Consider the following 115,343-nt stretch of genomic DNA (forward strand, 5'->3'; position numbering starts at 1 on the left):
GAGAAAACCCGCTAAGTGTTTGACTGCATGGCCGCCCGTACCGCAAACCGACACAGGTGGTCGAGGAGAGAATCCTAAGGTGCTCGAGTGAATCACGGCCAAGGAACTCGGCAAAATGGCCCTGTAACTTCGGGAGAAGGGGCGCTTCCTCTGGGCAACCAGAGAAGCCGCAGTGAAAAGGCCCAGGCGACTGTTTAACAAAAACACATGGCTTTGCGAAATCGAGAGATGAAGTATAAGGCCTGACACCTGCCCGGTGCCGGAAGGTTAAGAGGGGGGGTTAGCCTCTAAGGCGAAGCTCTGAATCGAAGCCCCGGTAAACGGCGGCCGTAACTATAACGGTCCTAAGGTAGCGAAATTCCTTGTCGGGTAAGTTCCGACCTGCACGAATGGTGTAACGATCTGGGCGCTGTCTCAGCCGTGAGCTCGGTGAAATTGTAGTCTCGGTGAAGATGCCGAGTACCCGCAACGGGACGGAAAGACCCCATGAACCTTTACTATAGCTTAGCATTGACGCTGGGTAACTCATGTGTAGGATAGGTTGGAGGCTGTGAAGCGGTGTCGCCAGGCATCGTGGAGCCGTCCTTGAAATACAACCCTTGAGTTGCTTGGCGCCTAACCTCATAAAGTGGGGAACAGTGCTTGGTGGGTAGTTTGACTGGGGTGGTCGCCTCCAAAACAGTAACGGAGGCTTTCAAAGGTTCCCTCAGCACGCTTGGTAACCGTGCGCAGAGCGCAATAGCATAAGGGAGCTTGACTGTGAGGCCTACAAGCCGAGCAGGGCCGAAAGGCGGATATAGTGATCCGGTGGTTCCGCATGGAAGGGCCATCGCTCAAAGGATAAAAGGTACTCTGGGGATAACAGGCTGATCTCCCCCAAGAGCTCATATCGACGGGGAGGTTTGGCACCTCGATGTCGGCTCGTCACGTCCTGGGGCTGGAGAAGGTCCCAAGGGTTCGGCTGTTCGCCGATTAAAGTGGCACGCGAGCTGGGTTCAGAACGTCGTGAGACAGTTCGGTCCCTATCTGTTGTGGGCGTAGGAGATTTGAGGGGTCCTGACCTTAGTACGAGAGGACCGGGTTGGACGAGCCTCTGGTGGACCTGTTGTGGCGCCAGCCGCAGCGCAGGGTAGCTACGCTCGGACGGGATAAGCGCTGAAAGCATCTAAGTGCGAAACCCGCCCCAAGATGAGATCTCCCTTGAAGGGCCGTCAAAGACGATGACGTTGATAGGCCGCAGGTGTAAAGTCAGAGATGGCAAAGCCGAGCGGTACTAATTGCCCGGGCGCGTCCGGTGCGGTGCACTGGCCCGCCGCTCTCGTAAATTTCCTTGCTTTTCTCTCCCCCACTTATCATGTCATAAAGCATAGAGCACGCATAGAAACCGTGCAACGATAATGGTGGCTATGGCCCCGGTGAGCACCTCTTCCCATTCCGAACAGAGCAGTTAAGCCCGGGAGCGCCGATGGTACTGGGGTCACACCCGGGAGAGTAGGTGGCCGCCAACCCCAACAAAGGGGCAGCAGGAGACAATCCCGCTGCCCCTTTTCCTTTTTATACACCCACCAGGGAAGGGAAGGGCTAGTCTGAAAGCTATATTATCCTCCCTATCCAGAGATGATTCTCTGGTTGATGGCATATAAGACTAAGGAGTGGTTTTATGTTAGTTGCTATACTTATTCAGCTTTTCTTGTTAGCTTACAAGAGCATTCCTTCAATAAGGTTCTAATAAACAACAGGGGCTGCAGCTAATAAGCTGCAGCCCCTGTTGTTGTATACTTGCTAGACTATTAAGTTAACTTACTGGAGCAGGAGTGAACTTGTCTGCAGCAGCAGTAATGGTATCAAGCTCTTCGCTAGTTAAAGTGAACTCTAAAGCTTTAGCATTATCAGCAACCTGTTGCTCATCGCGGGCACCAACCAACACACAGGCCACTCCAGGTCTGTGGATGGTCCAGTTGATTACTAGTTGTGCAAGTGTAGCGTTATGCTTTTCAGCTATAGGTCTAATCTCGTCAAGTAGTGTTTGAGTTCTGCTAATGTTTTCATCAGTGTAAAAGAGGTTACCTTCACGCGTATCGCCTTCATTGAACTGATGCCCTGGCTTGATTTTACCGGTTAGCAGTCCTCTTTGCAGCGGGCTGTAAGGTATGATACCCAAACCCCTATCAATGGCCTGAGGAACTACATCTTGCTCTATACCTCTGTTGATCATGGAGTAAGGCACTTGATTAGAAGCTAATTGAATAGTCTCTAAGGCCTCTGATACCTGCTCTACATTATAGTTGCATACACCAGCAGCTCTTACTTTGCCTTGTTCTATAAGGCGCTGTACAGCCTCAAACGTTTCGCTTATAGGCGTAGTAGCGTCAGGCCAGTGAATCTGGTACAAATCAATGTAATCAGTCTTAAGGCGGCGAAGACTGTCTTCACACTCTTGCATGATTTTCTCTCTGGAAGCCCATTTATACATTTTAAAAGGCTTACCGTCATTGTCTACAGAGTCGAAGAAGTACTCTCCCTGCTCTGTTTGCCAGTTCATGCCAAACTTCGTCAAGATTTGGTACTGCTCGCGTGGTATACCTTCCAGTGCTTTGCCCACCAACTCTTCGCTGCGGCCGAAGCCATATACTGGTGCTGTGTCTATGGTGGTTATACCTGCATCGAAAGCCGCTTTTATTGCTCTGATAGCGGCCTGCTCTTCAGCACCGCCCCACATCCATCCTCCAATTGCCCAGGCTCCAAAGGCCATAGGTGTTACCATTACGTCTGATTTACCTAATCTTCTTAGTTCCATTAGTAAGTTCTATTGTTCTTAATCTATTTACTGCAATAATGGAGTTACAACCTCTCCCAACTTAAAATGTTTACGTGATGGGGTACGTATAGGTGTATACCTGCCACTGGATTGACTGTAAAAGGGCTGTAATAGCTGAGTGTTCAAACTATTATATCATGTAAAAGATTTTGCTTGTCATCAACATATAAAGCATTTTGTTTTAGAAGTGTAGGAGGAAGTGAGCATCTTCTGTTAGTCTTACTTAGCTTGTTTAGCTTAATTCTAAATTAGGCAGCATATGGTGTGTTTACGCAACAAAGCCCTTATATGAGCAAGTATAAGTAGTATTGTTTATGTTAAATTAAACGCTACAAGTTATGGAAGCTACATGTAACCACTGCACCCATTGGGAGCAGGATCAAAATAAAGTAAAGTTGCAGAGCCAGGATTTCGGCGTATGTGATGAGTTAACTGGGCAGCATGCAATGGAGCCAGAATATGTATTACCACTGGTACACGAGGGACCTGAGGACATGAAGCCTCAGCGTTTTGAGATGATTACAGGAGCGATGTTTGGCTGTAACCACTTTAACGAGAGAAAGAATTGGGTAAAGTAAGGTACCCGTTGTTTGATAAATTATCAAGAAGGCCTTCTTGCAAACTAGCAAGAAGGCCTTCTTGGTTTAGAAGTATGTGCAGGATCAATAGATGAAGAGCTGCTTTTAGTAGGGATGGAAGTGCGGTTATTATAGTAGTATGAAATAACTGAATTTTTATTTGCATTTAATTTATAGATAATCGTAGAGTACTATATATTAAGTCAACACAACACGAAATGTAAATGTTTGAATCCATGGATGTTACTAATGTAAACGCAAACCTGCTAAGGCCGCGGCTTCTGATGCTTTTGTTAGGTTTAGGATTGCTCATAACCTCTTGTAGCCAAAAGACAATTACTTCCTCATCAGCAGAAGCGATATCTACTGCAACTACAGACTCCGCTACCGTTAACACTACTGCTTTTGAGGTACCTGTAGAGTACTACACGCTCGACAATGGTCTTAAAGTAGTGCTCTCGCCTGACCACACGGCGCCCGTAGTAACAGTTGCTGTTTATTATAATATAGGCTTTCGTATCGAACCTAAAGACCGGACAGGCTTTGCGCACCTTTTCGAGCATATGATGTTTCAGGGCTCCGAAAATCTTGGCAAGATGGAGTTTATTCAGTTGGTTCAGAAGAATGGCGGTATCCTGAACGGCAGTACACGTTTCGACTTTACAAATTACTTCGAGATAGTGCCGGCTCATAAACTGGAAACAATGCTATGGGCCGAGGCGGACCGTATGAAGGGCCTTAATATCACACAGGATAACTTAACCAACCAACAGGGTGTAGTTAAGAACGAGGTAAAGGTAAATGTACTGAACCAACCTTATGGAGGTTTCCCATGGCTTGATATGCCACAATACGCCAATAAGAACTGGTATAATGCACATAACTTTTATGGAGACCTGAAAGACCTTGACGCAGCCAACCTGGAAGATGTGCAGTCTTTCTTCAAAACCTATTACTCACCTAACAATGCAGCACTGGTGGTGGTAGGAGACTTTGATCCGGCACAGGCAAAGGAGTGGGTGCAGCAATATTTTGCAGATATTCCGTCTGCTGCCTTACCGGAGAAAGTAGACTTATCGGAACCTAGGCAGGAGAAGGAGCAGCGCTTTACTAAAGATGATAAACTGGCAAATAAGCCAGCACTAGCTTTTGCATACCACATGCCAGAACGCAATACACCTGCTTATTATGCCATGGGCTTGCTAGACCAGATTCTGCTGCAGGGGAAAGATAGCCGCCTATACCAGGCTCTTGTTCAGGAGCGTGGTTACACAGGTTCAGTAAATGGTGGCATAAATGCATACCTGGGTAACATGTTCAATTATAACGGCCCAATGCTTTGGATGGGGGACCTGGTATATGATAAGGACGTGGCGGCAGATTCTATCATCAACGTGCTGGACCAGGAGATAGCGAAACTTCAGCAGAAGGGTGTAAGCCAGGAGCAGCTAGATTTAGCTATGGTGAAGATGCGTTCCTCTTTATACGACCAGGTTAGTCAGCTTTATGGCTTTGGCAGGGCAGATTTGCTGGCAACCTTCGCCTTGTTTGATGATAACCCTTCACGCATCAATCAGTTGGAGGAGGAGTTCAGAAAGGTAACTCCGGAACTTATGCAGGAAACGATACGCCAATACCTGCGGCCAACTAACCGAACTATCCTGCTTATAAATCCACAGGCACAGATATAAAGAGCATCATCATGAAAAAGATACTTTCCATATCCCTTAGTATGTTGCTAGCTATGAGCACAAATGTTGTGCTGGCACAGAAGCAAACGCCACCGGAAGGAGGGGAGCCAAAGAACTTTACTTTACCTGCTAAACAAGAGTTTAAATTGCCTAACGGTCTGGAGGCTACTATGGTGCCTTACGGAGAAATCCCTAAGGTTACAGTAAACCTTGTGGTGCAGGCGGGTAATGTACACGAGGTGCCAAAAGAAAATGGGCTGGCCGACATAGTTGGAAAACTGATGGAACAGGGCACGGCAACCAGAAATGCATCTCAGATAGCAGAAGAGGTAGCACGTATGGGTGGCTCACTACATATAAGCATTGGACCTAACCAGACGTACATAAGTGGCGATGTTTTATCAGAATATGGGCCGGATTTGATCAGGCTGATGGCGGATATACTGAAGGAACCTGCTTTTCCGGAGTCTGAGTTGGAGCGTGTAAAAAATGACTTTAAGCGGCAGATGAACCTTGCGCGGGCACAGCCTGGTACGCAGGCGCAAATGAAATTTAGCAATGCCCTGTATGGAGATCATCCTTATGGTCGTGGCCTGCCTACCGATGCTGAAATAGATGCTTATACACTCGAGCAGGTAAGAGATTTCTACCAGAGGCAGTTTGGGGCACAACGGACAAATATTTACGTGGCTGGTAAGTTTGATGCCAGTGCTATGAAAGATGCTATCTCCTCATCACTAAGCGACTGGAGGGAAGGACCTGCTCGTCAGATACCTGTTGCCAAACCTGTAACCAAGAAAAACATGTTTGTGATTGACCGGCCAGCGGCTCCACAGTCTACCATTGTTATGGGGTTGCCTGTAGTAGACCCCTCACATCCAGATTATATGGCCTTGCGTGTTACCAACTCCTTATTGGGAGGTTCCTTCGGATCACGTATCACCAGAAACATCCGAGAGGATAAAGGGTATACGTACTCTCCATACAGCTCTTTATCTGCACGGTATAAAGTGGGGGACTGGTACCAGCAGGCTGATGTAACCACTGAACACACGGGCAATTCGCTTAAGGAAATTATGTATGAGATAGAGAGGCTGAGAAAAGAGCCCCCAACAGAAGAGGAACTGAAAGGAATAAAGAATTATGAGGCCGGACTCTTTGTGTTACGCAACTCTACACCAGGAGGAATCATCAGCCAGCTTAACTTCCTGGACCTGCACGACCTGCCAGAAACTTTCCTGACAAACCAGGTGCAGAACATACATGCTGTTACGCCCGAGCAGGTACAGCAGACAGCAAAACAGTACCTGCGGCCAAGTGATATGACTTTAGTAGTGGTAGGGGACCGTAAGCAGATTGATAAGCAACTAAAGAAATTTCAGAGTGAGCTGAAGAGTGCTCCTGTAACGCAATAACGTTCTTTCCTGAAAAGATAAAAAGCCCCACCCTATGTCAGATAAGGTGGGGCTTTTCTTTGGGATAGATACTACTTACTTCTCTTTCTCTTCCTGTATCTGGCCATTTCGGTACACTCGGGTTTTCACCACTTTACCTTCAGCGTTGTGGTACTTCCAGGTGCCAGTCTCCCGGTTATTGCGAAATTGCCCCAGCACTTCTGTTTTGCCATCTTCAAAGTAAGCTTTGTAAGGGCCGAAGCGCAGTCCATCCTTATGACTTGTCTCGGATTTTAGCTTGCCAGATGGGTAGTAGGTGAAGCTGCTACCTACAATTTTACCTTTCTCGTACGTATGCTTTTCCTGCACCTGCCCGTTTTCGTGGTAAGTGAGGCGTTCGCCTGTAAGCTTATCGTCGTTGTAATTTTCGCTGAGCTTGGTCTGCTTGCCGGGGGCGTTGAAGTATTCTTTCCAGTTGCCGTGCTTCTTCTTGTCTTTGAGCTGCTCCTCTGCCTGCAGGTTACCTGATGGATAGTAGCGCAGGGTTTTGACATTTGTGCCATTGCTGCTAGCTGTAATCTCCTCCTTCAACTTTCCATCCTCGTAGAAATACTGTGCTGTGCCACTTACTTCTCCGTTTTTGTAGGTAATGATGCTTCGCGGCTTACCGCTTTCATAGTATGACTTGGCTGGTCCATGCATTTTGCCGGCTAAGAACTGCCCCTCAGTGCTAAACTTGCCGCTGCGATAAAAGCTCTTATAGGTACCCTGCTTTTGTCCGGCTACGTTCTGTACTTCCGTCTCTACCTGACCATTGTCATAGAAGGTTTTGTAAGAACCCTGCAGCATACCGTTGGTATAGCTTGCCTCTGTTTCGAGATTACCATTAGAATAGTAAGTCTTAGCCAATCCATTCTGCTTGCCGTTTCGGTAGGTAATTTCAGATTTTACCTTACCAGATGGGTAATACTCACGCACCACTCCCTCCGGAGACCCGTTTACAAACTCTGTCTCTTTTTGTAGGGTGCCATCCGGAAAGTATATCTTGAACAGCTTGCTTTGTTGATCGTTCTCAAAGAAGCCTTCCTGCAACACTCTGCCATCGGGGCGATAGGCTTTAAATGGACCCTGCTTTACATCAAGATGATACGTGAGCTGAAGCTTTGGCTGTCCACCTGGGTAGAACTCTGTGTACACGCTGTCCTTTTTGCCTTCCACAAACTTTACCAGTGCCTCACGTTCCCCCGTAGGGTAGTAGCGGTTGTAATACCCTACTATAGCAGAGTCCGGCGTAATAAAATACTCTTCCTTTACTTGTGTAAAGCCTTCATCGTGGTAGGTGACAACCTGTTGCTGTGCCATGGCCATACCTTGTGCAAGACAAGCTGGAAACAGTAAGGCGAGGAGTTTACGCATGTTCTTATTTTATGTGATTATGCTTTAAATGTTCTGAGTGGTAATGCTATACCTGCTGCGTGTATGAACAAGCTGTTTAGCTAAAGCATTCAAATTTATACTTTTATGCAAATGTACAAGTATAAAAAAGAAGCCTTACGTGCTCAACGTAAGGCTTCCTGCAAATTATATGCCCGGCGGCACATTATAGTTTCTCGATAACGATAGAAGAGGCACCACCGCCACCGTTGCAGATACCGGTTACACCGATCTTACCTCCTTTTTTATCCAGAACGTTGCAAAGTGTGGCAAGTATACGGGCACCAGAGGCTCCCAGCGGGTGGCCAAGTGATACGGCTCCTCCGAAAACATTCACCTTGCCGCCTTCCAAGCCAAGCTTTTGGTTGTTGGCAATAGAAACTACCGAGAAGGCTTCGTTGATCTCATAGAAATCTACTTCTGATGGATCTACACCTGCGTGTTTCAGTGCTTTTGGTATAGCCAGCGATGGCGTAGTGGTAAACCAGATCGGGTCCTGCTCCGCATCGGCAAAGCCACGGATCTTAGCAATCGGCTTCACACCCAGTTCCTCTGCTTTCTCCTTGCTCATCAGTACCACTGCAGCAGCACCGTCGTTTAGGGTGGAGGCATTGGCAGCTGTAACTGTACCAGCTTTATCAAACACTGGCTTCAATCCAGGTATCTTATCAAAGTTAACTTTTCTAAACTCTTCGTCTTCAGCTACAACAATTGGGTCTTTACCGCGCTGTGGCACTTCTACGGGCACAATCTCATCCTTCAGCAAACCAGCCTCTGCAGCCTCAGCTACTTTTTTGTAGGAGCTTATGGCATACTCATCCTGCATTTCGCGCGTGATCTTTAGTTCTTTGGCCGTGTTCTCCGCTGCATTACCCATATGAAAGTCGTTGTACACATCCCAAAGGCCGTCTTTCAGCAGGCCGTCTGTCATCTGGCCGTGGCCAAGCTTGGCTCCAAAACGCGCCTTCTCGAGGTAGTAAGGCACATTGCTCATGCTCTCCATACCGCCTGCCACTATCACATCTTTATGGCCCAGCATAATAGCCTGCGCTGCGAACATGATGGCTTTCGAACCTGAGGCACAAACTTTATTGACAGTAGTACACTCCACCTCATGGCCTAATCCGGCAAAGATAGCTGCCTGGCGAGCAGGAGCTTGGCCAAGGTTGGCAGAGATTACGTTACCCATAATCACTTCCTGCACCTGGCTTTTATCTACGCCGGCTTTTTCCAGAGCTCCTTTTATGGCAGCAGCACCAAGCTGTGTAGCTGAAAGGCTAGCCAGGGCTCCACCAAATGAGCCGATTGGAGTACGAACTGCTGAGATAATATATACTTCTTTTACTTGCATAGTTTTGATGTTTTTGTTGGGTTACGTTGTGAAGTTACAGGGATTTGGTCTCAAAACCAAACGAGCGTTAGCTTTGCAAACAGCTCCTTATCATCTAACAAGTTGTCGAGCATCAGGAGTGATTATGATAGGTGTTGAAGGCAAAACGCGCATGTTTTTGGAGTTGTTAAACACATAGGTTTAAAGGTAATTTTAAACCACACCCGCCTATACGAGTCTAATCCTTCAGCGGCTGCACTCTTGCAGATTATGCTTAATTTTGATTTTTTCACTTACCTAATAACCAATCTGTTTCACCCGAAATGAAGAAACTTTTATGCCTGGCTGTTGTCTTTAGTGCCGCTCTGCTTCAGGCAGAGGCACAAGAGCAAACAGCTAAAAAAACACTTACCCACGACGTATACGACAGCTGGAAAGGCCTTGCAGGAGATAAAATCTCTAATAACGGCAAGTATGTGCTTTACAACATCGATCCTCAGGAGGGAGACGGTGATTTATACATTCGCAACATGGTAAATAATGCCATTGCCAAGTATAACCGTGGTTCCAAAGCCAGCTTTACAAACGATAACGAGTTTGCCGTCTTCCAGATTAAGCCGGAGCACCAGAAGGTACGGGCTCTGAAACTGAAAAAGAAGAAGGGCGATGATTTACCAAAGGACTCCTTGGCTATAGTGAATCTTCAGGATATGAGTGTGGTAAAAGTGCCGCGCGTAAAATCCTACAAGTTGCCAAAAGAGGGCAGTGGTTGGGTAGCCTATCATCTTGAGAAGCCGTTGGCTGAAAAGAAAGAGGATAAAAAGAGTGATGCGGTAGAAGGTGAAAAGAAAGCCGATGCGAAAAAGAAGTCACCAAAGAAAAACAAAGACGCCAAAGGCACAGAGCTGGTACTGCGCAATCTGAGAACAGGGCAGGAGCAGCGCTTCTCACGTGTTACGGATTACATCTTCTCAGAGCAGGGCAACATGCTATACTTCGTGAAGGATGAGCTAGACTCGCTGCACCGTGCTGGTGTTTTTGCTTTCAGCACCGCCGAAATGAAGGAAATGCCTATAGATACAGGTAGAGTTACCTACAAAGGTATAAGTGCGGATAAGGCCGGAGAACAATTGGCCTACGTAGCATCAGCCGATACTGTAGGGGCAGACATCCGCTATTTCAGCCTGAACTACTGGAACACCAAAACACGCAGGAACCAAGTGCTGGCTGATACCTTGGCGAAAGGCATGCCGCAGAACTGGATGGTTAGCGAGCACGGCAACCTCTCTTTCTCCGAAGATGGTAAGCGCCTGTTTTTCGGCACCTTTCCGCGCCCGGTGCGCTACGAGAAAGATACTACGCAGCTAGAGGAAGACAAGGTAAGCCTGGACATATGGACTTACAAGGATCCGCTTATTCAGCCGATGCAGCTTAAGCAAAATGATCGCACACTGAAGCGCTCCTTCCTGGCTATGTATGATTTGAAGAATGGCAGTATGCAGCAGTTGGCTACACTGGAGATGCCCGATGTATACTTGGATGCTTATAAAACTGGTGATGTGGCTTTAGGTGTGAGCGACGAGAAGTATAAAATCACCATTGGTTATGATACGCCAACCCGCAAAGATGCTTACCTCATCGACCTGAAGAAGGGCACTACCAAGCAGATATTGACAGGCACCAGGGGCAATCCTCGTGTGTCGCCTATGGGCAAGTATGTGTATTGGTATGAACCAATGGATAGCAGCTGGCATGCTATGAGTACCAGGGGAGGAGACAATATCAATCTGACAAAACAGATAGGGGTACCGTTTTATGAGGAGTTCAACGACATGCCGGTATTGCCTGACGATTATGGATTGGCAGGTTGGGTAGAGAATGATGCTCTGCTTTTAGTATACGACCAGCACGACATCTGGAAATTAGATCCCGCAGGAAAGAGAGCAGCTGTTAACCTTACTGATAAGTATGGCCGCCAAAATAACCTGCGTCTACGCTACGAGAAGCTGGACAGCGAGCAGAAATTTATTCCTGCCAATGCAGAGCTGTACTTGAGCGGCTTCAACCTCTCTACCAAGGCCGATGGCTACTATAAGGATTACCTAAATAAAGAGGTGAAACCAGAGAAGCTTGTTAGCTCTGACCACGCCTACTCTTCATTAAGTAAGGCTAAAAACAGCACCCTTGTAACCTTCCGCCGTGGAGACTACCGCAACTACAACGACCTTTATGCTTCCAGCCTGAGTTTTGCTAATGTGCAGCAGTTAACCGATGCTAACCCACAGGCTTCAGAGTATAAGTGGGGAACAGTAGAACTAGTAGAGTGGAAGTCTACAGACGGTATACCGCTACAAGGGCTGTTGTACAAGCCAGAGAACTTCGACCCAACAAAGAAGTACCCAATGATGGTGTATTTCTACGAGCGTTCTTCGGATCGCATGCACGCCCACCGTACACCTGCTCCAAGCGCCTCTACTATTAACATCCCGCTGTTTGTCAGCAACGATTACTTAGTGTTCGTACCGGATATAGTGTATCAGAACGGCTACCCGGGCGAGAGCGCCATGGATTGCATCATACCTGGTGTACAGATGCTGGTGCAGCAGGGATTTGTGGATGATAAGAACATGGCATTGCAGGGCCAGAGCTGGGGCGGCTATCAGATTGCTTATATGGTTACCCGCACTAACCTGTTTAAAGCAGCCATGGCTGGTGCCCCTGTGTCTAACATGACGAGTGCCTATGGTGGTATTCGCTGGGGTACGGGTTTGAGCCGACAGTTCCAGTATGAGCGCACACAGAGCCGTATTGGTGGTACACTGTGGGAAAAACCGATGCAGTTTATTGAGAATTCGCCCCTGTTCTTTGCTGATCGCGTGCAGACACCACTACTGATCATGCATAACGACAACGACGGCGCTGTGCCGTGGTATCAGGGCATCGAGTACTTTATGGCGCTTCGTCGTCTGAACAAGCCTGTTTGGATGCTGGTGTATAATGGGGAGGAGCACAACCTGATGCAGCGCAAGAACCGCAAAGACCTTTCGATGCGCATGTCGCAGTTCTTCGACCATTACCTGAAAGGAGCCCCGGCTCCGGTTTGGATGGAGCAGGGTGTGCCATCGGTTGTAAAGGGTAAGGATTATGGTTTGGAACTGGTTGGCAAACCAGAGGTAGCCAGAGAGCTAGAAGACTAGTAGCTACTACACGTTTAATTTTTATGAGAGGGAGCAGGTATATTACCTGCTCCCTCTTTCTTTTAGTAGTAACTAAAATGTTACTACTACATCAGAGAGCTTAATTTACAAGTTGCACATGATTGTTTAATATTTTAAATAGTGTTTAAACATGAGTAAATATATTTATGAAATATGTCAATTTAAACTGTGCAATAAAAACTGTAATCATGATTGATTCAGGATCTTTTTGTATTGATGTTATGAGTTTAAACGGATCTACTTGTTATCATACAATACAAAGAACAAGAATGATTAATGTAGGCGATGGATAAAGATTATAAAATTTCACTAATATTTTTTGTTATTTAATATTAGAATCTCTTTTTATTTAAATATATGTGTTTATATTTGAAATGTGTACTATAATAGTACTGATAAAACCTGCCTAAACACTATATAAGTATGCCTAAACAAGCTAATTCTCGCCCTTCTACTTTTAGCTCTGATGCCCTCATACATTGTGTATTGTCATCTAACAGAGAACAATGTTACACCAAAGAAGACTATCGTTCAAATTGTCCTGGATATAAAACATATGTGTTTCTGTTATGCTTTGTTCTAGGAATCGTTAGTCTTGCTGCTACTCCTGCACTTGCCCAGACAATAACCCAATCCCCAACAGGTACAGTTTGTCCGGGCACAGTAGTTACTTTCACTTTTACCCCTCCTGCAAATACTGAAAGTGTTCAATGGCAGGAAAGAGCAGCAGGTGCAGCTTTCCCTACTAATATTGATGGAGAAACAGGCTATACTTATTCTTTCCCTGCAGAAACAATAGATAATGGGAAAAGATATAGCGTTCTATATACAAGAAGAAGTGGACTTCTGGGCTTACCCTATAATACTCAAAGCGAAGAAATAACACTTGTTGTTAATGCACCAGCAGCACCTTCCGTTTCACACGGCTCACGCCAGGGTGAAGGCCCCGTTACATTGGCAGCTTCTGGTACTCCAACTGGAGGCAGCTACCGCTGGTATAAGGTTGCATCAGGAGGTAGCCCTGATATTGAACAGACAGGTGCAGTCTATACAACAGAAAGTATAAGTACTACTACTTCATACTGGGTATCTGCAGTGAGTGCTCAAGGCTGTGAGGGGCCTAGAACCGAGGTAAAAGCAACTATCTATGCGGAAGAGTTCAAGGTAAACAACGATGCGGTTGCTGATGGGAGTTGTTACACACTAACCCCAGATGCACAGAATAGCAAAGGCGAAATATGGCGGACTACTCCGGTTGACCTGAACAAATCTTTTGATATAAGCTTTACAGCTAATTTCGGTAGTAATGCGGCTGGTGCCGACGGTATCGCTTTTGGTTTTCAGCGACAGTCCCCTGACCCAATGTATGCGGAAGGCAGAGACGGAGAGGCCCTAGGGTTTGGTGGTATTTCTCCCTCTGTTGTTGTAGAGTTTGATACTTATAGAAACACAGGTGAGCCTGACTATGACCACGTTGCTGTTTTCCTGAATGGCAACCAAAATGCCCCTGAGACAGGTACGCAGGCACAAATGAGTAACACCCAAACTAATGTTAAAGACGGTAAAATCCATACTGTTAGAATTAACTGGACTAAAGAATTAAATAAAATAGAGGTTTTCTTTGACGGGGTAAAAAGAACGGAGTATACCGCAGATATCATCAATACCGTCTTTGGAGGAAATCCTATAGTTTACTTTGGCTTTACGGCAAGTACGGGGGATTTAACTAATGTGCAAACGGTGTGCGATATAGAGTATAACAGAGACACGGATAAGGATGGCGTACTGGACAGGCTGGATGAGGATGATGATAACGACGGCATCCTGGATATAGTGGAAGGTGAAGGTGATAAAGACGGTGATGGTATTCCAAACTCTCTTGATTTGGACTCCGATGGCGATGGTATTTTGGATGCTGTAGAGGCTAACAATGGTATAGTGCCTTCAACTGGGTTCAGTTTAGATTTAGGTCATTATACATCGGCTGATGCGAATGGCAGGGTTACAGGCTTAACTGATTCGGTTACGAATCCGGATACGGATGGAGACGGCTTAAAAGATTACCTTGACATAGATTCAGACAACGACGGTATCAGGGACAATATTGAAGCGCAGCCAACTGTTGGGCGTAAAATGGCAAATGGTCTAGACATTAATCGTAATGGTGTAGACGATGCGTATGACAGTTCTGCAGGTGGTACTGCTTTGAGACCAGTTAATACAGATGGAGATCGTGCTCCTGATTACTTAGACATGGATAGCGATGGTGATCTGATGACAGACTTGGAGGAAGCTCATGATCTCAATAATGATGGAAAGTCTTTAGACGATTTTCTAGAGATAGCACAGCGCTTCAGACAAAGAGCAAATACTGCCTCCTCTAGTGCAGCATCCTTCTATCCAGAGCCAGCGGAAGGTCAAACTGTGCCTGCGTGGCTGGAGCAAGAAGGAGAGCAAACCCGCGTACTTAATTTTCAGACTTATAACAACACTCATTACCACGACTCTGACTCTGATGGTTTGATAGATTTGTTTGACTCAGACAGCTTTGGAGAAGAGCCTCAGGTGCATAACAATGCATACAGAGAAGTAGGCGAAATAACACCACTTCCGGTAACCTTAGTTGCTTTCACAGCCCAAGTACAGGGAAGGGATGTGCTGCTAAAATGGTCCACAGCATCAGAGATAACGAATGATTATTTTGCTGTAGAACGTAGCTCCGATGGTAGAAGCTTTGAGGAAATAGCAAGGGTAAAAGGTGCTGGAAACAGTAATGTAGAGCAAAGTTATTCATTGCGCGACAGAAAAGCACCGGCAGGAATCCAGTACTATCGCCTGAAGCAGGTTGATTTTGATGGAGACTATGAGTTTAGTAAAGTTGTGGCAGTGCATGTGCAGGAGGTTACCACTCCACTAGTCACGCTGTTTCCAAACCCATCCATAGGCGCTCTTAACCTTGATATGACTGCCCTGCCTGAAAATACTTACCAGGTAAGTATAATCGGACTAGGCGGACGTGTAGTCATGCAAACCATCTCATATGGAGGGAATGTTGAAAAGCTGGATGTGTCTGGCTTGCCAAAAGGTAAGTATGTCCTGCGGGTACAAGGAGAGAGTTTTGTGAAAACAGTAAACTTTATCAAGCAGTAGCTCCTAACCCAATAACAAAGAAGAAGCCCCTGTCAAACAACAGGGGCTTCTTCTTTATACTTAACTTTTTCTACATCTATAACGGATAGCTGTACCCCTGCAGGCTTTCTAAGGGTTGATTGGTGCGTACAAACTGCCCTGTACCGAAGGCTACCTCCTTGCCACGCTCGTTGTACAAGGTGGCCTCGGCTATAAAGAGGTTTTTGCTTTGGGATCGGAGAGTGCCTATGGCCTTAACAGAACCGCTATTAACTGGCCGCAGTAAGTTCAGTTGAAACGAGGAGGTGACGATGAAAACATCGCGTACTACAGAGGCTACAGCAAAGTAAGAGGCATCGTCGAGTAGCTTAAAGTATACTGCACCATGTATGGCGTTTGCCCCGTGGAAATATTTCTCCTGCACTGGCAATGTGATTTCTGCACGGCTGTGGCTAACTGAAATGCTGCTGCCATCAAACAGTTCCTGTACTTTTGCCTGGTGGTACAGACGCTCCAGCCTTCTAAAATGTTCTTCGTGTTGCATAGAGCAAGTATAGGTATAATTTGTCTAAACGAGTAACTAGAGGGAACCTATAGGATCAGGTGCAGTTTTATCCGATTGTTTATATTTACCAAGGTACTAATAAGTCACCTTTTCACTACCAAGCTAAACATTCACTGCAGACAAAACTAAATCTGTCACAATGGTATCATACAAGTATGGCGTGGGCATAAGCCACCTGGAGTTTTGGGTAAAAAACCTGGAAGAGTCTCTGGCATTTTACAGTCAGCTCTTTCCGATGATAGGCTGGTATGAATTAACAAAGACCTCCTACAGCTGCGGAACTCATGAAATATATTTCAAGGAGGTGCCAGTGTTGCTACACGACAGCTTAGGTGTTCGCCACATCTGCTTTCATGCTAATACTCGTGAGATGGTGAACACAGTAGGAGAGTGGTTACAGCAAATACAGGGCGACATTATACGTGGTCCTAAGCCTATGCCGGAATACACAGAGCAGTATTATACTGTGGATTTTCGTGACCCAAACGGCTTTGTGCTGGAAGTTGCCTATGCTCCTGATATGAGATTGTAGAAAAAGCAGGTTGTGGTGCTAGAGCTTGAAGAGCCGTAGCTATTTGAATTTCCAAATAGCTACGGCTCTTCAAGCTTCTTATTTTGTAGCAGCGAAGTCTGTGGTATGAAGGCACTAAGTGCTAGAGCGTTTTTAGAATGAGCACACTCAAATCACATTCTAGCAGCCAAGAAGTGGATCAACCAAATTGTTTATGCTACAGCAGCTGTTACACCTGAACAGTAAATTTAGATATCATGCGCTCCTTTACGGCAGCTACATTTATACCTGCAGCTTGCATTTTCTTTACTGCCATTTCTTCAATCAACTCTTTAAGCTGCTGAAGGCAGGAGTCAAATTCAGTATGGCGGCCCATCAGGAAAACAAACTCCTGCTCAATCTCTAGCCAGGTATTCATATCAGCATGGTTGTGCTGTATCTGAACCTCCAGTTTATCAAGTGCATTGGCAACGCGTGCTTCGTAGGTAAGCTTATCCTCGAACTCGTGCCAAAGTTCATACACATGCTGCCCTATGCCACTGTCTAGTTTATCACGCAGATTTTCAATAGCCTTTAGCTCCTTTTGGCGCTTCAGCTCTCGCTGTGCTACGGTTTTTATCTCGAATGCAGGAACATCTCCAGCCTCGGCTTCTACAAGGTCATGCACAATCACCATTTTCAGGGTGCGGGCTACATCAATCTCATGGTCCAGGTAAGGCTCTAGCAAAACTACCATCAGCGACATGCGCCAGGTATGTTCTGCTACGCTTTCCTGTCTTCCATTGGAAAGCCAGCTATGGCGCATTTCATACTTCAGCTTTTCAGCCAGTTGTAGTACATCAAGTACACGTAGTAGTTCTTCTTTCATCTTCTCTTTAATAACTTGTGGCGCCTATGCCTACAGGTTATGCCATTTATAACTGCATGTGCTGTAAGCAACTACAAAGGTATAAAATTCATCAATCATACTAAGAGTGAGGAGAAGCTGCCAAAGCCTATTAAGCAGGATATTCAGACGAAATACCTGTAGGAGGAAGTAAATGGCACCACCTGCAAGGCAGAAAACAGCAAGGTACTAGAGCGCCTGTCATACTTAAAATTCTTTGCAGCTTTCTACCAATCGGGTTTGCTGCGGTCTGGTTGGCGGGTTGGTTTTTTAGGGAGCTGTTGTATGTACTGCAGCTCAGCATTTCGCATGGCATCGAGCAGAATTTTAGCTTTTTCAGGGCTAATATTTGCCTGCCTTAACCTGGCGCGACGCATCTGAGCACGCTGATCCTCATCAGAAAGGGGCTCTGAGCTTTGAGGACGCTGTTGCCTACTAGGGTCGAAGAGGCTGTTTAGCAGCTGCCCCTGCTCGTCTCCTTGTGTGTCTCCGGCACTTTGTTCACGCTCTTTACTTCCCTGCTCCTGATCCTTGGTGCCTCCTGTCTGTTGCTGTTTCTGCCCATTCTGGTCGGGTTCAGGTGTTTCTGTTTCCTGTTGCTCGCCCTCCGGATCGGGGTTTTGTTTAGGTTTAGGCTCCAGGTTTTCCTCGGCTGGAGGTGGACTCTGAAGGCTATCCTGCTCGCTAGGGAGTTCATCTTCGGCTACGTTTTCTTTCTGCTTTTCAGGTTCTGTGACTTCAGGATGAAGTTCCAGGTACTTTTTCAGGAGCTCATAGTTGTAGCGGGCAGCATCGTTTTCCGGTTCAATAACCAAGGACTGCTTGTATAAAGCGAGCGCCCTTTTATACCTCTTTTGCTTTGTAAAGATATTACCCAACTGCAGGTGTGCCAAGGCACGAAGACGTGCTGTAGGGTGATCTGCCAGGTACTGGTAAGCTGCTGTGGCCTGTGGCAGGAGACCAGCCTGATAGTAAGAGTGCGCAAGGTTCAGGCGTAGCTGGTCATCTTCTACCTCTAAGTCATCAATAAGATACTCGTAAGAGGCGATTGCTTCTATATAATCGGCCCTGTTGTATGCAACAGCAGCCTGCTGGGCATGCTGGTTTATGCGGGTTATAACCGAAATTCCGCCGCTAAAGATGCTGATGAGCAATATAGCCAGAGACAGCGCAGCCTTCATATACGGATAAGTTTAACAGTGATCAAAATATCCAGTATAATCAGCAAGAGAGCCAGTGCCAGAGGGTATACATACTTGTTGGCGGTAACGTCAACGGTTTTGCTTTCGCGTAGCTCGCCTTCTATTTTATTAATGGAGCTGATTAGTTTACTTACCTCGCTCACACGATCATTTACTTCAAAGTATGCTCCACCGGTAAGCTCAGCTAATTGCACCAGTGGTTCTGGCTTGAGGGTAGTAAGTACCTCTTTTCCTTCATGGTCAATCTTATAACCATTGCCTTCTGGTATGCGGCTGCCTTGCGTGGTGCCAATACCAAGCGTATACACACGTATATTTTCTTCCTGAAGCTGATGAGCTAACTGGCTTACATCTTCTCCAAAATCTTCGCCATCACTAATAAGCACAAGCACCCGGGCCTTCTGTTCCTCTTCCTGGCTCTTTGACTTTTGCTGCAGTTTCTCCAGCGCCAGACGCATCACAGGTGCATAGTTTGTGCCTGAGTAGGGCAGAAGGCTTGTGCGAAGTGTTTGGGTATACAGCTGCAGTGCATTCTGATCAAATGTGAGGGGGCTTTGGACATATGCCTCATCCGAAAAGATGATCAAGCCAATACGATCCGAATTGAAACGGCTTATAAGGCGCAGTATCTCACGTTTTGCTTTCTCCAGGCGCGAGGGTTGTACATCGGTAGCGTCCATCGACTTGGAAAGATCAACGGCAATATATAAGTCTTTACCTATCGTACGAATTTCCTTCTTCATAGCGCCAAAGGAGGGGCCAAGTATAGCAATCACTAAGAGGAGAAGGTAAAGGTGGCGCAGCAAAAATTTAATCCACACCCCGTGCGGGCGCTGCTTAAAGAATTGGGCTACCCTGCGTACGCGCAATAAATAGCCAATGTACAGCACAAAAAAAATTGCACCGAACAAAATCTCCAGCAAAGTAAGGGTCTGATACCAGGTCATTGAAAAAAGATTGGCTAGCGCTGGTCTAAAGATTAAGCCGGAACTGCCAGTTACAAATATACTAAACACTGCCATACCTGGTATGCTCAGCTGTAAAGCATCAGCATAGTTTCTGTGGGAAAGAAGGAAATGGCAGGCTACATTACATGTTTAAGATAGGAGAGGGTGTAGGAGCTAAAATTTTTTTGATTTTTTTTAACTAAAACAAGCTCTGCTGTATCAGTGAGTTAGCTTTTTATTTGGCGGGAAAGGTAAATTGTTTGGCGGGAATTTTCGAGGAAGGTATTGCGTTGTAAAAGTTCATGTAGTATGTTTGCAATCTCTTAAGCAGTAAGAGAAACACACGGAGAGGTGGGTGAGTGGCTTAAACCAGCAGTTTGCTAAACTGCCGTACTCGTAAGGGTACCGGGGGTTCGAATCCCCCCTTCTCCGCTGTAAGATGAAGATGAAAAAGTTTCAAAAAAGGTTTTGCGAAACAAAAAAACTTCACTTACCTTTGCATCGCAATAAGATAAGGCAGCTGAAAAGTTGTTAATCCGAAAGCGAAAATAGTTCGGGGTGTAGCGTAGCCCGGTATCGCGCCACATTTGGGATGTGGAGGTCGTAGGTTCGAATCCTGCCACCCCGACTAAAAAATTTCGGAAGAGATTCCGAAATTTTTTGTTTAAGGGTAGAGCGTTAGCTCTCTTTAAAACGATGGTCTCGTAGCTCAGCTGGATAGAGCAACTGCCTTCTAAGCAGTAGGTCTTTGGTTCGAATCCAAACGGGATCACAAAAAGCCTCTATACGTGCAGTATAGAGGCTTTTTTGTTTTGCCTATCCGACGCGTCTTTCCAGTTCGTTCAGCTGGTTTAATTTCTTCCTGGTGTCCTAATATTGTTGTGCACCTCCAGCCGATTGGGCTTTATCCTATTACCACTGCTTTTCCTCCTTCAAATCAAACACACGGGAGATGTTAAAGCCAAAGTAAATGTCTCCGTTAGACCAGTAGCCCGTGTTCTGTGGCACGAAGAATTTCTCAACCATGCCCTGTGCGTTGGTAAGGATGAGCTGGAACACGTGTCCACCAGTCTCAATGTCGAAACCTAAGGAGAGGGCATTTCGGAAATCCTCACGTGTCTGGTCGGAAAGCAGGTAGTAATATTCTGCGTTAATGGAAGTCCTGCTGGTGAGCTTGATACGGCCGCCGACTCCCAAGGCATACACATTGTTCTCCTCAGTGCGGGTGAGCACCAGGTTGCGGTGCACCAGCGTAGGGGAGAGTTGGAGTGAGAGCCGATCTGAAAATTTCCGTGCTAGCAGCGCCTGGTATGTATAGGTGAGCCGGTGCTCGAAATCAAAGTTATGCTCACCCTCCGGCCACCTAAGCGAGCGCACGGCGGTGCTGGTAAATATTGTGAGTGTTAGGGGCATCACACGGCCTGCGCCTTCCTGCTGCTGCAGGAGCTTGTACTTCAGAAAACCGTCGAAGGTCTTCTCCAGTGAACTCCGCCCGATGCCTACGGTCAACCTATCGGTAAGGCCATACTCCAGCCCCAGTCGGATAATGGCCTGGTCGAGCCCAAAGAATTCGTAGGCGCCGCTGTTGAGGGTGCCAAATCGGTGGGAAATAAGAAAAAGCAGTTCGCCCTCGCCATTGGTTTCTACGGAATGCCCATTGGCAAGGCGTGTGGCCTTAAAGGTGCCCGTTACCAAGTTAGTGGTAGCGCTGTCACTGTTTACTACCACCTCCAGCAAGTCATCCTGTGCCTGTGCCGCATTCAGAATCAAGTAGCCTATGCCTATCAGAAAGTACTTTTTAAACATAGCTTAAAGGCTGTTGCCCTTTAATGGTTCGTAAACTATATCCACTGTGATGTCAATGCGCCTGGCGATATTGTTTCGCACCAGCCGTGGTATCTTAATATCAAATTCCTGGGGTGTAACAGAGAAGGTGGATCTGCCGAGCAGTTGCCCCGCCTTTACTTCCAGCACCCCCACCGTGTCTATGGCTTTGTCTTTTCCGTGGATGTTGAGCACCCCCGTCACCCGCACCTTATAGGCTGCTTCTTTGTTCAGGTCAACAGTCTTGATGTTAGTAACCTTTCCTTTGAAGGTGGCTTTCGGGTATTTGTCAGACTCCACATAGTTCTCATTAAAATGGGTTTGCATCAGGGACTTTCGGAACTGGAATTGCTTCATCGGTACGGAAAACGCCATCTCTCCCGTGCCCATGTCAAGAATTGATACCACCTTCCGGTTATGCGCCTCAATATCTTCCAGGGGAGCGTCTGAAAAGAACCAGATATGGCCGGTTTTGGTAAAGAACCTGCCTTGTGCCAGCGTATCAGCATAGCTGAAGAGGAGCAGTGGACAAATAAGTATGATAATCCGTTTCATGATCAGAAGTTAATTGTCCGGTGCACCTGCCTCCAGCCATTTCCGTATCTTTTCAATGTCGCAGTCTGTGAGTTTAGGGGCGCCCTGCGGCATAGGCGGAAATCCAGGCGTATGCGTGATCACGCCTATCAGGTGCCCATGGTCAGCCTCCTCCTTTACGCCCTCATACTCGTCCAACACAACTCCACCCTCGGCTATGCTGGCTGTGTGGCAGCCGTAGCAGTTGGTGGCAAGTATAGGCACCACAGAACCTGAAAAGGTAATAGCAGAGGTATCGCATTGCTGCCGGGCTGGCTGCGGCATCAGGTCTTCTGCGTTGTCGTCGGTACAGGCTGCAGCCACAGAAATCAGGAGGCCCAGCATTACTTTATAAACAGGTCGGATTTGTGCCATACATGTTCTGTTATTAGGTGTAGGAATCAATACAGGTAAAAGGGATGCCGCCCGGCCGCAAGTGAGCTTCACGGTCAGGCGGCAATGCTTGCCTACTGCGTGATTTGGGCCCTGATTTCTCCATCCGGAAATTCAGCGCTATGTACATTTAGAAACCAGTTGCCTGCCAGCAGGTCAGCCTCCTGTTCTGCCGTTAGTGCCGGGGTTGTTCCGGAGAGCGGACTTTCGAATGGATTTGAACTGGAGTAAGGGTTAGAGCCGGGGTTGATTGGGACCACCACAGGCCCAGCCATGCCTGCCTCTCCTTTATGGAAGTGCATGGCGGTGGGGGTAATGCCCGCAAACGTTATAGTATAGGACAGTCTTTTTGTATCCTTATTGTATTGCCCCTTAAAGGTGCCGGTTGCTGCTGAGTTGTTAGGCGGCACCTCCTGCGTGCCACTAAGGGTAGCATCCTTCAGCATAACGATCTCTTCCATTGGTGTTGGGTTTGCATCGTCGTCATCGTCATCGTTGCAGCCGCCCAGGCCAAGCATCAGGCTAAGCAATAAGGTGGTCAGTATTCCGTAAGAAATTCGGTGCGTTTTCATATCTGTAAAAATCAAGTTTAAAAGTGTAATTAAAGGTCATAGAGATTCTTCCTAACACAGGCCAGGCTGTGTTATAGTGGTAGTATGATCATGCTTCCGGAAGCGAGTTGTTATCTGTCCAGCGTATAGCCTGCCGTGAAAAATATGCCTGCGCTTGTCAGCTTCACCTGCCCTTCGCCAATGCTTGACAGTGGGATTTTTACGAAAGGCTCCGCCCCAACCACAAAAGCAGGGGAAAGTCTGCGCGTATACCCAACAGACAGGTTCTGCATGCCAAACCAATGCCTATTCCGATTCGATATCTCCCAGCTTTTGCTGTATGTATCCTGCCCCGCGTGCTCGTAGGTATAAGTATACTTCTCGTGCAACATGAGATAGCTGGAGACACCTGCCTGCACGTAAACCTTGTTTTTGCCATGTTTCCAGACAAGGTACTGCAGGTTTAGAGGAATATCGAGTACCTGGCATGTTGCCTCAATTTCATCCGGCAGTGATTTACCAGTCCAGTAGCCGGGGTAGGGCTCATATTCTTTTGCCTCTGTATAATAGACTTTGTTGGCACCAATCACGCCGGTTACCAGGCTGAAGCGGCTGCTAAGCGGCACACTTACCAGCAGGCCTGCATTCAGGCTTATCTGGTCGGGCTCCCGGAACCTGACGGTTGTAAAGTCCGGGGCCAGAACAAGGGACAGGGTGATGTTTTTCAGAAAGGCCTGTTCTTTCACTTTCGGCTTTTGGCTGCTGCTATCAGGTGCTTCAGGCTGCGCTGCCTTCTGTAGCGCCACCTGCGAGACCGAGTCTGGTAGGTGCGCCTTCAGGCGCGCACCAGCACCTGCCGTGTCTCCTACGTTTGTCGCCATACTTGGTACTCGCTGCTTCACCTCTGTCGCAACCGACACCAGTGGTTTCACCGGCACACCTCGTTTCGCTATGACTTCAGGAGTCTTGCTGCTAACAGCTTTCACAGGGGCTACATTAACAGTTCCTTTGTTCGAGCTTGGCGGCTGTACCGGCTCCGGAGAGAGCTCTGGTAATGCAGCAACCTTACTTTCGCTTTTTTGCCCCCAGGAGCGTGTATCTTGTCCAGCAGTATCTTCTTCAGCGGTCCGAATTTTTTCTGATGGGGCAGCAGGTTCGTTGGCTAGCTGCCACCATGCCCCCACGCTTACCAGCAGTGCCAGCAGTAGCAGGGGGATAAAGCGCTTCATGCGTGCCCAGATAGTCCTCCTGCTGTCCAGCCTTTGCTCCATAGCCTCCCAGGCCTCCTCGTCAAAGGGAGGTTCATACCTCTCGGCTGATTTCCGGAACAGGTCATCAAGTTCTTCGTCAGACATATTGCTTAAACTCTTCAATCCTGCTTTTTTTTAGTGCCTCCCTTAAATTGGCTCTTGCTTTGGCAAGGTTTGACTTAGATGTGCCGACGGTGGTGCCTAGCATCTGCGCAATCTCCTCGTGGTTGTATCCGTCTATCACGTAGAGGTTAAACACCGCTCGATATGCCGGCGATAGTTTTTGCACCAGCGAGATCAGGTATTCATAGTTGATCTGCTGCACTACATCGTAAGGGTCTGCCGTGGGTGCTGCTGCCTCAATGTTCCGGAGGTGGTAGTTCCTCAGGTTATGCCGGTAGTTGTCCAGCGCGGTGTTGATCATGACTCGCCGCAGCCACCATTTAAATGGCTTCTGGGTATCGTACTGCTTTAGTCGGGTAAACACCTTCATAAAACCATCGTTGAGCACTTCCTTTGCTTCTTCCTGGTCTTTTGAGTAGCGGGTACAAATACTCATGGCATAGCCGAAGAAATGCTTGTAAAGCTTTCTCTGTGCCTCACGGTCCTGTTTCAGGCACCCCTGAAGCATTGCTTCCAACTCTTTGCCTTCTGTTCCGCTCACTTTTCCAGAATTTGCGCTCCCATCACGGAGCGTTTGTTTAAATGGTTGCCTTGGGTTTGTAAAATTTTAGCATCTTTTAACTTGACCTTCATACACCTACATCCTCTTAAGCAAAGCATGTGTATGATAAGGGCAGAAGTAGGGTTCAGCTGTTATTTTTATACTTTCAGTGCAGGAGTCTTTAACCACTGCGGCTTGCTTAGCGAGGTGTAAATTCGCCGAAATTCAAGTGGTACTGCTGGCCTTTTGGTAAGACGTGCAGTATAAGATTCTCCACACACAGCGCCTCTGTACCCGATAACATCTGGGGCAGTCGCACCTGATTGCCACCGCTCAGCATGATGCAGTTTGTTTTGCAAAGGCGCTCCAAGTATTCCCGCTTCCAGGCGTCGGCAGGTTCCTGGATGGGCAGCACGCCAACATTATCACACCCAAGCTTTAGAAAGGCATCTGTGTATACTTTTCCCACTTCATCGGGAAAGCGGGTGGCCGTAGTGATAACCTCAATTCTGGTGCCGAGGCCAAATAGCTCGTCATAAATGCGCTTGAGGATTCCATGGTCAAGAAAGTTCGAGGGATGCCTCAGTTCAACAGCCTCAATGGTAGGAGCCGTACCCTTGTCTTCGTTGCCGCCAATGGCCACTGTCTTTCCTCTGGGAGCCTTCATACAACTTTATACTTCCTTATCTGGAGGCAGTGCCTTAAGTACGTGCGCCACCACCGCGTCGCATCGCTTGTTCCCAAACTCAAATACATCCCTACTAGCAGATAGCTTAAGCAAGCTCTCTTTCAGCATCAGTTTTGCCCGGTGCAACCTTACTTTTACGTTACTCTCCGACAGGTCTAGGCACTTAGCAACTTCCGTTATGGGCATGCCCTCCACTTCGTGCAGCATGTAAACGACCCTGTACTTTCCAGGAATACTGTCGATGGCTTTTTCCAGCAGCTGTTTTACTTCCTGCTTTATTGCTAATTGCTCGGGGTTCATAGAGGTAGTGATCTGGTTTAACAGGTAAGAAAAGTCCTCTGGCTGGTCTACCAGATGTGCGGCTATAAGCCGTTTCTGTTCACGCAGCCGTGCCAGCGCATTGTTGATCCCGATCCGAATGAGCCAGGTAGAGAATAGGGCGTCGCTGCGAAACTGATACAGCTTCTCATAGGCCTTCAGGTAAGTATCCTGCATCACATCCTCCACTTCCTGCTCCTGCTTAAGGTAACTTCTGATTACCCGGTATAGCTTTTGGTTGTGTCGCCGCATCAGCAGCTCATACAGCGATACCTCACCGGCAAGTACACGGCTTACCACTGCTGCATCGGTTATCGCTGCTTTTTCGGTTGCTGTTATTTGCTTCATGCTCTTTACAATTGATAGTTGTTAGATGACGTGATTCTCAGAATGTTACATTTATTTGTAACGTTTTTTTGGCGCAACCATCTAAAGGGTAGAATCAAATTAAAAAGGAGGGTAAGATCATGGAAACAATCGCATCAACCACAACCAGTTCACATAGTGCAGAGCGCCCTGCTTATGACCGCCTTGCTACTACCGCTAACCTGTTAAAGTTCACGTTTGGGCTGGTTCCAATTGTAGCGGGGATCGATAAATTCACTCACCTGCTTACCAACTGGAATAAATACTTGGCACCAGTGGTGACAGATATACTGCCTTTCAGTACAGACGCTTTTATGAAGATGGTAGGTATTATTGAGATCATAGCTGGCGTGCTGGTGTTAGTTAAACCAAAAATCGGAGCACTGGTGGTAAGCCTGTGGCTGGTAGGCATTGCTGTTAACCTGCTGCTTACCGGTGAGTACTTCGATGTTGCCGTACGCGACCTGGTAATGGCTGTCGGAGCCTTCTCGCTTTACTTATTGTTACCTGGCAGCAGCCGTTAGGCTGGAAGTGAAGGAGGGATAGTGGGGAAATAAAAAGCCGCTCCATTTAAGGTGAAGCGGCTTTTTTACTGTAGTAGACCAAAGAAGCAAAGTGTCAAGCCTTCCTCATCATCAGGTGGCTTTAGCGAGATATCTGCAAGTAGGGGAGAAGTAACCTGTTTTCGCTAGTGTACTTAAATAGACGGTTTTTTATGTTGTCAAGTTGATGGGGCGGCTCCACAAATAGACGTTTCTTATATAGACTTCAGCCACGTTAGGTAGTAAAATACATGCCAGAGCCAGGTGCAGCAGCAGAAGATTATCTCTTTTGTTCAAGGTAAATAAACAATGTGATGGGAGTGAGCCAACATAAGTATTTGTACGGGTTAAGTCAGGCAAGTACGGAATTCAATCATAAAGGTTGCCTTAAGGAATGAATTTTTTAAATTCACCGTTGCTAATAGCAAACAGGCACTAATGATCATAGAAAACCCGGTACTAAGACTTGATTATAATCCCGCAACAGATGTTCTCCATGTAGAATGGCCTGATGTGAAGGAGTATACGGTTGCAGAAGCGGAGTATGCTATCGAGTCAATTGTTAGTACTTTAAGGCTATATGACATAAAGTACCTGCTTGCTGATACAAGGAAGGGTGTTGTCGAAATACCTCAAGAGCGCTACAAAACTATCATCACAAACTTTGCCGTTTCCCTGGTAGCAACTCGTGTCAGAAAGCTTGCACGAGTAGTCCCGGACCTTTCGCTTAGAGCACAAGCCATCCAAGAAGTAAAGCAGGAGACACAGCTTAAGGTAGAAATACAGACTTTCATGAATGTTGAAGAGGCTACTCAGTGGCTTACTGCCTAATAGTTAGGTCTTAGCCTCATATGTTGTTCCCGCCTCTATCCCTCTTACTACTCCTTAATTAAAAACTGGCTTACCAGTAGCTCGACAGCTAGCAGGTGCTCTTTATTACTCTCTGGCTTAAACTGGTTCAGATGCGCATTTTTTCTGTTACTGCCTAAGCAAATCACCGCAGTTTTTATAAGCTGTTGGTCCCAAAACTTATCTTGTTCAGGTTGTCCAGCGCTTACTTTAAAAATGAAGGTTAGCATGGGTGCCTGCTAACCTTCATTGATTCCATAGTTTATCTTTTCTTGTACTAATAGCTTAGAAAGAAACTCAATTCAACCTCAACAGGAGCTTCCTTTGCAATAGTATTGTGGCTACCTAACCATCCTTTATTTATGCGTGGCAAAGCAAGAGCAGGTCATGCTAACTCTTGGTGACCTCTCTCGGTTCAGCAAGTGCTTTACTGAAAAACCTAATACTGCTACTCATCACATCTTTCCTGCCCTTCATCACTTTTGATTGATGCCCTTTTTTAGCTTATCTATTCTTGTCTTATGAAAAGCAGAAGTGGTGGGTGAGTGGGATTGAAAGGCAAAATAAACTACGAAATCATCTATTATAAACTTGGCAAAAACCTACCTCAATCGGGTACAGGCAAATCTGAACATTAGTCTAACAATATTGTCCGGCATAGACAGTCTACTGCCGCCAAACAGTGCTGGAAAATCTACACTGATGTGCATAATGTCTACTCCACAGTACTTTGACGCAGGAGAAGTCTGCTTCGGTAGCATTGAAAAAGCTGTATAGCATGGTTATGTTTCATACTTGGCATTGGCTCAATGTATAAATAGTTGCTGATATTCAGCGGCAAGTATAACAATCCTTATTCATCACAAACTTTTTGGCTTTCATCACTTTTATTAAATTTCATCAACACATTCTTTTATTATTAATCTATGAATGATGTCGCACTAAAAAATATCATGGCCGAACCTATCCAACGGAATAAGGTAGAGTTCTGGGCTGCTACCACCATCTACGTTTTTTCGCTGTTCTCGCTATCCATAGACTACAGCCCAAACGAGTTCTACTTCCAGAACACTAATTTAGTGTTTCATTATTACGAGCACTTTTTCTGGCCCCAGTTGGTGCGCTTTACCGTTGTTTACCTTGCCTTCCTGCTGCTAAATTTTAAGGTAGCCCCCAAGCTGATCCACAGGGAATCTGTATGGCTGAACGTCCTGCTTGTTCTGGCTGCGTTTGTAGCCGTTGGAGTAGTAACAGGCATAACAGACACTTACTACAAGGGTTATCTCATAACCAAGTACGATTACGTGCAGGAATTCTGGAATTATACTTTTCAAAGCAGTTTTCAGAATACCCTGCGGTTGTTGCTAGTATTCGGCTTTTACACGTTCATCAAATATTTTGGGCTTTACCTGTTATCTAACTCTGTTGCTATACAATCAAAGTATAGAATGGTGACCCAAGATTTGATCACAGCTTTTATGGTGTGGTTGGTGAGTGTGTTTATACTGGTAGTGTTTGACGTAGGGGAAGAAATAACAGCAGTCTGGACTATAGTATCTCTCTGTGCCATACTGCTATACTTCTTCTCTTTTTACTCCCTTATACCCAAATCGCTTGCAGCAAAACGTCCTTTACTGTCTTACGAGTTAAGGGTGCTGTTGGTACTTGTTCTGTCATACTTGCCTGCTGCTTTACTTTTGCTTCCAATGCTGCATGACGAGGACGCTGCTTTTGGGATTAGCTTTTTCAATGCCCTGTTTCAGCTAGTTATCACTGCGCCTGCAACCTGGATGTTATATCAGCGCCAGCAAAAAGGCAAGGAAGAAGTATACGTGCTGAAAAAGGAGCTAGGACGTTCTGCAGCCAATCTTGATTTTTTGAGATCGCAGATTAATCCGCACTTTCTGTTTAATGCCCTTAACACGCTTTACGGTACAGCGCTGCAGGAAAACAGTGAGCGCACGGCACAAGGAATACAGATGCTTGGCGACATGATGCGCTTTATGCTGCACGAAAATCATCAGCAAAAAATATTGCTGGCCCGCGAGATTGAGTACATGCGTAACTATATCGACTTGCAGCTGCTGCGCACATCTGCCTCTCCTGAAATCGTGATTGAGACGAATATAGAAGAGGTGCTGGACCAGAAATATATTGCCCCGATGCTGCTGATCCCCTTTGTGGAGAATGCCTTTAAACATGGCATTAGTCTGAAGCAGAAATCTTGGATACGGATAAGCCTGCACTGCGACCAGAACAAGCTGTATTTTGACGTATACAACAGCACGCACAAAAAGTTGGAGAACGACCCTGAGAAGGACAAGTCAGGGGTGGGGCTGAAGAATGTGAAGCAGCGCCTTGAGCTGTTGTACCCAGAGAAGTATGAGTTGATTATCCGAGAAACGCCGGAGGAGTACTTTGTGCACCTGACAATCGAACTATAAGTGGGTTTTAAGTATATTTCAGGAGAAAGTATAAATGCAGGTATGAGAGCAATAGCAATAGACGATGAGCCAATGGCGTTGGAGGTGGTGCGGTCCCATGCCGCAAAGGTGCCCTTCTTGGAACTGGTTGCCTGCTTTACCGACGCCTTTAAAGCAATGGAGTACCTGCAAAACGAACCTATAGACCTGCTGTTTCTGGATATTAAGATGCCAGACATTTCAGGGTTAGAATTCGTGACTAGTCTGCAGAAAAAGCCAATGGTGGTGTTTACCACTGCTTACTCAGAACACGCTGTTACCAGCTTTGAGCTCGATGCCATTGATTACCTGCTGAAACCTTTCTCGCTGCCGCGGTTCATAAAAGCCTGCAATAAGGCTCACGAGTTATCACAGTTACGCGGCACATCAGCACCAGCTAAAGACTATGTTTTCCTGAAGACGGGTTATGAGCAGGTGAAAGTATACTATGAAGAGATTTTATACTTAGAGGCGGCGGGTAACTATGTAACCTTTGTGCTGGAGGATAAAAAGTTGCTCACCCGCATGACAGTCAGCGAAGCTACCGATACGCTGCCTGCTGATAAATTTGTCCGTGTGCACCGTTCCTACATCGTGGCTAAAAACAGGATCGATAAAATAGAGCGGCACCAGGTAACTATCAAAGAAAACGAGGTGCCTGTCGGGGCATCTTATATGCAGCAGCTGCAGGTGGTTTAAAAGTAAAAGCCGCTCCAGTTTAACTGGAGCGGCTTTTACTTTTATGTCGGAAGTTCTAGAAAAGCCGTCGCACAATTTTTACAATCCGCTCTATCAGTGCTCCTAAAGCTAAGCCCGCCAAGGCGCTTACTACCACCGTTGCGAGCCAGGCAAGAGCAGGCACGTTTTCCAGGGCGTGCTCCAGGTCGTGCAGCGCATGGCTTGTAAATGGAATGCCGTGGGCGATGATTTCGGCTCCTACCCATAGCATGGCTGCAGTACCAACATAACTAAGAACTTTCAGGAATACCGGCATGAACTTAACGATGCCATGACCAACTTCCCTGAGCTGTGGGCTATTGTCTTCTCTGGCCATGTACATACCAATGTCATCAGCTTTTACAATCAAGCCCACAAAACCATAAACGGCAATGGTAATGAAGATGGCCACAGCCAGCATTACAGCAATTTGGTTCAACAAAGGTGTGCCAGCTACGGTTGAATAAGTGATGGCAACTATCTCAGCCGATAGGATCAGGTCGGTGCGGATAGCCCCTTTCACTCTTTCCTTCTCCAGTTCTTCCGGAGTTATTATCTGAGGTTGCTCTCCAGTGCCATGTCCTGTATCATCATGAGACTTGCTGAACATAGAGTGCACTTTCTCATAGCCCTCAAAGCACAGGAAAGCTCCGCCCAGCATCAGGATAGGGGTAATAGCCCAAGGGGCAAAGAAACCCAGGAGCAGGGCCGCGGGGCTCAGTATGAGTACCTTGTTGAGCAAGGACTTCTTAGCTATCTGGAAGATGATGGAGAGCTCGCGCGAGGAGTCTAATCCCACCACATACTTTGGTGTTACTGCAGTGTCGTCTATCACAATGCCAGACACCTTGCCTGTGGTTTTTGCCACCTGCGTGGGTACGTCATCTAAACTAGCCGCGCTTGCTTTTACAAGTGCAGATACATCATCAAGTAGAGCTAAAAGTCCTGTGGCCATTCTTTATTGTCTAAGGAGGTTATCACACAATGCTGCTGTAAAACTGTCGCCCGAGATAGGGCTAAGCATTTACCCAGTAAATTACGTTAATCTAGCGGCACCTGTGCAAGTAGTTGTTATATTTTCGAACCTATATTAATCCTGGGCCGGAATTATCTCATACTGTATCGGCTTAAAACTGTAGTTGTTTGACTGTTCTGCAGAGCAAGCTGTAAGCCCTACAATCAAGTCCATCTTGGCCTCCAGCAGCACATAATCACCGGCTTGGCTAGTAGGTGGGTCTACAGATAGTTTACCATCCGGTGCAAACTGTACATTCATGAAGATGTTAAAAGCCGTGGGAATGTCATCAGGCTCTATGCCATACTTTGCCAGGTTTGTATGGAGGTTCTCAAAGCAGCTGGGGTGGTAGTCTGGGTTCTGGTACATGATCTGAAAAGTCTCGGGACTGCAAGGAGCCAGTAAGAAGTCGTTTCGGCCGTTGGTATCTTCGAGTATCTCCATCATTTTGTTGCTGCGGTTACTCCAAAGATGATGCCCCTTGGTGATGAGGATAGTCTCTTCGAAGTCAAGCGTTTTACCGGAAGAAAGTTTCTCGCGCTTGTCCTCAGCGTTAAAAAGAACCATATCGCTTACCTGTTCGCCCTCAGGATCAATTACTTTTAATTTATCTCCTTTTTTTAGCCTGAGAGCGGCGCCAGTTTGTTTGGCTATAGTTTCTGTCATCTCTATTTTTATACTTACTACTACTTAAAGTTTACCTGCCAGGAATGGACATTTCCAGCTGCTGTCTACATGGCGCCCGCTGTACTGCGGCGCCTCCAAACCTTCACCAAAATCATTTAGCATAGGGTTTATACTGCCATCGTAGGCTACGTCCCGCTCACGAATTACTTTTTTCATGTTCCCGTAAACGCCTTTCTCGCGCAGCTGTTCGAACTGACGGTGCAGGTTAAATGCCATTGCAGTGTAGCCTAATCTCCTGGCTTTTCTACTGGCGTTGGGGTGAAGACCAACCACAAAGAAGGCGGTTTTATTATAGCTGAAGCTGAAGTTTGAGTCTTGTGGATTGCTGCTTACATCCGGGTCCCAAGGGTGAGGGTTGTCGTCGCTGTTGTGGAGAAGCTGCAGCTGTGCCCACAGTTTCTCCTCAAATTCAAGTTCAGTAGCAGGTCCCTCTTCAGTAAATACAGCAATCATGGTCATATATTCGCTATTGGCTGCCAAGGTCTCTTTTATGTAGTGCTTCAGGTCACTTCCGAGCTGTTCGGTACTTGCCGCTGTGGCCATTTTGCCGTATATGCCGATCCGGAGCTGTGAAGAGTTTAAGGCAGCCTTTGCGCCAACGCACGGGTATTCCGTGTCACTCACTTTGTTTGCTATACTTTGGTAGATATCTGTGAAAGGACCCATGTCCATGGGATCCAGTTGTGCAGGGGTAAAATAGGTTTGTGTTAAGGGGGTGCTCATAGTCTTATCTTAAATTTGCCAGGAAGGCTTCAAGCACAATAGTACAATGCTGGTGATCGTGCCTCGAGATTTACAGTCAATTCAGCGGGTTCCTTTTAACTCCGCTAGAAGGGGACTAGTGGCATAAGCAAAGGTCTTTGCCAGCTTTCGGGCACTGACATTATTGCTTGTTACCTTCTCCGGTGATACCTACTTATACTTTGTGCAGCTAAAAAGGGTGCAATTTTGTTTGGCTGTAACTTTCAGTGACGAGCACGAAATGTGGACTGTTAGGGGAGTGGCATCCCTAGAGACACAGCTTATAAATTGATAACCAACACCGAAGTGTAACTAGCCTAACGTTTTCTCCGGTTCGGACATAAGCCATTTTACGGCGTCCTGTTCGTTCCTGAAATACATAATCTGTAGGTTTGGCACCTGTAGTCCTTCCTCTACGCTTTCTACAAAGAGTGCATGAAAAATGTCATCTGAGAGCAAACGAGCCAAGCGGTTAACTGTCAGGTTTTGTAGTGAATTTATGTAGTTGCTGGTCCAGTGCATGTCGGCTACCACTGGAACATTTGTTCTGACAGAGTCGATCAGGAGCCGGCTCACATGGTGTGCCATTGCCTGCTGATAGAAAACCTGTGTACCCTCCCGGTACTCTTCACTGCTGACCGGGCGAAGCCAGGATGCCTTCATGTAATCTATGGAGGTAGGGCTAATGCCTACAAAAACAATTTGATAAGCTGGTCTAAAAGATGTTTCGGGCATGTAGCAAGATTAAGTGGTGTTACCCAGTATTTTGAAGAAAGGCTGTATACAACCTTAAAGCACGGGTAATACGCATAAGGCAGAGGCTAAGGTTGCTCCTGCTGAAGCAATACTGTTGAACTGCCTTTCTGCTATATCATCTTTGGATGCTGAGGGTTGAAGCAAGATGTGTTACACACAGATTTGGATCTGTAGTATGCAATTGGTTGAGGAGTTATCACATATAAACTGATGTGATAGCACATAAATAATTCGGTCTTGTAAAGTAAATAGTATCTGGTGTTGTTTTTTCCCTACAGTTGCTGATATAAAAGCAAGATGCTTCTATGATTATAGGAAACTCAGTTATCAGACTTGGCTATGACCCTGTTACGGATATTCTGAGGGCTGAATAACCTGATGTAAGGGAGTAGGCAGTTGGGAAGGCAGTTTGTGCAATGGATGCTATAGTAAGTGCTATGTGGCCTAACGGCACCAAATACTTGCTGGCTGATACAAGAAGTGTTGTTATAGATATTCCCGAGCTTCACTACAAGGATATTCTTCTAAACTTTGCTAAATCACTTGCAGGTACACGAGCCCAAAAACTAGCATGCATAGTATCGGACATTTTTTACGGGAGGGAATTGTAATCGAGGTAAAGCAGGAAGCTCAATTCTGGGGCGAGGTCAGAAGTTGCACGGACAAGCACGATACTGTCAATTGGCTTTCTCAAAAGTAAAACTTTCTTATAAAAGGTTTTTTGTGTCCGTTCATCTGGTATATTTTCCTTCTGTGATGACTACCGCTGGTGCAGTTACTAGCAATAGCCCATTTGATGCATCATTACTTCAAGTATGATAAGTAAAGAGCAAGCAGCGTGCGCTTGGGGGGGCGGGCTGCTTGCTCTCCAGGAATACAGCAAATGCAAGCAAACCTTTTTAAGGGGAAGGTATAGCCTGGCTTTGCATTAAAGGGCATAGTAGTTTAAGCGTTTTCGTAGCTTAGGAAAGGGCTAGACGCAAATTCCAAAATTCCGCATTTGCTTTGTGTAACACAAGGTATTTTCTGGCTGCTTTGTAACATGATAGCTGGGGTGTATTCTTGCTATGGTACAAGCACAGATGCTGTTAAATGCATGTAAAGCTAGATTAGTAGTGATGCAACACTAACAATTTGTAACATAGCTTCAGAAAAAAATATTCTGCACAGCTTCCACCTATAACTTGACTCATACAGGATTGGTGGATCCATACAATGAAGGTATGCTATGTTAAAGCAGACAAATATTGAAATAAAGGCTCCGAATAAATGCTGACTAAGGGGAGAATTTAGACTTGTTAAGCACCAGATAGATTAGTCTTAGAAATTAGCAAAGCTGTTGAACTAGCGATTGCCTTATCAGCTATTTACTTCTTGCCCTTCAGCATCTCAATTATTTTGTCCAGTAGTGTTTCTAAGAAATTGCCGGTTTTCTCATCTTCAGAGTCGGCATCCCAACTAACATGAAAATCGAAGCCTAGTTTTGAAAGCTCTTCCCGTTGCTCTGCTGTACACCTGATCATCGCCTGATTATCGGGCGAGATGATAGCCAGGAGCTCTATACCATTCCTGTAAAACGCAATATCGCGCAGTCCATAGTATCTCCAGCCAAGGTAGTTTACAGAGAGGATAAAGGTCTTTACCTTATCCGTTAGCTTTAATCTTAAGTTATACCCGGCGGTATGCCTCTTGGTACGTCTGTTAACGATAGCAGCATCCTTTGTCAAGGCTTCAATTTCTGAAGGTAACTTTGACCCAATAAGCAACAGCACTAATCCCACCTCATCTGCAGTTTGAAAAGCATATTTTAGCAGTTGCATCCACTTAGTATCATCTAAAGTGACATCGCAATAATATTTTAAACGATGGGGTTCCATATTATGTACCTGTCACTGCTCCTGAATATTACAAGTCTCTGCTGCTGCTTAAGAGTCTTATACGTGTTTCCTATTTCAGATAATGTACTTAATCTTTGTCTTTTATGTAATGGTAGTCTGCATTAAGGTTTTCCAGCAAGAAAGGAGCATCGGCAACAGTAGCTTTAGGGTGTTTAAGGCGCTCCTCTAATAAAATAGGTTAAGCGAAGGGTGAAAAAATGCTAATATTGTTAGCTGTTTTCTAATAAAATTAGTATATTGTAGTATGAGAACAGCATCTGACAAGGAGCAATTTGAGCGGCTCCTGGCTAGTGCCAGAGAGAAAACTGCTAAAGATAGGGAGAGCGAGAGCAAGCAGATAAACAGCAAGGCTTCTGTGCAGCCTAAACGCCTGCTTCACAATATCGGTCATCCTTGGGACCACATCACCGGAGACTATTGACACTCCCACGCCTAAAGGCAGTAGGATTCTTGGGCTACCGAACCATTGTCCTTGTATATCTCCCAAGGTACTGTCTTCAAAGTCAAGGATTTTGGTTGCATTTTTCTTATTTGTTTCTTATCTTCACTCTACCTGAAAGAGAGCTCCCGGGCCGACTGGTACTGGAAGTTCATCTTGCGTAGCCCTGGCCTGAGCTGGGGCTATTTCTTTTTCTGCTGTTTCTGGCTGCGTTTCCTGCGTTATTGCGTCTTTGTCAGCTGCGCTGACACCTGAAAGAGAGGCTCCGGCCTCCTGGATTTGGATGTTATTTTTGGGTTCCGCTGGCTGCTGCCCATAACGTGGATCATAGGCTTCATTCTTGCGCCACAGCGTCCAGAGCAGCACCAGCAGCTTGCGCTGTACGGCCACATAGGCCTGCATCTTGGTCTTGCCCCTTTTCACGAGCCGTTCGTAGAGAGCCACAAACCGGGGCTCCTGGAAGCGCACCGCGCTCAGGGCCGGCATGTGCATGGCCCGCCGGATGTGGGCATTGCCCTTCTTAGAGATACGGGTTCTGCCCGCGCGCAGGCCCGACTGGTGCTCCACCACGTCATAGCCGGCGTAGCTGACCAGCTGCCCCTGCCGCTCGAAGGTGGCAAAGCCGTTGGTCTCAGCCAGCAGCACGGCCACCGTCTTGAGGCCCACGCCTTTGATGGAGAGCATCTTGTCTACCCGCTCGGCCAGCAGCGGGTCCTGGTAGAGCAGCTCCCCAATAGCCTCTTCCAGCTCCTGGAGGCTGTTTTCGAGCACTCGGACCATCTTTTGAAGGTTTCGCTCCACCTGTTTGACCACCAGCGCACCATGGTGCAGGGCATGGAGCTGGTTAAGGCACACGGTGCGCTGATTGGTAAACTCCTCCAGCTGGCGGGTAAGCAGCCGCAGCTGGTAGATGTTGGGCGAGAGGGGCTGCCAGAGCTCCAGGAGCTGTTCCAGGCCCATTTGGGCCAGGCCTCTGGCGTCGATCTTGTCGTTCTTGCTCCTGTGGCCCAGGGCCTGCAGGTAGCGCTTGGCCTTGGTGGGCAATACGACCGAGACCTGGTAGCCCTGCTGGAAGAGAAACCAGGCCAGCTGCTCGTAGTACACGCCGGTGGCTTCCATCAGCAGGCGCAGCTCTACTTGTGCTGCGCGCTTGCTCTCCAGCCAGCGCTGCAGCTGTTTAAACCCAGCTGGGGTGTTGGCAAACTTGCGGGTGGCTTTTACCTTCACCCGCCGGTCCATCTCCAGGGTGGAGAAGGTCACCTCCAGGGAGTCTTTGCTCACATCAACTCCCACATTCTGGCAGAGTAAATTTTTCATAGCGGAAAGGGACTAAAATGGACAAAAGGTTCATCTTCCGGGCCTACGCTCACATCTGATACGAGGTCGTGCCTGCGGATGGGGCAGCCTCTAGGTACTGTGCTGGCTTTCAAGATGAAGAGAAAGGGAAGGGGTTCCTTGGGAGCGACATCTTAAAAGTGTCTAGCTGTCACACTTGTTCCTTCCCTTTCTCTTAGCTTACGGATAAGAGCCTGGTGAAATTGCACTTATCGGTATACTGCCAAAGATATGAGCTGAAACGGTCTGCCCGACCGCCTTGTTTCTTATCTTCACTCTACCTGAAAGAGAGCTCCCGGGCCGACTGGTACTGGAAGTTCATCTTGTGTAGCCCTGGCCTGAGCCGGGGCTATTTCTTTTCTGCTGTTTCTGGCTGCGTTTCCTGCGTTATTGCGTCTTCGTCAGCTGCGCTGACACCTGAAAGAGAGGCTCCGGCCTCCTGGATTTGGATGTTGTTTTTGGGTTCGGCCGGCTGCTGCCCATACTGCGGGTCGTAGGCTTCATTCTTGCGCCACAGCGTCCAGAGCAGCACCAGCAGCTTGCGCTGCACGGCCACATACGCCTGCATCTTGGTCTTGCCCCTTTTCACGAGCCGTTCGTAGAGGGCAGTAAAGACAGGCTCTTTATAACGTACTACTGTAAAGGCCGGCAGGTGCATGGCCCGCCGGATGTGGGCGTTGCCTTTCTTTGATATTCTGCTTCTGCCCGAGCGCTGGCCCGACTGGTGCTCCACCACGTCATAGCCGGCGTAGCTGACCAGCTGGCCCTGCCGCTCGAAGGTGGCAAAGCCGTTGGTCTCGGCCAGGAGCACGGCCACCGTCTTGAGCCCCACCCCCTTGACCGAGCGCATCTTCTCCACCCGCTCAGCCAGCAGCGGATCCTGGTAGAGCAGCTCCCCAATAGCCTCCTCCAGCTCCTGGAGGCTCTTGTCCAGGGTGCCGACCAGCTTCTGGAGGTTTCGCTCTACCTGCTTGACCACCAGCGCACCGTGATGCAGGGCATGGAGCTGGTTCAGGCACACGGTGCGCTGGTTGGAGAAGTCCTCCAGCTGGCGGGTCAGCAGGCGCAGCCGGTAGATGTTTTTCGACAAGGGCTGCCAGAGCTCCAGGAGCTGCTCCAGGCCCATCTGCGCCAGGCCCCTGGCATCGATCCTGTCGTTCTTGCTCTTGTTTCCCAGGGCCTGCAGGTAGCGCTTGGCCTTGGTGGGCAGCACCACCGAGACCTGGTAGCCCTCGTGGTAGAGGAACCAGGCCAGCTGCTCGTAGTACACGCCCGTGGCCTCCATGAGCAGGCGCAGCTCCACGTCCGCTGCGCGCTTGCCCTCCAGCCAGCGCTGCAGCTGCTTGAAGCCTGTGGGGGTGTTGGTGAATTTTCGGGAGGCTTTCACCTTCACCCGCCGCTCCATGTCCAGGGTGGAGAGGACCACCTCCAGGGCGTCTTTGCTCACATCGACGCCCAGGTTCTGACAGAGTAAATTCTTCATAGCTGAAAGGGACTAAAGTGGACAAAAAACATTCATCTTCCGGGCCTACACTCACTCATGCCTGCGGATGGGGCAGCCTCTAGGTACTGTCCAGGCTTTTAAGAAGAAGAGAAAGGGAAGGGCTTGCTTGGGGGCGACATCATCAAAGTGTCTAGTGCAAGGGCTTTCTCCTTCCCTTTCTGTTAGCTTACGTTTAAGAGCCTGATAAAATTGAACATACGCTTATACTGCCAAAGATATGAGTGCCAGGGCTTTCTTTGGCATTTTCTCGTAAAACTAAGTTAATATAAGAAAAGAGCCGCCCCTAAAAGGGCGGCTCTTTTGACTTTTGTTTCTCTTAGCGAAGTATCTCAACCCAGCCTTTATATGTTCGGTTCTCTTTGGCCGGGTCTAAAGTATAAAAGCCGACTTCTACTTCATAGTAGTAAATGCCGTCAGGCAGTCGGTTGCCTTTGCTATCTACTCCTTCCCAATTAATATACAGCTCATCACTGTTGCTTCCGTTGAGCTCATACACTTTAACGCCCCACCTGTTAAACACCTTGAACTTCATAGACCGGATGAAGCGGGTCTTTTTATCTGGTTTGAACTCATCGTTAAGTCCGTCACTGTTAGGGGTGATGATGTTGGGCAGCATGAAGAAGATACAGTTGTCCTGGCATACTTCGTTGCTATAACTACTTTCTCGCCCCTGTGTGTCGGTGGCCGTTACTACATAGCAGCCTGCATAGGAGTTAAGGCCTACATGCGTAAAAGTGGTTTCTGTAGTTGTGCCAAGTGGAACAAAAGCTCCATCTATAGTGGCTTTGTAGTATACAGTGTAGTATGCAATATCTTCTGTGCAGTCTGGGCTGAGATTAGGTGACCAGTGGAGTACATGTTGGTAAGGCGGCCCCGTGGCAGTTTGCAGGAAAGCTTCGCAGTCTATATTCTCCAGGCGAAGCTCAGGTGCACATAGTAGTTTGGGTAGTACTGCACACGCCTCCTGGCTATTGTTGAGCAGCGGGCTAGGAGTGGCAGAAAGTTGGTAGGTACCAACGGTTTGTACATAATAGCAGTAATTCTGTCCTCTGTTCAGCCCAAGTCCTGCAAAGGTGCCCTTATCTGTGTAAGTGCCTTGGTTTGCTGTAGCCATCACACTGTCAATAAGGGTAAATGTGCCGTCAATTTTGCGATAGATGTAATGGCGGAGTACTTCGTTTTTCCAAGGTACATCATAATGCCAGTTCAGCTCTAGAGCTTTTTCATCTCCGCTAGCAGGATTCACCTCCAGCCAAACGCTAGAAGCCTCAGTGCTGCTGTGCAGTTTAGTAGGCTGTGCCTCAGCTGGAGAAGATTGGTAGAGCTCTAATCGATAGCGGTAACTTTGATCATTAGTATTCTGATCACTGTCCACCCAGGTAGTGTCGGCCATGTTGCGGGTGCGCTTAACCTCCACAAAAGTACTACCTTCTTCACGGGCTAGTCTACGTAGCAGCCGGTACTCCAAGGGCAGGCTTAGCTGCTCCACCTGACGTGGCTGGGTCCAACGAACAGTTATCTGGCCATTGGCAGCATCTGTTTGGTCTACAGTAACGTGTGTCAGGTAAGGGATATCCTGATCTGTTACGACACATACTTCCTCAGAGGCAAGACTAGCTCCACGCCCTGGTGTAGGAAATTCTGCATAGATAATGTAACAGTAATCGGCTCCTGCAGGTAAACCAGCTCCTCCGTTGTTGTCTGTGAAGGAGGTTTTGTCTTTGCTAACTTCTCCAATTAGCACATAGCCCGTGCTGGCAGGTACACCTGTCTGGCACTCGTCGGGCACAAAGCCGGAAGCCCCTTCACGGCGGTAAATCCTGATCACGGAGGCATTCTGGCACGTATATTTATCCCAGCTAAGCGTAACGTTGCCGCTAGAGGAAGTTGCTGTAAGATTTTGAGGAGGTGGCCCTACTACCCGGATATTCCATGGCTGCAGATCAGCTAAGCGCGTGTCAGTCTCAGGGCGCACATCCTCTGCCCGGAATACAACCTGGTAAGGCGCCTCACGCACATCCTCGCAAGTCGTGTTCCACACTAAGCTACCCGTTGATGCTCCTGGAGTACTGCTGGTTACCGTAAATATGGCAGGTGGGATAATGCCACTTCCAGCTGCCGTAAGTGTAATCAGGTCGCCATCCGGGTCGGTAGCCCTAACTGTTCCTGTAAGGGTAGTTCCGGCTACTATGCAGGTATCTTTGGGCTGAAGCACAGGAGGTCTGTTTTGAGTCTCTTTCACAATTATCTGCATGTCGCGCACTACTTCACCCAGCTTCACGGCGCCTCCGTTGGGTGCTACACGCCACTCTTCTACTACAAAAGCAAGATTATACTCCCCTTTTAAACAGGGAGCATTCCACTCTAGCTGTCCCGTGTTCTGGTCAAGGCGCAGGTAAGAAGTGCCAGAGGCATCGGAGTTTTGGCAGGATGTAACTAGGTGGGGTAGCTTATAACCTGGAACGTTGTCTACTCGACCTGCAGCATTCACCTGCTGAGGCACACGCATCTTGAACACCAAACTGTCTCCGTCGGGGTCGTAGGCACCTGGGTTGTGCACGTAAGGGCGACCGACAGCAGCCAGATCGATTGGTGCTACAGTAAAAACTGGTGTACTGTTAAACCCGTGGAAGACATTGATATTAATGGTAGTAGAGATAAAGAAACTAACCTGATCTGTAGGTGGGGCGATGTTCAATATGCCTGCATTGCGCTCCTCTATGTTACAGGAAATAACATATGAACCTTCGGCAGGGTATGTGTGCTCCCAGTAAAATACCTCCCTTTCAGTCTCATTGCCAATAGACCTAATGCTGAAGCGCTTCACAAGTTGTGTAGAACCATCTCCGTTAGAGATGATTACCTCTGGGTCCTCTTGTATAGATCCCATATCCTTGTAAATAACCATCTTAAAGAAGAAGCGGCGCGGATTTGGATTGGCTGTTGTATCGCGCTTGGCAATAATATCGCCTGCCCTTAAGTGAGTTGCTTCTGCTTTCATCAGCAGACCTGCCAACAAAATAAGACACCAGCTAAGGCAGAAAAGCAGCAGATATTTTCTAAGTAGGTAGTTTGCCATAAGAGTTGCGCTAGTAGTGGGCGTCTATGAAGCCTGTAGAGAGAGCCTGTTCAGGCTGCCCAATTTAGAAGAGGTTCAGGGTTGATTCGGAATACGAAAGCTTTACCTATTGATATCTAACATTATCTGAGAATGTTCTGGTGTAGGCAGCTGGAGCAAGTCCAGTAGTGAAACAGGCTTGTTCTGTGTATGACTTACCAGAATGGGAGGGGCAACTGGAGGAATTGTAATTCATAGCTGTATTACGATTGGCGTTTTTTCACTTCTGCCCCACATTCCCTACCCGTACTGTCTCTTTGTTAGTACAATATATATAATTAATATTTAATGTTCAACCTTGGGTTGGTCTTATCGAGTTTTAGAATCTGTACTTGAATTCTCACCAATGAACATTAAGCTTGGTGCCCTGTTGTAGCAGCGAAAACTGAGCGGGATAACAACACGTTAAGGGTGATTGACATAAAAAAGGGGCAGTTAGCAAAGTGTTGTTACGCGATAGACTATGTGCAAGTAAGGTTTAAGTAATTGAGAAAAACATGAATACAGCTACATTTGGCAACGGTTGCTTTTGGTGTACAGAAGCAGTGTTTCAGCAATTAGGTGGGGTCGAGAAGGTAATGCCAGGTTATGCTGGTGGCCATATAGAAAACCCAACCTATAAACAGGTTTGTTCTGGTACAACAGGGCATGCAGAGGTGCTTCAGATTACGTACGACCCGGAGAAGGTGAATTATGAGGAACTGCTAGAGGTATTTTGGAAGACACATGACCCTACTACGCTGAACAGGCAGGGTAACGATGTGGGGACACAATATCGCTCAATTATATTTTACCACAACGAAGAGCAAAAGAAGCTAGCTGAGAAGTATAAGCAGGACTTAGATGCTTCCGGGGCCTACGCAGATCCTATAGTTACTACTATTGAGCCGCTGGAAACATTTTATCCAGCTGAAAACTATCACCTGAACTACTACAACACACACGGGCATGAACCTTATTGTAGCTTCGTTATCAGGCCAAAACTAGATAAGTTCAGGAAGGTATTTAAAGATAAGCTAAAACAGGCCTAAAGTAACATGGTATCGCGGCAGACGAAAGCAGGATCTTAAGCATTGCTCCTAATTACAACAAAAGCCCTGTAGGGGGGGCTACAGGGCTAATTGCTTAATCTAAACACAAACAACCAACAAAATCTAACAAAAAATCAAAGGGTTTTTAGGGAGAAATAGTATAATAAGGTGTTGAGGAGTAATTAGTAACGCACGAAGGGTGTTATACTAATTGATTCATAGTTTTCTGCGATACCAACGAAGTAGTCTCCGATAAAAATTCCGGAGCCACTGCTGACAGCACTTGAGCCGGCATGGTAAGTAACCATGTTGCCATCAATTGTGGCATAACCAGCTGGCTGATCATCATATTGCGAAACAGTTTTCACAGTGGCACTAGATGGCATAAGTGCAGCCTTTGCCAGGCAAGACTCAGCCAAATGCTTGGATGAATGGTTTAATGTCGAATTCATGTGACGATGGGGTTTTGGGTTCTAACACGCTACAAGTATAAGCATGCCCCATTCTCAGAAACAGGAATATTAAATCCTGAAAGTAACATGGCTAATTAAGCTTTATGGTTGTGTAATTAAGTGTTTATAGTGCTATGGGTTACTCTTTGTTAGCTTTTTTCTGTTGTTCTGTTGAATAATCTTAAAGCGTAACATGTTGTTAAGTAAGTTATTATATATTATATAAGGTAGATGGATAGAGGAGTAATGTTGAGATAAGTAGCTTGAAAGGGTTAGTTTGTTTTAAATTGATTACTGCTGAAAAGTAACATTTTTACCTGCTTCTGGTGGTGAAAATTTGTGTGAAATGATAGCTGCAGGTATAAAGTGCCAGAACTGTCAGGCTTAAGAAACTTCCAGGCAGCGCAACAAGCCACCAGGCAGAGGTGTTGCTGCGAATGCTGGAGATAGTTCTGCCCCAGCTCACCAGCGTGGAAGGCACACCAATATTGAGAAATGACAGTGTTGACTCCAAAGCCAACAGTCCTCCTAAACCAAATGTAAAAGCAACAAGCACGGGACCAGCCAGGTTTGGTAAGGCGTGTCGCCACACTAGTTGAAATGGTTTGTTGCCGATGCTTTGGGCCGCCTCAAAGTATGGAAGTTGCTTGATGCGCAACATTTCGGCCCTGGCAAGTCTCGCTGAAGATGGCCAGTCGCTAAGAACCAGCAATAACATGAGCAGTGGCAGGGATGGAGGTATAAAAGAAGCCAGCACGAGTATCAGTACAAATCGTGGGATGCTGGTAATTGCCTCTGTCGTTCGCATAACGATCATATCAACAGGAAGCCGGAAGGGCGCTTGTAAGAAAGTAAACCACCGCCTTATTACTTCTAGTAGCCCCCACAACAGTAGTAATAGGCCTGCTAAGAAGCCAGAAGATATGCCTGCGTAGGTAACGCTAAGCTCCAGCTGGTAAACTTGAAAGGGAAGGTACAGGCCATAATACAGTAGAGCTACGACTCCTACTAAGTATAAAATCAGCCTGTGGCTTGGTAAAACAAGGCCTCTATCTCCTAGAAAACCCGCGACTGTGCCCAACGTTACGCCAAGGAGTGTGGTAAGTAACATCACTGGAAAGCTTACTAAAAATGCTGTGCGGGCTCCATACAGTAAGTTTGCTAGTAAATCTCTGCCCAGGCTGTCGGTGCCCAAAGGATGTCCTGCAGCCATTGCCCTTTCAGTAAAAGGTGCCAAATAAGCATGTTGCACATCGAGGTGGTTAGGGTTGTAAGGCAGGGGAAGCCAAGGCAGTATTATCACCAGAAGCAAAAGTAACATCAGGTAAGCTAGAGCCAGTCTAAACCCGAACTTGTCTCTCCAAAGTTGTTTTATACTTATCCATACCTGTTTCATACTAACTTCTGTTTAAGTCGTGGGTCTGCCCAGGCATAAGCCAAATCAGCTAATGCATAGGCTACAATCCTAACTATTAGCACCACAAGCACAATTGCAATTAGAACCGGGTAATCTTTGGATAGGACCGAGTCAATAAGAAGGCGGCCAATACCTGGGATTGCAAAAATGGTTTCTATAAGAATAGAACCGCTGACAAGTGCTGGAAGAAAGTCTGATACAAGCGTAATAAGTGGCAACAGGGCGTTGCGCAAAGCGTGTTGTCTGATTACCTTGTTTTCCGATAAGCCTTTTGCGCGCGCTGTTCGAGAATAATCAGCCAACATAGCTGCATGCAGAGATGAGTAGAGCTGGTTCGTGATGTATGGCAGGTTAGCAAGAACCATGACAACCAGCGGCAAGGCCATGAACTGTAGCTGCTGGAATAGCTGTTGCCAAAATGGTAAACTTTCAGAAGTATAGTAGCCCATGCCGTAAACAGGGAAGAGCTGTAAAAAGTCTGGGTTTGCCAGTAATACCAGCAAAAGCATTGCTATAATCAGCGTTGGCATGCTGTCGATCAGGAAAAGTAAAGGCATCGTTATGTTGCGTAGCCACCGCATTGATCCTTTCACCATTTGAATGCTAAGCTCGAGGGACAGCGCCAAGGTTATTAGCATACTACCTAAGAGCAGCAGTAGCGTATTGCCAATGCTTTCCCCAATCATCTCCAGTACTGATCTTCCGGTGCGGTATGATGTTCCAAAATCACCTGCAATAGCTGCAGTAAGCCAGCGGTGGTATTGGTTTTCAGGCCCATGCCAATTCAGGTCGGGTAGTAGATAAGCGAATCTTTGCTGCTTCTCTACTAGTGCTTCCAAGGTATAGGCAACGCGACCGGCTTTATCACTTACTGCTGTATTCGTAGCCAAGCGCTGTAAATTGCTGCAGGCATGCCGCAGTTGCTCCAAGTCTGAAGAATGGCCTAAGGTCTGAAGGAGCAGCTCTATCTCTGGAGTTTTATGCTCTTTAAATGATTGCTCCAGCTGTCGCGCCTGCACATTGAATTTAACTACAACAGGCCAATTGCCATATTTATAGGCTAGCTGTCGGAGCTGTTCTTGCCTTTGCTCCGGAAAAATCAAACTTAGCGTGTCAGGTACTACAGAAGGGGAGATGCTGAAATAGAAGAGGGGCAGATGTTGCCCCGTTTTCTGTAGATATGCCTTGTAGGCAGCCTCACGGCTACCTTGGCTGCTCTTGCTATAAAAGCTGCCTTCCAAATCAAGTATACGATCCTGTCCAAAAGAACCAGGTAACATCCTGCTCAGCAAAAACACCAGCGTACCAATTATCCAAAGGGCAGGTATAGCCAGTAAAAGTTTCCTGAGCAGGTGCACGAACATAGAAGCTTACTCTTCTTCTTTTAGCGTAAAAGCACTAACATCGTAGTTTGGAGAAAGGCCGGAAACCTTAGTGTTTGTAAAGCGGCGATGGATAGCTACACGCTCTTTAATATAGTACATCGGTATAAAAGCGGCTTCTTCGTGCATGATTTCCTGCAGGCGTTTAAGCAGATTAGCCATCTCAGCCTTGGAGGTGACAGTCGTGCTAATCTGGTTTAGAATGCTATCGCTTTCAGCCGTGCCGAAACCTGTGTAGTTAATTCCTCCGACACCAGCATAACCTGTATGTAGCAACGGCTTAAAGTTGAAGGCAAAAGGATTGCCTGAAAGGGAGCGGTAGAAAATTTCAAACTCGTGCTGCTTTGACTTGCTGGCAAGCAAACTACCCTCCATACCCTGAACCTGTACAGGAATGTTTAGCTTTGCTGCGTTTTGCTGCAGTATGATGGCAGCATTTTCGTGGCTGGAGCTTCCGGCGCGATAGATTGCCTCTATGCTAAGTTGCTCCCTTTTGCCATGGATGGTCTTGTACCAGCCATCAGCTTCACGCGACCAGCCTGCGGTTTTTAAAAGAGTTGCAGCCTTCTCTATGTTAAAGCTGTAAGGAGCCAGTTCCTTATGATAATATTCAGAAACAGAAGGAGGGATAAGACCAGCCGTAAGCTTGGCGTAGTTATGGTGCGAAGCTTTCATAACACTTTTAGCGTCGAGCAGATGTGCTATAGCCTGGCGTGTTAGTTTGTCTGAAAACTTAGGCGAGCGTGTGTTAATACCGGCGTAGATGAATTCATATGCATCCGGTGTATGTAAAGCATAATCTTTCAGAAAGGCTTCCTGCTGTTTTAGTTGGTCAAACTCAGCTGCAGGTATACCTTCCAAAACATCTAGCTGTCGGTTCTTAAGAGCAAGAAGTGCCGTAGTAATGTCTGGTATAACCTGGAAGCTGACGCGCTGTGGATTGGCTGTCAGATGTTGTGTGTTAGATGTGTTATTCCCCCACCAGTCTTTTTTGCGCGTCAGCGTCAGGTTTTTTCCGTTTTCCCAGTTCTCCAAGGTATAGCCCCCGCTTCCTTGTAATAGATTTGGATCTCGCCCGTATTCAGGAGAGTTAAACTTTGCTGCAAATGCTTTCAGCTTCTCGTCGTTTTCAAGCTTAGAGTGCTCCTTGCTTAAATCAGCAACCTGTATATGTTGCAGTAGGTTTTCAGGGTCGAAAAGATAAGCCGGAAGAATAAAGAAGTCACCAGTAAGCAACTCCATTTCCGGCGCATACCCGGCGCAAACAAATGTGAAGCGACGCGGGTTAGCTGCATCAATCCTGATGTCTCGGATGAACTCCAGTTGCGGTTTTAGCCCTTCGTTGTTTAGCAAAGGAGCTTTAGCCACTTTTAGCGTAAAGGCTACATCTTCAGCTGTTACAGGTGAGCCATTGGTCCATTCAGCTTCTTCTCTAATCTCATAGGTGAAGAGCGTAATGGAATCCTGGCGCTCAATGGTAGGCATGGATTCAGCCAGAAAAGGCTTTATCTCATTTGTCGCCAGATCAGCGCTCAGTAGGCTCTGAAACAGCAGGTTTATTATCTGTAAAGCACCGGCGTTGCTATAGCTTACAGGGCTCAGCGTTTCCGGGTCAGTTGCCAATCGTACACGCACCTCTTCAGGTGCACGCTCCGGCTGGCTACAGAATGTAAAAAACAGTAAGAAGTAGCAAACAAGTGCTAAACTAATTTTTCTCATGTACTTACCCTTGGCTAAAAGTTTCTAGGGCAAGTTAGGGAAAAATATTATTCTGATATATCAGTCCAAGTTGTTGCGCCACCAAAAGTTGTTATAGTTTGAGTCTCTTCAGTCGAAGTGCTCTTGTTGCTAGTGGTATTGTTAGCTTGTGTATTAGCTCCAAGATTTACTAGGTTCAGAAGTAGGGAAATTAAGATAGATATCATTGTTTGGGTCTTTTAGGGTTTATTGTTTTTTCTGTAGCAAAGTTGGTGTTTTGAGTATGACCAAAAAAGGAATGTCTTATAAAGAAAGTAACTATAGAATTTACTATTATAATTTTACAGTTATTAATAAAGGACTGGTTAATTTTGTATAGCAACTGATTCAATTTAAATAGTTGTAATCAAAAGTAACATTAGCCTGTGAAGAATCTGAGTATATTTTTTTATATATGTAAAATTAGCTCCAGATACACCTGCAGTAAAGGAAAAGTTTGTAAGAAGGTAACTTTAACTTTTTGTATTTTTATTATAGTAGTTTAAAGTTTGAATGGAAGAAATAAGGGTATTAGCGACTTTGAACAGTCATGCTAATTTTAGTAGTACCAGAAGCTTATTTGAGCTTAGTAAAGGTAAGGAATCAAAACTCTACCAGAATGCATTGAATAATATATATACTGATGATTATATAGCTTCCAAAGCTCTTTACGGCTCCAACCCTAACGATGTTCGATACAAAATGCTGAAAGTTAGGTTGAAGAAGAGGCTTTATAACAACCTTTTCTTTGTTGACTATGACAGGTTGAAAATAGGTAAAGTGTATCAGGCCGAACTTGAATGTTTAAAGCTTCTTCATCATGCACATACGCTGTCAAGGCTATACGAGCTTGATTTGGTATTAAGTAATACTTCTAAGGTAAGGAAAATAGCTTTAAAGTATGAGTTTACAAATTTTTTGATTGATGCACTTGAGCTAGAACTAGAGTGTCATACTGAGAGTGGCAACTTTAAAGAGTTTCAGAAATGCACTAATGAGCTAACCAAGCTTCTTAAAAAAAAGCTGTATGAGCGTGAAGCAGTAAGCCTTTACCAAACTATAAAGTTGGATGGAAAGAGGTCGGTAAAGCTAAGACGAAAACATATGGCCAATTTTAGTAGTAGTATCGCAAGGCTATATGATATTTATTGTTTAACAGACTCTTTCGAAGCTTTCTACTCATATTATAAGGCTAACATTATCTACAGTGAAATGATTGGTGACTTTGATGCCATTGTAGATTTGACGTTAGATTCCGAGCAAAAAATCTCTGCCGGTAAAATTAATATAACTAGGTTCAACAGAACTTTTAACAAGTTTGAGCTTGTATATGCGCATCTAAGAGCAAAGAAGCTGGAACAAGGTCTTCGGTATGCGTCTGAGTTTCTACCAGATTTTAAAGAAAACTCTCCGAATTGGTTTGCCTATTTAGAGAACTATTTTCTCTTGGCTCTGCACAGTGCAAATTATGAGTTGGCGTTAAACCTTTTACACCGAGTTTCAAATAGCGTTAGCATTAATAGGCTTTCTGCTTCTGCTAAAGAAAGGTGGAACCTTTATGAAGCTTATTATTTGCTGATGGCAGGTGATACGAGTGGTAGCCTTTCAAAGAAAAACCCCTTTTTACTTTCCTTGCCGGAGTATAGCAAAGACAAGCAAGGGTTTAATGTTGCGATTCTTATCCTTCAATTCATTTTTTACTTACACAAAAAAGATACAGAAGCTCTTTTATACAGAATAGAATCCCTCAAGAAATATATTTTAACACATTTGAAAGATACTTTTAGTCTTCGTAGTAAAATATTTTTGAAATTGTTGATCTTGATTGTTACAGAGGATTATGAACTAAAAATTTGTAGTAGTAAAGGTCAGAAGCTTTATCAGAAGTTGGTGGATGCACCTACACCGGGTGATGCTTTTGCTGAGATTGAGATAGTGCCTTATGAGCATTTATGGAATCAAATATTGAACATTCTTAAAGAGCACTACAACTAAGTAGTTATATTATATGAAGGACCTGCGACGACTTGTAAGGGTCATAGAGGAAAATGGCCCAAGCACCAATCCTCTATTAAACTTACAAGATGCTGATGTGTTGGAAACTAAATTATATCATCTTTTAAAGGAAGATAGAGAATACTCAGAGGAGGAAATTGCACGGACTCTTTATGGCGACAGTAAGCAAGTAAGCGGATACCGGATGCTAAAATCACGCTTTCGGAAGAAGCTTATTAACTACTTGCATTTTATGGAAATTCCACCTAGCAGACAGAGGACAGGTTATACTTCAACTTACAAGTGTTTGACGCTTTTGACAGAAGCGCAAGCTCTTTTACTATTTTCTGAAATAAAATTATCACTTAAAGTGTTTGATCAGGCCTTAGCCATAGCAAATGAGTTTGAGAACACTGAAATGAAGATCAAAGCACTAGAGGGTAAAAGACGCGTCTTTCAAAGTTTGTCTAACACTAACGAATATACTATTTGCCATAATGAGCTTATTAAACTTTATGAAATTCAAGATTACGAGCGTAAAGCAGTAGCCTTGTATGACCAGACAATGTTACTAACTAGGGGTAAAACGTCTGAAAGAGCAAAAATATTCTCAGAATATCCTGAAATTATTAAAGATATTACTTCTTATTGGGAGAAGTCAGGGTCGTCTATGATATTCTCCTACCTCCACATTTTGCGTATCGCCTATCTGGAGCAGGCGGGGCGCTATACTGAAATTGCTGAAGAAGTTGCAAACGCCGAAAAGCTTGTTCAGGCAAAGAAAGTAAACTCTAAGTGGTTTAATAAGGCTTACAGTGCCTACATAAATGTATATGCATTATTGCAGAGCCGTCAGTATAATCAAGGGTTAACCCTGGCGGAGAAAAGTCTGTCGCATTTTCAGACTTACTCTGCGAACTGGTACGCTTATATGGAAAACTATGTGTTGCTTACTTTACACAGTAAGAAATATGTACATACAGGAAAACTTTTATCTGAGGTAACTTACGGTGACTTCATTACTAAGCTTCCAGATATTGGCCTAGAACGCTGGGAGTTATATAGAAGATATTTGAGCTTTATGCTGAAGTTTGTTTCTTCTGATAATAAACAGGCTATTCCGGGAGCAATTGTTACCCAACTACCCATACTATCAAAAGATAAATCAGGCTTCAACCTAGCCTTGCTGGTGCTTGATGTTTTGGAGAAGCTGTCAGAGGGTATAATAGATGATTTGGATGTGCAGGCGGAGAGGGTGCGTAAGTATACACATAAATACTTGAAAGGGGAGAAGGCTGAACGTCCACGGTTGTTTATGCGACTTCTGCACCTGGCTCTCACAAAAGTAGAGCCGGAGGTGGTGCGGGAGCAGGCAGAGAAGCTGTTCGAGAAATTGCAGGTTACTCCGCTGCCTGGAGATGCATTTACAGAAGTAGAGGTAGTGCCTTACGAGCACTTGTGGGAATTGGCGTTGCAGTTGCTGGAGCAGCAACAGGTTAGGCGGTAGCTCCTGAGTTGTTCGAAGATATCAGTTACACCTAGTAGTTTTTTCTTACTTTTCGGGATGCAAAAGAATAATCCGACCGTTACCAGGGCTTGGTGCTTCTACGACTGGGCTAACTCCGTTTATTCACTGGTTATAACGTCTACTATCTTTCCGATATACTTTAGTGCCGTATCCAGAAAACCAGATGGTACTTCTACAGTAGATTTTCTGGGTTTTGAGCTAGATAGCTCCGTGCTCTTTACTTATGCTATTTCGGCTGCCTTTCTCATCATAGCTTTTCTTAGCCCCTTTCTCACCGCAGTTGCCGACTACAGTGGGAGAAAGAAGATGTTCCTGAAGCTCTTTTGCTATTTAGGGTCATTATCCTGTGCGGGCTTATACTTCTTTACTGCCGAAACCTTTACGCTCTCTGTTATTTTGTTTGTGCTGGCCACTATTGGCTTTAGTGGTAGTATTGTGTTTTATAACGCCTACCTACCTGAGATTGCTACACAAGATCAGTATGATCGGTTAAGCGCCAAGGGGTTTTCGATGGGTTATGTAGGGAGTGTGATTCTGCTGGTGTTCAATCTGATGATGATTATGAAACCAGAATGGTTTGGAATAGCTGCCGATAATACCTCGCTGCCACCCCGTATTGCTTTTCTAAGCACAGGTATCTGGTGGTTTGGTTTTGCTCAATACACATTCTTCCATCTGCCTGGCAATGTGTATCAGCGTAAACCACAGGGCAGCTGGATTTTGAATGGTTTCAAAGAACTAAAGCATGTGCTGGAGCAGGTGAAAGACCTGCCGCTTCTGAAACGATTCCTGCTAGCATATTTCTTCTACAATATGGGGGTGCAGACGGTAATGTACCTGGCGGCTATTTTTGGCGAGGTGGAGTTGCGCCTGCCAAGCGAGGTCCTCATTGTTACTATCTTGATCATACAATTGGTTGCCATAGCCGGAGCTTATGCCTTTGCCAGGCTTTCTGGTAAGTATGGCAACATCGTGGCACTGATTATAGCGGTCTGCATCTGGATTGGCATTTGCATTGGCGCCTACTTCACGCATGGCGAACTTCAGTTTTATGCTTTGGCAGCCGTAGTAGGTTCGGTAATGGGAGGAATTCAGTCTTTGTCGCGCTCAACTTATTCTAAGCTTATACCTGCCAATACAATAGACCACGCATCATACTTTAGTTTTTATGATGTGACCGAGAAAGTATCCATCGTACTGGGAACGTTAGCCTATGGATTGATCACACAGCTTACTGGCTCCATGCGAAACAGCATTCTGGCGCTTATTATCTTTTTTATTTTAGGGCTACTCTTTCTTTTCCTGATGAGAGGGAAGAGCAAATTTATAGCTCAGTCAGAAACACCTGCTCTTGCCAGTGGGGCATAAGCTTGATGACTGGCAGAACAAAAAAGTCCGCTGAAGTACAAACCTCAGCGGACTTTTTTGTTTGATATCTCTTAAGATACTCTCTTACTTCTTGTAAACCTGCTTACCATTCAGGTAAGTGCTTAATACTTGGGTGTCACGAACTTTATCCAGTTCAACTGTCATCAGGTCACGGTCAACAAGTATAAAGTCTGCAAACTTACCTGGCTCTATACTTCCTTTCTCCTCCTCTTCAAAATTCGATTTTGCAGCCCAAATCGTCATACCTCTTAAGGCTTCTTCACGGCTCAAGGCATTTTCTATTTGGAAACCACCCTCAGGCCAGTTTTTAGCATCTTGTCGTGCTACTGCTGCATGAAAGGTAAAGAAAGGATTTATACTTTCAACAGGGAAGTCTGTGCCTAACGGAATGTAACCGTTTTGCTGTAGCAGTTCCTTGAATGGGTAAGCATGCCTGATACGCTCATTGCCCAGTCTTTCGCCAGCCCAGTACATATCAGAAGTGGCATGTGTCGGCTGTACTGACGGTACAATGCTATACTTCCCAAACTTAGCCATATCGGCTGGGTTGATGATTTGCGAGTGCTCAATACGCCAACGCTTATTGTTTTTACCACCTAGCACGTTTCCGTATATGTCGAGCAGCAGGCGGTTGGCAGAATCACCAATAGCATGCGTGTTCATCTGGAAACCGTGCTCATTCATTAACTTCGCCAGGTCACGGAACTCCTGTTCTGAAGCAAGCAGGAAGCCATAGTGGTTATGCTTGTCTGTATAAGGCTTGAGTAAGCTCGCACCTCTGGAGCCAAGTGCACCATCAGAATAGATCTTGAACGAGCGCACATTCAATCTGTCTGTTTTGTACGGGCCATTCTTAAAGTAATGATCCTGGTTCTCCTTTGTAGGATTCAGCATGGCATAAACACGCATCTGCAATTCACCTTTTTGATGCATATCATCTATCAGGTCAACTGTAGCCTTGTCCAAACCAGCATCGTCTACAGTCGTTAGGCCTACTGCAAAAGTGTTGGCTTCAGCATTCTTAAAGGCTTCGCGGTTCTCAGCATCGGTTGGTGCCGGTATTTTGTTCGATACCAGGTCGATAGCATTATCAACCAAAATACCGGTCATTTTACCATTTTCAACCTCTACCAGTCCACCTACCATTTTGGTTTGTGGAGTAATGCCAGCCAGATCCAGTGCCTTCTGGTTTGCCAGGGCAGCATGACCATCGATGCGTGTAAGTATAACCGGGGTGTCAGGAAAGAGCAGGTCAAGGGTATCCTTGGTAGGGAACTCCTTAACGGCCCAGTCGTTCTGATCCCAGCCACGGCCGGTTATCCACTCCGTGTTCGGATACTTCTCGCGCTGCTCTGTTACCTTCTGTACTACTTCCTTGAAAGACTCTGTATCCACTAAGTCTGCAGAAACCAGAGACAGCCCATAGCGGTAGAAGTGGGCGTGTGCATCGATCAGGCCAGGGTATATGGTCTTGCCTTCTGCATTCAGTTCCTCAGAAGCCTTATACTTTCCGCGGATCTCATCTGTAGTGCCTACAGCTATTATCTTTCCGTCCTTCACGGCAAAGGCCTCGGCTTTGTCAAAGTTATCGTTAACAGTGTACACGTTGCCGTTGTAAACGATCAGGTCAGCAGCCTCAGAGCCAGTTTGTGTACCAGTGCAGCTACCTAAAAATGCGCCGCCAAGAAGTATGGCAGCTGTAAGGGTGCGTAGAGATTTGGTCATGTTATTACTTATTCGAAGCGCATGTGCTTAACAGATTCACCAGAGTTAATTAGCTCCAGCAGAGAGTCGATACCGATGCTCAGGTGCTTCTCTACATAGTTGGAGGTTACTAATTTATCACTTTCAGATGTTTTAACACCTTCCGGTATCATTGGGTTGTCCGACACCAGCAGTAGTGCTCCGTGAGGAATCTCATTGATGAAGCCAACTGTGAAGATGGTAGCTGTCTCCATATCCACACCCATTGCTCTGATCTGGCGCAGGTACTCTTTAAATTCCTCATCGTGTTCCCACACGCGGCGGTTAGTAGTATAAACGGTGCCTGTCCAGTAGTCCATCTCGTGCTTCTTGATCATAGAAGAGACAGCACGCTGCAGACGGAATGAAGGCAGAGCCGGAATTTCTGGTGGAAGGTAGTCGTCTGAAGTACCTTCGCCGCGAATGGCAGCAATTGGAAGGATTAAGTCACCAATCTGCGTCTTCTTCTTCAGACCACCGCATTTACCAAGGAACAGGGCTGCCTTTGGCTTGATGGCAGACAGCAAGTCCATAACTGTTGCAGCCATGGCACTACCCATACCGAAGTTTACAATCGTGATATTATTGGCTGTAGCCGTTTGCATTGGCTTATCAAGACCATTGATCTCTACACCAAAGCGATCTGCAAACATGCGTACATAGTTTATAAAGTTAGTGAGCAGGATGTACTCTCCAAACTCATCAAGCGGCACACCGGTGTAGCGGGGTAGCCAGTCGCTTACAATTTCTTCTTTGGTTTTCATGATTTATTTACTTTATGGGTACAAAAAAACCGCCTTGGCAGCAGGAGCTACTGGGGCGGAAGCGTAGGAAAAATGGCTAAATTGCAGCATGGATGCACTCAACTTACCGCCATTTGACTACAAAGTTACGAAATCCGGCGCTAATTATCTTATTTTTGACATACTTCGCCGTAAAAACGTAGTTCTGACGCCGGAAGAGTGGGTGCGGCAGCATTTCGTGCACTTCCTAATTAACACATTGGGTTACCCCAAAAGCCTGATCAGCATAGAGCGAGGCACCAGCTATAATAAACTGCAGAAACGCACCGACCTGTGCATTTACGATACCCAAGGCCAAGCACACCTGCTAGTGGAGTGCAAGGCAGCTCATGTACCCATTACGCAGGAGGTGGTGAAGCAGGTTTCGGTATACAATCAAACACTTAGGGCGCGCTATGTAGTTATTACGAATGGCTTACAGCACTATTGCTGGCAGGTAGATTTTGAGACCCGCAAGTATGAGCCATTAACAGAGGTGCCTGCATATGTAAATAAATAGTTATCAATCATTTTGGTCGAACAGGTCACTATCAACAGTATTGTTTCCTACTCAGTCCAAAAGTATAGCCGGTTATCAACCAGGCTATTACGGAAGTACTGAATTTGTGCCTTAAGTAACTGGCCTGCCTGAGGAGCAGGGGAGGGAGCAGGGGCAAGTTCTGGGAAGCTGTAAAACTGCAGTTGATCGTCCTGTTTCAGTTCAGCCACCACGTTTTGTTTTACCAGTACGTAAGCATTCCCATTGAAGAAGATGGCCTGTCCGGTACCCGAAGTATCCAGCAACGAGTTACCAAAAGGTAAGAGCTTATCTGTTGGCAGGTTGAGGTAATCGACTACTGTAGCAGGAATATCTGCATGCTGGGCGATTTTATTGGCATTCAAGCTATCAAGCTTCTTGCTGGGGTGAAACAGCAGGAGCGGAACACGGAAGTGACCCAATTCATTCTGATAGGCTGGATCTACACTCTTTTGAGTATGGTCTGCAGTAAGAACAAAAAGCGTATTCTGGTACCAAGGTTGTTTAGAGGCTGACTTAAAGAATTGGCGCAGGGCGTAATCTGCATAGCCTATCGACTCATGTATCTCCAGCTCGCCTTTAGGAAAACGGCCTCTGTGCTGCTCAGGTATGGTATAAGGTTGGTGAGAGCTCAGTGTAAACAGCGTAGCCATAAACGGCTGATCCAAATTGGTCAGCTCTCTGGAAGCATACTGTAGATACGGTTCATCAAATATTCCCCACTGCCCGTCATAATCCTGTTGTCGTAGGTCACTAGGGTATTCATCAAGTCCATAATATGTCTCGATACCTGCTCGTTTAGCAAAGTCGTTAAAGCCCATAGAGCCGTTGGCAGCCCCATGAAACATAGCCGTTTGATACCCCGCATCTCGTAACAAGGTTCCTAAGCCATACAGCCTGTTGGCCTGGTAAGGCGAGGTAATGAAAGGCTCTGGCATAAGCGAAGGAACACCAGCAAGTATAGAAGGCAGTGACTCAATGGATTTACGCCCATTCGCAAAAGCGTTTTGGAACATTAACCCTTCACTTGCCAAGGAGTCCAGAAAAGGAGTATAGCCTTTCCCATTGTTAAGCGCGCCTACATACTCCGCAGCAAAGCTCTCTAGTATGACTATAACAACATTCTCTTTCTGAAACTCCTCCGTTTGTTGCTTATGCTTTTGAGGGTTAAACTGCAGCGCAGCAAGTAACTCCTCGTCTGTGCCGAAGTAGTTCTTCTTCTCCAGCGTAGTCTTGCCTATTCCTTTTATAAAAGTAAAGGGGCTGTTAAGGGTAAGATGACCTAAAGCAGCAGGCTCCTGTACGAATGCATGGCTAGGGCGCAAAGGTTTTAGTTGAAGGCCACCACGTATACCCAGTACAACCAGCCCCGCAATTACCAGCAGGCGCAGACTCCGTAGCCACACGGCAGGTTGTGGAGCGGCGGCAGTAGGCGCTTTAGGATAAACTTTTATAAAGGCATAGGTGAGGAGCAGGAAGCCAAGCGCCAGGTACCAATAGTAGCCGAGTAGTTGCCCTATCTGCTCTGTGATGTCTCCGGTGATAGATAAAAGCTCATTGCTGGTGCGGCGGCCAATAAACTTAAAGAACTCCACATCTACTACAGCCAGTGCAATAAAAGGTACATTAGTAAGTATAAACAGCCACTTGAGCACCTTTTGGTAAGTTGGGTGCAATGTGTTGCCTACTGGTAGAAGCGAAAAAAAGATAAATAGCCCGTTAATGATGGCTATAGCTGCAACATCAAAACGTAAGCCATGCACAAAGGAAAGCAGCACCTGACCTGCATTGGCACCTGCAAATTCATGGTAGTTGAAAGCAAAGAATACTACGCGAAGCAGAAGGTAAACCACAAGCAGTAGTCCCAGGCGGCGCAGCATTAATTTAAAAGCTGTATCGAACATCAGAGTTCTTTATAGTAAATGCCCTTGCCAGTTTGTGCAGCAACAGAGGCATGTGATTTTGGTAAAGGGCTACGGTTCAAGCTCCGTAGGCTCGGCAGTCAGACAACTACTTCCTATTATAGGGCAAAAATAAGGGCGCCTTTCTGACAATGTCAAAAAGGCGCCCTTATTTATCCTAACGTCAGTTGCTACAGTACGTTCTCAGCAGGAACAAACTCCAGACCAAAAGCCTCAGCAACACCTTGATACACTACTTTACCCTGTACTACGTTCAGGCCTTTAAGCAATTCTGCGCTATCAGTACATGCTTTCTTCCAGCCTTTGTTCGCTAGTTGTAGCGCGTATGGCAATGTTGCGTTAGTAAGCGCCAATGTAGAAGTGTAAGGTACAGCACCTGGCATGTTAGCCACGCAGTAGTGAACTACGTCGTCGATCACGTAAGTTGGGTCTTCGTGAGTTGTAGGCTTACATGTTTCGATACATCCACCCTGGTCAACAGCTACGTCTACAAGTACAGTACCTGGACGCATTTCTTTTAGCATGTCTCTGGTAATCAGGTGAGGAGCTTTTGCGCCTGGGATAAGTACAGCACCGATGATCAGGTCGTGCGTAGGCAGCAGCTCACGGATGTTATACTCGTTCGACATGAAGGTGTTCACGTTAGCTGGCATGATATCATCCAGGTAGCGCAGGCGCTGCAGGTTGTTATCCAGAATAGTAACGTCAGCACCCATACCGGCAGCCATTTTAGCAGCGTTAGTACCAACCACACCACCACCAAGGATCATTACCTTAGCAGGGCGAACACCTGGTACGCCACCCAATAGAATACCACGACCTTTCAGTGGCTTCTCCAGGTATTTAGCACCTTCCTGTACCGACATACGGCCAGCAACTTCAGACATTGGAACCAGAAGAGGCAGGCTTCTGTCTGCTTTCTCCACTGTTTCGTAAGCCAAGCATACCGCCTTTTGCTTAATCATGGCGTGTGTTAACGGCTCGTAAGACGCGAAGTGGAAGTATGTGAACAGCAACTGGTCTTCCTTGATCAGGTTGTACTCAGACTCAATTGGCTCTTTAACTTTGATGATCATCTCGGCAATGCCATAAACTTCCTCAATAGTCGGAAGAATAGTAGCACCAGCTGCAGCATAATCATCGTCCATAAAGCCGCTGCCTTCACCGGCAGTAGACTGTACATATACGGTGTGGCCATTGCGCACCAATTCAATCACACCGGCAGGAGTTACACCTACACGGTTTTCATTATTCTTGATCTCCTTCGGAACACCAATTATCATGTTTCGATCAGTTTAAAAAGTAACAAGTTTTCGATTTAGCTGCGCAAAGATACCATTAGTTTACATAAATAAAATACTTCTCAAATGTAGGTGTGCAAGCCTTTGATATAGAAGGGGTAATTGTGGTAAAACAGTGCAATAATGGGGGAGGGAGACACAGTTTACAGGATGGTACAAAATGAAAAAAGGCAGCGATAAGATCACTGCCATTAGTACAAAATAAAACTATGAAAAAAACTATCTGAAAGGTGTCGGCTGTTCGCCTTCCCTTAACATATCTTTAGATGCCTTGCCTTCTACTACATCTGCCTTAAGCGTGAGCCTGAGGGCTGGCATTATTAAATCATTCGAAAGAACGGTAACTACCTCGTTTTGCTCTTTTAACACCGTGGGAGCATACCTTAGTTCCAAAGTTGCAACCTCGCCGGCTTTTATTTCTGCTACCGAAGTTCGGTACGTTACGCAATTACATGCACTCTTAACACCTTGTATTATAAGAGGGTTCCGACCTGTGTTACGTATCAGGAATTTAGCTACCGATTTTTGTCCTTTTTCAAGTTTTCCGAAGTGGTAGCTTGTGGTTCCGACAGCCAAACGCGGCGAAAGCGCCTTTTGTTCCGGAGTGACTACTGTTTTTGCATCTTTCGCTTCAACCATACCTTTTATGTACAATACATGCCTCTGAGACTCTGAATTGTTTGAGGTTAAGGTGATGCTTTTGTGAAACGGGCCCGGCCGGCCTGCAGAATTATAAACTGCTGTTATTGAGCCAATTTTACCAGGCAAGATCGGCTCTTTTGTCCAGGTAGGGGTCGTGCATCCGCAAGATGCTTCCACCGAAGGTATAACCACTGGTTCGGTTCCCACGTTTTTTACCTTGAACACATATGTTGCCTGGGTGCCTTCAGCTATTGTGCCAAAGTCATGGGTTTCCTTTTCAAAGATCAGTTTTCCCTGTGCCTTAGCTGTGTAGCACGCAAATATAAAACACAACAGCGTTAATAGAAATAGCTTTCTTTTCATAAATAAGGCAAGCAGAAAATTGCACTTTAGGTTTTGTTACTTTCAGTGCAAAACAAATATACAAATTTCTTTTTTCAAACAATGGGTTTCCATCAGTTTGACCTATATGCAACAGGCTGCCAAATTTGAATTTAGGCGAATCTTCTGTACTTTTGAAAGTAAAAAAACACTTTTGGTTTAATTGAGACAACATGCAAACTGCTGAAGCATCTATAACTCAGAGACTAACCTCCGAAGAAATACTGAACGACTACCGCATTGCCTGGGAAAGCCGCCAAGCTAGCCTTGCCGGACGAAAAGAGGTATTTATGGGTAAGGCCAAGTTCGGTATTTTCGGTGATGGTAAAGAGGTGGCGCAGCTGGCCATGGCTAAGTTCTTTCAGAACGGTGACTTCCGATCCGGCTACTACCGCGACCAAACCTTTATGTTTGCTATCGGGGAGCTGACGCTACAGCAATATTTTGCGCAGTTATATGCCCATACCGATGTGGAGGCTGAGCCTTCTACTGCCGGCCGGGCCATGAACGGTCACTTTGGTACGCGCCTTTTGGATGACGAGGGCAAATGGAAGAACCTGATGGAGCAGAAAAACTCCAGTTCCGATATCTCGCCTACAGCGGCTCAGATGCCCCGTCTGGTGGGCTTGGCTTATGCTTCTAAACTGTACCGCCAGAACCAGGCGCTGCAGGGCATGAAGGAGTTCTCCGTGAACGGCAACGAAGTAGCCTTTGGTACCATCGGTAATGCTTCAACCTCGGAGGGAATGTTTTTTGAGGCCATTAACGCTGCCGGAGTACTTCAGGTGCCAATGCTGGTATCTGTATGGGATGATGCCTATGGTATTTCAGTACCGGCCGAGTATCAAACCACAAAAGGAAGCATATCTGAGATCTTGGCAGGCTTCCAGCGTAATACGCAGGAGGGGCAAGGCTACGAAATCTTCAAAGTTAAAGGCTGGGATTATACTGCCCTTTGCGAGACTTACGAAGCAGCGGTGCGTGTTTGCCGCGAGCAGCATGTGCCTGTGCTGATACATGTTGAGGAGATGACCCAGCCGCAAGGACACTCTACTTCCGGTTCTCATGAGCGTTACAAGTCTAAAGAGCGCCTGGAGTGGGAAGCTGAGTACGACTGCCTTAAGAAAATGAGGGAGTGGATACTGGGAACAGGTGTTGCCACAGTAGAGCAGCTCGATCAGATAGAGGCGGAAGCGAAGGATGCTGTAAAAACAGCCCGTGCCAATGCCTGGAATGAGTTTGCCAGCTCTATCAAGGTCGATCATGAAGAGGCACTGCGCCTCCTGGATGCTCTTGCCAATGACAGTGACCATATCACAGAAATAGCCACTATTGCTGAGGAATTGCGCAAAACTGCTAACCCTATCCGTAGCGATGCTGTTAGAGCCGTTCGCAAAGCACTACGTTATGTACGCGACGAAAATAACCAGGCAAAGCGTGACCTTATTGGATGGTTAGAGCAGGTGATGGGTGAGAATGCCGACCGCTATAACTCATACTTGTACAGCCAATCTGAAGAGGCAGTGCTGCAGGTAGAGGAGGTGAAAGCGGAGTATGAGGAGAACTCGCCTGTAGTGGATGGGCGTGAAGTACTCCAGGCTTGTTTTGATGCTATGCTTTCCCGCGATCCACGTGTATTTGCCATTGGCGAAGACGTTGGTTTTATCGGAGACGTGAACCAGGCCTTTGCTGGTCTGCAGGAAAAATATGGCGAGTTACGCATAACTGATACCGGAATTCGTGAGTGTACCATTATAGGGCAAGGTATTGGAGCTGCATTGCGTGGTCTGCGTCCTATCACCGAGATCCAGTACCTAGATTACCTGCTGTATGCTATTCAGACTCTTTCTGATGACTTGGCTTCGCTACAGTACCGTACCAAAGGAGGGCAAAAAGCGCCGCTGATCGTGCGTACGCGTGGTCACCGTCTGGAGGGTATCTGGCACTCAGGTTCTCCGATCGGTATGATCTTGCACAGCATAAGAGGAATGCATGTACTGGTGCCACGTAACATGACACAGGCAGCAGGCTTCTACAATGCTTTGCTTAAATCGGATGAACCGGCATTGATTATTGAGTGCCTTAACGGATACCGCCTGAAGGAGCGCATCCCGAGCAACATTGGTGAATTTACACTTCCGCTTGGCAGGCCAGAGGTGCTGAAGGAAGGAACTGATATCACGATCGTTACCTATGGTTCTATGTGCCGCATTGTGATGGAAGCTGCCAAGCAGTTGGAAGAGTTCGGTATTTCGGCAGAGGTGATAGACGTACAGACGCTATTGCCATTCGATATTGAGCACATGATCACAGACTCTATCCGTAAGACAAACCGAGTACTGTTTGCAGACGAGGATGTACCTGGTGGAGCCTCTGCTTACATGATGCAGCAGGTAGTGGATGAGCAGGGAGCCTGGAGATGGCTTGACTCTAAGCCACAGTGCCTGTCGGCGCAGCCGCACCGCCCGGCATACTCTTCTGATGGTGACTACTTCTCTAAACCTAACTCAGAAGATGTGTTCGAGACGGTGTACGAGATGATGCACGAGGCTGATCCAAAAGCTTATCCGAAGATCTATTAAGTAACCCAAGTTGCGATTTAGCATTGGCATGTAAACGATGAAGCCACTCAGGCTTGTTAAGGAAAAAGTAACCACACTTACTTCCTTACTTGCCATGAATGACTTCACTATTGCAATTTACTGTTTTGTTGATGATTACCTGCAAATAGCGGGCAAAAAAGCGGCGGCCAAGCGCAAGGCCAGCGATGCGGAGATAATCACAACGGCCCTGGTGTCGGCCCGCTACTTTGGCGGCAACCTGTCTGCGGCCAGCGGCTACATGCAGCAGCACCAGAAGTGCCGGATGCCGCACAAGAGCAACTTTAACCGGATGCTGCACCGACTGGGCGGAACGATCGCGGCCATCTTCCTGGCCCTGGGGGACTGCCTCAAGCAGCTCAACACCACTGGCGAGTATGTGATAGACAGCTTCCCGGTGGCCGTGTGCCGCAATATTCGCATTAACCGGTGCAGACTGCTGGAGGGTGAGGCCTACAGGGGCTACAATGTCTCTAAAAGGGAGTATTTCTACGGCTTCAAGGTGGAGGTCATCGCAACTGCCGGGGGCCTGCCGGTGAGTTACTTTATCGTGGCGGGAAGCGTGCACGATGGCAGAGCCCTGCAGGCCATGCACCTGGACCTGCCGCCGGAAAGCAGCCTGTACGGGGACAGCGCCTACACCAATTATGAGGTGGAGGACCTGCTGGCCGAATGCGAGCAGGTCAGCCTGCTTACTCAGCGGAAAAGCAACAGCAAGCGGAAAGACAGCCCGGCGATGGACTATATAAAAGCGGTGATGAGGAAGAGAATAGAGACAACTTTCAGTGAGATAGAGGCGGCCTTTCCCCGAACGATCCACGCCGTGACTCCGCAAGGATTTCTGCTAAAGATTGTCCTATTCCTCTTTGCTTACACCATCAATAAATGTATTTAATCGCAACTTGAGTTAAGTATAAAACACAGAAACAGAAAGCCCCGGTAGTCTGAACTGCCGGGGCTTTCTGTTTCTGTCTGTACCTTGAGCTATATTTATTGGCCCTGGTATAGAATAATATCATCCGTATATACTACATTGCTCTTGTTTAGGGCACGGTCGTAGATAAATACTTCAAAACGGATCGTGTCCCGGAAAGGGTAACTTTCTGTGGTAAAGCTGGTGATGGTGTAACGTATTTCACCTTCCAGCGCTTCCTGCTTTTCGTCACTGGATAACCTAGGAAAGCGCCCGTTGAAGTTAACAGGTCGAGGCTCGTAGGTATTGCCCCGCTTTACCTGCATGTTTACGATAAAGTTGTCGTAGTATTGGGAGCCAGGGTTAAAAGGAGGCTCGAAGTCTGGTCCGGTCTGCGAGCCGCCTTCGCCACGGCTAAGCCCCAGGTCGCCATCTCCGTCCTGGTAGTCTACTGCTATGACCAAGGAGTCGAACACAACTCTGTTCTTGGTATAGGTATACTGCTCTACCCGGTCGAACGTAATCTCGGGCACATCGCTATAGTTCGGCTCTTCGCGGCAACCGCCCAGGGTGAGTGCAAGCACCAGCACGGCGGTGCTATACTTTAGCAGGTTTTTCATGTGGACTATCAGAAAATGAAGCTAAATTTACTAAATCAAACGCAGTAAATATAGGATTTGTTGTATTCAATGGATTTTAAAACCCACCACCTCAGCGTACTTAGCCAGCAGGAGCTTTTCGACTTTACTTCTACGGCTTTAGCGTTGTTCCGTTTCCAGGCATCAAATAACCCGGTTTACCGGCAATACCTGCAGAACTTGCATGTAAATCCAGAAGAAGTACAGGCATTGGAACAAATACCATACCTGCCTATCGAGTTTTTTAAGGAGCAGGAGGTGGTAACTGGAGCGTTTGAGCCGGAAGCTGTTTTCTATAGCAGTGGTACCACCCAGCAAACCCGCAGCCGCCACTTTGTATCAAGCCTTAGCTTCTACCAACAGGTGTCGGAGCGAATCTTCGAAAGCTTCTACGGCCCATTGCAGGACTATGTAGTATTGGCGCTACTGCCTTCGTACCTGGAGCAGGGAGGATCCTCGCTGGTGGCGATGGTTGACCATTTCATCAGGAAGACAGCGCAGCAAGAGGAAGGATTTTACCTGCACAACCATGCACAACTGCTACAGGCATTGCGGCAAGCCAAAAGTCGGGGTAAAAAAGTACTCCTGATCGGTGTTTCCTACGCCTTACTTGACTTGGCTGAAGAACTGCAGGGGCAGCAGGACTTCTCTGATGTGGTGGTGATGGAAACAGGAGGCATGAAAGGCCGACGCAGGGAAATGATACGCGAAGAGCTACATGCGCAGCTAAAAAAAAGACTAGGTGTGCCTGCTATACACTCTGAGTACGGCATGACAGAACTGCTCTCGCAGGGCTATTCTAAAGGAGAGGGAATTTTTTGGTCTGGCTATACAATGCGCATCTTGCTGCGCGACCTGAACGACCCTTTCGACCTGAGTACCAACCTGCGTAGTGGTGGCATCAATGTTATTGATCTGGCTAATGTAGACTCCTGTGCTTTTATCGAGACCAAAGATATAGGCCGTTTACATCCTGATGGTAGTTTTGAGGTGTTGGGCCGTTTCGACAATTCCGATATCCGTGGCTGTAATTTATTAGTAAGTTGATAGCACCTTTCTGCTGATCGGCCGTTTAAGTTGCCCATGGGTTATATCGCTTTTATTGTTTTTGTAGTAGCTACTGTACTGTTTTTCTACAGATGGGCTACTCGCCAGAAGAGGCTCCGCAAAAAGGTGCTGCTTGCTGACTTTCCTGCTGAATGGCGTAAAATATTGCAAGACCGAGTGGGCTTTTACCATACCCTAAAGGCAGACGAGGATAAACAGCGCTTTGAGAAAATGCTGCAGTTGTTTTTGTCGGAGAAGCGCATTACTGGTATTGATGTCGAAATCGACGATCTGACAAAAGTGCTGGTGGCCTCCAGTGCCATTATTCCTATCTTCGGCTTCCGCGACTGGGAGTATCGAAACCTTGGCGAAGTACTAGTCTTTCCAGGCAGTATACAGAAGTATAAAAACGAGAAAAGTGAGGCTGTAAGTGAGGTGCTGGGCCGTGTTAATCCGTTCCAAAACGACCACTATGTTACCCTTTCTAAGCCTGCTCTGGAGCGTGGCTTCAATGACATGGCTGACAGGAAGAATGTGGGTATCCATGAGTTCGCACACATCTTGGACCAGGCTGATGGGGAGATAGATGGTACACCTGCCGCTTACCTTCCGGATGAACTTGTGCAGCCATGGCAGGAGTTAATGTACCGCAAAATACAGAAGATCCAGAAGGGGCAGTCAGATATCGACAGCTACGGAGCCACCAGTGAGGCCGAATTCTTTGCTGTAGTAACAGAATACTTCTTTGAAAAGCCGGACCAACTGGCAGAAAAGCACCCAAAGCTATATGAACTGCTTACCAAAGTATTCTCCCAAAACCCGAAAAGGAGATTCCGACTAAATTTTAAAAAGCTGCTAAACCCTTATGGTAAACGCATCGGGCGCAATGAAACATGTCCGTGTGGAAGCGGAGAGAAGTATAAAAATTGCTGCAGATTAAAACGGAAGTAGGAGCGTAGGTCAGAAATAGCCGTTTTTGCTTTATAAAGGCCTCCCGTCACTTAGCATTAAAGCTTATAAAAGAACATCCTGAACAACCCTTACGCCGGATGAAGTATAAGAGCTCTTCAGGATGAACATGTTAAACACAGTAGCAGCAAATTAAGATGTGCCGCTGCACGTTCTGTTATTATGCTACAACTGGTCGAGCATAAGCTTCGGCATCCTCTACGGTTATTTCAGAACCACTCATGATTACCAGGCGCTCTACCACGTTACGTAGTTCCCGCACGTTACCGCGCCAGTCAAGTCCTTGCAAGTATTCCAGTGCCTCCGGCGTAATTGTTTTTGGTTTATTACCGTAGTCGTTGGCGATATCGTTCAGGAACTTCTGTACCAGATCGGGTATATCCTCCCGGCGATCGTTCAGCGGTGGTACGTGTATAAGTATCACACCTAAGCGGTGGTACAAGTCTTCCCGGAAGTTCTTGTTCTCAATCTCCTCGAGCAGGTTCTTGTTGGTTGCCGCCACCACGCGCACATCCACCTGAATATCCTTGTCGCCACCTACACGCGTGATCTTGTGCTCCTGTAGCGCACGCAGCACCTTTGCCTGTGCAGACAGGCTCATGTCGCCTACCTCATCCAGAAAGAGAGTACCGCCGTTGGCCTGCTCGAACTTACCAATGCGCTGTTTCACCGCAGAGGTAAAGGAGCCCTTTTCATGCCCGAACAGCTCACTTTCGATGAGCTCACTAGGTATGGCTGCACAGTTTACCTCTACAAGAGGACCATTGCTGCGGTTGCTGTGCTCGTGTATGGCGCGTGCCACCAACTCTTTACCTGAGCCGTTAGGGCCGGTAATCAAAACACGGGCATCCGTAGGAGCTACTTTCTCTATAGCCTGCTTCACACGGTCTAGGGCAGGAGAGGAGCCAACCATTTCATAGGTCTTGGAGATCTTCTTCTTCAGGATCTTGGTCTCCGTAACCAGGTTCGATTTGTCCAGGGCGTTGCGTACAGTAACCAATAAGCGGTTCAGGTCCGGTGGCTTCTGCAGGAAATCGTAGGCGCCTTTTTTGGTGGCCTCCACGGCCGTATCTATTGTGCCGTGGGCAGATATCATAATAAAAGGCGAATCAGGAGTTATTTCCATGGCTTTCTCCAGCACCTCAATACCGTCCATACCAGGCATTTTGATGTCGCAAAGCACCACGTCGTACTTTGCTTTGCCTAACAACTGCAAGCCTTTTTCTCCATCTTCGGCCTCGTCTACAGTATAATTTTCGAACTCGAGGATCTCCTTAAGGGTGCTTCGGATCGCCCTCTCGTCGTCTATGATCAGGATTTTTGGCATAGTTTTATTTAATGTGTGGTTAAGTATAGCTAATTAGCCACCGCTTGTCAAGTTAGCTGTTGCTGTTTTACGGAGATTTGTACTTCAGGATAGTCGGTTGCATGCTTCTGTAACTCTACACTTCACCCGCTGCACCAGATCTTACCATTCATTATATAGCATAACTGGCGTATCAGATGTTCTTCTTAGGGTTGCTTGCTATATTAATAACAGTGTTATAACAAGCAATAAGCCTCTGCAAGGATGCAAATGTCGTGTTAAGCTTAAGTGCAGACAATCAGGATAATAAATATTAACTAGTATTAATTTAAACACTGTCTGCCGCAAATGGCGTATAGGTATAATTGCTATTCGGAAAGAAACGCAATTTGTCTTTAACTATATTTAAATTACTTAATTTAGCTAAATGTAAGCTTATACTTAATAAGTTTGCCGAAATTCTGAACACAGACGCTTGATGGAAATACAAGACAATAATACAGAACCCGGAAGAAAGCGCAGGTATTTCCTTACCCGCAGGCTCGACCGGCTTTTTCTGGAGCTTTATAATATTTACGTTTTCCACGTCCGCTTTTTCAAAGAGGTTTTTGTCCCGCCTTACGAGTTCAGAGAGATTGTACGCCAATGCTATGAGGTAGGAGTAAGGTCGCTTCCCCTGATATCATTGACTGGTTTCATCATAGGTATTGTTTTTACCAACCAATCGAGGCCTTCGCTGGCAGAGTTTGGTGCTGCCTCCTGGCTGCCATCGCTGGTATCTATAGCCATTGTGCGTGCACTGGCACCACTGGTTACAGCACTTATCGCTGCAGGCCGTGTGGGTTCAAATATTGGTGCAGAGCTGGGGTCGATGCGCGTAACAGAGCAGATAGATGCGATGGAGGTTTCGGCCACGAATCCTTTTAATTTCCTGGTGGTAACCCGGGTGCTGGCTACTACATTCATGATTCCGGCGCTCACCATGTACACTATGTTAGTTGCATTGATGGGAGCTTATCTGAATGTGAGCCAGAATGAGCTGACCAGCTTCTCTACCTATATCACCCAAGTGTTCGATGCCATCACCTTTCTGGACATTTTTTCGTCTATCATAAAGTCGTTCATATTTGGTTTTACTATAGGCATGGTAGGTAGTTATAAAGGCTACAATTCCTCCAAAGGTACCGAGGGCGTGGGTAAGGCTGCGAACTCCTCAGTGGTTACGGCCATGTTTATGGTATTTATAGAAGAGCTTCTGGCGCTGCAAATCATCAATGCCATCAGAGCTCTTTAAGCAGGAACTATGAAAAAGATAAACCCAAATATAAACAGGGAGAACAAAGTTATCGAGATACGAGGGCTTATGAAATCGTTCGATGACTTTGACGTGCTGAAAGGTGTGGACCTCGATCTATACCAGGGCGAGAACCTGGTGGTGTTGGGACGTTCCGGTACAGGTAAATCGGTTTTGATCAAGATCATCTCAGGACTGCTGAGCCCTGACGAAGGGATGGTGAAGGTGCTCGGCAAGCAGGTCGATAAACTCTCTTCAAAAGAGCTGGACCGGTTGCGCCTGAAAGTGGGATTCTCCTTTCAGAACAGTGCCCTATATGATAGTATGACGGTGCGGGAAAACCTGGAGTTTCCGCTTATCCGCCACGAGAAGTCTATGGGCAGAGCCGAGCGTGACCAACTGATTCACTTTGTGCTGGATGCCGTAGGGTTGGAGCAATCTATCAACCAAATGCCATCGGAGCTTTCCGGGGGGCAGCGCAAGCGTATCGGTATTGCCCGTACACTTATACTAAAGCCTGATATTATGCTTTATGATGAGCCTACAGCCGGACTCGACCCAATTACCTGTATGGAGATCAATGGCCTGATAAATGAGGTACAGAGCCGCTTTAATACTTCAGCCATCATCATTACACATGATCTTACCTGTGCCCGCTCAGTTGGAGATCGTATGGTTATGCTGCTCGATGGACAGTTCCAGCAGCAGGGTACCTTTGAAGAGGTGTTTAGCAGCAACGATGAGCGGGTTAAGATGTTTTATGACTACAACTTTGTGAAATAACGAATGAATACTGCAGAGAATAAACGTTCTATCATGGTTGGGATATTTGTCCTGGCTGCCATCATCATTTTTGTGGTGGGTGTACTTACGCTGGGTGGCCAGCAAAAGCGATTTATTGAGAGCATTTCTGTTAGCACTGTTTTCGATGATGTAGAGGGCCTGAAGGTCGGAAACAACGTGTGGTTTTCCGGCGTGAAGATAGGTACGGTTAAAGCCATTGAATTCTATGGTGAATCACAGGTTCGGGTAAGGATGAATATTGATCAGGAGACTCAGAAGTACATCCGCCAGAACTCCAAGGCACGCATCAGCTCCGAGAGTTTAATTGGTAACAAGATCATCGAGATTTTTGGTGGTACGCCAGCTGCACAACCTGTACAGGATGGCAATATGCTAGCTTCTGAAGCTAACCTTAATACCGACGATATCATGAAGACGCTTCAGGAGAACAACAAGAACCTGGCTACAATCACCGGCAATTTCAGTGAGATCAGCGAGCGCCTGGTTCAAGGTAAAGGTACAGTTGGTAGTCTTTTAACGGACTCTACCCTGGCTCAGGACTTTAAGAGTATGGTAGCTAGCCTGGAGAGCACTTCTCAAAACGCAGTACGCGCCTCCCGCGACCTAAGCCGCTTTACAAGCAAATTGAACACGCAGGGTAGCCTGGCTAATGAATTGTTAACTGATACTACTGTTTTCAACCAGTTGGAGCAGTCCATGGCACAGCTGGAGCAGGCCACACAGTCGGCAACGCAGATGGCGCAAAACCTGGAGCAGGCAAGCGGCAAGTTCAACGCTGAGAATAACGCTGTTGGGGTCCTGCTCAATGACCAGCAGTTTGCAAACCAGTTGCAGCGCACCATGCAGAACCTGGAAACCAGTTCACGTAAGTTCGATGAAAATATGGAAGCGCTACAGAGTAACTTCCTGCTAAGAGGCTTCTTTAGAAGAAGGGACAAGGAACAACGCAAAGCAGCCGAGGAAGCCCAGGAGCAACAGCAACAGTTGCAGGAGCAGGATCAGCAGCCAGCAAATCAGAACTAATCAACATAAAAGCCAGCAGAAGCTGGCTTTTGTTTTTTGCAGCTTATACTTTGAGCGCTGTAGAACGAATCAACCAGTTTTACAAACACTGAACGTATAATCAAAAAGCTTACAAAGAGAACCGCCATGCCTACACTTTATGAAATACAGGCAGAGTATGAACTGCGTAGGTGGCAGCACGAGATGCTGCGCAACCCAAGCGTGTTTAACGAATTTGCACGCAAGGCACAGGTTAAGTTAAACAGTTATATCCCGGAGAAGGTACACCAAGCCATCACGACTGCTATAAAGCAGATGATTCGGGGTGTGCTGTTTGGGGCAGGTTTTGTTTCTCCAAAGCCACTGCTGGAAGCACCTCTGGATGTGCGGGAGGCAATGGTACGTGAGCGGATAAAGTATTACCAGCAGGCAGCTGCAGCGGAGGGTGGTGTAACCGGTGCCGGAGGTATACTGCTGGGTTTCGTAGACTTTCCGCTATTACTAGGGCTCAAACTGAAGCTCCTTTATGATATTGCTGCTTTCTACGGCTATGATGTTAAAGATTACCGGGAGCGTGTGTACTTGCTGCACATTTTTGAGCTAGCCTTTAGCTCTCAGGAGCACCGCCGCAAGATTTACCTGCACATAGCTGACTGGGAAACGCAGAAGCTGTTTTTACCTGAAGATATCAATGAGTTTGATTGGCGCAGTCTGCAGCAGGAGTACCGAGACTATATTGACCTTGCTAAAATGGCTCAGATGATACCTTTCATTGGGGCACCTATTGGAGCCGTGGTCAATTACAGGCTTATCAGCAAATTGGGTAAAACAGCCATGAATGCTTACCGGATGCGCTGGCAGGAGCAGGGGCTTCTACAGCACTAGTGCAATTTAGTACGGCGTGTTTAAAAACATTCATGTGCTATTAACTGCTGTAATTTCTCACTTCTGCGTCTTGCTATCTGCTTCCTTAACTTTTTGCTAACAGAAAGGCTGCAACTTCCTGCTCTTTATTCAGTAAAATAGTAGTAAGTTCAATCCAATCCTGTCCTGATACATTTATACGATTCACCCTTATAAGCGCCTTACTGTAGAGGTAGGCCGTTATCTGTGCTTATTACATTATAAATATAATACAGCTATGAAACACTTATACAAGGGTACCGCTGCTACAAAACGCAGCTTTTCATGCCTTAGACTTATCTTCACTACAGTTTTTTCTTTCTTTATTTGCTTCCAGGGTTATGCGCAGCTGGAGCGGGAGTGGATGCATACCTATCGGCAGGCCGGAGGTAATGTAAAGATGAAAGCAGGACCGGATAATCAACTGGTTATACTTAGCAGTGGCATTAACGCTGTTGGCTTCGAAGATCGAAGGCTGACAAAGCTAAGCACTGAGGGAGAGGTTGTATGGCAAGAGCATTTGGATGGAAACGTCATGGACTTGCTTCTGGACCAGAACGGTGATGCATACGTGCTTGGCACTACAGTATCAAAGTTCTCTGCTGCAGGAGAGTTACTCTGGCAGTTCAATTTGCAGGAGCTCGGCTTATCACCAAAAAGCTTTGCCAGCGATACAGGCGGTAATCTGTATGTAGCAGGTCGCTCGGCCGACGATGAAGCAGCTTTATTGAAACTGAACGAGGAAGGGGAGCAAGTATGGCAGAAAACATATACTTTAGGTACAGCACTTTTCAATCACCAGCCTTTGGCTATAGGTGCCGGTGGGGAAATATATCTGGCAGGTACTGAGCAGGAAAACGGCAGCATCAGAGTAATCAGACTGTTAAAAATTAACGCTGAGACAGGTGCAGAAGAATTTCGCAAAAAGTACGGACATCCTGACCGTCGCGCGCACTACGAGGTAAATAAATTGCTTGCTGATGCCACTGGAAACATATACTTGGCAGGCCAGGTAATGGCCTTAAATATCGGTCATACAAGTTTATTAGCGATCAAATTATCCTCCGAAGGAGATGTGCTGTGGGAGCAAGTAAGTTCTTTCGAGAACCGGGACTACTTTGCGGATGCAATGCTGGGGCCGGATGAGGGTTTGTTTATGATGTCTTCTTCACAGCTGCGTACCGGCTACATGAGCTTTGTAGTTGCCAAGTACAATTCAGAAGGTGAGTTACTTTGGAATCATACTTTTGATCAGCCTGTAGGATATAGCAGTTATGGCGGAGCCTGGATAGCGCTTCCGTCAGGTGGTCTGGCTGTAACAGGTGCTTATTCGCCTTCGCCAGGTGGTATTGGAGAGGGTAGTGTTTTGCTACAGTATGACCAGCAGGGAAACGAGGTATACAGTGAAGACTTTGGACAAACAAACCTTGAAGCAAACAGAGCCTTGGCTCTTGATAATGCAGGTAGTTTATACCTGGCAGGCGCTCAAAGGCTTGTTGCAGGATCCCCTACTAGTGAGCTGACTGTTTTGAAGTATAGCTTGCCAGCTGATTGTAATACACCTGTTCATGTGCAACTGTATCTTCCGCCTCACCCTATGCAGGTTGGGCAGCAAGTACGAACCACAGCCGACTTTGGTGATTTTATACTTACTGAGGATACAGGTATTCGCTGGGTCTGGGGAGATGGCAGCAGCCCTTCGGTTTCTTACACAGCCTTTGGTACATCGCGCATCACCGGGGAGCATACTTATACACAAGCTGGTATCTTTCGGGTGGGACTAGATTTTTCTGAGAGTTGCCTGATGCCAGAGCAGGATGACTACCAGCAGTGGACCGTAATATATGATCCTGGGGCAGGTACTGTCAGAGGGGCAGGGTGGCTCAGCAGCACAGTTCAGCCAACCAGCTCACTGGCTGGACGTGATTTGTTTGCTTTTAATGTAAGGTACCGAAACAGTAAGGCTTCAACTCCAACAGGCCAGACACTACTGCTGTTTGGTTCCAGAGTCTTTTTAAGCACTAGTATAGATTGGCTCGTAGTACGTGGCGACCAGGCCGTATGGCATGGGGAAGGCAGCCTTAATGGAAAAGGCAAGTATAAGTTTATAGCTTCTGCGGCAGATGCTGGAGGCCGAGGTGCTCATGATCCTGATGACAGGCTGCGCATTCGTATCTGGGACAGTATGACAGGTAGCGTTTTATACGATAACTACAGTACAGGACCAGATATTTATGATATGTCTGAAGTTGGACCAAGTATAGCAGGAGGGCAGGTAATCATCAATCAGCATAAGCAAACGCTGGCTTTATCGCAGCAGAGGGCTGTGGAGCCACTTTCTGGTGAAGAGGTAAAGGTGTATCCAAATCCTTTTTCAGAGAAAGCTGTACTTGAATTTAGCATTCCTACAGGCGCTTACCAGGTGTCGCTTTACGATGCAAAGGGCAGCCTGGTAAAAGTGCTCTTACATGGTGAACAAGCAAGGGCCGAGAGGAGGGAAGTAGAGGTTGACGGAACAAGCCTCACAGCCGGGCTATACTTTGCCCGGATAGTTACTGAACAGGGTACACAAACAGTAAAGCTGGTACTGGATAAGTAAAGGCCAACTTGTTTGATTAGTGCTAAAAAAGCAGTGGCAGATCATTCTACGTAGTCTACCACTGCTTTTTATGTTCTAAGAAAAGAAAGATTACGCTATACGCTACAGGAGTGCCTCCTTTAGGAAGTGCAGTTAAAACAAGAAAGGCTGACCACGATGGTCAGCCTTTCTTGTTTTATATTTTGTGTGGAATTAACGCTTCTCGATTGAAACGTAGTCGCGCTCAGTAGCACCAGTATACACCTGGCGCGGACGGCCGATTGGCTCCTTGTTCTCGCGCATCTCTTTCCACTGTGCAATCCAGCCTGGCAGACGGCCAAGAGCAAACATCACGGTGAACATGTCAGTCGGGATGCCGATAGCACGGTAGATAATGCCTGAGTAGAAGTCTACATTAGGATACAGCTTACGCTCAACGAAATACGGATCGTTCAAGGCAGCTTCTTCCAGCTCTTTTGCAATTGTCAGGATTGGGTCGTTGATGCCAAGTGCAGTCAGAACCTCGTCAGCGGCTTTCTTGATGATCTTGGCACGCGGATCGAAGTTTTTGTACACACGGTGACCGAAGCCCATCAAACGGAAAGGATCGTCTTTGTCCTTAGCCTTCTCGATATACTTCTTAGAGTCGCCACCGTCAGCTTTGATAGCCTCCAGCATTTCGATTACGGCCTGGTTGGCACCACCGTGCAACGGACCCCAAAGGGCGCTGATACCGGCAGATACAGAAGAATAAAGGCTAGCATTGGCAGAACCTACCAGACGTACTGTAGAAGTAGAGCAGTTTTGCTCGTGGTCAGCATGCAGAATCAGAAGTTTGTTCAGGGCATCTACTACAACCGGATTGATCTCATAGTCCTCAGTTGGATAAGCGAACATCATGTGCAGGAAGTTCGAGCAGTAATCCAGTTTGTTCTTAGGATAGTTAACCGGGTGGCCGATAGAATTCTTATAAGACCAGGCAGCTATGGTAGAGATTTTCGCCAATAAACGAATGATAGAAAGATCTACTTCTTCTTGAGACTGGTTCGGGTTAAGCGACTCTGGGTAGAAAGCTGTCAGAGAGCTGATAAGGGCAGACAAGATACCCATTGGGTGAGAAGTAGACGGGAAGCCATCAAGAATTTTGCGCATGTCCTCGTTAACGAGTGTGTGGCGTCTGATTCTATCGCTGAAGTCCTGCAGCTCCTGCTCTGTTGGCAAAGAGCCATAGATCAGAAGGTAAGCTACCTCAATAAAGTTAGATTTTTCGGCTAGCTGCTCAATTGGATAGCCTCTGTAGCGCAGAATACCTTGCTCACCATCCAGGAAAGTGATAGCACTGGTAGTAGCGCCTGTGTTTTTATATCCAGAGTCAAGGGTAATATAACCTGACTGGGCGCGCAGAGAAGCGATGTCTATTGCTTTTTCATTCTCCGAGCCTTCCACTACAGGCATTTGGTAAGATTTACCTTCTAAAATTATTTCAGCGAATTCTGACATGTGTATTAGCTTTTATGTCCGTTGTTGTGTCTTAATTAAAGCGAATTTAGGCAAAATTGTTCTAAAATGAAATGCAGTTGCAGCTTTATATCTTAATTTAACAATGTACAATATAGCGCTGCTGCACAGCCATAATGATAATCGTTAATCGCAGATATTGTTTAAAAAGTTATTACAAAATTCAGTGGTAGCGGCAGCTTTCCCCGTCAGCATCTACAAAAGCATACAGCAGTTCCTGTCAGCCCCGAAAGATAAAGCGCTTTCTGAAGTTTAAACAGAGACACTTAACAGGTGCATTACAAGATCTTTTAAGTTAAATAAAGAACAATCTGCTGCTAGAAAAGTATAAACTAAATATACTGTTTAACCATCATCAATGACTTTGCTTTTGTACCTGAGCGCACCTCGCTTTAGAGCGGGAGCTAATGCCTCTTAACGCACCTCGTATGTTTTTTTACCCACACTATTATAGCTATGAAACACAGTTTACCAAACCAGTATCCGGACAAGCTTACTATGTCCAGACAATACACAGTTACCACTCGTTTTAACCGCCAGACTACCTTATTACTATTGCTCCTCTTGTGCCCTTTGTTGGCAAGCGCACAGTACGAGCTCTTATGGCAAACGCCGCCATTCGGCCAGGAGACAGGTGCCTATAAGCGCGTCATTTCTTCCGAGACCGATCATGAAGGAAACCTGCTGCTGCTTGCCCAGACCTATAGTTCATCTACCGACTCGCGCATGGTCTTGTACAAGTACAGCGGAGATGGCAGTCTGCTGTGGCAGATAGTGCCGCAACAGCCTAACCCAGAATTGCAGGAAAGCCCTGTAAAGCTTCGGGTGGATGCAAACGGCAACAGCTATGTGCTTACTAACCTGACACAGAACTTTGAAAATGCTGGCGCCATTCTGTCTAAGGTATCTCCAGCCGGGGAAGGGATGTGGTCCAGGACTTTTACCTCTGACAGCTACATTTTTACACGCAGTAACGACCTTGTTGTGAATGAAGCGCAGGAGGTATTTGTAGCGGGCAAAGGCATGCACGAAGGTACCAGTATCGGGATTGTGGCAAAGCTGCAGCCTAACGGAAATACCGCCTGGAGCCGTGCCACCAGCGGTGAAACAGTGAATACAATCACACTCAACCAGTCTGAAGATGTAGTGGCAGCCGGTACCACTTATGCGCAAATGCAGGAGCGGGGCAACCTGCACCTGTTAACTATGCACCGTGACAATGGAGAGCTACTGATGGACAAAACCTACGGTTTCCGCATGCAGACGGTATATAGCAACGATATGCCAACTCATGTGCATGTTACCGCATCCGGGGATATTCTGGTGCTCTCAGAGATTAGTAGCCCACTTAATACCACTGATTTTAACGTTGTGCTGATGCGCACCGATAGCCAGGGAGCTGTAAAGTGGCAGCAGATGATAGGCAATACAGACGAGTCGCGGGTGCTGGACGTAGCCTTTGCTGATTCTGAAGAAGTAGTTGTACTTGGGCTTGAGGCGAAGTACAGGCAAACAGCAGATTACTTCCTCACAAAGGTGAGCGTAGACGGGCAGAAGCAATGGTACCACACGTTTAACCGTTATGATGGTGCTACCATACACGAGCTGGCACCTGCAGATGTAGATATCTCGGCAGATGGGAATATAGCACTTACTGCACACGCCGCTGTTTTCAATGTGCCGCCTGCCTGGTTTGTACCGCCTGTGTACCAGCAGCAACCTGTGCTGGTGTCTATCCTCTACAACATGGATGGAGAGCAGGTATGGGAGAACGTGTATGAGCCTTACCCCGAAAGCTATACGTATGGGCGGTCCATCAGCTTTGATGCCGAGGGTAACCTGTTTGTAGCTGCTTCTACAACGCCAGCAGATAGCCAGCCAAGTTATGAGCACATTATCCTATACAAGTTCGGGGCGGCAGACAAGGCGACAACGCCGCTAAACGTGCAGCTGTACCTGCCACCATACTCTATGCGGGTAGGGGAGCAGGTAAGAACCACTGCCGACTTCAATGATTATATTCTCACAGAAGATACAGGTATCCGTTGGACCTGGGGAGACGGCAGCAGCCCTACTATATCCTACACGGCTTTTGGTACCGACCGGATTACAGGGGAGCATCGATACCAGGAGGCTGGCATCTACACCATCGGCTTAAACTTTGATGAAAGTAACTTCAGCGCCCTATCTGATAACTATAAGCAGCAGATGATTATCTACGACCCTATGGCAGGGGCTGTAGCTGGAGCTGGCCAGCTGGAGCACGAGGAGGTAGCATTACCTTATGTGCAGGGCAACCGCGAAACTACCTTTGCCTTCTCTGTTCGTTACCCTAACGCCTCTTCCAAGAAACCAGTGGGAGCAACTGTTTTCCTGCTTAACAACCAGAATCGTTTTCACAGCACCAGCTATGATTGGCTGGTAGTAAACGAGAACCATGCAGCTTGGAAGGGCACAGGTACTTTAGATGGCAAATCAGGATACAGCTTCCTGGCAACCGTGTTGGATGGCGGCGGTGATGGAATTAATGATCCGGAGGACAGGATGCGCATACAGATATGGGACAGCAGAAACCAGATGGTATATGATACCGAAGGTACTAAATCACCTGTTGCCGACCTCTACCAGACCTTGCCTCACATCAAGATTGGTCAGATCATCATTTACAACACTACCCATCCGCTGTTTGCTTCGCTTACATCGGGTCTGCAGCTAGAAGACGAACTGGAGGGAGTGATAGCTTACCCGAACCCATTCCGCGACAAAGCAACAGTTACGTTTGCCGCCATGCAGGCAGGCTCTTATAGTGCAGCCCTGTATGATATGAAAGGCGCCCTGGTAAAAGAGTTGAAGCAAGGCACAGTAAGCACAGGCGAAGTGGTAGCCATTGAGGTAGATGGAGCAGAATTACCTGGAGGTATATACTTTACCCGAATAGCTACACCAGACGAAGTAAAGACCGTTAAGTTGATCCTTCAGCGATAAAAGATATAGCTTCTCTCACAAGGAAAGAGGCAAGCCCCTGATGGCTTGCCTCTTCTTTTTAGGCAAGTCTGATGTTTCAAAGTGCAGGTTATACTGCCAATTATAGTATCTAGTGGGGTTAACTCAAGCAAAAGAGTTGCCCATACAAGTAGCCGCATTTGCTGCTTTGTCGTTATAATAGCTTTAAAATGGCTAATTTTGCAGCATGTATACCCGCGAACAAGCTTCCCAGATACGCCAGCATTTCTGGACTACTTTTGGTCAATACCTATCGCCACAGCTTTCAGCAGAGGGTTGGAAGGTAAACTGGCTTAACTATAAAACCGGTGTTAAAGATGTGTACTTCCGGATGAATGCCGACAATAAACGCGGGTACATCGCCATAGAATTATCGCATCCAGACACGGAGATGCAGGAGCTGGTGTACGATCAGTTTTTAGAGCACAAAACGATGCTGCACGAGGCTCTTGGCGAAGAGTGGGAGTGGATGCTGCACATGTCTGATGAGTCTGGCAGGGTAGTAAGCCGCATTTACAAGGAGATCTCCCCTGTTAGTGTTTTCAACAAAGACGACTGGCCAGCGCTCATTTCATTCCTAAAGCCCCGCATTATTGCCCTGGATGAATTCTGGAGCGATGCAAAGTATAGCTTTGAGGGATAAAAGTTTACCAGGTAGTATCGTCCTCAGGGTTGGTGAAGCCGAGGCCAGGGCGGTAACGGGTGCCTTTGCCGTGGAGGTGGTCCCACATGTCTGCCTCTAGCTTTAGCTTGTCCAGTCGCATAAACTCGTCCCAACGCTCTTTATCGCCTTCGTTGAACTCGGCCACAAGCTCGCGGAGGTGCAGCGTACTCTCTTGCTGCTGCGCCAGCAGGTGCGGGTTAGTGCGTAGCATGAGCTCTATTTTGATACGGAAGTAGGTGTTGAGTTCCTTATAGCGCTCTTCGTCCCAGTTTTCGAGGTTCGGGTTTTCCATGGTAGCGATTTTTGGTGATAGACACTGTATTACTGAAGTACGAATTTCTGCCTTTTCCAGAGGACTTGTTCATGTATACAAGTAAACCAGCAGTAGTGGCATGTCTGCTGTTAAAGCTGAATAGCATCGGGACAAGGTGTAAAGCTCAGTTACTGGATCCGAGTTTTGTGATCAAGAGGTTTTAAAGCCTCGGATGTGTTTGGCTGCTTGCCTTACAGGTATAGCCAACCCACAGGCTCTTGTTATGAGGCTTTGTGTACTTTGCCTGAAAAGAGCAGGTGTACGGCCAGAGCCAGAGATGAAAACACCAAGCCGACTAACACCACGCCGTTCCAGCGCCATAGCTGCCAAGCCTGGCTGGCAAGAATCGTTCCGGTAGCGCCTCCCATAAAGTAGGTAAACATGTATACCGTATTCAGGCGGTTGCGAGCCTCAGGATTAAGCGAAAAGATGAGGGTTTGGTTCGAGATATGAGAACCCTGCAAGCCAAGGTCCAGCAGTATAACGCCTATCACCAGCCCCGCAATACTATAGCTAAAGAAACCGAACACAATATAGGAGATGATAACCATGGCAAGTGTAGCTGCCTGTATGTACCGGGTGTCATACTTGTCGCTCAGCTTGCCAGTTACCGAGGCCATAACAGCACCGCCTGCACCTACCAGGCCAAATGCGCCAGCAACATCGCTCCCTGCATAGAAAGGAGGCCCTTCGAGCAGGAACACAAGCGTTGTCCAGAAGCCGCCGAAGCAGGCGAAAGCCAGTGCGCCACGCACAGAAGCCAGGCGAAGCATCGGCTCGGTTCGGAACAGGTGTACCAGCGACTTCATCAGGCTCTTATAGTTGCCCTTAAACTGCGGGTGCACTTCCGGAAGCAGAAAGTAAATGACAATCCACAACACAAACATCAGCCCTGTAGCAATCAAAAACATTGCCCGCCACCCCAGATGCTCCCCCACAAAACCACTGACAGTACGCGAAAGCAATACGCCTATCAGCAAACCACTCATAACGATACCTACTGCTTTTCCACGCTCCTCTGGTTTTGCCAGGTGTGCCGCCATGGGCACAAACAGTTGGGGCACCACCGAAGAGGCCCCGATCAGCAGACTGGCCACCATCAGAGTATAAATGTTAGGGGAGAAGGCAGCCAGCAGCAAAGACAGCATGATCAGCACAAAATCAACCATGATCAGGCGCTTGCGCCGCAGCATATCACCCAAAGGGATGATGAACAATAAGCCGATGGCATAGCCGACCTGTGCCAGCATGGCTACCGTACCGGCACTAGCCTCTGAAACTTGGAAAGTATTGGCAATTTTGCCCAGCAAGGGCTGGTTGTAATAGTTGTTTGCCACCACCATTCCGGATGCAATGGTCATAAGCCAAAGAGTGGAGCGGGTTAATGGTGGTTCGGCAGTAGAGGTATTTGTTGTAGTCATTGATGTGGTAAAGCGGTAGTGTACAGGCTTCTCCCCAGGCAGGTAAATCTGCCTGCACAACCTGTGGCTGCACGAGTAAGTTTTAGTCAGCCAAAAACACTATACGTGCCGCAGCGCATTTAGCTTACCTGCTGTTAAGGCTTGGTGTGGCTAAATGCGCTGCGGCAGTAAGTATTGTTTGTTAAATTTCATCCGGCTCATCTTTGCTGGCACCGGGAGGGTTAAACAAGCCCCAGTCGTCCCAGATATAGTTCCAGGGGTTAAAGCTGGTGATCCACTCCAAAAAGAGTACCCGGTACTCTTCGATAGCCCGGCGCAGTAACGGAAGGTAAGAGATGTCCTCAAAGCCGTAGAGCTCCAAAGCAGTACAGTTTGTAATCAGGTCGCGGGCAGCTTTCCGTATCAGCACGGCACTCTCCATCTGCATATCATAGAGATCGGCACTTAAGGCTCCTGCTACTTTTACGTTAAGGGTAGCTGCGTCCTCCAGCATAAGCTTGCGCAGGTGCTGCAGCAACTCGTCCTCCTCAGGCACCAGCCCCACAATGCACGACGTAAGGTGGTAAATTTCTTCCCCCTTGCGGTAAATCGGCTGGTTTTGGTAATCGTGCATAGGTGCCAGTTTAGAAGGTGACGCTAATCCTTCTTAGTCGTTGAAGTGGTACAGGAAGGTGATGATGCCTGTGAAAGCCGGCTTTTTGCTGTCTTCGATTTCCAGGGTTACTTCCAGGCTCGCTTTGGCAATACCGCGCAGGTTTTTTACTGACAGGAGCTTGGCACGCAGGCGCACGCGGCTGTTTACCGTTACAGCCTGGTTAAAGCGAAGGCTTTCGATTTCGTAATTCACCTGCATTTTCAGGTTACGGATAGAGGCAATTTGTGTCCAGAGGTAAGGCAGCAGCGATACCGTAAGGTAGCCATGAGCGATAGTGGCCCCGAAAGGAGTCTCTGTTTTTGCGCGTTCCGCATCCAGGTGAATCCACTGGTGGTCAAGGGTGGCGTCGGCAAATTTGCTTATCTGCTCCTGCGTAATGGTGTGATAATCAGATACACCCATTTCCTTTCCTTCGTATTGGGTAAGCTCTTCTAGGGTGTTAATGACTAACTGGCTCATGTAGTAAGGTTGTTTGGTTTGTTGCGTTGTTTTAGGGTATTATAAAGCTAATATACTATGTTTTGGTGAGAGCCTTGTTATGGCGAACCTGTTTTAGCAGAACTTAGATGTGTTAACAGCATTTCAGAAGATGTTTACCAGCTGCAGTAGTGGCAGGTACAACATACCGAAGGCAAGTAAAACAAACTGCTCCGGATCCAGTTTATACTTTTAAATTAGCAAAAACCACATTTACCTGTAACCATGAAGTATAACCAGCTGGGAAAATCTGACCTGAATGTAAGTGAAGTAAGCTTTGGATGTATGTCGCTGCAAGGCAGCCACAACGAAAACGCAGGCTTACTGCACAGGGCGCTCGACCAGGGCATCAACTTTTTTGATACGGCTGATTTATACGACAAAGGGGAGAATGAGGTAACAGTGGGCAAGGCTTTTCGTGGCATGCGTGATCAAGTAGTACTGGCTACCAAAGTTGGAAACCAGTGGCGACCCGATGGCAGCGGCTGGGATTGGAACCCTACCAAAGCATATATACTGGAAGCAGTGGAGGCGAGCCTGCAGCGACTGCAAACAGATTATATTGACCTGTACCAGTTGCATGGCGGCACCATTGATGACCCGATAGACGAAACTATAGAAGCCTTCGAACTACTTAAGCAGCAGGGTAAAATTCGGAACTACGGCATTTCCTCTATCCGCCCCAACGTGATACGGGAGTATGTGAACCGTTCCGGTATAGTGAGTGTAATGATGCAGTATAGCCTGCTGGACCGTCGGCCGGAAGAGGCAGCCCTGGACCTGCTACAGCAGCACAAAATAGGTGTGCTGGCACGTGGGGGGCTGGCACAGGGGCTTTTAGCTGGTAAGCCTGTCAAGTCCTATCTAAATTATACTTCAGAGGAAGTGCAAAAGGCTGCCGATGCAGTGCAGGCAGTAGCAGGAAACACGCATGAAGCCTCTGGAACTGCTGTCCGGTTTGTGCTGCAGCACCCGGCTATCACTTCTGCCGTACTCGGCATCCGGACTAATGCACAGCTAGAAGATGCACTGTTGGCCGCTAAGGCAGCACCGCTTAAGCCAGAAGAACTGGAGACGCTGCAAGCCGTATTGCCAGCCAATAAGTATGAGCAGCACCGGTAGGACCTTCCGTCTAATAACAGGAGGGGACGTATTTTAGCTGTTTTCTGCTTGTGGGTTTACTGGTACGTACAAGCGCTTATACTTGCTTTGGCTATACTTCTATAGCCTTTACATGGCGCTAGCTTTCGCATGTGCCTGTGTGCAACTCGATACAAGTTGTACTCTCTAGCTACAGATCAGCCTCAGCTTTACAACCTGCTTGTTTCATCTCCTGCTTTGGAGCGCTCCAGGCCGCGGGGCCTCGTCCTTGGGTATCACGCTGCTTTCACTTCCTTTGCTCCTGCGTCGCAATGCCTTTCAGGCACCGGAACCTCTCGAGGCGCTCAACCCAAGGACTGGGATCAGATTTGATAGCCGCTGTTCTTCAACTGTCTCCTTGAGGTCAAGTGAGATGAGAGTCGAAACTTGCGTCCGTAGGTCAGAGGGGTGTAATCGTCGGCTGAACAAATTCCCCTCCTTGGAGGGCTTAAGGGTGGGTGCACCCGGATAGCTGAAACTGCAAAGCCAGCAAACGGTAGTCTATAAACGATACATTGAGCGTCAGAAGACTCGGCAATAAAAAAGCGGAAGCAGCAAGTATGTCCTTGCTGCTTCCGCTTTTGATCTCTAAGCAATATAGTACTCTTCCTGAGCGGTAGAGAGGCTATTGGTGCTTAGTCGTAGCTGTTCTTTTTCTTTTCCAGTTTAGCGGCCTTTTTCTCCTTTTCAGTTTTAGCCGGCTTTTTCTTTACATCCTTTTTTGCGTCTTTAGACTTTGCCATGAGTAAGGGGATTAATAGTTTAGCTAAAGGTACGTCAATTCTTAACAGATAGTCTGTAGTTGAATCATTTAGATGTAACTATTTAGCTCTGTTGGCTGTTTTATCCTCCTTCAGCACAATAGCTGTACCTGTTTCTGTCAGGAGTAATGCACTTGCAGTTCTCCTGCTTCCAGGCCCAGGGCTATGCCTTGCAACAGGATGCGGCTGTTGGGGTGGACAGGGTCGCTCAAGTCTTTCTCTATATCGCTGATGCTGGTTTCCAGCGGATCGCCTTCAAAGAAACGGAACCACAGGACTTTATCAGTTTCTTCTTCCTCGTCATCATCGTGCATTACCTGCAGCTCAATTTCCCTTAGCCGTGAAATCAAAACAGGAAGGTCTATCTGGTTGTCGAGGTATTCATTAAAGGCGGCACTGGCGATGCTGGTGTATTGTGCTTGCTTTGTCATGGTGTACTGGCTTTGACGTTTGTACGTGAAATGTTGCCGAATGCATTTACGCTCCTTCAGCCGGCCAAAGATAAGCTGATCGTCCGGAGAAATAAGCGCCCTATCGGTATAAGATAGCCATACTATCGCATCAAGTTCAGCAGAGGCAGCTATGGTGCCCGTGTACTCGCCCTGATAGCAGGTTGTCTATACCTGCATCGCCTCAGGGTGGCTGTCGACCTGCGCCCGGAACAGGCCGGTATACCTCATACTTTCTTTCACCAGGTTTACGGTCAATTCTTCCTGTATCTCCCGTTGCAATACCTGGAAGTCCGTTTCGCCTGCTACGCGTTTGCCGTCTGTATTGCAGTGCTTTGTTATACCCTTGCTGCGTATTCTGCCGTTCTGGATCTAGATCCGGGCCAGTTTTCCGATGATCTTCCTGTACTGGAAAGAGTTGCTGGGAGTAAAGCTGAGCTGCCTACCAGTTTAACTGAACTACTCCAGCTCTTCTACCGCCTGCTTCAGGTTACCGGAAATGGTATGCAGCCATTTTAGCTGATCAGAAATAAGGCGGGCCTCCTTCAGGTTTTTTAAAAAGCCGGGGGCAATGGGTTTATAAGCTGCTCCGTCCAACTGACGGTTGCGTACGGCAACAAGTGCGTTATACCTGCCCTCCAGATGTCTGTAAGCCTCTACCAACTCCTCTTTTGCCACTTTCTCTGCCTGCACCTCCTGTTGCAGTGCTTGCAGGGCTTGCGCCAGGTTAGCGTCTATCGATTTTATGATCAGGTTGAAGTAATCTGAGGCGGCCTCTGCGTTGTTGTCCCGGATAAAAGTACCCAGCGCAGCCGCAGCAGCCAGAAAGGTATGGTTCAGGCCAACAATTTCGTAGATCTCCATCAGGTGCTGCTGCGTGGATTTCGGCTCCTGGCTCATCCGCTGGAAAGCAGCGTTCAGGTTGCCCATCTGCAGGAAAGCTTCTTTCCGGGCGAGCTTATAAGCCGTGGTATTTTGTGTTTTGTGCTGGTTATAGCTGGCTATCTCGGCCAGGTAGTTGCGGTTGGCGTTCAGGGCCTTCACAATACTCCCTTTTATACTTAAAGATTCCCACGATGGCCACAAAAAGGAAATAGCTCCCATGGCAATGGCAGCCCCTGTCAGCGTATCAATCACCCTGAACTGGATCGCACTGAAGGCATTGGGGGTGATGAGGGCGTAGATAAAGATAATGCCGGTGGTAACGAAGATAGAGGAGGTGCGGTAGTTTTTCTGAATAAAAGCGAAGGAAAGTATAAGAGATACCAAAGCCAGGATGCCATACAAGTAGGTATTCTGCACCAGGAATACCACCAAGCCTGCTATCACGGCACCTAGCAGGGTACCGTACAGCCTGTGCTTCGCCCGTTCTTTGGTAAGGGAATAGCCAGGCCGCATAATCACTACAATCGTGAGCAGTATCCAATAGGCGTTCTGTATCGGGAAAATGATGCCCAGTAAATAGCCTGACAGCATGGCGATCGTAAGCCGGGCAGCATGTTTAAAAATGGGCGATTGAGGCGAGAAATTCTCCTTCAAGATCCGCACATCATAATCCTGCTGGGTAATAAACCGCTGCCTCTCCCTGCTTTGCAAGCCAATGCTTTGCTGGCCCTCCAGGTCCTGGTGCACCCGCTCGATAGAGGTTATCTTTTGCAGCAGCTTTTCTTCATAATCCAGCAGGTTGTGGAGCAGCAGCGCACCCTCCCGGGCCTGGGGCAGCTTCAGTTCTTCCACATACTGCCGGATGCTTTGGCGGCACTTTTCCAGCAAGGGCTCCAGGTCTTTCTCCGCTGATAAAGCATAGCCCCTTTGCATACTATCAGCCACGTTATCCAGCTTGGCCGACAGCTCAAAAACCAGTTTAAGGAACGGCAGTAAAACCCTGACCGAATGCCCGAACAGCTCTCTTGCGCGCTCGTAGTTGGCCGGGTTGGCAAGCGATAACTCCAGTATGTCGATCAGTTCGATAAAGATCAGGAGTTGCTTGCGGTGGTAGTTGGAGGTGCCGGTTCTTTGCCTTTCGTGTAGGAGAATCTCCCGCAAAGACTCGTGTATCTCGTTTAGCTTCACCTGCAGGTTGTAGAGCTCTTTCTGCAGGGCCTCCTGGTCCTGGCTCTCCGTAGCCAGTTTGCCGCGCAGCTGTATGTAGTAGGCTGTTTGCCGTAAGCAGTCAATAATAAGGTTTTCGATTTGCCGCCTTTGCAGCAGCGAATGGAAAATAACCGAAAGCAGCAGCGCCCACAGGCCACCTAGTCCAATCAGCAAGCCATGTATAAAAATGTCGGCACCGGTATGCGCGTGTACGAAGCTTAGTACAATGGCCATCAGCCCTGCAAAGGATACCAGGGAAGCACGAAAGCCGTAAACCGAGATAAAGGAAATGAAAAACACCAGCACCGCCAGCACCGGAAGCAGCAGGTACAGACTACCTGAGGCCAAGTTAATGGCCATACTGGCTAGCATGGCAATGGCCGCAGAAACAAGTATACCTATGGTTTTATGCTGTCTGCTGCCCGGCACGTCGCTCCCCGATGCCAGCACTGCCCCAATGGTAATACTCAAAAAGTAAGGCACCTGCCCGAGCCATACCCCCAGTGCAACAGGCACAGCAGCGCCAAACATGATCACTAGTGCTTTTACAAAGTCGTTACTCCTGATAAATTGTCTCAGCTCTTGAAGCATAATGCTAATGTACGGGAAGTAGCGGCACGAGGCCGCCTGCTTAGTATTGCTGTTTTCTGATGGTTTTGTTTTTAGTTGCTGTATTAAGGAATCAAGCCGCTGTTTACGCCCTGATCCGGACACATCCGTTACGGGCACTGAAAACTTAGTGCTGGATCTGTGGCCTGATTTGATATTTGTTCAGTTGTTTCTGCCAAAAAGGGGAGAGTGCGTTAAAAGCCATGTCGCTGAAGATACCTTCCGCAATTACCTTGTTGTTTTGGACCACACGGTAGCGTACCGGGAAAACGAGTTTATCAGACACTTTTACAAAGTCATACTCATCCCCGAAGCGCTCGTAGGCACCTGTTTCAGGGGTAGGCGAAGAAGACGTGATCACTTCACCTTTTGTGTTTACGAACATGTCGAGGCGCATGTCCGGGGACTGGCTATTATGTACCCGGACAATGTCGAGTTGTTGGCCTTTGTATAGGTACGTGCCCAGGTAGGTATAGCGCGCCTCAGGAGCATTGAGCAAGTATAGGAAATTGAAAAAGACGGATCGTCTGAGTGCATCATGGATCGTTTTGTTTTCCTGCTCCGATAGGGCAGGATGACTAATTGTAGTGCCCACCACCGTTGTGTCAGTCCCTGCCACATCCAGGCGCACAATGTGCGGTTGGCGCAGGTGCACATACCAGTGCTGCGACACCCGGACCGTGTCCTTCTCCCGGTAAGCTTCCCGCGTCAGGGTATAGGTCATGAAGTCAATCTGCCGGAGTGCTTGCTGGCCACCAAGTGCTTGGATCATACGCGCCTTCACAACAGCGGCCTTACGCTCAGCTGCCTTCTTATGAGTTGGAGTTTGAGCAAGTAATGTGGGGATGGCGATAAGAAAACAGAAGCTTACAGCAGCAAGCAGTTTTTTCATAGTTCATGGAGCCTGAATGGGTAAATATACAAGCAATTTTTCAGCCGGTACCATGATAGCCAAGAATAATGCACCTCCAGCTCATCCGTCACCAATAACGTAAATTTGTTGATTCCTTGGTTTGGTTGATATAATCAAATCAATTCCGAGGTACAATAAAATCTGCCTGCCTATTTTACGTAAAGCAATAAAGTCCCTCTTAGTCCAGGAATTATGAAATATTTATACGTCCTCTTCCTAGCCATCCTCCCTCTGATCACCCAAGCCCAAACCATCACAAGGCTCGACGGCAGCAAAACAACTGCTAAAGCCCTGGACCAAAAGATAAACCAGCTGATGCAGAAGGCACAGGTACAAGGGCTGGCTGTGACCATTTTCAACAAGAACCAGCCCATGTATAAAAAGGCTTTTGGGTATAAGAGTTTCCAAACAAAGGAACCACTAAAAACCAGCACCAACCTGTATGGTGCCTCGCTGAGTAAAGCAGTATTTGCGGTGCTCGTGATGAAGCTGGTAGAGGAGGAGGTGCTTGACCTGGACAAGCCGCTGCAGGAGTATTTACCTAAACCAATCTATACGTATACCCCTCAAACCAAATGGCACGACGATTACAGCGCGCTGAAAAATGATAGCCTTTACCGCAACATCACGGCCCGCATGTGCCTGGCCCATACGTCGGGTTTTCCGAACTGGCGTTGGGTTGAGCCTGACCAGAAACTCCGGGTAAAATTTAAACCCGGAACAAGGTATAGCTACTCAGGCGAGGGGCTGGTATACCTGCAGGTGGTGCTGGAGAAGCTAACGGGTAAAACGCTGGATGAGCTGATGCAGCAAAAAGTTTTTGTGCCAGCCGGCATGACGCAGTCTTCCTATACTTGGCAGCCGCGCTTTGAGCAGGATTATGCACTGGGCCATAAAGCAAACGGGAAACTGTACCAGAAAGACAAAGACAACGAGGCTCGTTCTGCCAGCACCCTCGAAACCACCCCCGATGATTATACTTTGTTTACACAGGCTGTGCTGCAACACAAGATATTAACGCCTGCCACCACCCATGAAATGTTTAGTCCCCAGATCAGGATCCGTTCTGTGAAGCAGTTCGGCCCCTTGAGCCAGCGCGACACCACTGCCAATGATGCCATTGCCCTAAGCTACGGGTTGGGGTGGGGGCTATTGCGATCGCCGCACGGGGTTGGCGCTTTTAAAGAAGGCCACGGAGACGGCTTTCAACACTATTCCATTATTTTCCCGGAGACTGGCGCTGGTGTCATCATCATGAGCAACTCTGATAATGCCGAGAGTATATTCAAAGAACTGCTCAAATCTACTATTGGCGACTCCTACACGCCTTGGTACTGGCAAGGGTACATCCCTTATAATAAGCAAGCAGCAAAATAGTAGAAGAACATCTGCCTGCACTAAGCAAGCACAACCCTATCCATCAAACCTGTTTCTGAAAATTCTTGACATTCCCACCGCTAAAGCAGGTTGGATTCCTGGGCTACCTGGCTACTGCGACCGTATACCTCCCAAGCTGAAACGGTCTGCCCGACCGCCTTATTTCTTATATTACTAGCTGCTGACGCATCCCGGTGCAGGGCATGTTTGCTGCAGCAAAGGTAACAGCCGGCAAGTGCAGGCGGTAGAACATAGGGTAAGATCGAACCCAGCAAAAGTGAAGGGATGTCGCACCACATCCAGGGCGTCTTTGCCCACATCGGCGCCCAGGTTCTGACAGAGTAAATTCTTCATAGCTGAAAGGGACTAAAGTGGACAAAAAACATTCATCTTCCGGGCCTACACTCACTCATGCCTGCGGATGGGGCAGCCGCTAGGTACTGTCCAGGCTTTTAAGATGAAGAGAAAGGGAAGGGCTTTCTCCCTCCCTTTCTGTTAGCTTACGTTTAAGAGCCTGATAAAATTGCACATACGCTTATACTGCCAAAGATATGAGTGCCAGGGCTTTCTTTGGCATTTAATCGTAAACGGGAAGTATGAAGAAGCTTCTATTCTCGTGTTATGCCCAATCTTGTTGATGTCCTGCTACTCCTGATAATAGTTTCCAGTGCTGTAACAGGCTGGAGACGTGGTTTTATACTTGGCCTGCTGGACCTGGTCAGGTGGGTTAGTTGCCTGCTGCTTGGCTTTCGGTTTTACCCAAACATGGCGGATTTGTTAGGTTCGCTGGTGGACTGGGATGAAGTATGGTTGTTGCCCGTGTCGTTTTTTATTATCGTGCTGCTGGCCAATGTGCTGCTGCATTACCTGGAGTGGTTGCTGCTAAAAAAGATTCCCTTAGACGCACATACCCATAAGTTTAACCAGGTGCTGGGGCTTATACCCGGCCTGTTGAACGGTGCTGTTACCGTGGCCATCGTAGCTGTATTGCTGCTGGCAATTCCGCTGCCGGATGCTGTTGATGAAAGCGCGCACCAAAGTAGTATAGCGAGTCGTTTTGCGGCTTATGCCAACCGTGCCGAGACTGCTCTGGCCCCTGTGTTCGAAGAAGCTGTGCAACGCACCCTGAACAACCTGACCGTAGAGCCAGGGGCAGAGGAAACAATTGAGCTACCTTATAAAGTGGAGCATCCTGTTCCGCAGCCAGAACTGGAGGCACAAATGCTGGAGTTGATAAACGAGGAACGTATAGCCAATGGACTTAAGCCTCTCAAAGCAGATACAGCACTCCGAAGCGTTGCCCGGCAGCACAGTACGGACATGTTCAGGCGGGGGTACTTTTCGCACTACTCTCCTGAAGGGACCGATGCAGGTGATAGAATAAGACAGGCAGGTATCCCTTTTCTGGTATCAGGGGAGAACCTGGCGCTGGCGCCTACATTATCTGTTGCGCATGAAGGGCTTATGAACTCTCCCGGCCACCGTGCTAACATTCTGCAGAAGCGCTATGGCCGTGTTGGAATAGGCGTTATGAAGGGCCGCCCGGGCCAGTTGATGATTACGCAGAACTTCAGGAATTGAATTCGTCTACCCACACTCAATCCCCGTATAGGGAAGTATAAAGTCAATGTAGCTAAAAAATAGTACAATCGTATATGTTAATCTTCTGGACGTTCGTTATAGGGGCGGTGCTGGGCTATGTGTTTGGGTATTACATAAAACCGAACTTTCGCCTTCGCAAAGCCATAAAAGCAGCACGGGAGGCATGTGTTGCCGTGCTGCAGGAAGGTAATAAGGGTGTGTACCGCACTGTTGTTACAGATCATAACCAGTCGTCGGAGCTGGTGGTGGAGGTAAAGGAACTGGCAGTTACACAGGCTGGCCAGGTGAAGGTAGAATACCTCAGCGCTTTTTACAAGAACCCCGAGTTCAGGACCAAGAAAGGAGAGGCCCTGCTGCGGGAGGTGCGGGAATTATTGGGCGAGTATCTGCCACACAGTGAAATAGAGTGGTACGATACTACCGAGAGCCATAATAGAACCCGCAAGCACCTTAGCCAATTAAACACCCTTGATAAACATCATTTCGAAGCCTAAAGCCATGGAAAAACCCAACATCGCTATCACCGACGAAAAGGAACTGGAGCAGCAGAGAGCGCAGGATCTCTCCAAATCCATTGATCCGGAAAAACCTGAGACGCTCACTAATTTTGGGGTGGAGACACAGCGTAAGCTGGGCCACTACTCTAATGAGCTGCTGGCGAAGGTAAAAGCCAAAGACTCCGGTGATGCCGGTGCTGCCATTAATGAGCTGCTGAAGCAGATCAACATGATTAAGATAGATGAGGAAGGGAAACGTAGCTTCCTGTCTCGACTTCCCTTCGGCAAGAAGTTGGAAGACCGCTCCAAACGCCTGGCTATACAGTACAACAGCATCTCTGATAACGTGGACGATGTGGTGATTAAGCTGGAGAAAACACGCCAGAGTATACTGAAAGATTCAACCAGCCTGGAGGTGATGTTTAAGCAAGCCGTGGAGTACATCCACGAAGTGCGTGCCGTTATTGCCGCAGGTAAACTGAAGATAGAGGAGATTGAGAACGAGCTGATACCAAAGCTACAGGAAGAGGTGGAGAGCAGCAACCAGGATGAGCTGGTGGTGCAGCGCCTCAGCGACTTGGTGGCTTTTAAGGAGCGGCTCGAAAAGAAAGTACACGACCTTACTCTTTCCCACACCATTGCCACGCAGTCGATGCCGCAGATACGGATGATCCAGACCACCAACGATGTGCTGGCCCAGAAGATTCAGAACTCCATTGTAACGGTAATTCCGGTTTGGCGCCAGCAGGTAGCCATTGCCCTGGGGCTGGAAAAGCAGCGTAAGGCACTGGAAATCCAGAAAAAAGTAACCGACACCACCAACGAGATGCTCCTGAAAAACTCGCAGCTGCTTAAAACCAACGTGGTAAATGCAGCTAAAGAGAACGAGCGCGGCATTGTAGATGTGGAGACCCTGAAGAAAGTAAACCGCGACATGGTGGAGACGCTGGATGCCGTGGTGAAGATATCGGAAGAGGGAAGCCGCAAGCGGGCAGAAGCTGTAAAAGAGCTGGCTCAGGTACAGGAAGAGCTTAACAGCAAGATTATTGGCACCTTTAGCAAATCGAAAAAGATTGAGGCAGAATGATGAAGGTAGAAAGCGGTAAACGCGATACACCAAAACACCTGCTGACACAGGAGCAGGAGGCGGTTCTGGACCTTTACCTGCAAAAGCTGGACGGCTTTTACGAAGACCTGAAGGCATCTGATGCCGTGCAGGTGGAGATAGAAACGCAGCATCTGAAAAAAATACTCTCTAAATGATACAGCTTTTGCGCTCTCTTTTCGGGCTGAATGGAGCTGCCGGTAACAGGAAAGTTGTTGGTAGCCCCGACGGGATGGAAGTGAAGGATGTGCCTTATATGCAGGAGTCGAACCAAAGGCTGGTGGCATTGCAGGAGCTTTATAACAGGTTCAGGAACACGGCTCATGCACCTAAGCTGCAGGCCGTGTATGAGAAGACGAAGCGCATTCATACGTACCTGGCAGCCCGAAGCCGGGGGCATGAGTTGGAGCTGTTTCATGTGCAGCATACGGATCATTTTCTGAGCGCTTTCACGGCCATCATGGATGCCCATCAGGAGCCACAGGTGCAGGTTTCTGTACCTCCGCCGCCACGACCTTCTCAGCCCCCGCAGCCAACTCCGAAGCCTGATGTAATGGGTAGAACCCTGGTTATAGGCCCGTTCAGAAGCGACAGGAAGGAAGTGAAAACTGCTCGTACCCTAAACCGGCAGACCAGCCACCGGGCTTATATGGATACTACCGAAGCCAACGTGGAGGTGCCGCGACTAGGGTTACCCGAGATCTCGATCAATACCTACTCCCAGATTGTGTACCTACGGGAGGATGTTTCAGATGGCCTTACCACAAACGAGATTGGCTTTACCTCGACCCCAGAGGAGAAGGCCACTTTTGAGGCTTATGTATCTGCACGGTTTGGGCTGAAGGATGTAACGTACGTCGGCAACGCCATGGTATACATACCAACCCACAACAGCAACCAACCAGCCGAGATTGTGCCAGTCATACATTGGCACGGGGCACCATATGTTCTAAGCCTGGAAGACAACCGCCTTTACCCTGTCAGCACATACCGGAAGAGGTGGTGAGGACTCTTGTCTTTAGTTATCATAATATATCAACCGTGATTATTTTGTTAGCAGCTATTCCAGAAGGAGTGGCTGCTTGTTTTTATTATAGGGCTTTCTGAGATGACATGTTGGGGAGGGGGTGATCTAGTAGCTTCTGCTGTTTTTTTGTAAGGTGGGAAGCTTAGTAACTGCCATCAATCAAAGAAATGCACTGTTGATAAGGCTATTCTGGTGAACCCACCCCTAAGCCCTTCAAGGAGGGGAATCTTTGGGAACGATAAACATCCCCCTATGCCCCTTCAAAGGGGAAGTGAGCAAAGGCTGGGGCTGTCGAGCCTGATCCCAGTCCTTGGGTTGAGCGCCCCGAGAGGTTCCGGTGCCTGAAAGGCATTGCGACGCTGGAGCAAGGGAAGCGAAAGCAGCGCGATACCCTTAACGAGGGCCCCTACCTCCAGGACGAGCCCTCGCGGCCTGGAGGTAGGGGCCAGAAATGAAAGAATAAAGCTTGTAAGGCTTTGAAAGAAAAGTAGCTACGCTAGTATGGAGCGGTATTAACTCTTTTCGAAAAGCAAACCTAGTATGCTATATTCTGCCCTCTGCGCCACCAGACTTCCCCTGGTGCACGTTGGTGCAGAATAATGGGCTGACCTATGCGCGGCGTCGTAATAGGTACTTTAAGTTCCTGCGCCCGCTCTGTTACCCGCTCAATAGGATCAGTCCAGCTATGCATGGCAAGGGCGAAGGCGCCCCAGTGGATGGGCATGAGTAGTTTGCCTTTAAGGTCCAGGTGTGCCTGTACCGTTTGTTCCGGCATCATGTGTATGTTTGGCCAAAGTTCGTCGTACTGCCCACACTCCATCAAGGTGATGTCGAAGGGGCCATACTTGTTGCCAATTTCTGCAAAGCCATCAAAGTAGCCGGAATCACCACTAAAGTAAATTCGGTCTTTCTTTCCCAAAATCACCCACGATGTCCAAAGGGTTTTCATTCTATCGGTAAGGCCGCGGCCGGAGAAATGGCGGGAAGGAGTAGCAGCAAAAGTCAGTCCTTTAAAAGAGGTTTCCTGCCACCAGTCCATCTCTGTTATTTTGTTAGCTGGTATACCCCAACTTTCCAGGTGCGCGCCAACGCCCAGGGCTACGTAAAAATGCTTTGTCTTTTCGTTTAGCTTTTTAATCGAACCGTAGTCCAGGTGGTCGTAATGGTCGTGGGAGATGAGCACGGCATCTATGGCAGGCAACTCTTCAACAGAAATAGGGAGGGCAGAGAAACGCTCTGGCCCCATAAAGCTGATAGGAGAGGCTCGGTTACCCATCATCGGGTCCAGCAGCAGACGTTTACCGTCTATCTGTACCAAAAAAGCCGAATGCCCAAGCCAGGTTATGACAGTAGCTGTATCCTGTTTGGCAGAAATCCTACTACTATCAATGGCCTGAACAGGAAGTTCCCAGTCGGGTCGCAGGTTTTCATCGCTTCCAAAAAGTCGGGAAGAGATCATCTCAACGTATCCCTTGAAGCCAATATCCATGTTGGTTTCGACTGGGTTCTTGAACTCCCCTTGCCTATAGTTGGGTGAGGTTTTGATGGCCTGGAGCCGATCACCCTTGGCTGCGGCACCAAACTGCGGCGAAAGCCTCAGGAAAGAGCAACCGCCTGCTGTGGCCAGTAGTGAAAAAAAGATTATTAAGTATAGGGAGACTTTTATGCCTTTCTTCATCAGGAGTTATAGTTGAACATCTGCCCGTGGTTAACTTGTACCACAGGCAGATGTTCAAAGTTATAGCAGAGCGGCCTTAATTACACTGTATTTCTCCGCTAGTGTTTGCTCGCTATTGCTCAGTAGTTGTTTTGCGGTGCTGAATCACCCTGAAATTCTCTATCAGCTTTACTGCCTCCGGTATGTCTTCAGCAAAAAGCGCAATAAAGGAGCCTTCAGGGGCATATTCCAGGGCATAAGCTAAGGCTCGCGTTTCCTGGCTTATTTCCAGGGGCTCCATATCTGGTTTTACACTGAAGATGCCCTCTTTGAGCAGATGGTTGATTTCCTCGCCACTGCGTCCGCGAAGGTCTTTATCCTGCCTTATGATGATTTTGTCGAATACGGAAGCGGCAATTCGTCCTACCTCTCTTGTGTCTTCATCGCGGCGGTCGCCTATACCTGCTATGATGCCGATTTTAGTATGCGCCCCTGTGTTACTGATGAAGTCGCTGATGGCTTGCATGGCAGCAATGTTGTGGGCATAGTCAACCAGAACCTCAGCCTTAGGTAGCTTAAACAGGTTCATTCGGCCTGGAGTAGTGTCAGGAGAAGGAATGAACGTGCGTAGCGCCGTCTTGATCTCGTTAATCTCCATATGCGATACATAGGCTGCCAGGGTAGAGGCCAATACGTTGTAGATGTTGAACCTGGCTTTGCCACCGAAGGTAAGCGGTATGTCTGCCACACGGTCTACCCTTATTTTGTAGGTGTTCTTGAAGATAGAGATGTATCCGTCTTCCAGAACAGCAGCAAGTCCGCCTTTCGAAATATGCTCAATAATGCGTGGGTTCGACTCGTCAAGACTAAAGAAAGCTACCTTGCAGCGCAGTCCGGCTGCCATGCCATATACCAGCTCATCATCTGCATTCAGAATGGCATAGCCGTCTGAGCACACCGTTTTCGGGATGATGCCTTTTACCCTGGCCATGTCTTCCACGGTGTTAATGTCGCCTAAGCCAAGATGGTCTTCCGACACGTTCATCACCACACCCACATCACATTGGGTAAAAGCCAGGCCAGAGCGTAACATACCGCCACGCGCGCACTCCAGCACTGCATAATTCACGGTAGGGTCTTTCAGCACGAACTCACTGCTATAGGAGCCGGTGGTGTCGCCTTTGATAATCTTTCTGCCTTGTATGTAGATGCCATCGGTGGTAGTATAACCTACTTTATACCCTTTAAAGCTGAGTATGTGCGCTATTAAGCGGGTGGTGGTAGTTTTACCGTTAGTTCCTGTTATGGCTACAATGGGTATGCGGGCAGGGCATCCGAACGGAAACAGCATGTTAATGATTGGCTCCGCTACGTTCCGAGGAAGTCCTTCGGTAGGGGAGATGTGCATGCGCAGACCAGGTGCCGCGTTCACTTCTATCACGGCGCCCCTTGTTTCGGGCAGTGGAATAGCTATATCTGAGGTCATGACGTCTATACCACAAATATCAAGACCTATAATACCTGCAATTCGCTCGGCCATCAGGATATTGTAAGGGTCCACAATATCGGTTACATCGGTAGCGGTACCACCTGTACTTAAGTTAGCTGTTCTTTTCAGGTAAAGCACCTCACCAGCCGGAAGTACAGATTGGAGGTTAAGACCTTTTTCGCGCAGGATTGCTCGTGAGATCTTGTCTATCTTAATGTGTGTCAGTGCCTTTTCGTGACCTACCCCGCGCCTTGGATCTTTGTTTACCTGATTTACCAGCTGCCGTATGGTGGAGGTGCCATCGCCAGTAACCATGGCTGGCGTGCGTTTGGCGGCAGCTATAAACTTACCATCAATCACAAGCATTCTGTAGTCAGAGCCTTGTATAAACTGCTCTACCATGACAGCTTCTGAATAGCGCTGTGCCTCTGCAAAGCCTTTCAGTGCATCTTTCCAGTTCTGGATGTTAATGCTGGCTCCTTTCCCCTGGTTGCCGTTCAGTGGCTTTGTTACAATCGGATAATCCAGCTCGTCTATGGCATCTTCCAACTCGCGGGTGCTGTACACTATTCTTCCCTGAGGCACCGGAATACCGGCCTCCTCCAGAATGAGCTTTGTGATGTTCTTATCTCCGGCATTTTCCACGGCAAAACAGGAGGTATTGCTGCTCATGGCAGCCTGTATGCGCTTTTGGTTAACCCCGTAGCCTAATTGTATGTGGCCGCTTTGCCTGTTCTGTATGTAAGGGATGTTCCGGTTTACTGCTTCCTGCACAATGGCTTCTGTGCTTGGTCCGAAATATTCATCTTCCCTGATTTGGTGCAGCTTCGCTATATCCTGTATTACACTGACTCTTTCACCTCTTGCCAGGGAGTCGGTAATGCGTACAGCTGCCTCGGCAGCATACTCTCCCGCCCGTTCCTGCTGGTAAGAGAATGCCACAAAATCTACACCTGGTTGGCTGGAGGCATAGCGCCTGCCATAGCCGCTGTCCATACCAGCCATTGTTTGCAGTTCCAGGGCAATGTGCTGCACTACCTTACTGAAGGTGGTGCCTTCGTTTACAAGTCTTATAAAGCCTCCCTCCGTGCCAGCAGAGGAGCGGTGTTTATATATGTTAGGAAACAGTTTCTGTAGTTTCTGCGCCAGGTTCGGCACTTCATTGGTTAAGGTATGCTGCAGGTCCTCCAGGTCCAGTTTAAGCACAATTATCTTAGGATGCTTAATGGACCAGTAATTTGGCCCACGCATTATTTTGAGCTCAAGAATTTTCATAGTATTTTTTACTTCAGTCTATTTGTCTGGCCCTCCATATAATTAAAGTACAAAAGGCACAAGAAGGTGGAAGCGGAAGAAGAAGGCTATAGTTTTATACGTAAGCCGTTTCTTCCTGACAGTGGCAGTAAGCTGAAAAGATTGTAAGGGTGCAAAAATAAGTATTGAGTACTTACTTATCAGTAATAATACGGAGAAGGCAGGAGCAGCCAGGCTAGGTGGCTAGGGTCGTTCTATACTCTTTCTGAAGCGCTAACTGAACCGCAGCAGAAATGCTGTGCCCACACCTTCTTCTGACTGTACCTGTATAGTGCCGCCATGCAGCATAACTATCTGTTTGCAAAGGCTGAGGCCAATACCGCTCCCTTGCTTGCGGGTGCTGAAGAAAGGGATGTAGATTTTTTCCTGTATCTCCTTCGGCATGCCTATTCCGTTGTCTGTTACTTTGATCACTTTCTTGCCGTCTGTGGCAATGTAAGCAGATAGGACAATGGTGGGATCAGGACGTTCCTTCACGGCTTCAATGGCGTTTACCAGCAAGTTTATAAGGGCCTGGTCCAACAGGTTCGTATCGGCCTGCAGGGATAGGTGTGGGTCTTTCAGTGTTATGTCGAGCGTAATGTTTTTCTGTGCCAGCGTAGGCTGCATGAGGCGGTGCAGGTTGGCAAAGATGTCTTTAATGTAGACGCTCTCCAGGTTGAGCTTCGTTATTTTACTAAGGTTGCGGTAGGTGGCGGCAAACTTTAGCAAGCCATCGCTCCGGCGCTTTATGGTGCTGATACCAACTTCCAGGTCCTCCATGTCTTCGGGGGTAGCGCCGTGGTTTATACTTTCGTGCAGGCGCTCTTTCAAAGTGCTGGCCAAGGAAGAGATAGGGGCTACCGAGTTCATGATCTCATGCGTCATTACGTTCAGCAGCTTTTCCCAGGCCTTGGACTCGGTTTCATCCAGCGCCTCACTCACGTTCTGAAAAGCAACCAGCTTATACTTTTGCCCGTCGCTCTGGAAAGCTGTGGCCGAAAGAAACACTTTAAACGTGCTTTTCTCAAAATGAGTAGTGTGGGCCGTGGCTATTTTGGTACTTCCGGGTTGCAGTTCCAAAACTTCAGTATACAGCTCTCTGTCCCTTTTTTGCAAGGCATGTATGGATTTCATGAAAGGCACGTGCAGCAGCTGCTTTAGAGCTTCGTTCATCATCAAAACGTCGCCGCTATCCTGGTTAAAGGTAATGATGCCCGTGTTTACCAGTTCCAGGATTTTCTGCATATGCTGATGCTCTATTTCCTTTTCCCTGTTGATGGACTTGATGGTAGTATTAATCTCATTGAATCCCCTGCGCAGGCTCAACAGTTCAGCTGAGGCAGTTCTTTCGTTAAAAAACCTGGAGAAATCGCGGTAGTGTACTGATTCTATAAACTGGTTTAGCTCTTCCTGCGCCTGCCTAAGAAAGCGTATAAGATCTACTACCAGGTAAAGTATGATGGGCACGAGAAAGACGAGCAGTTCTGCCCACCCTTGTATAATTACCAGGGCTGGTGTACTTAGGGTAAAGAGCAGAAGTCCCACCCGGAGCAAGAGCCGCCACTCCATTCGTTTAAAGTCCATACTTGCCTAGCCGTCTGTACAGTGCTGTGCGGGTGATGCCTAGCTCTTTTGCTGCACGGGTTAGGTTGCCGGCATGCTTTTCCAAAACCCTGTTAATGGTTGCTTTCTCCAGCTCCTCCAGGTTTGTTTGCTGTGTTGCTGCTTCTCCAGCCGGAGCAGACTCAATAGGAGAGAACAGGATATCTTCCGCTTGCAGCACCTCTCCATCTGCCATAATCACTGCCCGCTCTATAGCATACTGCAACTCCCGCACATTGCCCGGAAAGTGGTAGTTGCTTAGCTTGTCTAAGGCGGACCTTGAGAACTGCGGACTAGTTTTCATGTACTTGTTGGCGTACAAAGTGGCAAAGTGCCTTGCAAGTAGGGTTATGTCGCTGCCCCGCTTACGTAGTGGGGGTACTACAATCTCAACTGTATTGATCCTGTAAATAAGGTCTTTCCGGAAGCGTGCTTCATTGGCAAGATCGGCAAGTGAAACGTTGGTGGCGCACAGTAACCGGACGTCTATAGACGCAGGTTCGTTGGCTCCAACTGGTATAACCTGCCGGTTCTGTAATACGCTAAGCAGCTTAGACTGCTGGTGCAGCGAAATGTTGCCAATCTCGTCGAGGAAGATAGTGCCTGTGTTGGCGGCCTCGAACCGGCCGGTGCGGTCTTCACGGGCATCGGTAAAAGCGCCTTTTTTATGGCCAAACAGCTCGCTCTCGAAAAGCGACTCTGTCAGGGCGCCAACATCTACTTTCACATATGGTTTGCTGGCACGCAAAGAATGCTGGTGTATGGCTTTGGCTATCAGTTCTTTTCCTGTGCCGTTCTCTCCCAAAATCAGTATGTTGGCATCTGTAGGCGCTACCTTCTTTATCTTAAAGAATATATCCTGCATAGCCTCCGACTCGCCCAGTAACTCTGTGCCGAAAACAGAAGGGCTTTCGGTTGAAAACTCAGCCTTCGCAGTTTTACCTTTCCTGCTGATAATATCGGTTAAGGTGTTGATTAATTTATCATTATGCCAAGGCTTAACCACAAAATCAGAAGCACCTTCTTTTAAAGAGCGTATGGCCAGGTCTATATCCCCATAGGCTGTGATCATCACCACTGCGGCATCGGATTTGAGCTGTTTGATCTTTTGGAGCCAGAAAAAGCCTTCGTTGCCAGTGTTTATGGAGCTGACAAAGTTCATGTCCAGCAGAATCACATCGAAAGTGTGGCGCGCCAACAAAGAAGGGATATTCTCCGGGTTTTTCTCTGTAACAATCTCTTGCACCTGTGGCCGTAGCAACAGGCGGACAGCGGTGAGCACATCAGTGTCATCATCTACAACAAGTACAGAAGCCTTTTTTAACTGCATATACCGATAATAAACTATTGCAGCTAAATAAACTATAATTGTGCCACTAACACAAGTAACTGAACCTGAAGCTATACTGCCAATCGACTAGTGCCGGGGCGTGCGAAATCGCACACTTGTTGCGCGAAAATGCACGACCTACACCTGTTACTATTTGTAATATGGTTGTAAATCAATAATATACGTTTTTGGCATCTGTTCTGATTATTCTTGAGGCAGGGAAGGGAATGCTTCAAGAGCGCACAACTGCCTACTTCTTATCAGAACAGTGTAAATGAATAAGACTATGCTACGAAACTACTTTAATGCTGCCTATCGGAACCTCTTTAGGCACAAGGGCTTTACCTTCATTAATATTGCAGGCCTGGCGCTGGGGTTAACAGCCTGTTTGCTCATCGGCCTGTTTGTATATGACGAACTGCAGTATGATAAGTCTTTGCCAGAAGGGGACCAGGTGTACCGTGTCTATAACGATGTATCGGCAAAGGAGGCCGGGCTGGTGGCGGTTACGCCCCCTATGTACGCAACCACTATGAAGGAGAGCTTTCCGGAGGTGGAGACAGTAGTACGTATACTTATGCTACAGTTCGATGCCAATAACCTGATGGAGGCCGGCGACAAAAGAGTCTATGAAAAAGGCCGCTTTTACACTGATCCGGAGTTTTTTGAGGTGTTTCAACTGCCCTTTGTTTACGGTTCACCTGATAAAGCTTTAGATGATCCTTCTTCGATTGTTATCTCAGACGAATTTTCCAAAAGGGCTTTCGGAGATGTTAACCCAGTTGGCCAGAAGGTGAGTGTCAACAAGCTGCCTTACCTGGTAAGGGGGGTGTTTGCTACACCCGACAAATTTCACCTGCCGGTGAACTTCGTGCTGCCAATGGTTGCCGCCGAGCTGCCTGCCGAACGTATGAAGAAGTGGAGTTGGCTGCAGTTTTATACTTATGTGAAGCTGAAAGAGGGAGCAGACCCAAAACTGACAGAGGCAAAGCTGAAAAGCATTGTAGACAAGCAGGTAGACCCAGAGTCAAACCAGCCTTACTACTATATACCTGTGCTGCAACCCCTGAAAGAAGTATACCTGTACTCGGCCAGCTTTAAGTTTGACCAGTCAATCAGGGGGAATATTGTGTATGTGAAGGCGCTCAGCATGATTGCCCTGTTTATTCTACTCATAGCCTGTTTCAATTTTGTGAACCTGGCCACGGCAAAGTCAGCGCAGCGAGCAAAAGAAGTGGGCGTACGCAAGGCCGTAGGAGCCAGCAAAAGCCAGCTGGTGCTGCAGTTCCTGGGCGAGACGGTGTTGCTCACACTCATCAGTGTTATTTTCTCGGCAGCACTTACCTCGCTACTATTGCCTTCGCTCAATGCCTTCACAGATAAAAGCATGAGCTTTAATATATTCACTGATCCGTCTCTTCTGCTGCTTATGTTAGCCCTAACGCTGGTGGTTGGTGTGCTGGCGGGGCTGTACCCGGCGCTGGTGCTGTCAGGCTATAAGCCTGTTAAGGTCCTGAAAAGTGCGGTAGTGGTAGATAGCAGCGTCGGCAAGATACAGTGGTTGCGCCATGGGCTGATCGTTGTGCAGTTTGCTCTTTCTATTTTCCTGATCATCTGTGCCGTGGTGGTGTACAAGCAGGTGTCTTACCTGCATGGCAAAGACCTTGGCTTTAACAAAGAGCAGATTATGTTCTTCCAGATGCGGGGAGAAAACATGTTTGAGAACTTTGAGACATTCAAGAACGAGTTAAAGCAGGTGCCGGGCGTAAAGAATGTCTCCGTTGGCTACGGGTTTCCGGGCGATGCGACAGCTGGCGACGGAATTATTGTGCCGAAGAACGGGGAGCAGGTGCACCATTCCGTTACGCAGCTGATGGTAGACTATGACTACATTAACACGCTGGATGTAAAGGTACTGGCTGGAAGGCCTTTCTCTAAGGAGCACAAAACAGATGCAGACCATGCCTTCATGATCAACGAAACGGCTGTTAGGGAGCTAGGCTATGGCACACCGGAAAAGGCACTGGGGCAGCCCTTGAGATGGGGCATATGGAATGATGTAAACCCGGACTCTATGAAGGATGGTAAGATCATTGGGGTAGTAAAAGATTTCCACGTCAAGAGCCTGTATGATAAGGTAGAGCCAACTGTGCTGCAGATTTTTCCGAGTGCTAACTGGAAGGTAGCTGTGAAGATAACGGGCGAAGATGTGACTGCTACCATCAAAGGTGTTGGTGAAGTATGGAGTAAGTTTTCTCCGGACTACCCGATCGAGTACATCTTTATGGACGACAACTTTGCCACTATGTATAAGGCGGAGGATAAACTGAGGACCTTGCTCTGGATATTTACCAGCATCGCCATTTTTGTTGCCTGCATGGGCTTATTTGGCTTGGCTGCCTATGCTGCTGAACGCAGAAAGAAAGAGATTGGTATCCGCAAGGTGCTCGGAGCAGATACCACAACCATAGTTGCCCTGCTTGCCAAGGAGTTTTTGCGCCTGGTGATAGTGGCTGCCCTCGTTGCCTTCCCGCTGGCCTGGTACGCCATGAACGGCTGGCTGCAAGACTTTGCCTACCGCATCTCCATACCCTTATGGGCCTTTTTAGTAGCAGGTATAGTGGCGGCGATTGTAGCTTTTGTTACCATCAGTTACCAAGCCATTAAAGCTGCAACGGCCAACCCTGTTACAAACCTTCGCTTTGACTAGGGTAATGTATAAAGCTGTATTTTTGAGTTGTAACAATTTATCAAAGAATCGCTCCCATGCTTCAGGAGCGACTCTTTTTATTTTCTCTTTAAGTGTGGGCGTTTCCGTAAAAAGGAGGAAGGTAAGCTAAAAGTTAACTACCTGCTGTAGGCGTGCGTAGTGTAAGTCATCTTTTGCTTAAATGGCGTTCAGGTGACTTACACCTGGACTACGCTTAGAAACTTCAATGTAAAGCTATGGAAAATTCCCCCGCTTCATTACCTGCTAAACATACTGTTACACTTCAGGTAAACGGAGAGAAAAAGCAGCTAGAGCTGGCTTCCTGGACCTCCTTACTAGATGCACTGCGAGAGCACCTGCAGCTAACCGGCACTAAGAAGGGCTGCGACCATGGGCAGTGCGGTGCCTGTACTGTGCTCGTGGACGGCAAACGAATCAACTCCTGCCTGACCCTTGCAGTGATGCAGCAGGACAAGGAAATCACTACGATAGAAGGCTTGGCCAAAGACGGAGAACTGCACCCCGTGCAGCAGGCTTTTATAGATCACGATGCGTTCCAGTGTGGGTATTGTACGCCAGGGCAGATTTGCTCCGCAATAGGCCTTGTTAATGAAGGCAAGGCAAAGACCCTGGATGATATTCGCGACCTGATGAGTGGAAATGTGTGCCGATGTGGTGCTTATGTGAATATTGTTAAAGTAGTGCAGGAAGCACTGGAAAGGAGTGCAGCCCAATGAGACCATTTACTTTTGCACAAGCCAACGATGTAGAAACAGCTGTTCAAGAGCTTACCAGCCACCAAAACAGCAAGTTTATAGCGGGAGGCACCAACCTGCTGGACCTCATGAAAATCGACGTGATGCACCCGGAGCACCTGGTGGACATCACACACATTGCCTTAAAATCAATCGAAGATACGGAGGAGGGTGGCCTGCGGCTTGGAGCATTGGCCACCAACGCAGACACAGCCTATAACGAGCAGGTAGAGAAGCGATATCCCTTGCTATCGCACGCCATACTTGCAGGTGCCACGGGGCAGCTGCGCAATATGGCAACAAACGGTGGTAACATGCTGCAGCGCACCCGTTGCTACTACTTTTACGACACCGACACACCTTGTAACAAGCGGGAACCCGGTTCCGGTTGTTCTGCCATAAACGGCTATAACCGCGACCTGGCTATACTTGGCACAAGCGAGTACTGCATTGCCACCTATCCTTCTGATATGGCTGTGGCTCTTGCTGCCTTACAGGCCACCATCAACGTGACGGGTAAAGACGGTGAGCGAACTATCCCAATGGGTGATTTTCATCGGTTGCCCGGAGACACGCCGCACATTGAAACAAACCTGAAAGAAGACGAGATTATTACCTCCATCGATTTACCGGCGAATGGTTTTAGGAGTCATTATACTTACCTCAAGCTGCGTGATCGTGCTTCCTACGCTTTTGCTCTTGTATCGGTAGCAGCTGCACTCGAACTGGACGGGGATACCATACGGCAGGCTCGTATTGCCTTGGGTGGTGTGGCGCATAAACCCTGGCGCATACCAGAGGCTGAGGCAACACTACAGGGCCAAAGAGCAACGGCTGAAAATTTCAGGAAAGTAGCCGAAGCTTACCTGGAAGGAGCAAAAGGATACGGGCATAACGATTTTAAAATAGAGCTGGCCAAGCGTGCTATTGTAAGGGCATTGGAGCAAGCTGTGGAAATGGAGGCAAAATCATGAAAACAACTCAGATAGGACAACCATCCAACCGTGTAGATGGCAGAGCTAAAGTAACAGGTGAAGCAAAGTATGCCGCCGAGTTTACAGCCCCAGGACTTTTGTATGGGTTTGTGGTGAGCAGTGCTATAGCCAGAGGAAAGATAAAAAGCATAGATACCAGCAAGGCACTGGCGCTTGAGGGGGTACATGAGGTGTTCTCCCACGAGAACCGCCCTGCCTATGTGTGGTTTGATGAGAACTATCAGGATAAGGATTCACCGCCGGGCGCTCCGTTCCGCCCGCTTTACAGCAATGAAATTCAGTTCAGCATGCAGCCCATTGCTTTGGTTGTAGCCGATACTTTTGAGTTGGCACGTTACGCAGCCATGCTGGTAGAGGTAGCCTATGAGGAAAGCCCGTTTGATACAGATTTTGACGCAAACCTTGACAAAGCGTATGTGCCCAGCGAGTATAAATCCACGCCCCCTTCAGATCCGTGGGGAAACCCTGATGAAGCGTTGGCAAGTGCGGACCTGAAACTGGAAGAGGAGTATGCCCATCCGAGTGAGCATCATAACCCAATGGAGATGCATGCTTCAACAGCGGTGTGGGGAGATGATGGCAAACTGACAATTTACGACAAAATCCAGGGGGTGCAAAACAGTCAACAGTACATTTCCACTGCATTCGGTGTTCCGAAGGAAGACGTACAGGTTATCTCTCCTTTTGTCGGGGGAGCATTTGGCTCTGGGCTGCGCCCGCAGTACCAGCTCTTTCTGGCTGTGTTGGCGGCGCGGGAGTTGAAGCGTTCTGTGAGGGTGGTGCTTACACGGCAGCAGATGTTTTCATTTGGGCATCGGCCTAAAACCTTGCAGCGGTTTTCTGTGGGAGCCTCTGCGGATGGAAAGTTAGAGGCCATACACCAGCATGCTTTTGCTGAAACTTCCAAGTTCGAGGACTACAGCGAAGATGTGGTGATATGGCCTGGCGTTCTCTATAAGTGCGATAACGTAAAGCTTAGTCATAAGCTGGTGGCACTAGACGTATACACGCCTCTGGACATGAGAGCACCGGGCGGAACCACAGGTATTTATGCCCTGGAGTGTGCCATGGATGAAATGGCCTATAAAGCGGGTGTTGACCCACTGGAGTTTCGCATAAAGAATTACTCTGAAAAAGATCAGAACGGAGACAAGCCTTTCTCCAGTAAAGAGCTGCGCGAGTGTTACCGACAGGGAGCAGAAAAGTTCGGGTGGGCTAAGCGAAGCCTTGAGCCGCGGTCGATGAAAGAAGAACGCAACCTGATTGGCTGGGGCTTTGCTCAGGGCGCTTGGGAGGCGACTCAAAAGCCAGCCGCCGCAAAAGCCGTACTTACTACGGATGGCAAACTGACGGTGAGTTCTGCTACAGCTGACATCGGAACAGGTACCTACACTGTAATGACACAGATTGCTGCTGAGACAGTGGGGCTACCGCTAGAGAATGTCACCTTTCAATTGGGAGACTCGTCTTTGCCTATGTCGCCGCTGGAAGGTGGCTCCTGGACAGTGTCTTCAGTAGGGTCGGCTGTAAAAGCTGTTTGCGACAAGGTACGGGGAAAGCTCTTCGAGTTAGCAAAGCAGGTGGCAAACTCACCGTTGGCAGGCGCTCAGCTGGAAGATGTGTCGTTTGCAGATGGGCAGATAAGCCTGAATGCAGACCCAACAAAATCAGTCTCTATAGCAGATGCTTTAAAGCAAAACCCAGGCAACTCCATGGAACAGGAAGTAAAGAATGAGCCTTCTGAAGAACAGCAAAAGTACTCGCCGTATGCACACTCGGCTACCTTTGTGGAGGTGAAAGTGGACGAGGACTTAGGTACTGTGAAAGTAACACGCGTGGTAAGTGCCATTGCAGGTGGCCGTATTATCAATCCTAAAACAGCACGCAGCCAGATATTGGGGGGGGTTGTATGGGGTATTGGTGCAGCTATGGAAGAGGAGACGGTAATGGATAACAACCTGGGGCGCTTTATGAACCACGACCTGGACAAATACCATGTACCTGTAAACGCTGATGTGCACGAGATTGAAGTAATCTTTGTAGAGGAAAAAGACGATATTGTTAACCCGCTTGGGGCAAAAGGGCTGGGTGAGATAGGTATTGTGAGTGTTGCTCCGGCTATTGCTAATGCTGTGTTTCATGCCACTGGCAAGCGCGTGCGGGAACTTCCTATAACACTGGATAAGCTACTGTAAAACAGAGGCGAGTAGAAGCTTTAACCATGCTTTTTGTATGGAAGGAGCTCTTACTCGCTTTTTAAAAATGTTCCTCTGAAACGAGGATATTTGTATCTTAGGGCCTGATACAGATCTATTCCCTTTTGTAAAAGTAAGATAGTAATGAAGGAATTGCGGGATATTGTACGTGCTTTTGAGGAGGCCCAGCAGGCAAACATGCAAACGGCGCTGGCAACAGTGGTGCACGTGGAAGGCTCCTCTTACAGAAGGCCGGGAGCACGTATGCTTGTAAGGGAAGACGGACAGTTGACAGGTGCCATCAGTGGTGGTTGCCTGGAGGGAGATGCACTGCGTAAAGCCCGTCGGGTAATGTATGAGCAGAAAACTATGCTTGTAACCTATGATACAACAGATGAGGATGATGCCAAGCTGGGTGTCGGTCTGGGCTGTAACGGTATCATTCAAATCCTGATAGAGCCAATCAACCCGGAAGGTCCTGCTAATCCTATCACTTTTTTTAAGTCATTTCTGAGCAGCCGGCAAACGGCTGTACTTGTTACCCTTTTTTCGCTGGAACATCGCTCTGCAGAGCAGCCGGGTACCTGTCTTTTTGTAACGGAGGAAGGGGTGCAGGGTAACTGCTCAGATGAATCGATCGTGAAGGCGCTGCTTGCAGATGCCCGGAAAGTGCTGCAAAATCGCACATCCATAACTAAAACGTACATTTCAGAAAAGAGCGCTCTTACAGGTTTTGTGGAGCTGCTGAAGCCTGCGGTTGCACTTGTGGTGGCTGGAGCCGGCAACGACGCTATACCTTTAACAAACATAGCCGCCATACTTGGCTGGCAGGTAACAGTGGTAGATGGTCGTTCGAGCTATGCTACTGCAGAGCGCTTTCCGGCTGCACAGCGCGTTTTGGTTGCCAAGCCTGAACAGGCTCTGCCGAAATTGCAGCTAGATGCGCAAACTGTGTTTGTGCTCATGACGCACAACTACAACTACGACCTGGCTATGCTGCGGCAGTTACTGCCTTTGCGCTTGCCTTACATCGGTTCGCTAGGCCCGAAGAAAAAACTGGAGCGCATGCTGGCAGAACTGCAGGAAGAAGGTATAAAGTATAGCGCTGAAGAACTGGCAGGCGTTTTTGGCCCAACCGGTCTTGATATAGGTGCTGAGACATCTGAAGAAATCGCTCTCTCTATCATTGCTGAAATTAAAGCTGTGCTCTCTAAAAAAGCAGGAGCTTCTTTAAGAGACAAGCCGGGCGTCATACATCCCCGCGAAGAAGCTGTGATCAAAAAGGAGGTGCTGGGAGATTTCAAAGAACAAGCTGCTGGTAACACAGGAAGAAGCATCAGAGGAAGCTTTAGCTGTGGTATTTAATATTTATGGAATCACCTCGGTATCCTAAAACAGGTCTGGTACTGCTAGCTGCAGGCGCCTCCACACGGCTAGGCAAGCCAAAGCAGAACCTGTTATACGAGGGAAAAACCCTTTTGCAACGTGCTATCCATACAGCCAATCGTTCTCTTTGTACTCGGGTTATTGTTGTGCTTAGCGCCAATACATCAGGTGCCTTGCCAGATGACTTGAGCAAATCCATTTTCTCGGTGCAGAATGAAGCATGGGAGGAAGGCATGGCTTCTTCTATCCGCTGTGGACTTGAAAAAGTGCTTGCAGTAGAGCCGGAGGTTGAAAGCTGTATGTTTATGGTTTGTGATCAACCTTTTGTAGAGGAGCAGTTGCTGCATGAAATGATGCTGGCAAAGCAGCAAAGTGGCAAGGGAATAGTGGCAAGCGCTTATGCAGAGACTTTAGGTACGCCTGTACTTTTTGACAGGAAGTATTTTAAGGAGCTACTTTCGCTGCAGGGGCAGGAGGGAGCTAAGAAAATAATCATGAGACACCGCATTGATGCAGTACCTATTTCCTTTCCCCTTGGTACGATTGACATTGACACAGTAGAAGATTATGCTTCGCTAATTCGAGGTGGTCAGTAAGGCAAATTTTACTTCAGATCGCTATCTTTAAGTATAAAATAATAGTTTTTTGCTATCTTAAGAGTTCAAACATTAGAAATAGAATCAATGGCGATTTTTAAGCTGCAAATCAATGGCCGAAGCTATGAGGCCGATGTAGAGCCAGATACCCCGCTACTTTGGGTGCTGCGCGATAGCCTGGGGCTGGTGGGTACCAAGTACGGATGCGGAATAGCGCAATGTGGCGCCTGTACAGTGCATGTAAACGGTAATGCCATGCGCTCGTGTGTATATCCGGTATCGGCTGTTGGCAATGCTGCTGTAACAACTATAGAAGGACTTGCTAAAGGAGATGAGCTGCACCCGGTGCAACAGGCATGGGATGAGGTGGATGTGGCCCAGTGCGGTTATTGCCAGGCAGGGCAAATCATGTCTGCCACTGCGCTTCTGAATAAAAACCCGAACCCTTCTGCCGAAGAAATAGATAATGCGATGAACGGTAACATCTGCCGTTGTGGTACTTACCACCGCATTAGAGAAGCTGTTGCATTAGCCTCCACTAAACTGAAATAGCCATGTCAGAAATACCTAACAATAGCAGACGAACCTTTATGAAGCTCGCTGCCACGGCTGGTGGCGGCCTATTCCTGGGGTTTAGCTGGACGAGTTCTGTTGCTTCCGCCATTGAGGTGTTTGATGATGCAGCTGCGGCCAGTGGTAACATAGATTTCAACAGCTACTTGTCTATCTCCCCGGATGATGTTATTACCATTCTATCACCTAACCCGGAACTAGGCCAGAACATTAAGACTTCTTTCCCGATGATAGTGGCTGAGGAGTTGGATGCGGACTGGACAAAAGTAAAAGTCGTACAGGCTCCACTGGATACAAACAAGTTTGAGCGCCAGGTAACTGGTGGTAGTGGTGCCGTACCGCACTCCTGGGAGCGTCTCCGCAAAGCAGGTGCTACAGCAAGACAAATGATGATAGAGGCTGCCGCCAAACGCTGGAACGTAGCAGCCAGTACGTTGGCAACAGACAACGGAATGGTGGTGCACCAGGCCAGTGGCCGTAAGCTGAGCTATGGCGAATTGGCTAATGAGGCATCTAAAATTCCTGTACCACAAGATGTTAAGCTAAAGGATGTTAAAGACTTTAAGCTTATTGGTAAGGAGATCCGTAACGTGGACAACCGGGAGATGATCACAGGACAGCCGCTCTACGGTATGGACTTTTATAAAGAAGGAATGCTGTTTGCCATGATTCAGCGGCCGAAAGCTTTCGGATTAAAAGTGAAGTCTGTTGATGCAGCTGCAGCGAAAGCAATGCCGGGTATAGTGGATGTGGTTACCTTCAAAAACAATGTGGCTGTAGTTGGTAAATCAACCTGGCAGGTAAATAAAGCCCGCAAAGCATTGAAGATCGATTATGAGCAGGAGGGAGCGTTGGAAAGCTCTTCTGATCATGACCGTATATTCAAAGAATTGCTGAACAGCCCTGAAGCTACGGTACGTCGTAAGGATGGCGACGTGGATGCTGCTTTCAAAAAGGCGGCAAAAGTCGTTAAAAGCGAGTATCAGTGCCCGTTCCTTTCGCATAGCCCGATGGAGCCGATGAACTTCTTTGCGCATGTGCGCCCGGATGGTGTGGAGCTGGCCGGACCTACGCAAACTCCAGAAATGGCGCGTGGCATGGTGGCAAAGCTTCTGGATATTGCTCCTGAAAAGATCACACTTGATTTAACAAGACTGGGTGGTGGCTTTGGCCGTCGTCTGAGTGCTGATTATGTGTTGGAAGCTGCAGAGCTTTCCAGTATGATTAAGGCGCCGGTAAAAGTAATCTGGACCCGTGAAGATGACATGACAGGCGGTACGTATCGCCCTGCAGTACGTTATCGCTTCGAAGCTGCTCTGGATAAGAAAGGCAACATGATCGGGTATAAGTTGCGTGGCGCAGGTATAAACTCAGGTAATCCTACCAGAGAAGATAACTTCCCTTCTGGTGCAGTAGAGCACCTGCTGATCGAGTCTGTGGAGCATAAGTCTCCAATTACGACGGGACCTTGGCGAGCACCTATTACTAACTTCCTTGCCTTTGCTGAGCAGGCGTTTTTAGATGAAGTAGCGCAGGCTGCTAAAAAAGACCCGGTGCAGTTCAGGTTAGAGTTGCTTGACAAAGCTAAAAAGTCACCTGTGGGTGCCATTAAGTATGATATCGACCGCATGAAAGGCGTGATTGACCTGGCTGTTGAGAAATCTGGTTGGGGCAAAAACAACAAGGTAGCTCAAGGCTTTAGCGTATACTTCTCACACAGGTCGTATGTAGCCCAGGTGGCAGATGTGGCGATGAAAAACGGTAAGCCGGTTGTAGAGAAAATTCATGCAGCTGCTGACTGTGGTATTGTGGTTAACCTGAGCGGTGCGTACCAGCAGGTAAGAGGTGGTGTGATAGATGGCTTCGGACATGCTATGTACAGCAACATGACCTTCAAGGATGGGGCACCGGAGCAGAGCAACTTCAACAACTACCGCCTGATCCGCATAAAAGAGATACCTGAAGTGGATGTACACTTTGTAAACAATGGCATAGTCCCAACTGGTTTGGGCGAGCCTGCATTGCCTCCGACAGGAGGTGCAGTGGCCAATGCCATTTATAAAGCTACAGGTAAACGCTTAAGAAATCAGCCTTTCTTTGAACAACCAGAGCTGAAGAACGCTTAAGTATTGATAGTATAATCATTGGGCACATCTCCTTGTGGAATCAAACGATCTGCAAGGAGATGTGCTTTCATCTTTAGGAGCAACTATTGGTGGAGGTATGAGTACAGTGGTATGTTGCACTTTGGAAACCCTTCAATCAGAAAGCAAAACAGGATCATGTTGGTAGACAAATTCGGGAGGAGGATCAATTACTTAAGACTGGCGGTTACCGACAGGTGTAATCTGCGTTGCTTTTATTGTATGCCGGAGCAGGGACTTGATTGGCTCTCCAGAAAGGAGCTGATGAGCTATGAAGAGATGCTGCACATCAGTTCCGTATTGGTGAAGGCTGGCATCGAAAAGGTCCGTATTACAGGTGGGGAGCCCTTTGTAAGGAAAGGCTTTATGTCCTTTCTCACAGACCTCTCTAAGCTGAATGGCTTACAACAGCTAACCCTTACCACCAATGGCGTTCTGACTGCCCCATTCGTTCCTGATCTCAAAAGAATAGGAGTTACCTCCGTAAATCTTAGTCTCGATACTTTAGATAGAGATCGCTTCTTTGCCATCACCCGACGCGATGAGCTACCGCGGGTGATGGAAGCCCTGGAGGCCTTGCTTCAATATGGCATCGAAGTAAAAATAAATGCTGTTGTAATGGAGGGTAAGAACACTGATGATATTCTGCCCCTTGTGGAGCTGACAAAAGATATGCCTGTCAGTGTCCGGTTTATTGAGGAGATGCCTTTCAACGGAGGAGGTGCGCACCATACAAAACTGGCCTGGGACCATGTGCAGATCATGCACACCATCAAAGACAAGTATCCTGGCATTCATAAACTGCCAGACCCGCCATACTCTACTTCTTATAACTACCAAGTTCCTGGGCACAAAGGCAGTGTAGGAGTTATCGCTGCATACACCCGCTCATTTTGCGGGTCTTGCAATCGCATTCGGCTTACGCCGCAGGGGGAATTGAAGACCTGCCTGTATGGTAATGCGGTGGTGAATGTAAAGGACCTGATGCGAGCGGGTAGCGATGAACAGGAATTGGTGACCGCATTGCAAAGTGCCATTAGCCAGAAAGAAAGAGACGGCTGGGAAGCAGAAAAGAGTGTTTCGAACCTGACAGTACTAAATGCCTCTATGGCAACTATAGGAGGATAGTAAATTGCAGAACCACATGATCCGAGTTGAAGAAGCGGAAGCGCTGATTCAGGCACAGGCCAGGAACTACAGGATTGAAAGAGTACCACTCGATCAGGCGCTGGGAAGGGTGTTGGCTATAGACCTGAAGGCAGACAGAGACCTGCCTCCTTTCAACAGAGTTGCCATGGATGGTATTGCTATCAAGTATGCGGCTTTTGAAAACGGCCTTCGTTCTTTCAGCATAGATGGCACACAGGCAGCAGGTGACAAACCCTTGGAATTACCAGGCACAGAAAGCTGCATAGAGATTATGACAGGGGCCGCTCTACCTGCATCGGCTGATACTGTTGTTCGCTATGAGGACCTGGAGATAGCAGGTGGAAAAGCCACTGTTCTGGCTGAAGAGATTGTGCGTGGGCAGAACCTGCACGTGCAGGGCAAAGACAAGAAGGAAGGAGAAGTAGTGGCCCCGGCTAATAAGTTGATTGACGCTGCCCTTGTTGGACTTGCTGCATCGGTAGGAGCAACAGAGTTGAGAGTGAAAACGCTGCCGAAGGTTGTAATAATTTCCACCGGCGATGAGTTGGTGGATATAGATCAGCAACCTTTGCCTTACCAGATCCGGCGATCAAACAGCTACACGATACAGGCTGCTCTACAGAAGTATAAACTGCATGCAGACCTGCTGCACATTCCTGATGAGGTAACCGCTATTCGTGAGCGTTTAACACAGTGTCTGGAGCAGTATGATGTAATTATCCTGAGCGGAGGCATCTCCATGGGTAAGTTCGATTACATACCACAGGTACTCGAGGAGCTGCTGGTAAAAAAGCACTTTCATAAGGTGCAGCAACGGCCGGGTAAGCCATTTTGGTTTGGCAAGCACGCCAATGGCGTTGTAGTCTTTGCCTTGCCAGGTAATCCTGTTTCCACATTCATGTGCCTGCACCGCTACTTTGTACCTTGGCTTAAAGCATGTATCGGATTGGATGTTGATTCTAAAGTATACGCTTCTTTGAGCAGAGACTTTAATTTTATTCCTTCGCTGCAGTATTTCTTGCAAGTCAGTATCAGTATCAGCGCAACAGGTCAACTGCTTGCCACGCCATTCGAAGGAAATGGCTCCGGCGACTTTGCAAACCTGGTGGAGGCGGATGCTTTCATGGAGCTTCCGTTAGAGAAGACTACTTTTA

92 protein-coding genes, 3 tRNA genes and 2 rRNA genes (2 of these 97 only partly in view) are annotated in these 115,343 nt (G+C 47.5%); 50 read left to right on the plus strand and 47 right to left on the minus strand.

What is annotated here, in order from left to right; translation table 11 throughout:
- Together PKOR_RS14850 and rrf are read left to right on the plus strand one after the other, a co-directional pair.
- Positions 1 to 1,297: ribosomal RNA gene (locus PKOR_RS14850) — 23S ribosomal RNA — on the plus strand; it begins 1,600 nt to the left of the window's first position.
- Positions 1,298 to 1,396: 99 nt separating this feature from the next.
- A 5S ribosomal RNA gene (gene rrf / locus PKOR_RS14855) occupies positions 1,397 to 1,508 on the plus strand.
- A gap of 287 nt (positions 1,509 to 1,795) precedes the next feature.
- On the opposite strand, the gene PKOR_RS14860 is transcribed toward rrf, so the two are convergent.
- Positions 1,796 to 2,797, minus strand: coding sequence for an aldo/keto reductase (locus PKOR_RS14860; protein ID WP_046311746.1), 1,002 nt, complete (start codon positions 2,795 to 2,797; stop codon positions 1,796 to 1,798).
- A 359-nt stretch (positions 2,798 to 3,156) separates the two neighbouring features.
- On the opposite strand from PKOR_RS14860, the gene PKOR_RS14865 reads away from it, so the two are divergent.
- From PKOR_RS14865 to PKOR_RS14875, 3 genes are all read left to right on the plus strand, one after another.
- Entirely contained in the window at positions 3,157 to 3,396 is a 240-nt protein-coding gene (locus PKOR_RS14865; protein ID WP_046311748.1) for a hypothetical protein, read from the plus strand.
- 236 nt (positions 3,397 to 3,632) lie between these two features.
- Entirely contained in the window at positions 3,633 to 5,087 is a 1,455-nt protein-coding gene (locus PKOR_RS14870) for a M16 family metallopeptidase (RefSeq protein ID WP_235336498.1), read from the plus strand.
- Between the two features lie 11 nt (positions 5,088 to 5,098).
- On the plus strand, positions 5,099 to 6,502 hold the full coding sequence (locus tag PKOR_RS14875; RefSeq protein ID WP_052738881.1) for a M16 family metallopeptidase: 1,404 nt from the start codon (positions 5,099 to 5,101) through the stop codon (positions 6,500 to 6,502).
- 75 nt (positions 6,503 to 6,577) lie between these two features.
- On the opposite strand, the gene PKOR_RS14880 is transcribed toward PKOR_RS14875, so the two are convergent.
- Together PKOR_RS14880 and PKOR_RS14885 are read right to left on the minus strand one after the other, a co-directional pair.
- Complete coding sequence (locus PKOR_RS14880; protein ID WP_046311749.1) at positions 6,578 to 7,897, minus strand: toxin-antitoxin system YwqK family antitoxin; 1,320 nt, start codon at positions 7,895 to 7,897, stop codon at positions 6,578 to 6,580.
- Between the two features lie 184 nt (positions 7,898 to 8,081).
- The gene (locus PKOR_RS14885) at positions 8,082 to 9,266 is read right to left on the minus strand and encodes an acetyl-CoA C-acyltransferase (protein WP_046311751.1); all 1,185 of its coding nucleotides are present in this window, start codon (positions 9,264 to 9,266) and stop codon (positions 8,082 to 8,084) included.
- Between the two features lie 302 nt (positions 9,267 to 9,568).
- Between PKOR_RS14885 and PKOR_RS14890 the strand changes: the two genes are divergently transcribed.
- Together PKOR_RS14890 and PKOR_RS14895 are read left to right on the plus strand one after the other, a co-directional pair.
- A complete protein-coding gene (locus tag PKOR_RS14890) occupies positions 9,569 to 12,442 on the plus strand; it encodes an alpha/beta hydrolase family protein (RefSeq protein WP_046311753.1) in 2,874 nt (957 codons plus the stop codon).
- Between the two features lie 579 nt (positions 12,443 to 13,021).
- Positions 13,022 to 15,613 (plus strand): lectin-like domain-containing protein, encoded by a 2,592-nt coding sequence (locus PKOR_RS14895; RefSeq protein ID WP_046311755.1) that lies wholly within the window; start codon positions 13,022 to 13,024, stop codon positions 15,611 to 15,613.
- Positions 15,614 to 15,689: 76 nt separating this feature from the next.
- Here PKOR_RS14895 and PKOR_RS14900 read toward each other — a convergent pair whose 3' ends face one another.
- The gene (locus PKOR_RS14900; protein WP_046311757.1) at positions 15,690 to 16,136 is read right to left on the minus strand and encodes a PaaI family thioesterase; all 447 of its coding nucleotides are present in this window, start codon (positions 16,134 to 16,136) and stop codon (positions 15,690 to 15,692) included.
- Positions 16,137 to 16,296: 160 nt separating this feature from the next.
- Here PKOR_RS14900 and PKOR_RS14905 point away from each other — a divergent pair, with 160 nt between their 5' ends.
- Positions 16,297 to 16,689, plus strand: coding sequence for a VOC family protein (locus PKOR_RS14905; RefSeq protein ID WP_046311758.1), 393 nt, complete (start codon positions 16,297 to 16,299; stop codon positions 16,687 to 16,689).
- 208 nt (positions 16,690 to 16,897) lie between these two features.
- Here the strand turns inward: PKOR_RS14905 and PKOR_RS14910 are convergent, their stop codons facing one another.
- Complete coding sequence (locus PKOR_RS14910) at positions 16,898 to 17,536, minus strand: HD domain-containing protein (RefSeq protein WP_046311759.1); 639 nt, start codon at positions 17,534 to 17,536, stop codon at positions 16,898 to 16,900.
- Between the two features lie 39 nt (positions 17,537 to 17,575).
- On the opposite strand from PKOR_RS14910, the gene PKOR_RS25860 reads away from it, so the two are divergent.
- Positions 17,576 to 17,698: a hypothetical protein gene (locus tag PKOR_RS25860; protein WP_262501777.1), complete on the plus strand. Its 123-nt coding sequence runs from the start codon at positions 17,576 to 17,578 to the stop codon at positions 17,696 to 17,698.
- An 83-nt stretch (positions 17,699 to 17,781) separates the two neighbouring features.
- Here PKOR_RS25860 and PKOR_RS14915 read toward each other — a convergent pair whose 3' ends face one another.
- A complete protein-coding gene (locus PKOR_RS14915) occupies positions 17,782 to 18,735 on the minus strand; it encodes a tetratricopeptide repeat protein (RefSeq protein ID WP_046311760.1) in 954 nt (317 codons plus the stop codon).
- On the minus strand, positions 18,732 to 19,703 hold the full coding sequence (locus PKOR_RS14920) for a VWA domain-containing protein (protein ID WP_046314537.1): 972 nt from the start codon (positions 19,701 to 19,703) through the stop codon (positions 18,732 to 18,734). Before PKOR_RS14920 ends, PKOR_RS14915 begins: the two co-directional genes overlap by 4 nt.
- Positions 19,704 to 20,048: 345 nt before the next feature.
- On the opposite strand from PKOR_RS14920, the gene PKOR_RS14925 reads away from it, so the two are divergent.
- The 3 genes from PKOR_RS14925 (at position 20,049) to PKOR_RS14935 (ending at position 20,475) form a co-directional block, all read left to right on the plus strand.
- Positions 20,049 to 20,135: transfer RNA gene (locus PKOR_RS14925), tRNA-Ser, on the plus strand.
- A gap of 122 nt (positions 20,136 to 20,257) precedes the next feature.
- Positions 20,258 to 20,331, plus strand: a tRNA-Pro gene (locus PKOR_RS14930).
- 70 nt (positions 20,332 to 20,401) lie between these two features.
- Positions 20,402 to 20,475: transfer RNA gene (locus tag PKOR_RS14935), tRNA-Arg, on the plus strand.
- A 140-nt stretch (positions 20,476 to 20,615) separates the two neighbouring features.
- Here PKOR_RS14935 and PKOR_RS14940 read toward each other — a convergent pair.
- From PKOR_RS14940 to PKOR_RS14975, 8 genes are all read right to left on the minus strand, one after another.
- The gene (locus PKOR_RS14940; RefSeq protein ID WP_046311762.1) at positions 20,616 to 21,509 is read right to left on the minus strand and encodes a DUF5777 family beta-barrel protein; all 894 of its coding nucleotides are present in this window, start codon (positions 21,507 to 21,509) and stop codon (positions 20,616 to 20,618) included.
- 3 nt (positions 21,510 to 21,512) lie between these two features.
- Entirely contained in the window at positions 21,513 to 22,082 is a 570-nt protein-coding gene (locus PKOR_RS14945; RefSeq protein WP_046311763.1) for a YceI family protein, read from the minus strand.
- Between the two features lie 9 nt (positions 22,083 to 22,091).
- Positions 22,092 to 22,475: a cytochrome c family protein gene (locus PKOR_RS14950; protein ID WP_046311765.1), complete on the minus strand. Its 384-nt coding sequence runs from the start codon at positions 22,473 to 22,475 to the stop codon at positions 22,092 to 22,094.
- A gap of 92 nt (positions 22,476 to 22,567) precedes the next feature.
- Positions 22,568 to 23,065, minus strand: a complete 498-nt coding sequence (locus PKOR_RS14955) for a CHRD domain-containing protein (protein WP_052738882.1) — start codon at positions 23,063 to 23,065, stop codon at positions 22,568 to 22,570.
- A 110-nt stretch (positions 23,066 to 23,175) separates the two neighbouring features.
- Complete coding sequence (locus PKOR_RS14960) at positions 23,176 to 24,399, minus strand: outer membrane beta-barrel protein (RefSeq protein WP_046311767.1); 1,224 nt, start codon at positions 24,397 to 24,399, stop codon at positions 23,176 to 23,178.
- A complete protein-coding gene (locus PKOR_RS14965) occupies positions 24,392 to 24,958 on the minus strand; it encodes an RNA polymerase sigma factor (RefSeq protein WP_084694812.1) in 567 nt (188 codons plus the stop codon). The genes PKOR_RS14960 and PKOR_RS14965 overlap by 8 nt, the downstream gene beginning before the upstream one ends.
- 199 nt (positions 24,959 to 25,157) lie before the next feature.
- Positions 25,158 to 25,625, minus strand: coding sequence for a type 1 glutamine amidotransferase family protein (locus PKOR_RS14970; RefSeq protein WP_052738883.1), 468 nt, complete (start codon positions 25,623 to 25,625; stop codon positions 25,158 to 25,160).
- Between the two features lie 6 nt (positions 25,626 to 25,631).
- Positions 25,632 to 26,312 (minus strand): RNA polymerase sigma factor, encoded by a 681-nt coding sequence (locus PKOR_RS14975; protein WP_046311769.1) that lies wholly within the window; start codon positions 26,310 to 26,312, stop codon positions 25,632 to 25,634.
- A gap of 119 nt (positions 26,313 to 26,431) precedes the next feature.
- On the opposite strand from PKOR_RS14975, the gene PKOR_RS14980 reads away from it, so the two are divergent.
- From PKOR_RS14980 to PKOR_RS15000, 4 genes are all read left to right on the plus strand, one after another.
- Positions 26,432 to 26,854 (plus strand): tRNA (5-methylaminomethyl-2-thiouridylate)-methyltransferase, encoded by a 423-nt coding sequence (locus PKOR_RS14980; protein WP_084694813.1) that lies wholly within the window; start codon positions 26,432 to 26,434, stop codon positions 26,852 to 26,854.
- 456 nt (positions 26,855 to 27,310) lie between these two features.
- Positions 27,311 to 27,703: a hypothetical protein gene (locus PKOR_RS14985; protein WP_046311770.1), complete on the plus strand. Its 393-nt coding sequence runs from the start codon at positions 27,311 to 27,313 to the stop codon at positions 27,701 to 27,703.
- A 971-nt stretch (positions 27,704 to 28,674) separates the two neighbouring features.
- Entirely contained in the window at positions 28,675 to 30,165 is a 1,491-nt protein-coding gene (locus PKOR_RS14995; RefSeq protein ID WP_235336514.1) for a histidine kinase, read from the plus strand.
- Positions 30,166 to 30,207: 42 nt separating this feature from the next.
- Positions 30,208 to 30,882: a LytR/AlgR family response regulator transcription factor gene (locus PKOR_RS15000; RefSeq protein ID WP_046314542.1), complete on the plus strand. Its 675-nt coding sequence runs from the start codon at positions 30,208 to 30,210 to the stop codon at positions 30,880 to 30,882.
- A 55-nt stretch (positions 30,883 to 30,937) separates the two neighbouring features.
- On the opposite strand, the gene PKOR_RS15005 is transcribed toward PKOR_RS15000, so the two are convergent.
- From PKOR_RS15005 to PKOR_RS15030, 5 genes are all read right to left on the minus strand, one after another.
- A complete protein-coding gene (locus tag PKOR_RS15005) occupies positions 30,938 to 31,855 on the minus strand; it encodes a DUF808 domain-containing protein (protein ID WP_046311775.1) in 918 nt (305 codons plus the stop codon).
- Positions 31,856 to 31,990: 135 nt separating this feature from the next.
- Positions 31,991 to 32,581: a DUF1989 domain-containing protein gene (locus PKOR_RS15010; protein ID WP_046311776.1), complete on the minus strand. Its 591-nt coding sequence runs from the start codon at positions 32,579 to 32,581 to the stop codon at positions 31,991 to 31,993.
- Positions 32,582 to 32,605: 24 nt separating this feature from the next.
- Positions 32,606 to 33,325 carry a guanitoxin biosynthesis heme-dependent pre-guanitoxin N-hydroxylase GntA gene (gene gntA / locus PKOR_RS15015; RefSeq protein WP_084694814.1) on the minus strand — a complete coding sequence of 240 codons (720 nt, stop codon included), beginning with the start codon at positions 33,323 to 33,325 and terminating at the stop codon, positions 32,606 to 32,608.
- A gap of 330 nt (positions 33,326 to 33,655) precedes the next feature.
- Positions 33,656 to 34,078: a hypothetical protein gene (locus PKOR_RS15020; RefSeq protein ID WP_046311779.1), complete on the minus strand. Its 423-nt coding sequence runs from the start codon at positions 34,076 to 34,078 to the stop codon at positions 33,656 to 33,658.
- 1,388 nt (positions 34,079 to 35,466) lie between these two features.
- Positions 35,467 to 35,919 carry a hypothetical protein gene (locus PKOR_RS15030; protein WP_046311783.1) on the minus strand — a complete coding sequence of 151 codons (453 nt, stop codon included), beginning with the start codon at positions 35,917 to 35,919 and terminating at the stop codon, positions 35,467 to 35,469.
- 322 nt (positions 35,920 to 36,241) lie between these two features.
- On the opposite strand from PKOR_RS15030, the gene PKOR_RS25075 reads away from it, so the two are divergent.
- Positions 36,242 to 36,418, plus strand: coding sequence for a hypothetical protein (locus PKOR_RS25075; protein ID WP_158453782.1), 177 nt, complete (start codon positions 36,242 to 36,244; stop codon positions 36,416 to 36,418).
- A gap of 123 nt (positions 36,419 to 36,541) precedes the next feature.
- Here the strand turns inward: PKOR_RS25075 and PKOR_RS15035 are convergent, their stop codons facing one another.
- The 3 genes from PKOR_RS15035 to PKOR_RS15045 all read right to left on the minus strand — a co-directional run bounded on the left by PKOR_RS15035 (position 36,542) and on the right by PKOR_RS15045 (position 42,354).
- The gene (locus tag PKOR_RS15035; RefSeq protein WP_052738884.1) at positions 36,542 to 37,753 is read right to left on the minus strand and encodes an IS110 family RNA-guided transposase; all 1,212 of its coding nucleotides are present in this window, start codon (positions 37,751 to 37,753) and stop codon (positions 36,542 to 36,544) included.
- Between the two features lie 367 nt (positions 37,754 to 38,120).
- Positions 38,121 to 39,254 carry an IS110 family RNA-guided transposase gene (locus PKOR_RS15040; protein WP_046311785.1) on the minus strand — a complete coding sequence of 378 codons (1,134 nt, stop codon included), beginning with the start codon at positions 39,252 to 39,254 and terminating at the stop codon, positions 38,121 to 38,123.
- Between the two features lie 337 nt (positions 39,255 to 39,591).
- Positions 39,592 to 42,354, minus strand: a complete 2,763-nt coding sequence (locus PKOR_RS15045) for a T9SS type B sorting domain-containing protein (protein ID WP_235336525.1) — start codon at positions 42,352 to 42,354, stop codon at positions 39,592 to 39,594.
- 536 nt (positions 42,355 to 42,890) lie between these two features.
- Here PKOR_RS15045 and msrA point away from each other — a divergent pair.
- Positions 42,891 to 43,424, plus strand: a complete 534-nt coding sequence (gene msrA / locus PKOR_RS15050) for a peptide-methionine (S)-S-oxide reductase MsrA (protein ID WP_046311787.1) — start codon at positions 42,891 to 42,893, stop codon at positions 43,422 to 43,424.
- 182 nt (positions 43,425 to 43,606) lie between these two features.
- Here msrA and PKOR_RS15055 read toward each other — a convergent pair whose 3' ends face one another.
- From PKOR_RS15055 to PKOR_RS15070, 4 genes are all read right to left on the minus strand, one after another.
- Positions 43,607 to 43,876, minus strand: a complete 270-nt coding sequence (locus tag PKOR_RS15055) for a hypothetical protein (protein WP_148561704.1) — start codon at positions 43,874 to 43,876, stop codon at positions 43,607 to 43,609.
- 313 nt (positions 43,877 to 44,189) lie between these two features.
- Entirely contained in the window at positions 44,190 to 45,272 is a 1,083-nt protein-coding gene (locus PKOR_RS15060) for an ABC transporter permease (RefSeq protein ID WP_046311789.1), read from the minus strand.
- Positions 45,269 to 46,657, minus strand: coding sequence for an ABC transporter permease (locus tag PKOR_RS15065; protein WP_046311791.1), 1,389 nt, complete (start codon positions 46,655 to 46,657; stop codon positions 45,269 to 45,271). Before PKOR_RS15065 ends, PKOR_RS15060 begins: the two co-directional genes overlap by 4 nt.
- 6 nt (positions 46,658 to 46,663) lie before the next feature.
- The gene (locus PKOR_RS15070; protein ID WP_235336529.1) at positions 46,664 to 48,394 is read right to left on the minus strand and encodes an ABC transporter substrate-binding protein; all 1,731 of its coding nucleotides are present in this window, start codon (positions 48,392 to 48,394) and stop codon (positions 46,664 to 46,666) included.
- A 531-nt stretch (positions 48,395 to 48,925) separates the two neighbouring features.
- On the opposite strand from PKOR_RS15070, the gene PKOR_RS15075 reads away from it, so the two are divergent.
- From PKOR_RS15075 to PKOR_RS15085, 3 genes are read left to right on the plus strand one after another with little or no spacing between them, the layout of a single operon-like run.
- The gene (locus PKOR_RS15075; RefSeq protein WP_046311793.1) at positions 48,926 to 50,407 is read left to right on the plus strand and encodes a hypothetical protein; all 1,482 of its coding nucleotides are present in this window, start codon (positions 48,926 to 48,928) and stop codon (positions 50,405 to 50,407) included.
- A gap of 13 nt (positions 50,408 to 50,420) precedes the next feature.
- Positions 50,421 to 51,914 carry a hypothetical protein gene (locus PKOR_RS15080; protein WP_046311795.1) on the plus strand — a complete coding sequence of 498 codons (1,494 nt, stop codon included), beginning with the start codon at positions 50,421 to 50,423 and terminating at the stop codon, positions 51,912 to 51,914.
- Between the two features lie 57 nt (positions 51,915 to 51,971).
- The gene (locus tag PKOR_RS15085) at positions 51,972 to 53,303 is read left to right on the plus strand and encodes an MFS transporter (protein ID WP_046311796.1); all 1,332 of its coding nucleotides are present in this window, start codon (positions 51,972 to 51,974) and stop codon (positions 53,301 to 53,303) included.
- Positions 53,304 to 53,387: 84 nt separating this feature from the next.
- On the opposite strand, the gene PKOR_RS15090 is transcribed toward PKOR_RS15085, so the two are convergent.
- On the minus strand, positions 53,388 to 55,049 hold the full coding sequence (locus tag PKOR_RS15090; RefSeq protein WP_046311798.1) for an amidohydrolase: 1,662 nt from the start codon (positions 55,047 to 55,049) through the stop codon (positions 53,388 to 53,390).
- An 8-nt stretch (positions 55,050 to 55,057) separates the two neighbouring features.
- Positions 55,058 to 55,831 carry an AMP nucleosidase gene (locus PKOR_RS15095; protein WP_046311800.1) on the minus strand — a complete coding sequence of 258 codons (774 nt, stop codon included), beginning with the start codon at positions 55,829 to 55,831 and terminating at the stop codon, positions 55,058 to 55,060.
- Between the two features lie 88 nt (positions 55,832 to 55,919).
- Between PKOR_RS15095 and PKOR_RS15100 the strand changes: the two genes are divergently transcribed.
- The gene (locus PKOR_RS15100; RefSeq protein ID WP_046311801.1) at positions 55,920 to 56,369 is read left to right on the plus strand and encodes a type I restriction enzyme HsdR N-terminal domain-containing protein; all 450 of its coding nucleotides are present in this window, start codon (positions 55,920 to 55,922) and stop codon (positions 56,367 to 56,369) included.
- A gap of 47 nt (positions 56,370 to 56,416) precedes the next feature.
- Here PKOR_RS15100 and PKOR_RS15105 read toward each other — a convergent pair whose 3' ends face one another.
- The 3 genes from PKOR_RS15105 to PKOR_RS15115 all read right to left on the minus strand — a co-directional run bounded on the left by PKOR_RS15105 (position 56,417) and on the right by PKOR_RS15115 (position 60,615).
- Positions 56,417 to 58,291, minus strand: coding sequence for an LTA synthase family protein (locus tag PKOR_RS15105; protein WP_046311803.1), 1,875 nt, complete (start codon positions 58,289 to 58,291; stop codon positions 56,417 to 56,419).
- A 188-nt stretch (positions 58,292 to 58,479) separates the two neighbouring features.
- A complete protein-coding gene (gene ald, locus PKOR_RS15110) occupies positions 58,480 to 59,592 on the minus strand; it encodes an alanine dehydrogenase (RefSeq protein ID WP_046311805.1) in 1,113 nt (370 codons plus the stop codon).
- 237 nt (positions 59,593 to 59,829) lie between these two features.
- Entirely contained in the window at positions 59,830 to 60,615 is a 786-nt protein-coding gene (locus tag PKOR_RS15115) for a DUF1573 domain-containing protein (protein WP_046311807.1), read from the minus strand.
- Between the two features lie 191 nt (positions 60,616 to 60,806).
- Here PKOR_RS15115 and PKOR_RS15120 point away from each other — a divergent pair, with 191 nt between their 5' ends.
- On the plus strand, positions 60,807 to 63,215 hold the full coding sequence (locus PKOR_RS15120) for an alpha-ketoacid dehydrogenase subunit alpha/beta (RefSeq protein WP_046311809.1): 2,409 nt from the start codon (positions 60,807 to 60,809) through the stop codon (positions 63,213 to 63,215).
- A 94-nt stretch (positions 63,216 to 63,309) separates the two neighbouring features.
- Positions 63,310 to 64,128: an IS982 family transposase gene (locus tag PKOR_RS15125; RefSeq protein WP_046314546.1), complete on the plus strand. Its 819-nt coding sequence runs from the start codon at positions 63,310 to 63,312 to the stop codon at positions 64,126 to 64,128.
- Positions 64,129 to 64,223: 95 nt separating this feature from the next.
- On the opposite strand, the gene PKOR_RS15130 is transcribed toward PKOR_RS15125, so the two are convergent.
- Positions 64,224 to 64,766, minus strand: coding sequence for a hypothetical protein (locus PKOR_RS15130; RefSeq protein WP_046311811.1), 543 nt, complete (start codon positions 64,764 to 64,766; stop codon positions 64,224 to 64,226).
- 69 nt (positions 64,767 to 64,835) lie between these two features.
- On the opposite strand from PKOR_RS15130, the gene PKOR_RS15135 reads away from it, so the two are divergent.
- Positions 64,836 to 65,831: an acyl-CoA synthetase family protein gene (locus tag PKOR_RS15135; RefSeq protein ID WP_046311812.1), complete on the plus strand. Its 996-nt coding sequence runs from the start codon at positions 64,836 to 64,838 to the stop codon at positions 65,829 to 65,831.
- Positions 65,832 to 65,867: 36 nt separating this feature from the next.
- Positions 65,868 to 66,782: a zinc-dependent peptidase gene (locus PKOR_RS15140; protein WP_046311813.1), complete on the plus strand. Its 915-nt coding sequence runs from the start codon at positions 65,868 to 65,870 to the stop codon at positions 66,780 to 66,782.
- A 178-nt stretch (positions 66,783 to 66,960) separates the two neighbouring features.
- Here PKOR_RS15140 and PKOR_RS15145 read toward each other — a convergent pair whose 3' ends face one another.
- Positions 66,961 to 68,127, minus strand: a complete 1,167-nt coding sequence (locus tag PKOR_RS15145; protein ID WP_046311815.1) for a sigma-54-dependent transcriptional regulator — start codon at positions 68,125 to 68,127, stop codon at positions 66,961 to 66,963.
- A 457-nt stretch (positions 68,128 to 68,584) separates the two neighbouring features.
- Between PKOR_RS15145 and PKOR_RS15150 the strand changes: the two genes are divergently transcribed.
- From PKOR_RS15150 to PKOR_RS15170, 5 genes are all read left to right on the plus strand, one after another.
- Positions 68,585 to 69,400: an MlaE family ABC transporter permease gene (locus tag PKOR_RS15150; protein ID WP_046311817.1), complete on the plus strand. Its 816-nt coding sequence runs from the start codon at positions 68,585 to 68,587 to the stop codon at positions 69,398 to 69,400.
- 9 nt (positions 69,401 to 69,409) lie between these two features.
- Positions 69,410 to 70,183, plus strand: a complete 774-nt coding sequence (locus PKOR_RS15155; RefSeq protein ID WP_046311819.1) for an ABC transporter ATP-binding protein — start codon at positions 69,410 to 69,412, stop codon at positions 70,181 to 70,183.
- Positions 70,184 to 70,186: 3 nt separating this feature from the next.
- Positions 70,187 to 71,227 (plus strand): MlaD family protein, encoded by a 1,041-nt coding sequence (locus PKOR_RS15160; RefSeq protein WP_046311820.1) that lies wholly within the window; start codon positions 70,187 to 70,189, stop codon positions 71,225 to 71,227.
- A 126-nt stretch (positions 71,228 to 71,353) separates the two neighbouring features.
- Complete coding sequence (locus PKOR_RS15165; protein ID WP_046311821.1) at positions 71,354 to 72,091, plus strand: EcsC family protein; 738 nt, start codon at positions 71,354 to 71,356, stop codon at positions 72,089 to 72,091.
- A 256-nt stretch (positions 72,092 to 72,347) separates the two neighbouring features.
- The gene (locus tag PKOR_RS15170; protein WP_046311823.1) at positions 72,348 to 74,708 is read left to right on the plus strand and encodes an outer membrane protein assembly factor BamB family protein; all 2,361 of its coding nucleotides are present in this window, start codon (positions 72,348 to 72,350) and stop codon (positions 74,706 to 74,708) included.
- 192 nt (positions 74,709 to 74,900) lie between these two features.
- Here the strand turns inward: PKOR_RS15170 and PKOR_RS15175 are convergent, their stop codons facing one another.
- Entirely contained in the window at positions 74,901 to 76,187 is a 1,287-nt protein-coding gene (locus PKOR_RS15175) for a citrate synthase (RefSeq protein WP_046311826.1), read from the minus strand.
- 474 nt (positions 76,188 to 76,661) lie between these two features.
- Between PKOR_RS15175 and PKOR_RS15180 the strand changes: the two genes are divergently transcribed.
- Positions 76,662 to 79,190 carry a T9SS type A sorting domain-containing protein gene (locus PKOR_RS15180; protein ID WP_084694815.1) on the plus strand — a complete coding sequence of 843 codons (2,529 nt, stop codon included), beginning with the start codon at positions 76,662 to 76,664 and terminating at the stop codon, positions 79,188 to 79,190.
- Between the two features lie 205 nt (positions 79,191 to 79,395).
- A complete protein-coding gene (locus tag PKOR_RS15185; RefSeq protein ID WP_046311829.1) occupies positions 79,396 to 79,851 on the plus strand; it encodes a DUF4268 domain-containing protein in 456 nt (151 codons plus the stop codon).
- Between the two features lie 4 nt (positions 79,852 to 79,855).
- Here PKOR_RS15185 and PKOR_RS15190 read toward each other — a convergent pair whose 3' ends face one another.
- From PKOR_RS15190 to PKOR_RS15205, 4 genes are all read right to left on the minus strand, one after another.
- Positions 79,856 to 80,164, minus strand: coding sequence for a hypothetical protein (locus PKOR_RS15190; RefSeq protein WP_046311831.1), 309 nt, complete (start codon positions 80,162 to 80,164; stop codon positions 79,856 to 79,858).
- 242 nt (positions 80,165 to 80,406) lie between these two features.
- Entirely contained in the window at positions 80,407 to 81,606 is a 1,200-nt protein-coding gene (locus PKOR_RS15195) for an MFS transporter (RefSeq protein ID WP_046314547.1), read from the minus strand.
- Positions 81,607 to 81,787: 181 nt separating this feature from the next.
- The gene (locus PKOR_RS15200; protein WP_046311832.1) at positions 81,788 to 82,219 is read right to left on the minus strand and encodes a hypothetical protein; all 432 of its coding nucleotides are present in this window, start codon (positions 82,217 to 82,219) and stop codon (positions 81,788 to 81,790) included.
- Between the two features lie 33 nt (positions 82,220 to 82,252).
- Positions 82,253 to 82,720: a MaoC family dehydratase gene (locus PKOR_RS15205; protein ID WP_046311833.1), complete on the minus strand. Its 468-nt coding sequence runs from the start codon at positions 82,718 to 82,720 to the stop codon at positions 82,253 to 82,255.
- Between the two features lie 243 nt (positions 82,721 to 82,963).
- Here PKOR_RS15205 and PKOR_RS15210 point away from each other — a divergent pair, with 243 nt between their 5' ends.
- Positions 82,964 to 83,860 (plus strand): aldo/keto reductase, encoded by an 897-nt coding sequence (locus tag PKOR_RS15210; RefSeq protein WP_046311835.1) that lies wholly within the window; start codon positions 82,964 to 82,966, stop codon positions 83,858 to 83,860.
- 898 nt (positions 83,861 to 84,758) lie between these two features.
- Here the strand turns inward: PKOR_RS15210 and PKOR_RS15215 are convergent.
- The 3 genes from PKOR_RS15215 to PKOR_RS15225 all read right to left on the minus strand — a co-directional run bounded on the left by PKOR_RS15215 (position 84,759) and on the right by PKOR_RS15225 (position 88,683).
- The gene (locus PKOR_RS15215; protein ID WP_046311836.1) at positions 84,759 to 85,070 is read right to left on the minus strand and encodes a hypothetical protein; all 312 of its coding nucleotides are present in this window, start codon (positions 85,068 to 85,070) and stop codon (positions 84,759 to 84,761) included.
- Between the two features lie 477 nt (positions 85,071 to 85,547).
- Positions 85,548 to 87,773, minus strand: coding sequence for an FUSC family protein (locus tag PKOR_RS15220; protein WP_046311837.1), 2,226 nt, complete (start codon positions 87,771 to 87,773; stop codon positions 85,548 to 85,550).
- Positions 87,774 to 87,918: 145 nt separating this feature from the next.
- Positions 87,919 to 88,683 carry a hypothetical protein gene (locus PKOR_RS15225; protein WP_046311840.1) on the minus strand — a complete coding sequence of 255 codons (765 nt, stop codon included), beginning with the start codon at positions 88,681 to 88,683 and terminating at the stop codon, positions 87,919 to 87,921.
- A gap of 213 nt (positions 88,684 to 88,896) precedes the next feature.
- Between PKOR_RS15225 and PKOR_RS15230 the strand changes: the two genes are divergently transcribed.
- On the plus strand, positions 88,897 to 90,081 hold the full coding sequence (locus PKOR_RS15230; RefSeq protein WP_046311841.1) for a serine hydrolase domain-containing protein: 1,185 nt from the start codon (positions 88,897 to 88,899) through the stop codon (positions 90,079 to 90,081).
- 174 nt (positions 90,082 to 90,255) lie between these two features.
- Here the strand turns inward: PKOR_RS15230 and PKOR_RS24785 are convergent, their stop codons facing one another.
- Complete coding sequence (locus PKOR_RS24785; RefSeq protein WP_148561705.1) at positions 90,256 to 90,435, minus strand: hypothetical protein; 180 nt, start codon at positions 90,433 to 90,435, stop codon at positions 90,256 to 90,258.
- A gap of 267 nt (positions 90,436 to 90,702) precedes the next feature.
- Here PKOR_RS24785 and PKOR_RS15235 point away from each other — a divergent pair, with 267 nt between their 5' ends.
- The 5 genes from PKOR_RS15235 (at position 90,703) to PKOR_RS15255 (ending at position 94,291) form a co-directional block, all read left to right on the plus strand.
- Positions 90,703 to 91,662 carry a CvpA family protein gene (locus PKOR_RS15235; protein WP_046311843.1) on the plus strand — a complete coding sequence of 320 codons (960 nt, stop codon included), beginning with the start codon at positions 90,703 to 90,705 and terminating at the stop codon, positions 91,660 to 91,662.
- Between the two features lie 74 nt (positions 91,663 to 91,736).
- Positions 91,737 to 92,177, plus strand: coding sequence for a hypothetical protein (locus PKOR_RS15240; RefSeq protein WP_046311845.1), 441 nt, complete (start codon positions 91,737 to 91,739; stop codon positions 92,175 to 92,177).
- A gap of 4 nt (positions 92,178 to 92,181) precedes the next feature.
- On the plus strand, positions 92,182 to 93,267 hold the full coding sequence (locus tag PKOR_RS15245) for a toxic anion resistance protein (protein WP_052738885.1): 1,086 nt from the start codon (positions 92,182 to 92,184) through the stop codon (positions 93,265 to 93,267).
- Positions 93,264 to 93,443 carry a hypothetical protein gene (locus tag PKOR_RS15250; RefSeq protein ID WP_046311849.1) on the plus strand — a complete coding sequence of 60 codons (180 nt, stop codon included), beginning with the start codon at positions 93,264 to 93,266 and terminating at the stop codon, positions 93,441 to 93,443. Before PKOR_RS15245 ends, PKOR_RS15250 begins: the two co-directional genes overlap by 4 nt.
- Positions 93,440 to 94,291 carry a hypothetical protein gene (locus PKOR_RS15255; protein WP_046311850.1) on the plus strand — a complete coding sequence of 284 codons (852 nt, stop codon included), beginning with the start codon at positions 93,440 to 93,442 and terminating at the stop codon, positions 94,289 to 94,291. Before PKOR_RS15250 ends, PKOR_RS15255 begins: the two co-directional genes overlap by 4 nt.
- Before the next feature lie 556 nt (positions 94,292 to 94,847).
- Here PKOR_RS15255 and PKOR_RS15260 read toward each other — a convergent pair.
- From PKOR_RS15260 to PKOR_RS15275, 4 genes are all read right to left on the minus strand, one after another.
- Positions 94,848 to 95,990 (minus strand): MBL fold metallo-hydrolase, encoded by a 1,143-nt coding sequence (locus tag PKOR_RS15260; protein WP_046311852.1) that lies wholly within the window; start codon positions 95,988 to 95,990, stop codon positions 94,848 to 94,850.
- A gap of 112 nt (positions 95,991 to 96,102) precedes the next feature.
- Positions 96,103 to 98,733: a cyanophycin synthetase gene (gene cphA / locus PKOR_RS15265; RefSeq protein ID WP_046311854.1), complete on the minus strand. Its 2,631-nt coding sequence runs from the start codon at positions 98,731 to 98,733 to the stop codon at positions 96,103 to 96,105.
- Positions 98,734 to 98,985: 252 nt separating this feature from the next.
- Positions 98,986 to 100,338, minus strand: a complete 1,353-nt coding sequence (locus PKOR_RS15270; protein WP_046311856.1) for a sensor histidine kinase — start codon at positions 100,336 to 100,338, stop codon at positions 98,986 to 98,988.
- Positions 100,328 to 101,686: a sigma-54-dependent transcriptional regulator gene (locus PKOR_RS15275; RefSeq protein ID WP_046311858.1), complete on the minus strand. Its 1,359-nt coding sequence runs from the start codon at positions 101,684 to 101,686 to the stop codon at positions 100,328 to 100,330. Before PKOR_RS15275 ends, PKOR_RS15270 begins: the two co-directional genes overlap by 11 nt.
- A 286-nt stretch (positions 101,687 to 101,972) precedes the next feature.
- Between PKOR_RS15275 and PKOR_RS15280 the strand changes: the two genes are divergently transcribed.
- The 10 genes from PKOR_RS15280 to PKOR_RS15325 form a co-directional block, all read left to right on the plus strand.
- The gene (locus tag PKOR_RS15280; protein ID WP_046314548.1) at positions 101,973 to 104,396 is read left to right on the plus strand and encodes an ABC transporter permease; all 2,424 of its coding nucleotides are present in this window, start codon (positions 101,973 to 101,975) and stop codon (positions 104,394 to 104,396) included.
- A 236-nt stretch (positions 104,397 to 104,632) separates the two neighbouring features.
- Positions 104,633 to 105,133 (plus strand): (2Fe-2S)-binding protein, encoded by a 501-nt coding sequence (locus PKOR_RS15285; RefSeq protein WP_046311860.1) that lies wholly within the window; start codon positions 104,633 to 104,635, stop codon positions 105,131 to 105,133.
- Complete coding sequence (locus tag PKOR_RS15290; protein WP_046311862.1) at positions 105,130 to 106,125, plus strand: FAD binding domain-containing protein; 996 nt, start codon at positions 105,130 to 105,132, stop codon at positions 106,123 to 106,125. Before PKOR_RS15285 ends, PKOR_RS15290 begins: the two co-directional genes overlap by 4 nt.
- The gene (locus tag PKOR_RS15295) at positions 106,122 to 108,341 is read left to right on the plus strand and encodes a xanthine dehydrogenase family protein molybdopterin-binding subunit (protein WP_200897375.1); all 2,220 of its coding nucleotides are present in this window, start codon (positions 106,122 to 106,124) and stop codon (positions 108,339 to 108,341) included. Before PKOR_RS15290 ends, PKOR_RS15295 begins: the two co-directional genes overlap by 4 nt.
- A 144-nt stretch (positions 108,342 to 108,485) precedes the next feature.
- Complete coding sequence (locus PKOR_RS15300; RefSeq protein WP_071843157.1) at positions 108,486 to 109,706, plus strand: XdhC family protein; 1,221 nt, start codon at positions 108,486 to 108,488, stop codon at positions 109,704 to 109,706.
- A 5-nt stretch (positions 109,707 to 109,711) separates the two neighbouring features.
- A complete protein-coding gene (locus PKOR_RS15305; protein ID WP_046311865.1) occupies positions 109,712 to 110,323 on the plus strand; it encodes a nucleotidyltransferase family protein in 612 nt (203 codons plus the stop codon).
- An 87-nt stretch (positions 110,324 to 110,410) separates the two neighbouring features.
- Positions 110,411 to 110,875: a (2Fe-2S)-binding protein gene (locus PKOR_RS15310; RefSeq protein WP_046311867.1), complete on the plus strand. Its 465-nt coding sequence runs from the start codon at positions 110,411 to 110,413 to the stop codon at positions 110,873 to 110,875.
- Positions 110,876 to 110,877: 2 nt separating this feature from the next.
- Positions 110,878 to 113,022, plus strand: coding sequence for a xanthine dehydrogenase family protein molybdopterin-binding subunit (locus PKOR_RS15315; RefSeq protein WP_046311869.1), 2,145 nt, complete (start codon positions 110,878 to 110,880; stop codon positions 113,020 to 113,022).
- Positions 113,023 to 113,178: 156 nt separating this feature from the next.
- Positions 113,179 to 114,168, plus strand: coding sequence for a GTP 3',8-cyclase MoaA (gene moaA, locus PKOR_RS15320; protein WP_046314550.1), 990 nt, complete (start codon positions 113,179 to 113,181; stop codon positions 114,166 to 114,168).
- Between the two features lie 16 nt (positions 114,169 to 114,184).
- On the plus strand, positions 114,185 to 115,343 hold the 5' portion of the coding sequence (locus PKOR_RS15325) for a molybdopterin molybdotransferase MoeA (protein ID WP_046311871.1). It continues 47 nt past the right edge of the window; only the first 1,159 of its 1,206 coding nucleotides appear in the window; the start codon lies at positions 114,185 to 114,187; its stop codon lies beyond the right edge, outside the window.

The sequence above is a fragment of the Pontibacter korlensis genome (assembly GCF_000973725.1).
Taxonomy (GTDB): Bacteria; Bacteroidota; Bacteroidia; order Cytophagales; family Hymenobacteraceae; genus Pontibacter; species Pontibacter korlensis.

Coding starts and splice junctions, on each gene's coding strand:
- PKOR_RS14860 (WP_046311746.1), bottom strand. CDS start 2,797: ATGGAACTAAGAAGATTAGGTAAATCAGACGTAATGGTAACACCTATG.
- PKOR_RS14865 (WP_046311748.1), top strand. CDS start 3,157: ATGGAAGCTACATGTAACCACTGCACCCATTGGGAGCAGGATCAAAAT.
- PKOR_RS14870 (WP_235336498.1), top strand. CDS start 3,633: ATGGATGTTACTAATGTAAACGCAAACCTGCTAAGGCCGCGGCTTCTG.
- PKOR_RS14875 (WP_052738881.1), top strand. CDS start 5,099: ATGAAAAAGATACTTTCCATATCCCTTAGTATGTTGCTAGCTATGAGC.
- PKOR_RS14880 (WP_046311749.1), bottom strand. CDS start 7,897: ATGCGTAAACTCCTCGCCTTACTGTTTCCAGCTTGTCTTGCACAAGGT.
- PKOR_RS14885 (WP_046311751.1), bottom strand. CDS start 9,266: ATGCAAGTAAAAGAAGTATATATTATCTCAGCAGTTCGTACTCCAATC.
- PKOR_RS14890 (WP_046311753.1), top strand. CDS start 9,569: ATGAAGAAACTTTTATGCCTGGCTGTTGTCTTTAGTGCCGCTCTGCTT.
- PKOR_RS14900 (WP_046311757.1), bottom strand. CDS start 16,136: ATGCAACACGAAGAACATTTTAGAAGGCTGGAGCGTCTGTACCACCAG.
- PKOR_RS14905 (WP_046311758.1), top strand. CDS start 16,297: ATGGTATCATACAAGTATGGCGTGGGCATAAGCCACCTGGAGTTTTGG.
- PKOR_RS14910 (WP_046311759.1), bottom strand. CDS start 17,536: ATGAAAGAAGAACTACTACGTGTACTTGATGTACTACAACTGGCTGAA.
- PKOR_RS25860 (WP_262501777.1), top strand. CDS start 17,576: ATGCCATTTATAACTGCATGTGCTGTAAGCAACTACAAAGGTATAAAA.
- PKOR_RS14915 (WP_046311760.1), bottom strand. CDS start 18,735: ATGAAGGCTGCGCTGTCTCTGGCTATATTGCTCATCAGCATCTTTAGC.
- PKOR_RS14920 (WP_046314537.1), bottom strand. CDS start 19,703: ATGACCTGGTATCAGACCCTTACTTTGCTGGAGATTTTGTTCGGTGCA.
- PKOR_RS14940 (WP_046311762.1), bottom strand. CDS start 21,509: ATGTTTAAAAAGTACTTTCTGATAGGCATAGGCTACTTGATTCTGAAT.
- PKOR_RS14945 (WP_046311763.1), bottom strand. CDS start 22,082: ATGAAACGGATTATCATACTTATTTGTCCACTGCTCCTCTTCAGCTAT.
- PKOR_RS14950 (WP_046311765.1), bottom strand. CDS start 22,475: ATGGCACAAATCCGACCTGTTTATAAAGTAATGCTGGGCCTCCTGATT.
- PKOR_RS14955 (WP_052738882.1), bottom strand. CDS start 23,065: ATGAAAACGCACCGAATTTCTTACGGAATACTGACCACCTTATTGCTT.
- PKOR_RS14960 (WP_046311767.1), bottom strand. CDS start 24,399: ATGTCTGACGAAGAACTTGATGACCTGTTCCGGAAATCAGCCGAGAGG.
- PKOR_RS14970 (WP_052738883.1), bottom strand. CDS start 25,625: ATGAAGGCTCCCAGAGGAAAGACAGTGGCCATTGGCGGCAACGAAGAC.
- PKOR_RS14975 (WP_046311769.1), bottom strand. CDS start 26,312: ATGAAGCAAATAACAGCAACCGAAAAAGCAGCGATAACCGATGCAGCA.
- PKOR_RS14980 (WP_084694813.1), top strand. CDS start 26,432: ATGGAAACAATCGCATCAACCACAACCAGTTCACATAGTGCAGAGCGC.
- PKOR_RS14985 (WP_046311770.1), top strand. CDS start 27,311: ATGATCATAGAAAACCCGGTACTAAGACTTGATTATAATCCCGCAACA.
- PKOR_RS14995 (WP_235336514.1), top strand. CDS start 28,675: ATGGCCGAACCTATCCAACGGAATAAGGTAGAGTTCTGGGCTGCTACC.
- PKOR_RS15000 (WP_046314542.1), top strand. CDS start 30,208: ATGAGAGCAATAGCAATAGACGATGAGCCAATGGCGTTGGAGGTGGTG.
- PKOR_RS15005 (WP_046311775.1), bottom strand. CDS start 31,855: ATGGCCACAGGACTTTTAGCTCTACTTGATGATGTATCTGCACTTGTA.
- PKOR_RS15010 (WP_046311776.1), bottom strand. CDS start 32,581: ATGACAGAAACTATAGCCAAACAAACTGGCGCCGCTCTCAGGCTAAAA.
- gntA (WP_084694814.1), bottom strand. CDS start 33,325: ATGAGCACCCCCTTAACACAAACCTATTTTACCCCTGCACAACTGGAT.
- PKOR_RS15020 (WP_046311779.1), bottom strand. CDS start 34,078: ATGCCCGAAACATCTTTTAGACCAGCTTATCAAATTGTTTTTGTAGGC.
- PKOR_RS15030 (WP_046311783.1), bottom strand. CDS start 35,919: ATGCAACTGCTAAAATATGCTTTTCAAACTGCAGATGAGGTGGGATTA.
- PKOR_RS25075 (WP_158453782.1), top strand. CDS start 36,242: ATGAGAACAGCATCTGACAAGGAGCAATTTGAGCGGCTCCTGGCTAGT.
- PKOR_RS15035 (WP_052738884.1), bottom strand. CDS start 37,753: ATGAAAAATTTACTCTGCCAGAATGTGGGAGTTGATGTGAGCAAAGAC.
- PKOR_RS15040 (WP_046311785.1), bottom strand. CDS start 39,254: ATGAAGAATTTACTCTGTCAGAACCTGGGCGTCGATGTGAGCAAAGAC.
- PKOR_RS15045 (WP_235336525.1), bottom strand. CDS start 42,354: ATGGCAAACTACCTACTTAGAAAATATCTGCTGCTTTTCTGCCTTAGC.
- msrA (WP_046311787.1), top strand. CDS start 42,891: ATGAATACAGCTACATTTGGCAACGGTTGCTTTTGGTGTACAGAAGCA.
- PKOR_RS15055 (WP_148561704.1), bottom strand. CDS start 43,876: ATGAATTCGACATTAAACCATTCATCCAAGCATTTGGCTGAGTCTTGC.
- PKOR_RS15060 (WP_046311789.1), bottom strand. CDS start 45,272: ATGAAACAGGTATGGATAAGTATAAAACAACTTTGGAGAGACAAGTTC.
- PKOR_RS15065 (WP_046311791.1), bottom strand. CDS start 46,657: ATGTTCGTGCACCTGCTCAGGAAACTTTTACTGGCTATACCTGCCCTT.
- PKOR_RS15070 (WP_235336529.1), bottom strand. CDS start 48,394: ATGAGAAAAATTAGTTTAGCACTTGTTTGCTACTTCTTACTGTTTTTT.
- PKOR_RS15075 (WP_046311793.1), top strand. CDS start 48,926: ATGGAAGAAATAAGGGTATTAGCGACTTTGAACAGTCATGCTAATTTT.
- PKOR_RS15080 (WP_046311795.1), top strand. CDS start 50,421: ATGAAGGACCTGCGACGACTTGTAAGGGTCATAGAGGAAAATGGCCCA.
- PKOR_RS15085 (WP_046311796.1), top strand. CDS start 51,972: ATGCAAAAGAATAATCCGACCGTTACCAGGGCTTGGTGCTTCTACGAC.
- PKOR_RS15090 (WP_046311798.1), bottom strand. CDS start 55,049: ATGACCAAATCTCTACGCACCCTTACAGCTGCCATACTTCTTGGCGGC.
- PKOR_RS15095 (WP_046311800.1), bottom strand. CDS start 55,831: ATGAAAACCAAAGAAGAAATTGTAAGCGACTGGCTACCCCGCTACACC.
- PKOR_RS15100 (WP_046311801.1), top strand. CDS start 55,920: ATGGATGCACTCAACTTACCGCCATTTGACTACAAAGTTACGAAATCC.
- PKOR_RS15105 (WP_046311803.1), bottom strand. CDS start 58,291: ATGTTCGATACAGCTTTTAAATTAATGCTGCGCCGCCTGGGACTACTG.
- ald (WP_046311805.1), bottom strand. CDS start 59,592: ATGATAATTGGTGTTCCGAAGGAGATCAAGAATAATGAAAACCGTGTA.
- PKOR_RS15115 (WP_046311807.1), bottom strand. CDS start 60,615: ATGAAAAGAAAGCTATTTCTATTAACGCTGTTGTGTTTTATATTTGCG.
- PKOR_RS15120 (WP_046311809.1), top strand. CDS start 60,807: ATGCAAACTGCTGAAGCATCTATAACTCAGAGACTAACCTCCGAAGAA.
- PKOR_RS15125 (WP_046314546.1), top strand. CDS start 63,310: ATGAATGACTTCACTATTGCAATTTACTGTTTTGTTGATGATTACCTG.
- PKOR_RS15130 (WP_046311811.1), bottom strand. CDS start 64,766: ATGAAAAACCTGCTAAAGTATAGCACCGCCGTGCTGGTGCTTGCACTC.
- PKOR_RS15135 (WP_046311812.1), top strand. CDS start 64,836: ATGGATTTTAAAACCCACCACCTCAGCGTACTTAGCCAGCAGGAGCTT.
- PKOR_RS15140 (WP_046311813.1), top strand. CDS start 65,868: ATGGGTTATATCGCTTTTATTGTTTTTGTAGTAGCTACTGTACTGTTT.
- PKOR_RS15145 (WP_046311815.1), bottom strand. CDS start 68,127: ATGCCAAAAATCCTGATCATAGACGACGAGAGGGCGATCCGAAGCACC.
- PKOR_RS15150 (WP_046311817.1), top strand. CDS start 68,585: ATGGAAATACAAGACAATAATACAGAACCCGGAAGAAAGCGCAGGTAT.
- PKOR_RS15155 (WP_046311819.1), top strand. CDS start 69,410: ATGAAAAAGATAAACCCAAATATAAACAGGGAGAACAAAGTTATCGAG.
- PKOR_RS15160 (WP_046311820.1), top strand. CDS start 70,187: ATGAATACTGCAGAGAATAAACGTTCTATCATGGTTGGGATATTTGTC.
- PKOR_RS15165 (WP_046311821.1), top strand. CDS start 71,354: ATGCCTACACTTTATGAAATACAGGCAGAGTATGAACTGCGTAGGTGG.
- PKOR_RS15170 (WP_046311823.1), top strand. CDS start 72,348: ATGAAACACTTATACAAGGGTACCGCTGCTACAAAACGCAGCTTTTCA.
- PKOR_RS15175 (WP_046311826.1), bottom strand. CDS start 76,187: ATGTCAGAATTCGCTGAAATAATTTTAGAAGGTAAATCTTACCAAATG.
- PKOR_RS15180 (WP_084694815.1), top strand. CDS start 76,662: ATGAAACACAGTTTACCAAACCAGTATCCGGACAAGCTTACTATGTCC.
- PKOR_RS15185 (WP_046311829.1), top strand. CDS start 79,396: ATGTATACCCGCGAACAAGCTTCCCAGATACGCCAGCATTTCTGGACT.
- PKOR_RS15190 (WP_046311831.1), bottom strand. CDS start 80,164: ATGGAAAACCCGAACCTCGAAAACTGGGACGAAGAGCGCTATAAGGAA.
- PKOR_RS15195 (WP_046314547.1), bottom strand. CDS start 81,606: ATGACTACAACAAATACCTCTACTGCCGAACCACCATTAACCCGCTCC.
- PKOR_RS15200 (WP_046311832.1), bottom strand. CDS start 82,219: ATGCACGATTACCAAAACCAGCCGATTTACCGCAAGGGGGAAGAAATT.
- PKOR_RS15205 (WP_046311833.1), bottom strand. CDS start 82,720: ATGAGCCAGTTAGTCATTAACACCCTAGAAGAGCTTACCCAATACGAA.
- PKOR_RS15210 (WP_046311835.1), top strand. CDS start 82,964: ATGAAGTATAACCAGCTGGGAAAATCTGACCTGAATGTAAGTGAAGTA.
- PKOR_RS15215 (WP_046311836.1), bottom strand. CDS start 85,070: ATGACAAAGCAAGCACAATACACCAGCATCGCCAGTGCCGCCTTTAAT.
- PKOR_RS15220 (WP_046311837.1), bottom strand. CDS start 87,773: ATGCTTCAAGAGCTGAGACAATTTATCAGGAGTAACGACTTTGTAAAA.
- PKOR_RS15225 (WP_046311840.1), bottom strand. CDS start 88,683: ATGAAAAAACTGCTTGCTGCTGTAAGCTTCTGTTTTCTTATCGCCATC.
- PKOR_RS15230 (WP_046311841.1), top strand. CDS start 88,897: ATGAAATATTTATACGTCCTCTTCCTAGCCATCCTCCCTCTGATCACC.
- PKOR_RS24785 (WP_148561705.1), bottom strand. CDS start 90,435: ATGAAGAATTTACTCTGTCAGAACCTGGGCGCCGATGTGGGCAAAGAC.
- PKOR_RS15235 (WP_046311843.1), top strand. CDS start 90,703: ATGCCCAATCTTGTTGATGTCCTGCTACTCCTGATAATAGTTTCCAGT.
- PKOR_RS15240 (WP_046311845.1), top strand. CDS start 91,737: ATGTTAATCTTCTGGACGTTCGTTATAGGGGCGGTGCTGGGCTATGTG.
- PKOR_RS15245 (WP_052738885.1), top strand. CDS start 92,182: ATGGAAAAACCCAACATCGCTATCACCGACGAAAAGGAACTGGAGCAG.
- PKOR_RS15250 (WP_046311849.1), top strand. CDS start 93,264: ATGATGAAGGTAGAAAGCGGTAAACGCGATACACCAAAACACCTGCTG.
- PKOR_RS15255 (WP_046311850.1), top strand. CDS start 93,440: ATGATACAGCTTTTGCGCTCTCTTTTCGGGCTGAATGGAGCTGCCGGT.
- PKOR_RS15260 (WP_046311852.1), bottom strand. CDS start 95,990: ATGAAGAAAGGCATAAAAGTCTCCCTATACTTAATAATCTTTTTTTCA.
- cphA (WP_046311854.1), bottom strand. CDS start 98,733: ATGAAAATTCTTGAGCTCAAAATAATGCGTGGGCCAAATTACTGGTCC.
- PKOR_RS15270 (WP_046311856.1), bottom strand. CDS start 100,338: ATGGACTTTAAACGAATGGAGTGGCGGCTCTTGCTCCGGGTGGGACTT.
- PKOR_RS15275 (WP_046311858.1), bottom strand. CDS start 101,686: ATGCAGTTAAAAAAGGCTTCTGTACTTGTTGTAGATGATGACACTGAT.
- PKOR_RS15280 (WP_046314548.1), top strand. CDS start 101,973: ATGCTACGAAACTACTTTAATGCTGCCTATCGGAACCTCTTTAGGCAC.
- PKOR_RS15285 (WP_046311860.1), top strand. CDS start 104,633: ATGGAAAATTCCCCCGCTTCATTACCTGCTAAACATACTGTTACACTT.
- PKOR_RS15290 (WP_046311862.1), top strand. CDS start 105,130: ATGAGACCATTTACTTTTGCACAAGCCAACGATGTAGAAACAGCTGTT.
- PKOR_RS15295 (WP_200897375.1), top strand. CDS start 106,122: ATGAAAACAACTCAGATAGGACAACCATCCAACCGTGTAGATGGCAGA.
- PKOR_RS15300 (WP_071843157.1), top strand. CDS start 108,486: ATGAAGGAATTGCGGGATATTGTACGTGCTTTTGAGGAGGCCCAGCAG.
- PKOR_RS15305 (WP_046311865.1), top strand. CDS start 109,712: ATGGAATCACCTCGGTATCCTAAAACAGGTCTGGTACTGCTAGCTGCA.
- PKOR_RS15310 (WP_046311867.1), top strand. CDS start 110,411: ATGGCGATTTTTAAGCTGCAAATCAATGGCCGAAGCTATGAGGCCGAT.
- PKOR_RS15315 (WP_046311869.1), top strand. CDS start 110,878: ATGTCAGAAATACCTAACAATAGCAGACGAACCTTTATGAAGCTCGCT.
- moaA (WP_046314550.1), top strand. CDS start 113,179: ATGTTGGTAGACAAATTCGGGAGGAGGATCAATTACTTAAGACTGGCG.